Annotated in this window: 99 protein-coding genes, 2 tRNA genes and 2 pseudogenes (2 of these 103 running past the window's edge); 59 read left to right on the forward strand and 44 right to left on the reverse strand. The window is 74.3% G+C overall.

Going from position 1 to position 114,513, the window contains the following annotated elements:
- The 3 genes in view from RLT57_RS25805 to RLT57_RS25815 are tightly spaced (each overlapping or abutting the next) and all read left to right on the forward strand, a layout consistent with a single transcriptional unit that may run on beyond the window.
- Positions 1 to 674 carry the 3' portion of a M20/M25/M40 family metallo-hydrolase gene (locus RLT57_RS25805; protein ID WP_399129402.1) on the forward strand. The gene continues 742 nt to the left of window position 1, outside the view, so the window shows 674 of its 1,416 coding nt (coding positions 743-1,416); its start codon lies off the left edge, out of view; its stop codon occupies positions 672 to 674.
- Positions 671 to 2,668 (forward strand): S9 family peptidase, encoded by a 1,998-nt coding sequence (locus RLT57_RS25810; protein WP_311299645.1) that lies wholly within the window; start codon positions 671 to 673, stop codon positions 2,666 to 2,668. The genes RLT57_RS25805 and RLT57_RS25810 overlap by 4 nt, the downstream gene beginning before the upstream one ends.
- Positions 2,665 to 3,612 (forward strand): S66 peptidase family protein, encoded by a 948-nt coding sequence (locus RLT57_RS25815; RefSeq protein ID WP_311299646.1) that lies wholly within the window; start codon positions 2,665 to 2,667, stop codon positions 3,610 to 3,612. Before RLT57_RS25810 ends, RLT57_RS25815 begins: the two co-directional genes overlap by 4 nt.
- A gap of 370 nt (positions 3,613 to 3,982) precedes the next feature.
- Here RLT57_RS25815 and RLT57_RS25820 read toward each other — a convergent pair whose 3' ends face one another.
- Both RLT57_RS25820 and RLT57_RS25825 read right to left on the reverse strand, forming a co-directional pair.
- On the reverse strand, positions 3,983 to 5,101 hold the full coding sequence (locus RLT57_RS25820; RefSeq protein ID WP_311299647.1) for a sensor histidine kinase: 1,119 nt from the start codon (positions 5,099 to 5,101) through the stop codon (positions 3,983 to 3,985).
- Positions 5,094 to 5,888, reverse strand: a complete 795-nt coding sequence (locus RLT57_RS25825; RefSeq protein ID WP_311299648.1) for a response regulator transcription factor — start codon at positions 5,886 to 5,888, stop codon at positions 5,094 to 5,096. Before RLT57_RS25825 ends, RLT57_RS25820 begins: the two co-directional genes overlap by 8 nt.
- Before the next feature lie 415 nt (positions 5,889 to 6,303).
- On the opposite strand from RLT57_RS25825, the gene RLT57_RS25830 reads away from it, so the two are divergent.
- Together RLT57_RS25830 and RLT57_RS25835 are read left to right on the forward strand one after the other, a co-directional pair.
- Positions 6,304 to 7,485, forward strand: a complete 1,182-nt coding sequence (locus tag RLT57_RS25830; protein ID WP_399129406.1) for a M14 family zinc carboxypeptidase — start codon at positions 6,304 to 6,306, stop codon at positions 7,483 to 7,485.
- A gap of 370 nt (positions 7,486 to 7,855) precedes the next feature.
- Complete coding sequence (locus tag RLT57_RS25835; protein WP_311299650.1) at positions 7,856 to 8,101, forward strand: DUF1049 domain-containing protein; 246 nt, start codon at positions 7,856 to 7,858, stop codon at positions 8,099 to 8,101.
- Between the two features lie 27 nt (positions 8,102 to 8,128).
- Here the strand turns inward: RLT57_RS25835 and RLT57_RS25840 are convergent, their stop codons facing one another.
- Positions 8,129 to 8,620, reverse strand: a complete 492-nt coding sequence (locus RLT57_RS25840; protein WP_311299651.1) for a GNAT family N-acetyltransferase — start codon at positions 8,618 to 8,620, stop codon at positions 8,129 to 8,131.
- Between the two features lie 84 nt (positions 8,621 to 8,704).
- Here RLT57_RS25840 and RLT57_RS25845 point away from each other — a divergent pair, with 84 nt between their 5' ends.
- The 5 genes from RLT57_RS25845 to RLT57_RS25865 all read left to right on the forward strand — a co-directional run bounded on the left by RLT57_RS25845 (position 8,705) and on the right by RLT57_RS25865 (position 13,070).
- Entirely contained in the window at positions 8,705 to 9,514 is an 810-nt protein-coding gene (locus RLT57_RS25845; RefSeq protein ID WP_311300869.1) for an exodeoxyribonuclease III, read from the forward strand.
- Between the two features lie 278 nt (positions 9,515 to 9,792).
- Complete coding sequence (locus tag RLT57_RS25850) at positions 9,793 to 10,857, forward strand: thaumatin family protein (protein WP_311299652.1); 1,065 nt, start codon at positions 9,793 to 9,795, stop codon at positions 10,855 to 10,857.
- Between the two features lie 139 nt (positions 10,858 to 10,996).
- Positions 10,997 to 11,362, forward strand: coding sequence for a DUF1304 domain-containing protein (locus RLT57_RS25855; RefSeq protein ID WP_311299653.1), 366 nt, complete (start codon positions 10,997 to 10,999; stop codon positions 11,360 to 11,362).
- 56 nt (positions 11,363 to 11,418) lie between these two features.
- Entirely contained in the window at positions 11,419 to 11,979 is a 561-nt protein-coding gene (locus tag RLT57_RS25860) for a TetR/AcrR family transcriptional regulator (protein ID WP_311300870.1), read from the forward strand.
- A gap of 200 nt (positions 11,980 to 12,179) precedes the next feature.
- Positions 12,180 to 13,070, forward strand: coding sequence for a hypothetical protein (locus tag RLT57_RS25865; RefSeq protein WP_311299654.1), 891 nt, complete (start codon positions 12,180 to 12,182; stop codon positions 13,068 to 13,070).
- Positions 13,071 to 13,148: 78 nt separating this feature from the next.
- On the opposite strand, the gene RLT57_RS25870 is transcribed toward RLT57_RS25865, so the two are convergent.
- The 5 genes from RLT57_RS25870 to RLT57_RS25890 all read right to left on the reverse strand — a co-directional run bounded on the left by RLT57_RS25870 (position 13,149) and on the right by RLT57_RS25890 (position 18,348).
- The gene (locus tag RLT57_RS25870) at positions 13,149 to 14,252 is read right to left on the reverse strand and encodes a phosphatidylinositol-specific phospholipase C domain-containing protein (protein WP_311299655.1); all 1,104 of its coding nucleotides are present in this window, start codon (positions 14,250 to 14,252) and stop codon (positions 13,149 to 13,151) included.
- Between the two features lie 515 nt (positions 14,253 to 14,767).
- A complete protein-coding gene (locus RLT57_RS25875) occupies positions 14,768 to 15,673 on the reverse strand; it encodes an SDR family oxidoreductase (RefSeq protein WP_311299656.1) in 906 nt (301 codons plus the stop codon).
- A gap of 124 nt (positions 15,674 to 15,797) precedes the next feature.
- Complete coding sequence (locus RLT57_RS25880) at positions 15,798 to 16,388, reverse strand: TetR/AcrR family transcriptional regulator (protein WP_311299657.1); 591 nt, start codon at positions 16,386 to 16,388, stop codon at positions 15,798 to 15,800.
- Positions 16,389 to 16,477: 89 nt separating this feature from the next.
- Positions 16,478 to 17,704, reverse strand: coding sequence for a phosphoribosylaminoimidazolecarboxamide formyltransferase (locus tag RLT57_RS25885; RefSeq protein WP_311299658.1), 1,227 nt, complete (start codon positions 17,702 to 17,704; stop codon positions 16,478 to 16,480).
- Positions 17,705 to 17,979: 275 nt separating this feature from the next.
- Positions 17,980 to 18,348: a DUF1772 domain-containing protein gene (locus RLT57_RS25890; RefSeq protein WP_311299659.1), complete on the reverse strand. Its 369-nt coding sequence runs from the start codon at positions 18,346 to 18,348 to the stop codon at positions 17,980 to 17,982.
- Positions 18,349 to 18,854: 506 nt separating this feature from the next.
- Here RLT57_RS25890 and RLT57_RS25895 point away from each other — a divergent pair.
- The 4 genes and pseudogenes from RLT57_RS25895 to RLT57_RS25910 all read left to right on the forward strand — a co-directional run bounded on the left by RLT57_RS25895 (position 18,855) and on the right by RLT57_RS25910 (position 23,022).
- Positions 18,855 to 19,802, forward strand: a pseudogene (locus RLT57_RS25895) (AraC family transcriptional regulator).
- Positions 19,803 to 20,008: 206 nt separating this feature from the next.
- Positions 20,009 to 20,932, forward strand: coding sequence for a LysR family transcriptional regulator (locus RLT57_RS25900; RefSeq protein WP_311299660.1), 924 nt, complete (start codon positions 20,009 to 20,011; stop codon positions 20,930 to 20,932).
- A 95-nt stretch (positions 20,933 to 21,027) separates the two neighbouring features.
- Positions 21,028 to 22,311, forward strand: a complete 1,284-nt coding sequence (alc, locus tag RLT57_RS25905; RefSeq protein WP_311299661.1) for an allantoicase — start codon at positions 21,028 to 21,030, stop codon at positions 22,309 to 22,311.
- Between the two features lie 102 nt (positions 22,312 to 22,413).
- Positions 22,414 to 23,022, forward strand: a complete 609-nt coding sequence (locus RLT57_RS25910) for an RBBP9/YdeN family alpha/beta hydrolase (RefSeq protein WP_311299662.1) — start codon at positions 22,414 to 22,416, stop codon at positions 23,020 to 23,022.
- A 275-nt stretch (positions 23,023 to 23,297) separates the two neighbouring features.
- On the opposite strand, the gene RLT57_RS25915 is transcribed toward RLT57_RS25910, so the two are convergent.
- From RLT57_RS25915 to RLT57_RS25930, 4 genes are all read right to left on the reverse strand, one after another.
- Positions 23,298 to 23,597, reverse strand: coding sequence for a hypothetical protein (locus RLT57_RS25915; protein ID WP_311299663.1), 300 nt, complete (start codon positions 23,595 to 23,597; stop codon positions 23,298 to 23,300).
- Positions 23,597 to 24,424 carry a hypothetical protein gene (locus RLT57_RS25920; protein ID WP_311299664.1) on the reverse strand — a complete coding sequence of 276 codons (828 nt, stop codon included), beginning with the start codon at positions 24,422 to 24,424 and terminating at the stop codon, positions 23,597 to 23,599. The genes RLT57_RS25915 and RLT57_RS25920 overlap by 1 nt, the downstream gene beginning before the upstream one ends.
- 77 nt (positions 24,425 to 24,501) lie before the next feature.
- A complete protein-coding gene (locus RLT57_RS25925) occupies positions 24,502 to 24,927 on the reverse strand; it encodes an ankyrin repeat domain-containing protein (RefSeq protein WP_311299665.1) in 426 nt (141 codons plus the stop codon).
- Between the two features lie 10 nt (positions 24,928 to 24,937).
- Positions 24,938 to 25,639, reverse strand: a complete 702-nt coding sequence (locus RLT57_RS25930) for a hypothetical protein (protein WP_311299666.1) — start codon at positions 25,637 to 25,639, stop codon at positions 24,938 to 24,940.
- 257 nt (positions 25,640 to 25,896) lie between these two features.
- Between RLT57_RS25930 and RLT57_RS25935 the strand changes: the two genes are divergently transcribed.
- Positions 25,897 to 26,802 carry an arginase family protein gene (locus RLT57_RS25935; protein WP_311299667.1) on the forward strand — a complete coding sequence of 302 codons (906 nt, stop codon included), beginning with the start codon at positions 25,897 to 25,899 and terminating at the stop codon, positions 26,800 to 26,802.
- A 96-nt stretch (positions 26,803 to 26,898) separates the two neighbouring features.
- Here the strand turns inward: RLT57_RS25935 and RLT57_RS25940 are convergent, their stop codons facing one another.
- Complete coding sequence (locus RLT57_RS25940) at positions 26,899 to 27,834, reverse strand: ketopantoate reductase family protein (protein WP_311299668.1); 936 nt, start codon at positions 27,832 to 27,834, stop codon at positions 26,899 to 26,901.
- A 418-nt stretch (positions 27,835 to 28,252) separates the two neighbouring features.
- Here RLT57_RS25940 and RLT57_RS25945 point away from each other — a divergent pair, with 418 nt between their 5' ends.
- Positions 28,253 to 28,699, forward strand: a complete 447-nt coding sequence (locus tag RLT57_RS25945) for an SseB family protein (protein ID WP_311299669.1) — start codon at positions 28,253 to 28,255, stop codon at positions 28,697 to 28,699.
- Between the two features lie 127 nt (positions 28,700 to 28,826).
- Here the strand turns inward: RLT57_RS25945 and RLT57_RS25950 are convergent, their stop codons facing one another.
- Together RLT57_RS25950 and RLT57_RS25955 are read right to left on the reverse strand one after the other, a co-directional pair.
- Entirely contained in the window at positions 28,827 to 29,690 is an 864-nt protein-coding gene (locus tag RLT57_RS25950; protein WP_311299670.1) for a diacylglycerol/lipid kinase family protein, read from the reverse strand.
- On the reverse strand, positions 29,654 to 30,286 hold the full coding sequence (locus RLT57_RS25955; RefSeq protein ID WP_311299671.1) for a phosphatase PAP2 family protein: 633 nt from the start codon (positions 30,284 to 30,286) through the stop codon (positions 29,654 to 29,656). The genes RLT57_RS25950 and RLT57_RS25955 overlap by 37 nt, the downstream gene beginning before the upstream one ends.
- 55 nt (positions 30,287 to 30,341) lie before the next feature.
- Here RLT57_RS25955 and RLT57_RS25960 point away from each other — a divergent pair, with 55 nt between their 5' ends.
- The 3 genes from RLT57_RS25960 to RLT57_RS25970 all read left to right on the forward strand — a co-directional run bounded on the left by RLT57_RS25960 (position 30,342) and on the right by RLT57_RS25970 (position 33,676).
- Positions 30,342 to 31,037, forward strand: a complete 696-nt coding sequence (locus RLT57_RS25960; RefSeq protein ID WP_311299672.1) for an HAD family hydrolase — start codon at positions 30,342 to 30,344, stop codon at positions 31,035 to 31,037.
- Between the two features lie 288 nt (positions 31,038 to 31,325).
- Positions 31,326 to 32,537: an aminotransferase class I/II-fold pyridoxal phosphate-dependent enzyme gene (locus tag RLT57_RS25965; RefSeq protein ID WP_311299673.1), complete on the forward strand. Its 1,212-nt coding sequence runs from the start codon at positions 31,326 to 31,328 to the stop codon at positions 32,535 to 32,537.
- Between the two features lie 137 nt (positions 32,538 to 32,674).
- Entirely contained in the window at positions 32,675 to 33,676 is a 1,002-nt protein-coding gene (locus tag RLT57_RS25970; protein ID WP_311299674.1) for an MBL fold metallo-hydrolase, read from the forward strand.
- Positions 33,677 to 33,800: 124 nt separating this feature from the next.
- On the opposite strand, the gene RLT57_RS25975 is transcribed toward RLT57_RS25970, so the two are convergent.
- A complete protein-coding gene (locus RLT57_RS25975; RefSeq protein WP_311300871.1) occupies positions 33,801 to 34,460 on the reverse strand; it encodes a DedA family protein in 660 nt (219 codons plus the stop codon).
- The gene (locus RLT57_RS25980) at positions 34,460 to 35,251 is read right to left on the reverse strand and encodes an MBL fold metallo-hydrolase (RefSeq protein WP_311299675.1); all 792 of its coding nucleotides are present in this window, start codon (positions 35,249 to 35,251) and stop codon (positions 34,460 to 34,462) included. Before RLT57_RS25980 ends, RLT57_RS25975 begins: the two co-directional genes overlap by 1 nt.
- A 142-nt stretch (positions 35,252 to 35,393) precedes the next feature.
- On the opposite strand from RLT57_RS25980, the gene RLT57_RS25985 reads away from it, so the two are divergent.
- The gene (locus RLT57_RS25985; protein WP_311299676.1) at positions 35,394 to 37,478 is read left to right on the forward strand and encodes a phage holin family protein; all 2,085 of its coding nucleotides are present in this window, start codon (positions 35,394 to 35,396) and stop codon (positions 37,476 to 37,478) included.
- Between the two features lie 189 nt (positions 37,479 to 37,667).
- Here RLT57_RS25985 and RLT57_RS25990 read toward each other — a convergent pair whose 3' ends face one another.
- Entirely contained in the window at positions 37,668 to 38,399 is a 732-nt protein-coding gene (locus tag RLT57_RS25990; RefSeq protein ID WP_311299677.1) for a class I SAM-dependent methyltransferase, read from the reverse strand.
- A gap of 310 nt (positions 38,400 to 38,709) precedes the next feature.
- Here RLT57_RS25990 and RLT57_RS25995 point away from each other — a divergent pair, with 310 nt between their 5' ends.
- The 3 genes and pseudogenes from RLT57_RS25995 (at position 38,710) to RLT57_RS26005 (ending at position 45,877) form a co-directional block, all read left to right on the forward strand.
- Positions 38,710 to 39,372, forward strand: a complete 663-nt coding sequence (locus tag RLT57_RS25995) for an SLATT domain-containing protein (RefSeq protein ID WP_311299678.1) — start codon at positions 38,710 to 38,712, stop codon at positions 39,370 to 39,372.
- Between the two features lie 1,637 nt (positions 39,373 to 41,009).
- Positions 41,010 to 42,719 (forward strand): annotated as a pseudogene (locus RLT57_RS33740) (FtsK/SpoIIIE domain-containing protein); the annotation flags it as partial.
- 1,247 nt (positions 42,720 to 43,966) lie between these two features.
- Complete coding sequence (locus tag RLT57_RS26005) at positions 43,967 to 45,877, forward strand: metallophosphoesterase (protein WP_311299679.1); 1,911 nt, start codon at positions 43,967 to 43,969, stop codon at positions 45,875 to 45,877.
- A gap of 62 nt (positions 45,878 to 45,939) precedes the next feature.
- Here RLT57_RS26005 and RLT57_RS26010 read toward each other — a convergent pair whose 3' ends face one another.
- Together RLT57_RS26010 and RLT57_RS26015 are read right to left on the reverse strand one after the other, a co-directional pair.
- Positions 45,940 to 47,766: an AMP-dependent synthetase/ligase gene (locus tag RLT57_RS26010; protein WP_311299680.1), complete on the reverse strand. Its 1,827-nt coding sequence runs from the start codon at positions 47,764 to 47,766 to the stop codon at positions 45,940 to 45,942.
- 330 nt (positions 47,767 to 48,096) lie between these two features.
- Positions 48,097 to 48,966, reverse strand: coding sequence for a LysR substrate-binding domain-containing protein (locus RLT57_RS26015; protein ID WP_399129417.1), 870 nt, complete (start codon positions 48,964 to 48,966; stop codon positions 48,097 to 48,099).
- Positions 48,967 to 49,229: 263 nt separating this feature from the next.
- Here RLT57_RS26015 and RLT57_RS26020 point away from each other — a divergent pair, with 263 nt between their 5' ends.
- Both RLT57_RS26020 and RLT57_RS26025 read left to right on the forward strand, forming a co-directional pair.
- The gene (locus RLT57_RS26020; RefSeq protein WP_311300874.1) at positions 49,230 to 50,282 is read left to right on the forward strand and encodes a bile acid:sodium symporter family protein; all 1,053 of its coding nucleotides are present in this window, start codon (positions 49,230 to 49,232) and stop codon (positions 50,280 to 50,282) included.
- Positions 50,188 to 50,745, forward strand: a complete 558-nt coding sequence (locus tag RLT57_RS26025) for a DinB family protein (RefSeq protein WP_311299681.1) — start codon at positions 50,188 to 50,190, stop codon at positions 50,743 to 50,745. Before RLT57_RS26020 ends, RLT57_RS26025 begins: the two co-directional genes overlap by 95 nt.
- Positions 50,746 to 50,841: 96 nt before the next feature.
- Here the strand turns inward: RLT57_RS26025 and fdhD are convergent, their stop codons facing one another.
- On the reverse strand, positions 50,842 to 51,696 hold the full coding sequence (gene fdhD, locus RLT57_RS26030) for a formate dehydrogenase accessory sulfurtransferase FdhD (RefSeq protein WP_311299682.1): 855 nt from the start codon (positions 51,694 to 51,696) through the stop codon (positions 50,842 to 50,844).
- Between the two features lie 114 nt (positions 51,697 to 51,810).
- Here fdhD and RLT57_RS26035 point away from each other — a divergent pair, with 114 nt between their 5' ends.
- The gene (locus RLT57_RS26035) at positions 51,811 to 52,158 is read left to right on the forward strand and encodes a chorismate mutase (protein ID WP_311299683.1); all 348 of its coding nucleotides are present in this window, start codon (positions 51,811 to 51,813) and stop codon (positions 52,156 to 52,158) included.
- 158 nt (positions 52,159 to 52,316) lie between these two features.
- A tRNA-Leu gene (locus RLT57_RS26040) sits at positions 52,317 to 52,404 on the forward strand.
- Between the two features lie 128 nt (positions 52,405 to 52,532).
- Here the strand turns inward: RLT57_RS26040 and RLT57_RS26045 are convergent.
- Genes RLT57_RS26045 through RLT57_RS26065 form a run of 5 tightly spaced genes read right to left on the reverse strand, consistent with a single transcriptional unit; the run spans position 52,533 to position 58,869 of the window.
- Positions 52,533 to 53,849 (reverse strand): MFS transporter, encoded by a 1,317-nt coding sequence (locus RLT57_RS26045; RefSeq protein ID WP_311299684.1) that lies wholly within the window; start codon positions 53,847 to 53,849, stop codon positions 52,533 to 52,535.
- The gene (locus RLT57_RS26050) at positions 53,846 to 55,393 is read right to left on the reverse strand and encodes an ABC transporter substrate-binding protein (protein WP_311299685.1); all 1,548 of its coding nucleotides are present in this window, start codon (positions 55,391 to 55,393) and stop codon (positions 53,846 to 53,848) included. Before RLT57_RS26050 ends, RLT57_RS26045 begins: the two co-directional genes overlap by 4 nt.
- Positions 55,390 to 56,769, reverse strand: a complete 1,380-nt coding sequence (locus RLT57_RS26055; protein WP_311299686.1) for an ATP-grasp domain-containing protein — start codon at positions 56,767 to 56,769, stop codon at positions 55,390 to 55,392. The genes RLT57_RS26050 and RLT57_RS26055 overlap by 4 nt, the downstream gene beginning before the upstream one ends.
- Positions 56,766 to 58,145, reverse strand: a complete 1,380-nt coding sequence (locus RLT57_RS26060; RefSeq protein ID WP_311299687.1) for an ATP-grasp domain-containing protein — start codon at positions 58,143 to 58,145, stop codon at positions 56,766 to 56,768. Before RLT57_RS26060 ends, RLT57_RS26055 begins: the two co-directional genes overlap by 4 nt.
- 49 nt (positions 58,146 to 58,194) lie before the next feature.
- Entirely contained in the window at positions 58,195 to 58,869 is a 675-nt protein-coding gene (locus RLT57_RS26065) for an iron-containing redox enzyme family protein (protein WP_311299688.1), read from the reverse strand.
- Positions 58,870 to 59,607: 738 nt separating this feature from the next.
- On the opposite strand from RLT57_RS26065, the gene RLT57_RS26070 reads away from it, so the two are divergent.
- Positions 59,608 to 60,405, forward strand: a complete 798-nt coding sequence (locus RLT57_RS26070; protein WP_311299689.1) for an aminotransferase class IV — start codon at positions 59,608 to 59,610, stop codon at positions 60,403 to 60,405.
- A 7-nt stretch (positions 60,406 to 60,412) separates the two neighbouring features.
- Here the strand turns inward: RLT57_RS26070 and RLT57_RS26075 are convergent, their stop codons facing one another.
- A complete protein-coding gene (locus RLT57_RS26075; protein WP_399129422.1) occupies positions 60,413 to 61,318 on the reverse strand; it encodes a carbohydrate kinase family protein in 906 nt (301 codons plus the stop codon).
- Positions 61,315 to 62,262 carry a pseudouridine-5'-phosphate glycosidase gene (locus tag RLT57_RS26080; RefSeq protein WP_311299691.1) on the reverse strand — a complete coding sequence of 316 codons (948 nt, stop codon included), beginning with the start codon at positions 62,260 to 62,262 and terminating at the stop codon, positions 61,315 to 61,317. The genes RLT57_RS26075 and RLT57_RS26080 overlap by 4 nt, the downstream gene beginning before the upstream one ends.
- 236 nt (positions 62,263 to 62,498) lie before the next feature.
- On the opposite strand from RLT57_RS26080, the gene RLT57_RS26085 reads away from it, so the two are divergent.
- Positions 62,499 to 62,572, forward strand: a tRNA-Met gene (locus tag RLT57_RS26085).
- Positions 62,573 to 62,668: 96 nt separating this feature from the next.
- Here RLT57_RS26085 and RLT57_RS26090 read toward each other — a convergent pair.
- From RLT57_RS26090 to RLT57_RS33495, 9 genes are all read right to left on the reverse strand, one after another.
- Positions 62,669 to 62,941, reverse strand: coding sequence for a DUF6343 family protein (locus tag RLT57_RS26090; RefSeq protein ID WP_311299692.1), 273 nt, complete (start codon positions 62,939 to 62,941; stop codon positions 62,669 to 62,671).
- Positions 62,942 to 63,233: 292 nt separating this feature from the next.
- Positions 63,234 to 64,589, reverse strand: a complete 1,356-nt coding sequence (locus RLT57_RS26095) for an FAD-binding oxidoreductase (protein ID WP_311299693.1) — start codon at positions 64,587 to 64,589, stop codon at positions 63,234 to 63,236.
- Entirely contained in the window at positions 64,589 to 65,524 is a 936-nt protein-coding gene (locus RLT57_RS26100; protein WP_311299694.1) for a D-isomer specific 2-hydroxyacid dehydrogenase family protein, read from the reverse strand. The genes RLT57_RS26095 and RLT57_RS26100 overlap by 1 nt, the downstream gene beginning before the upstream one ends.
- Positions 65,521 to 66,645 (reverse strand): aminotransferase class I/II-fold pyridoxal phosphate-dependent enzyme, encoded by a 1,125-nt coding sequence (locus RLT57_RS26105; RefSeq protein WP_311299695.1) that lies wholly within the window; start codon positions 66,643 to 66,645, stop codon positions 65,521 to 65,523. Before RLT57_RS26105 ends, RLT57_RS26100 begins: the two co-directional genes overlap by 4 nt.
- Positions 66,642 to 67,937, reverse strand: a complete 1,296-nt coding sequence (locus RLT57_RS26110; protein WP_311299696.1) for a serine hydroxymethyltransferase — start codon at positions 67,935 to 67,937, stop codon at positions 66,642 to 66,644. The genes RLT57_RS26105 and RLT57_RS26110 overlap by 4 nt, the downstream gene beginning before the upstream one ends.
- Positions 67,934 to 69,415: a phenylacetate--CoA ligase family protein gene (locus tag RLT57_RS26115; RefSeq protein WP_311299697.1), complete on the reverse strand. Its 1,482-nt coding sequence runs from the start codon at positions 69,413 to 69,415 to the stop codon at positions 67,934 to 67,936. The genes RLT57_RS26110 and RLT57_RS26115 overlap by 4 nt, the downstream gene beginning before the upstream one ends.
- A complete protein-coding gene (locus RLT57_RS26120) occupies positions 69,412 to 70,755 on the reverse strand; it encodes an MATE family efflux transporter (RefSeq protein WP_311299698.1) in 1,344 nt (447 codons plus the stop codon). The genes RLT57_RS26115 and RLT57_RS26120 overlap by 4 nt, the downstream gene beginning before the upstream one ends.
- Before the next feature lie 707 nt (positions 70,756 to 71,462).
- Entirely contained in the window at positions 71,463 to 72,074 is a 612-nt protein-coding gene (locus tag RLT57_RS26125; RefSeq protein WP_311299699.1) for a TetR/AcrR family transcriptional regulator, read from the reverse strand.
- Complete coding sequence (locus RLT57_RS33495) at positions 72,062 to 72,574, reverse strand: hypothetical protein (protein WP_399129426.1); 513 nt, start codon at positions 72,572 to 72,574, stop codon at positions 72,062 to 72,064. Before RLT57_RS33495 ends, RLT57_RS26125 begins: the two co-directional genes overlap by 13 nt.
- A 242-nt stretch (positions 72,575 to 72,816) precedes the next feature.
- On the opposite strand from RLT57_RS33495, the gene RLT57_RS26135 reads away from it, so the two are divergent.
- Positions 72,817 to 74,457 carry an ABC-F family ATP-binding cassette domain-containing protein gene (locus RLT57_RS26135; protein ID WP_311299700.1) on the forward strand — a complete coding sequence of 547 codons (1,641 nt, stop codon included), beginning with the start codon at positions 72,817 to 72,819 and terminating at the stop codon, positions 74,455 to 74,457.
- Between the two features lie 128 nt (positions 74,458 to 74,585).
- Positions 74,586 to 75,002: a hypothetical protein gene (locus RLT57_RS26140; RefSeq protein WP_311299701.1), complete on the forward strand. Its 417-nt coding sequence runs from the start codon at positions 74,586 to 74,588 to the stop codon at positions 75,000 to 75,002.
- Between the two features lie 112 nt (positions 75,003 to 75,114).
- Here RLT57_RS26140 and RLT57_RS26145 read toward each other — a convergent pair whose 3' ends face one another.
- Complete coding sequence (locus tag RLT57_RS26145; RefSeq protein WP_399129429.1) at positions 75,115 to 77,190, reverse strand: putative Ig domain-containing protein; 2,076 nt, start codon at positions 77,188 to 77,190, stop codon at positions 75,115 to 75,117.
- 374 nt (positions 77,191 to 77,564) lie between these two features.
- Between RLT57_RS26145 and RLT57_RS26150 the strand changes: the two genes are divergently transcribed.
- The 3 genes from RLT57_RS26150 to RLT57_RS26160 all read left to right on the forward strand — a co-directional run bounded on the left by RLT57_RS26150 (position 77,565) and on the right by RLT57_RS26160 (position 80,305).
- Complete coding sequence (locus tag RLT57_RS26150) at positions 77,565 to 78,380, forward strand: TrmB family transcriptional regulator (protein ID WP_311299702.1); 816 nt, start codon at positions 77,565 to 77,567, stop codon at positions 78,378 to 78,380.
- A 190-nt stretch (positions 78,381 to 78,570) separates the two neighbouring features.
- Positions 78,571 to 79,458 carry a DMT family transporter gene (locus tag RLT57_RS26155; protein WP_311299703.1) on the forward strand — a complete coding sequence of 296 codons (888 nt, stop codon included), beginning with the start codon at positions 78,571 to 78,573 and terminating at the stop codon, positions 79,456 to 79,458.
- 376 nt (positions 79,459 to 79,834) lie between these two features.
- On the forward strand, positions 79,835 to 80,305 hold the full coding sequence (locus RLT57_RS26160; RefSeq protein ID WP_311300876.1) for an ATP-binding protein: 471 nt from the start codon (positions 79,835 to 79,837) through the stop codon (positions 80,303 to 80,305).
- Between the two features lie 19 nt (positions 80,306 to 80,324).
- Here RLT57_RS26160 and idi read toward each other — a convergent pair whose 3' ends face one another.
- On the reverse strand, positions 80,325 to 80,936 hold the full coding sequence (gene idi, locus RLT57_RS26165; RefSeq protein ID WP_311299704.1) for an isopentenyl-diphosphate Delta-isomerase: 612 nt from the start codon (positions 80,934 to 80,936) through the stop codon (positions 80,325 to 80,327).
- 151 nt (positions 80,937 to 81,087) lie between these two features.
- The gene (locus RLT57_RS26170) at positions 81,088 to 82,038 is read right to left on the reverse strand and encodes a cation diffusion facilitator family transporter (protein ID WP_311299705.1); all 951 of its coding nucleotides are present in this window, start codon (positions 82,036 to 82,038) and stop codon (positions 81,088 to 81,090) included.
- Between the two features lie 591 nt (positions 82,039 to 82,629).
- On the opposite strand from RLT57_RS26170, the gene RLT57_RS26175 reads away from it, so the two are divergent.
- From RLT57_RS26175 to RLT57_RS26255, 17 genes are all read left to right on the forward strand, one after another.
- Complete coding sequence (locus RLT57_RS26175; protein WP_432759762.1) at positions 82,630 to 84,552, forward strand: DUF5941 domain-containing protein; 1,923 nt, start codon at positions 82,630 to 82,632, stop codon at positions 84,550 to 84,552.
- Positions 84,549 to 85,301 carry a phosphocholine cytidylyltransferase family protein gene (locus RLT57_RS26180; RefSeq protein ID WP_311299706.1) on the forward strand — a complete coding sequence of 251 codons (753 nt, stop codon included), beginning with the start codon at positions 84,549 to 84,551 and terminating at the stop codon, positions 85,299 to 85,301. Before RLT57_RS26175 ends, RLT57_RS26180 begins: the two co-directional genes overlap by 4 nt.
- The gene (locus tag RLT57_RS26185) at positions 85,289 to 86,350 is read left to right on the forward strand and encodes an iron-containing alcohol dehydrogenase family protein (protein WP_311299707.1); all 1,062 of its coding nucleotides are present in this window, start codon (positions 85,289 to 85,291) and stop codon (positions 86,348 to 86,350) included. Before RLT57_RS26180 ends, RLT57_RS26185 begins: the two co-directional genes overlap by 13 nt.
- A complete protein-coding gene (locus tag RLT57_RS26190; RefSeq protein ID WP_311299708.1) occupies positions 86,328 to 87,113 on the forward strand; it encodes a CDP-alcohol phosphatidyltransferase family protein in 786 nt (261 codons plus the stop codon). Before RLT57_RS26185 ends, RLT57_RS26190 begins: the two co-directional genes overlap by 23 nt.
- 8 nt (positions 87,114 to 87,121) lie before the next feature.
- Positions 87,122 to 88,015, forward strand: coding sequence for a glycosyltransferase family 2 protein (locus RLT57_RS26195; RefSeq protein WP_311299709.1), 894 nt, complete (start codon positions 87,122 to 87,124; stop codon positions 88,013 to 88,015).
- A gap of 80 nt (positions 88,016 to 88,095) precedes the next feature.
- Complete coding sequence (locus RLT57_RS26200; RefSeq protein WP_311299710.1) at positions 88,096 to 89,025, forward strand: ABC transporter permease; 930 nt, start codon at positions 88,096 to 88,098, stop codon at positions 89,023 to 89,025.
- Complete coding sequence (locus tag RLT57_RS26205; protein ID WP_311299711.1) at positions 89,012 to 89,818, forward strand: ABC transporter ATP-binding protein; 807 nt, start codon at positions 89,012 to 89,014, stop codon at positions 89,816 to 89,818. The genes RLT57_RS26200 and RLT57_RS26205 overlap by 14 nt, the downstream gene beginning before the upstream one ends.
- 324 nt (positions 89,819 to 90,142) lie before the next feature.
- Positions 90,143 to 91,030: a squalene synthase HpnC gene (hpnC, locus tag RLT57_RS26210; RefSeq protein WP_311299712.1), complete on the forward strand. Its 888-nt coding sequence runs from the start codon at positions 90,143 to 90,145 to the stop codon at positions 91,028 to 91,030.
- A complete protein-coding gene (hpnD, locus tag RLT57_RS26215) occupies positions 91,027 to 91,971 on the forward strand; it encodes a presqualene diphosphate synthase HpnD (protein WP_311299713.1) in 945 nt (314 codons plus the stop codon). The genes hpnC and hpnD overlap by 4 nt, the downstream gene beginning before the upstream one ends.
- A gap of 130 nt (positions 91,972 to 92,101) precedes the next feature.
- Positions 92,102 to 93,535, forward strand: coding sequence for a hydroxysqualene dehydroxylase HpnE (gene hpnE, locus RLT57_RS26220; protein ID WP_311299714.1), 1,434 nt, complete (start codon positions 92,102 to 92,104; stop codon positions 93,533 to 93,535).
- Entirely contained in the window at positions 93,532 to 94,602 is a 1,071-nt protein-coding gene (locus RLT57_RS26225) for a polyprenyl synthetase family protein (protein WP_311299715.1), read from the forward strand. Before hpnE ends, RLT57_RS26225 begins: the two co-directional genes overlap by 4 nt.
- 99 nt (positions 94,603 to 94,701) lie before the next feature.
- The gene (shc, locus tag RLT57_RS26230) at positions 94,702 to 96,735 is read left to right on the forward strand and encodes a squalene--hopene cyclase (protein WP_311299716.1); all 2,034 of its coding nucleotides are present in this window, start codon (positions 94,702 to 94,704) and stop codon (positions 96,733 to 96,735) included.
- A 3-nt stretch (positions 96,736 to 96,738) separates the two neighbouring features.
- On the forward strand, positions 96,739 to 97,338 hold the full coding sequence (locus tag RLT57_RS26235; protein WP_311299717.1) for a 1-hydroxy-2-methyl-2-butenyl 4-diphosphate reductase: 600 nt from the start codon (positions 96,739 to 96,741) through the stop codon (positions 97,336 to 97,338).
- A gap of 5 nt (positions 97,339 to 97,343) precedes the next feature.
- Entirely contained in the window at positions 97,344 to 98,372 is a 1,029-nt protein-coding gene (gene hpnH, locus RLT57_RS26240) for an adenosyl-hopene transferase HpnH (protein ID WP_311299718.1), read from the forward strand.
- 135 nt (positions 98,373 to 98,507) lie between these two features.
- Complete coding sequence (gene dxs, locus RLT57_RS26245) at positions 98,508 to 100,520, forward strand: 1-deoxy-D-xylulose-5-phosphate synthase (protein ID WP_311299719.1); 2,013 nt, start codon at positions 98,508 to 98,510, stop codon at positions 100,518 to 100,520.
- Positions 100,507 to 101,949, forward strand: coding sequence for an aspartate aminotransferase family protein (locus RLT57_RS26250; RefSeq protein WP_311299720.1), 1,443 nt, complete (start codon positions 100,507 to 100,509; stop codon positions 101,947 to 101,949). Before dxs ends, RLT57_RS26250 begins: the two co-directional genes overlap by 14 nt.
- 13 nt (positions 101,950 to 101,962) lie before the next feature.
- Positions 101,963 to 103,276 (forward strand): serpin family protein, encoded by a 1,314-nt coding sequence (locus RLT57_RS26255; RefSeq protein WP_311299721.1) that lies wholly within the window; start codon positions 101,963 to 101,965, stop codon positions 103,274 to 103,276.
- Positions 103,277 to 103,374: 98 nt separating this feature from the next.
- Here RLT57_RS26255 and RLT57_RS26260 read toward each other — a convergent pair whose 3' ends face one another.
- The gene (locus tag RLT57_RS26260) at positions 103,375 to 104,208 is read right to left on the reverse strand and encodes a tyrosine-protein phosphatase (RefSeq protein ID WP_311299722.1); all 834 of its coding nucleotides are present in this window, start codon (positions 104,206 to 104,208) and stop codon (positions 103,375 to 103,377) included.
- A 238-nt stretch (positions 104,209 to 104,446) separates the two neighbouring features.
- Here RLT57_RS26260 and RLT57_RS26265 point away from each other — a divergent pair, with 238 nt between their 5' ends.
- Positions 104,447 to 105,262: an SGNH/GDSL hydrolase family protein gene (locus RLT57_RS26265; protein ID WP_311299723.1), complete on the forward strand. Its 816-nt coding sequence runs from the start codon at positions 104,447 to 104,449 to the stop codon at positions 105,260 to 105,262.
- 22 nt (positions 105,263 to 105,284) lie between these two features.
- Here RLT57_RS26265 and RLT57_RS26270 read toward each other — a convergent pair whose 3' ends face one another.
- Positions 105,285 to 105,740: an ATP-binding protein gene (locus tag RLT57_RS26270; protein WP_311299724.1), complete on the reverse strand. Its 456-nt coding sequence runs from the start codon at positions 105,738 to 105,740 to the stop codon at positions 105,285 to 105,287.
- 180 nt (positions 105,741 to 105,920) lie between these two features.
- Here RLT57_RS26270 and RLT57_RS26275 point away from each other — a divergent pair, with 180 nt between their 5' ends.
- The 4 genes from RLT57_RS26275 to RLT57_RS26290 all read left to right on the forward strand — a co-directional run bounded on the left by RLT57_RS26275 (position 105,921) and on the right by RLT57_RS26290 (position 108,875).
- Complete coding sequence (locus RLT57_RS26275; RefSeq protein WP_311300878.1) at positions 105,921 to 106,748, forward strand: helix-turn-helix domain-containing protein; 828 nt, start codon at positions 105,921 to 105,923, stop codon at positions 106,746 to 106,748.
- 105 nt (positions 106,749 to 106,853) lie between these two features.
- On the forward strand, positions 106,854 to 107,069 hold the full coding sequence (locus RLT57_RS26280; RefSeq protein WP_311300879.1) for a DUF397 domain-containing protein: 216 nt from the start codon (positions 106,854 to 106,856) through the stop codon (positions 107,067 to 107,069).
- 82 nt (positions 107,070 to 107,151) lie between these two features.
- Positions 107,152 to 107,958: an SAM-dependent methyltransferase gene (locus RLT57_RS26285; RefSeq protein WP_311299725.1), complete on the forward strand. Its 807-nt coding sequence runs from the start codon at positions 107,152 to 107,154 to the stop codon at positions 107,956 to 107,958.
- A 113-nt stretch (positions 107,959 to 108,071) separates the two neighbouring features.
- The gene (locus RLT57_RS26290) at positions 108,072 to 108,875 is read left to right on the forward strand and encodes an SAM-dependent methyltransferase (protein WP_311299726.1); all 804 of its coding nucleotides are present in this window, start codon (positions 108,072 to 108,074) and stop codon (positions 108,873 to 108,875) included.
- Positions 108,876 to 108,920: 45 nt separating this feature from the next.
- Here the strand turns inward: RLT57_RS26290 and RLT57_RS26295 are convergent, their stop codons facing one another.
- Entirely contained in the window at positions 108,921 to 109,949 is a 1,029-nt protein-coding gene (locus RLT57_RS26295) for a saccharopine dehydrogenase family protein (RefSeq protein WP_311299727.1), read from the reverse strand.
- Positions 109,950 to 110,051: 102 nt separating this feature from the next.
- On the opposite strand from RLT57_RS26295, the gene RLT57_RS26300 reads away from it, so the two are divergent.
- From RLT57_RS26300 to RLT57_RS26310, 3 genes are all read left to right on the forward strand, one after another.
- A complete protein-coding gene (locus tag RLT57_RS26300; RefSeq protein ID WP_311299728.1) occupies positions 110,052 to 110,318 on the forward strand; it encodes a DUF5302 domain-containing protein in 267 nt (88 codons plus the stop codon).
- A 132-nt stretch (positions 110,319 to 110,450) separates the two neighbouring features.
- Complete coding sequence (locus tag RLT57_RS26305; protein WP_311299729.1) at positions 110,451 to 112,466, forward strand: M3 family metallopeptidase; 2,016 nt, start codon at positions 110,451 to 110,453, stop codon at positions 112,464 to 112,466.
- Positions 112,467 to 112,631: 165 nt separating this feature from the next.
- Complete coding sequence (locus tag RLT57_RS26310) at positions 112,632 to 113,834, forward strand: MBL fold metallo-hydrolase (protein WP_311299730.1); 1,203 nt, start codon at positions 112,632 to 112,634, stop codon at positions 113,832 to 113,834.
- A 200-nt stretch (positions 113,835 to 114,034) separates the two neighbouring features.
- On the opposite strand, the gene RLT57_RS26315 is transcribed toward RLT57_RS26310, so the two are convergent.
- A protein-coding gene (locus tag RLT57_RS26315; protein ID WP_311299731.1) for a glycoside hydrolase family 2 TIM barrel-domain containing protein crosses the window boundary here: on the reverse strand, positions 114,035 to 114,513 show its 3' end. It continues 2,536 nt past the right edge of the window; 479 of the gene's 3,015 nt are visible here — the last part of the coding sequence; its start codon lies off the right edge, out of view; the stop codon is at positions 114,035 to 114,037.

Below are 114,513 nucleotides of genomic sequence, written 5' to 3' on the forward strand. Positions count from 1 at the left end.
GGCCGATCCGGATCACCGACACCGTACGGGCCGCCCTCTCCGAGCTCGCCGCCCTGCACGGGCTGTCCGCCGACCTCGACACCCCCGGCGGCGTGGACGCGCTGCTCGACCGGCTCGGCCCGGCCGCGGCGCTGGTCCGGCCCACCGTCCGCAACAGCGCCAACCCGACGATGCTCCAGGCCGGCTACAAGGTCAACGTCATCCCGGGCAGCGCCACCGCGTACGTCGACGGGCGGATCGTGCCCGGCGGCGAGCAGGAGTTCACCACCACCATGGACCGGCTCACCGGCCCCGACGTCACGTGGGAGTACTACCACCACGAGGTGCCGCTGACCGCCTCCGTGCAAGCGCCCGTCTTCGCCGCCATGCGCGAGGCGCTGGCGCACTTCGACCCGCAGGCGCACATGGTGCCGTACTGCATGTCCGGCGGCACTGACGCCAAGCAGTTCGCCCGGCTCGGCATCACCGGCTACGGATTCTCGCCGCTGAAGCTGCCGCCCGGCTTCGACTACCAGGCGCTCTTCCACGGCGTGGACGAACACGTCCCGGTGGACGCGCTGCACTTCGGGGTGCGGGTGCTGGACCGCTTCATGCGGGGTGCCGGCGCGCCCGCCGGCACCGTCGCGACGAACGGCGGCCCGGCCGCCGACAACCAGGAGGAGGCCTCCGCATGACCGCGCCCACCGGCGAGCAGACCGGCTACGGCAGCTGGCCGTCGCCCATCGACGCCGCGACCGCCGCCGCACACGACGGAAACCCCGAGTTCGTCGGCGTGGTCGGCGACGAGGTGTGGTGGACCGAGCCCCGGCCCGCCGAGGCCGGCCGGCGCGCGCTGATCCGCCGCCGGCCGGACGGCACCGAGGAGTGCCCGCTGCCCGCCCCCTGGAACGTCCGCAGCCGCGTCATCGAGTACGGCGGCACCCCGTGGGCCGGCGCGATCGTCGACGGCGCCCCCCTGATCGTCTTCGTCCACCACGGCGACCAGCGGCTCTACGCCTTCCGCCCGGACGAGCCGCAGACCGCGCCGCGCCCGCTCACCCCCCTCTCCGCCGTCGGCGGCGGACTGCGCTGGGCCGACCTCGCCCTGCACCCCGGGCGGGGCGAGGTGTGGGCCGTGCTGGAGGAGTTCACCGGCGAGCGGCCCACCGATGTCCGCCGGCTCCCGGCCGCCGTCCCGCTCGACGGCGCCGCCGCGGCCGACCGCGCCGCGGTGCGCGAACTGGCCGCCGTCACCCACCGGTTCGTCACCGGACCGCGACTGTCCGCGGACGGCCGGCAAGCGGTCTGGCTCGCCTGGGACCACCCGCGGATGCCGTGGGACGGCACCGAACTGCGGATCGCCGACCTCGACCCCGCCACCGGCACGCTCCGCGACGCCCGCACCCTCATCGGCGGCCCCGAGGAGTCCGTCGCGCAGGCCGAGTGGGCCGCCGACGGCACCCTGCTCGCCGCCACCGACCGCACCGGCTGGTGGAACGTGCACCGGGTGGACCCGGCCACCGGCGAGGCTGTCGGCCTCTGCCCGCGCGAGGAGGAGTTCGCCGGCCCGCTGTGGAAGCTCGGCTACCGCTGGTTCGCGCCGCTGGACCACGGCCCGGTCGCCGTGCTGCACGGCGTCGGCGCCCCCCGGCTCGGCCTGCTCGATCCGGCCACCGGGCAGCTCACCGACGCGGCCGGCCACTGGACCGAGTGGGCGCCCGCCCTCGCGGTCGCCGGACCTCGCGTCATCGGTATCGCGGCGAGCGCCCGCACCTCGTTCGAGGTCGTGGAGCTCGACGCGTCGACCGGCGCCATCCGGGCGATCGGCGCCGCCCACCATGACACCGTGGACCCCGCCTACGTCCCCGAGGCGGTCCACCGCGTCTTCAACGGGCCCGGCGGCCGGGAGGTGCACGCGCACATCTACCCGCCCCGCAACCCGCACGCCTCGGCCACCGGCCCCGCTCCGTACGCGGTGTGGGTGCACGGCGGTCCGACCAGCCGGACCGCGATGGTGCTCGACCTGGAGATCGCCTACTTCACCTCGCGCGGCATCGGCGTCGCCGAGGTCGACTACGGGGGCTCCACCGGCTACGGCCGTGCCTACCGCAACCGACTGCGCGCGCAGTGGGGCGTGGTGGACGTCGAGGACTGCGCGGCCGTCGCCGGCGGACTCGTCGCCGAGGGCGCCGCCGACCCGGCCCGGCTCGCGATCCGCGGCGGCAGCGCCGGTGGCTGGACCAGCGCCGCGGCCCTCACCTCGACCGGCACCTACGCCTGCGGCACGGTGCTCTACCCGGTCCTCGACCTGACCGGCTGGTCGAAGAACGGCGACGAGACCCACGACTTCGAGTCCCAGTACCTGGAGTCCCTGATCGGCCCGGTGGACGAGGTGCCCGACCGCTACCGGGAGCGCTCCCCGGTCAGTCACGGCGATCGGATCACCGTGCCGTTCCTGCTGCTCCAGGGACTCGACGACGTGATCTGCCCGCCCGTGCAGTGCGAACGCTTCCTGGCCGCCGTCGCCGGGCGCGGCATCCCGCACGCGTACCTCACCTTTCCGGGCGAGAGCCACGGCTTCCGCCGCCTGGACACCATGGTGACCGCACTGGAAGCCGAACTCTCCCTCTACGGTCAGGTGTTCGGCTTCACCCCGACCGGCGTGCCCGTGCTGGAGCTGACCACGTGAGCGGTGCCCGGCCGGCGCCCGCTCCCGGCCTGACCCGCCCCCGGCGGCTGGTTCGCGGTGACCGGATCGGCGTGGTGGCCCCGAGCGGACCCGTCTCACGCGAACAACTCAAGGCGGGTCTCGACATCCTGCGCGGCTGGGGCCTCGAACCGGTCGTGGCCCCGCACGTCCTGGCCGAGCACCCGGCCCGCTATCTCGCGGGCGGCGACCGGGAGCGGGCCGCTGACCTGCTGGCGGCCTGGTGCGACCCGACGCTCGCCGCGGTGCTGTGCGCCCGCGGCGGCTACGGCGCGCAGCGCATGGTGGACCTGGTGGACTGGGCGGCGATGCGGGCCGCGCCGCCGAAGGCGTTCATCGGCTACAGCGACATCACCGCGCTGCACGAGGCATTCGCCACCAGGCTGGGCGTGGCCACCCTGCACGGACCGATGGCCGCCACCGAGACCTTCTGCGTGGACGGCCCCACCCAGGACCACCTGCGGCGGACCCTCTTCACCCCGGAGCGGGAGCTGACGCTGGCCCCGCCGTCGGCCCGCACCCTGCTGCCGGGCCGGGCGGAAGGCGTCACCCTCGGCGGCTGCGCCAGCCTGCTCGCCGCCGGCCTCGGCACACCCGACGCCCGCCGGTCCGCGGCCGGCGGCATCCTCCTCCTGGAGGACGTCGGCGAGGAGGCGTACCGGCTGGACCGCGTCCTGACCCAGCTGCTGCGCTCCGGCTGGCTCGACGGCGTGGCCGGCGTCGTCCTCGGCTCGTGGGAGGACTGCGGCCCCTACGAGGAGATCCGGGCCCTCGCGCTGGACCGGTTCGGCGGCCTCGGCGTCCCGGTGGTGGAGGAGTTCGGCTTCGGCCACTGCTCCTCGGCGCTGACCATGCCGCTGGGCGTACCCGCCGTCCTGAACGCGGACGCCGCCACCCTCACCCTGAAGGTGCCCGCGCTGACCTGACCCGTGAGGAGGCCGCGGACCGGGGGCCGCGGACCGGAGGAGCGGTGGTCCGCCGGCAGCGGACCGGTCCCGCCCGCCCCTCGGCTCCGGGCCTCGGCGGCGTGCGGGCCAGGTGGACCGCCGCGGCCCGGTCCGCCAGGCCCGGCCCGGTCCGCCCGACGCGGCTCGGTTTGCCTGAACCCACCCCGCCTCGGTCTGCTCGGCTCGGCCCCGCGCCGTCTGCCCGGCCCGGTCTGCCCGGGGCAGCCCGCCCGGCCCGGTCTCCGGCTCCGCCCGGCCGGCCCGGTCTCCGGCTCCGCCCGGCCGGCCCGGTCTCCTGCCGGTTCACCCACCCCTGCCCAGCCCCCCTGCCCTGCCCGGTCCGCCCGGCTCAGCCCGGTGCGGCCGGGAGGACCACCTCGAACCGGCAGCCCCCGGGCACGTTGCGGACCGCGGCCCGGCCGTGGTGGGCCTCCACGATGCCGCGGACGATGGCCAGCCCGAGGCCCGCGCCGGCCGGCGGGGTGCGGGCGCCCGTACCCCGCCAGCCGGTGTCGAAGACCCGCGGCAGGTCGTCCGCCGGAATGCCGCCGCAGCCGTCGGTGACCGAGAGCACCACCGAGCCGGACGGGGTGTCCCGGCGCGCCGACACCGCCACCGTGCCGTCGGCGGGGGTGCGGTGGATCGCGTTGGTCAGCAGGTTCGCCAGGACCCGGGTCATCTCCCGGCCGTCGACCTCGACCGGTATCGGCTCGACGCCGTCCCCGACCAGCCGCACCCCGTGTTCGGCCGCCAGCAGGCCGGCGCCGGCGATGGCGTCGTCCACCAGGTCGTACACGGACATCCGCATGGGGGACAGGGCGAGCACCCCGGCCTGGATGCGGGACAGCTCGAAGAGGTCGCCCACCATGCCGCTGAGCCGGTCGACCTCGGTGCGGATCTGCCGGTGGTAGCGCGCCGGGTCTGCCGCTATGCCGTCCTCCAGCGCCTCCGCCATGGCCCGCAGCCCGGCCAGCGGGGTCCGCAGGTCGTGCGAGATCCAGGCCACCAGTTCGCGCCGGGACGCCTCCAGCGCCCGTTCCCGTTCCCGTGAGGCGGCCAGCCTGGCGCTGGTGGCGGCCAGTTCGCGGCCCAGCCCGGCCAGCTCCGCGGTCGGGGCGCCCACGGGCGCGGCGAAGGCTTCGCCGTCCCCGAACGCGCGGGCCGCCTCGGCCAGCGCCCGGCTGCCCGCCACCACCCGCCGGCCCAGCAGCAGCGAGACCGCCAGCGAGACCACCGCGGCGATCGCGTACACCGTCGTCACGACGCCCAGGTCGTGCTCGGACAGGAACATCGCCCACGCCACGGACAAGGTGCCCGCCAGCATCGCCGCGACCGTGACCGCCGCGACCACCGCGAGGGACAGCGCGACCGAGCGGTGCCGGAGCAGTCGCAGCGCGAAGGCGCCCAGCAGGCCGGCCGCCGCCGCGCCGAGCGCCGCGTAGGCCGCGATGACGAGCAGGCTACGCACCGGGACCGCCCCCGCCGCCCGTACCCCGGCCTGCGGGCCCGGCCGCCTCCGGGCCGCCGGCGTCCACCGGGTCGAAGCGGTAGCCCACCCCCCACACCGTGCTGATCAGCCGCGGTCTGGCCGGATCGTCCTCGACCTTCTCCCGCAGCCGCCGCACATGCACGGTCACCGTCGACAGATCGCCGAACTCCCAGCCCCACACCCGCCGCATCAGCTCCTCCCGGCCCAGCACCCGGCCCGGGTGCCGCAGGAAGAAAGCCAGCAGGTCGAACTCCCTGATGGTCAGCGGCAGCTCCTCCACGCCGCGCAGCGCCCGCCGCGCAGCCGGGTCCAGGGCCAGCGGCCCGGAGCGCAGCCAGGGGCCGGGAGCCGGCGTGCCGCCCGCCCGCCGCAGCACCGACTCCACCCGCAGCACCAGCTCGCGCGGGCTGAACGGCTTGGTCACGTAGTCGTCCGCGCCGACCTCGAGGCCCAGGATCCGGTCGTCCTCGTCACCGCGCGCGGTGAGCATCACCACCGGCAGCGGCCCGCCTTCCCGGAGTCGCCGGCACACATCGAGGCCGTCCATGCCGGGCAGCATCAGGTCGAGCACCACCAGGTCCGGCCGTGCCGCCGCCGCCCGCGCCACCGCCGAGGGCCCGTCCGCGACCCGCTCCACGTCGAAGCCCGCCCGGACGAGATACCCCGCGACGACCTCGGCGACGGTCGGATCGTCGTCCACCACGAGGATCCGCCGACGGGTCCTCGCGGCCTGTCCCGGGTCCGTGGAAACGGCTGCGCTGCTCATGCCGTCGAGTCTGCCACCCGCCACTGACAGTGACCATGCCCGGACCGCCGCCCGTCCGCACCGTCCGCGTTCCGTGAGGTACGGTTCGTCCCCGGCCCGCCGCGCGGCGGTCGGCCGGATCCCGCGGAACCGGCGGCCGGCGTAGTCCGGCTGCGCCGGCCGGCCACCACGTCGTCCGGCGACCGCCGTGCCCGGCGCGGTCGTGTGCGCGCACCCCGATACCGGATCGTCCACCGCGCCGCGAAGGTGCCCTTGACACCGTTGACACCTTCGCGGGGCCGTGCGCTACTGACGGGATCGACTCCGGGGTCGCCACGCGGCCGCAGCCACTGCGCGCTCCGGGTCCAGGGGGGCTGCGGTGACCAGAGAGCGATATCCGACGACGGCCGAAGTAACCGAGGGTGCGCGGGCGTTGGTGCAGAGTCATCCGGGGATCTGCCAAATGGGGGCGGTCGGCAGATCGCGCATGGGCCGTCCGCTGCTGATGCTGACGGTCGGCCGGGGCGCGCGGAACGTCCTGGTGGTGGCCGGCCCGCACGCCAACGAGGCAGCGGTCGGCGGCGCCACCGTACTGCGGCTGGCCGGGCAGATCGCCGAGCGGCACGAACGCGGCGAGGACGACGGCAGCGCGTGGCACTTCCTGCTCTGCATCGACCCGGACGGTGCGGCGCTCAACGAACGGTGGCTGCCCGGGCCCTACACGTTGCGCGGCCACTACGAGCACTTCTTCCGGCCGTGCGCCGCCGAACAGCCGGAGTGGCTGCCGCCCGACGGCGAGGTGGCGTCGGCGGCACTCCCGGAGACCCGGGCGCTGGTCGGTGTGCTGGACCGGTTGCGCCCGGTACTCCAGTGCTCGCTGCACGGCATCGACGTCGGCGGCAGCTTCGTCCAACTCACCAGCGACATCCCCGGAGTTCCGGAGCGGATCGGCAAGTCGGCGGCGGAACTGGACATTCCGCTGGAGAGCGGCGCGTCCGACGCCTTCCAGTGGCCCAGCCCCGGCCCCGGGGTCTACGTGATGCCGCCCGTCTCCGACCCGGCCGCCGGCGACGGCGCGCACTCCACGTGGGCGCGCGCCCAGCGCTACGACGGGGTGACCGCCGTCGTCGAGGTCCCCATGTGGGCCTGCGACCGCAGCGCGGACACCACCCCGCACCCGGCGCCCGACCAGGCGCTGCGCGCGGCCGGCGCGGCCCTGCGCCGGAACCTGCCCACCGTGGCCCGGGCGCTGCACCGGATGGACCCCGAACTCGGCGGCGCGGACGGCCCGATGCTGCGCACGGTCCGCGAACTGGTCGCCATCGGGCCGCGGTTGAGCGCCGAATGGGACCCGGCGGTCCGCCCGCCGGACGCGGCCCCGCTCCCCGCGATGACCACCGCCCGCGTCACCAGCATCGAGGTCTACGCCCAGCGCGTTCCGCTGCGCGCCGCCGCCATGCTGCGCCGTATCGCCGCCGTGCCGTGCGTCACGCGCCTGGTGGACGAGTGGTGCGAGGCGTATGAACGCGCCTACCGTCCCCGCTGGGTGCCCGTCGCCGACCAGGTCGAACAGCAGGCGCGCAGCGTGATCGCGGTCTACGAGGAGCTCCCCGGGTAGCGTGCAGCGCGGCTGAGCGCAGGCCGGGGTCGGCCTGCGTCGGCCGGTCGGCGGGTGCGGCGCGGGACGCCGCCTGGGGCCGGTGGCGGTGTGCTGCCTGTCCGTCGGCCGGTCGCGCGGTCCCCCCGCGCCCCGGCCCGGCCGCGGCGCCCGCGTACGAGGGCGCGGGGCCACCACCCGGTGCGGCGGCCCGCGGGCACCGTGCCCGCTCCCGCCGTGCCCGCCCCGCCGTGCCCGCCCCGGCGGGTCCGTCCGCGGCCGGTCCAGGCCCCGCCGTCACCCGCGCGGAGCAGCCCGTATCCCGCCGCGCCGCCGATGCGCCGATCATGGGGACGAGGGGTGACCGCCCAGCCGAGAGCAGGTGAACGCGATGAGTTCCGACAAGCCGCCCGGCCGCGGCTCCTTCCGTGAGCTGGTGACAGCGGGCAGGATCGCCGTCCTGGTGCTCACCGCGCTCGCGCTGATCTTCATCTTCGAGAACACCCGGCGGATCAGGATCCGGCTGGTCATCCCCGAGGTGACGATGCGGCTGTGGGCGGCCCTGCTGATCACCTTCGTCGTCGGCCTGCTGTGCGGGGCGTACCTGCGGTTCCTCGCCCGGCGCACCCGCCGCTGAGCCCCGGGCCAGCCCCGCCGTGCCGGGCTACGCCCGCAGGCCCGCCGTCAGCTCCTTCCCCATGCACACGCTCAGTTCGTCGTGCCGGTAGAACCCGAACTTGGGCACCGACAGATACCCGCAGGACGTGTACAGCGCGATCGCCTCGGGCTGCCTGAGCCCGGTCTCCAGCACCATCCGGGTCCGGCCGGCCGCCGCCGCGGTCGTCTCCAGCTCGGCCAGCAGCGCCCGCGCCAGCCCGAGGCCGCGCGCCTCCGGCACCACGAACATCCGCTTGATCTCGGCGTCCCCGTCCGCGAAGCCCTCCGGCGAGGAGTCCCACGCCCGCCAGCCGCCGCTGGCCACCGCGGTGCCCGCCGGGTCGTACACCAGCAGGTACAGGCCGCGCGGCGGCTCGAATTGCGCCGCGTCCATGGGGGTGACGTCGCCGTCCCCGTAGCGCCGTACGTACTCCTGCTGCACCAGGTCGTTGAGCTTCACCGCGTCGGGCGCGTCATAGCGCGTTGTTCTGATCTCCACGACACCATATCGTACGATGTTCGCATGTATGTGCGGTGACGGGTGTCCGACGCATGGCTGCCCCCGACTCCCCGATAGGGTCCCATCGTGTCGTTCATCGTTACCACCGTGAATGTCAACGGACTCCGCGCCGCCGCCAAGAAGGGCTTCCTGGAGTGGCTGGAGACCACCGCCGCCGACGTCGTGTGCCTCCAGGAGGTCCGCGCCGAGCCGGACCAGCTCCCGGTGGAGCTGCGCGACCCCGACGGCTGGCACGCCTACCACGCCCCGGCCGCCGCCAAAGGCCGCGCCGGGGTCTCCGTCCTCAGCCGCCTGCCACCCGCCGACGTACGGGTCGGCTTCGGCGCGCCGGAGTTCGACGCGTCCGGCCGCTACCTGGAGATCGACCTGCCCGCGGCGGGTCCCGGCCTCACCGTCGGCAGCCTCTACCTGCCCTCCGGAGAGGTCGGCACCGAGCGGCAGGACGAGAAGTTCCGCTTCATGGACGCCTTCCACGGCCACCTCGCCGACCTGCACGCCAAAGCGGCGGCCGACGGCGGCCACGCCCTGGTCTGCGGCGACTGGAACATCGCCCACCAGGAGGCCGACCTCAGGAACTGGCGCGCCAACCAGAAGTCCGCCGGCTTCCTGCCCGAGGAGCGCGCCTGGCTCGGCCGGGTCCTCACCCCCTGGACCGACGTGGTCCGCCACCTCCACCCGGACACCGCCGGCCCGTACTCCTGGTGGTCCTACCGCGGCCGGGCCTTCGACAACGACACCGGCTGGCGCATCGACTACCAGGTCGCCACCCCCGACCTGGCCCGTACCGCCACCCGTGCCGTGGTCGAACGCGCCGCCACCCACAACCTGCGCTGGTCCGACCACGCCCCGGTGACGGTCGACTACCGACTCTAGATCCGCCGTTCGGACCTCCGCGGTGTTCTGACCTCTCGGGCCTCCGCGGTGTCGCGGGGCCCGGCAGGCGCATCCGCCGCGTTCCCGCCGGCCGGCGGCACACCGAGCCGCCTCCCTCCTCGGCCGCGCAGCCGTGGCGCACCGGACCCCGCCCGCCCCTCCGGTCACGGAGATCCACACGCCAGAGCCCAGGGTGCCCACGGCCCCTGCGGCCAGCCGGATTTGTGTTATCCGGGCCGCGCGGCGTCAGTCTCCTGTGCGGTCGGGGGCGGTACGCCGTGGTGGAGGTCGAGGCGATGATGCACAAGGGACGCCGGCACAGGCGGACGAGGCGGGGCGGCGCGCTGGCCGCCGCGGCACTGGCGGTGGCCGCCCTGTGCGTGGCGGTGTACGTGGTGGCCGGGCAGGGCGGCGGCCACTGGACCGCCGCGCGGGACGAACCGGCCGGCGCCGCCGCGACGACCGCCGCGCTCCCCGGGCCGCCGGCGGCCCGGCCGTCCGCCACGACCCCGTCCGCCTCACCCACCGCGAAGAGGAGGCCGCCGACGGCGCCTGCTTCCGCGTCCCCGTCGCCCAGGCCGAAGGCCGAGCGGACCAAGGCCGCGCCGCCGCCCGCCGGCACCGGGGCCGGACCGGCGCCGCGCCCCGGCAGCCGGGTGTTCACCTTCGTCAACCACGTCAGCCGGACCATCTGGCTGGCCTCCGGTGAACAGACCGCGCAGCCCGCGCTCACCACCACCGGCTGGGTGCTGAAGGCCGGGCAGACGCTGAGCGTCCAGGTGCCCGACAAGTGGAACGGGCGCTTCTGGGGCCGTACCGGCTGCAGTTTCGACGCGTCCGGCAGCGGACACTGCGAAACCGGCGACTGCGCGGGCAGGTTCCAGTGCCACCAGTACGGCGTGATCCCCGCGACGCTCGCCGAGTTCAACCTCAACTCCTGGAACGGGCTGGACTTCTACGACGTCAGCCTGGTCGACGGTTCCAACCTGCCCATGTACATCAACCTCGTCGGCGGTACGACCGAGGACCCGATCAGCGCCGGCGGCTGCTCGGCCGCGGGCTGCACCCACGATGTCGCCTGCCCGGCCGAACTCCGGATCGAGGCGGGCGGCCGGACGGTCGGCTGCGAGTCGCCGTGCGGCGTCTTCGACACCGACCAGTACTGCTGCCGGGCCCAGTGGGCGCCGCGCGACAAGTGCCTGCCCGCGCAGTGGCCGGTGGACTACGCGGCGCTGTTCAAGAAGGCCGAGCCGTTCGCGTACTCGTATGTGGACGACGACGCGACCAGTACGTTCACCAGTCAGGGCGAGGCGGGCTACCGGATCACCTTCGGGTTGAGCTGACGGGCCGCCGACCGGCCCGGCCGCAGCCGCGCGTGGCCGGCGCGCCACCTCGGCGCCGCTGTGGCCGGCCGGTGAACCGGCCCCGACTTCCTGTACAGTTGCCCAGGAAGTCGGGGCCGGTCGAGCCGTGGGGGATGCCGTGAACGTCGTCGCGAACGTACTGGTCGCGCTGGTCGCCGCGTTCCACGGCTACGTGCTGGTCCTGGAGATGTTCCTGTGGCAGGGCCCGCGAGGCCGCGCGCTGCACGGGCTCGACCCGGCGGGGGCCCGCACCACCGCGCCGCTCGCCGCCAACCAGGGCCTGTACAACGGCTTTCTGGCCGCGGGCCTGGTCTGGGGGCTGATCGCCGGGAACCCGGTGGGCTTCCAGGCGAAGGTCTTCTTCCTGTGCTGTGTGATCCTCGCGGGCGCGTACGGCGCCGCCACCACCGCGTCCCGCACCATCCTGTATGCGCAGTTCGCCCCCGCGGCCGTCGCGCTGGCCGCGGTGCTCCTCGCAGCGTGACCTCCGCACCCGGCCGGCCCGAGGTCCCGCCCGCCGGGCGGCCTACCCCGGCCGTCCTGGCCGACCCCGCCGACCCCCGGACGCTCCGCACCCGGGCCCGGCTGCGCGCCGCGCTCCTCGCCGAGTGCGAGCTGCGCCCGCTGGACCAGGTCAGTCTCTCGGCGGTGGCCCGCCGTGCCGGAGTCGGCCGGGCCACCCTCTATCTCCACTACGACGGGCTCCGGGCGCTGGCCGTCGACGCCTGCGCCGACGTCGTACGCGACGGCGTGGACGCCCTGCACGCCTGGACCGGTACGCCGTCGCCCGACACGCCGCCCGCGCCGCTCACCGGCTTCCTCACCGCCGTCGACCGCCGCGCGGACCTCTACCGCGCCCTGCTGCCCGACGGGGGCGGCGGCCCGCTCGGCACCCTCCTGCACCGCGAACTGCGCGCCCGCTCCCTGGCCGAGCGGCTCAGGGCCGGCGCTCCGCAGCCCGCACTGGCCGCCTCCGCGACGGCCGCCGCCTTCACCGGACTGCTCGCCGACTGGCTGCACGGCGAAGTCGCCCAGCCCCCGGAGGAGTTCGCGCTGAACGTGTGGCGGGTGCTGCTGGCCGTGCACCGGGCGGTGCGCTGACCGGGCCTCCCGGTCGTCCGGAAACGGCGCGCCTCCGGTAAGACCCGCCCGACGCCCGCGGCGCGTCCCACCGCGGGCGTACCACCGTCCGCCGCCCGGTCTAGACACCCCTGCCGTACGAAAGTGATCTGTGGGACGAAACGGTCGACTGTGGGGGCTGGGATGTGGCGGCGGCGAAATGGTTTGCGACGATTGGCGCGATGACCGCGACTCCGAGCGACGCACCCGACGGGGGCCGAGACGATCCTGGCCGTGTCCGCAACCGGCACCGGCGGCCTCGACGTACCCGCAGGCGCCCGGTGCTGATGGCGACCGCGGGCGCGGTCGGGCTGGTGGTGGCCGGCGCCGGGTACCTGGTGGTTTGCCGGCACGGCGGCACGGCGGTCGCCGACGACGGCCGGCATCCTCCGACGGCCGCCGCACCGGCCCCGACGGGCGTCGCCACCGCGGCGAAGGCGGCCCCGAACGCGTCAGGTCCGGCCGCCCGCCCGGCCGGGTTGCCCGCCGTGATCCCCGGGATCGGCCCCAGGACCCGGGCCGAGATCCCCGCCGCCAGCCGCCAGGTGCTGGTCGCCGCCGGAAAGGCGCGGAGCTCCTCGGACACCCGGGTCACGCTGTGGTCCCGTACCGCGGACGGCCATTGGAAACCCGGTGCCACCTGGCCCGCGCACAACGCGCTGCACGGGTGGACCGCCTCGCACCACGCGGGCGATCTGCACAGCCCCATCGGGGTGTTCACGCTGCACGACGCGGGCGGCTTCGACGCCGACCCGGGCTCGAAGCTGCCGTACCACCACTCGGCCGCGTTCCAGGCCGGCGGCGTCGGGTTCGACGGCGAGACGCTGGACGACGCCTTCGACTACGTGATCGCCATCGACTACAACCGCGTTCCCGGTACGTCGCCGCTCGACGGTACGCAGCCGCTCGGTGCCGGCCGCGGCGGCGGGATCTGGGTGCACGTGGACCACGGCGGCCCCACGCACGGCTGCGTGAGCATTCCCGCGTCGCGGATGGTCGAGCTGCTGCGCACCCTGCTCCCGGCGGAACATCCGGTGATCGTGATGGGCGACCGTGCGTCGCTGGCCACCTGAACCGGCGCGCGGGTGCCGGGCGCCGGGCGCACCGCCGTAGCGGCGGCCCGAACCCCCGGCGCCCGGTGGCGCTGTCGGTCAGCCGCGCGGGACGACCAGGGACTGCACGTCCGGCAGGCTCTTCCAGTCGTTCGAAGCGACTGTGGCGTGCGCCTTGGCCAGCAGCGCGATCCGCGCCGCCGCGTCGGCGGGCGACGGGTTCACGTCGTCGAGAGCGGGAGCCACGTTCTGCGAGTCCGTCATGAACAGCAGGTAGTGGTTGGCGTCGTACCAGCCGGTGTCGATCGACCCGTTGAGGAAGGCCGACGCGTCACCGTCGAACGCCACGAACCAGGGCCGCAGTGTGGTGTCGGAGTAACGCGTACGCGGGTCGTTCGCCTGCGCGTTGTGCACCGACGGGAAGATGTTCGCCTGCGCGGTCCTGCCCTGGGTGTGCAGGTCGCGCAGGTACTGCGCGTACTCCTTGTCGGTCCACAGGGAGTCGGTCGGGTTGGCCTCCTCGACCGTGCCGGGGATGATCTCCAGCAGCACCTTGCCGGCCAGCTGGGCCCGCGTCGGCCAGTTGCCGGCCTTAGCGGCGTCGTCCAGCGTGGCGTACTGGCCGCCACCTGGCTTGTCCAGCAGGTCGTTCGGCTTGAAGACCAGGCTGCCCAGGTGCTGGCTGATGGACTGGTCCAGCTTCGCCGGGCTCATCCCGAGGCTGGCCTGGAAGCCTGCCTTCAGCTCCAGCTTGATGACCAGCGGGTCATGGCCCGGGTGCGCGCCGAGCCACACCCGCACGTCGTCCAGGCAGGACTCCAGGTCCTTGTTGGCCCCGCCGGTGTACAGGTCCGCGGGGGACGAGGCGTTGACGCAGTTGTTCCCGTTGCCGGTCAGGCTGGAGTGGCTGACCTTCCACTCCTGGGTGAAGAAGTCGTCCCAGACGTCCAGTTCGATCATCGAGGTGCCCGTGTCGAGCGCCTGTGCGAGGTAGCTGAAAGTCGCCGGGTCGTAGCTGTTGTGCAGTCCCGACGTGGTGGCACCGGACAGGGGCAGTGAGTCGGTGCCGGCGGCGGAAGCGGCGCCGCCTCCGGGGCCGGCCACCGCGAAGGCCAGGCATGCGGTCAGGGTGCCGAGCAGCGCGGTGCGCAGGGCCGCGCGGGGCCGAAGGGTAACTCGACGACGGGTCATGAAACCGGTCACGTCTCCTCCATTGGGGGGTGGCTCTCCGTTCAGGACAGTGACTGCCATGCATGAATCGACGGAGACATGACACATAACACGGTCTGGAATCCTCCTGTCGGCTCTGATTCGGACAGATCCCGCGCCGCGCGGAAGCGGTGGCCCGCCTTTGTGGGACCGGAGTTGACGCTGTGTCGGCTGCGGTGGCCGACATGTCGTAAATGGGGAGCCTGTGAACCGGTTCACACCGGGGCTCGCCTTCCGGACCGAACGGCCAAGCCGGAGATCGGGGGCCGGCGTGGGGGAGCGGCGACCGGGGAGGCGCGCCGGACGCCGATGGCGTCACCCGCGCGGGACGGGATTCCCGGAGTCTCCTAGGGTCTGTGGGGTGGATCTCCGCGGCGTCGCGGGCCCCGGTCCGCACGCCTGCCGCGTTCCCGCCGCTCGACGACGCACCACGTCGCCTCCCTCCCCGGCCTCGCACGCGCACGCACCGGACCCCGCTCCCTGACCCGCGCGGATCCACCCGACAGACCCTAGAGCGGTTCGCCCAGCGGGCCGTGCTCCGCCACCAGCGAGCGCGCCCAATGCGCGGCGAAGTCCGGCTGCGAGCCGTCCGCGTCGGTGAAGCCGTACTCCGCCGACAGGCTCCAGGTCGCCAGCGCCCGGCCGGACTTGGCCAGCACCTCCGGGTCCGCGGCGAGCGCCGCGACCGCGCGGCCCAGGTACGCGGGCGACTCCGAGTAGGCGAAGTCGGGGTCCTGCGCCGCGCCGTCCCGCCAGTTCGCCTCCGTCACCCCCAGAAGGTCGAGCATCGCCTCGGACCGCAGGAACCCCGGGGTGACGGCGACCGCCGCCACCCCGTGCGGACGCAGCTCGGCCGCCTGCGCCACCGCCAGCCGGATCACCGACGACTTGGCGAGGTCGTAGAAGACCGAGCCCCGGTACCGTGCCGAGTTGCCGTCGGTCACCTCGACCACCAGCCCGCCGCGGCGCGCGACCATCAGCGGCAGCGCGTACCGGCTGGTGATGACGTGGGTGTCCACGGCCCGGCGCAGCAACCGGAAACCGGTCGTCAGGTCCTGCTCCCACAAGGGGTGTTCCCAGTCGGTGAGGCCGTCGCCACCCCAGACGCAGTTCACCAGGACGTCCAGCCGGCCGGCCTGTTCGGCCGCGACACGGTCCACCAGCGCGCGTACCTCCGCCGGTTCGCTGTGGTCGGTGCGGACCGCGATGCCCAGGCCCCCGGCGGCCGTGACGCGCGCCGCGGTCTCCTCGATCGTCTCCGGCCGGTCCAGGTCGGAACGGCCCGCCGCGCTGCTGCGACCGGTCACGTACACGGTCGCTCCCGCCGCGCCCAGCTCGACGGCGATTCCGCGACCGCCGCCACGGGTGCCGCCCGCGACCAGGGCGACCTTGCCCCGCAGGGGTTGCCGGGTCATGGATGTACTCCCTTTCGTAACGACACGTCGCTCGACACGCCGCTCAACACGCCGTGCCACGCCGTGTCGCGTGGCCGGTCAGACTCAGGTGCTCAGGTGCTCAGGTGCTCAGGTGCTCAGGTGCTCAGGTGCTCAGGTGCGGGCGCAGGGCCGTGTCGACCGCGTCCCGGAGCCGCTGCGGGAGACCGCCCGCACGGTCCAGCGCCCACATCAGGCCGGCGCCCGAGGTGAGCGCCAGCACGGTGCCGGCCAGCTCCTCGGGGTCGGTCGCCGGACGCAGCCGGCCCGCCGCGGCCGCCTCCCCGAGCAGCGAACCCACCGCCGCGCGCTGCCGCCGGTGCATCGCCAGCGCCCGCTCGTGGAACTCGGGGTCGGTCAAGTCCACGCACAGAAAGGCCAGATGGTTCGCGTACGACTCAGGTGTCGCCAACGGCTCCGCCCAGGCCACGACCAACTCCCGCAGTGTGTCGAGCGGTTCGCGGTGCCGTTCGCGTACCCGTGCGTGCAGTTCGTCCAGGCCGGCCGCCGACCGGTCGGCCACCGCCAGCAGCAGCCCGCGCTTGGAACCGAACCGTTGCACCAGCGTCCCGGCCACCACCCCGGCCTGCCGGGCCACCGCGCCGAGCGTCAGCCCCTCCGGCCCCACCTGCCCGATCACCGTCACCGCGGCCCGTACGAGATCGGCGTCCGCGACGACTCTGGGCCTGCCCGCCATCTCGCCTCCATGAATAAATGCCTGTTCATTTATTAAAGCATGCCGGGTCGACCGCCGCCGACCGCGCCGGGCGCGCCTCAGCCGGGCGGTCAGTGCTGGAAGAGCCGCAACCCGGTCCGTACCAGCGTGATCCCGTGCTCCTCGCAGGCTCGGACGACCTCGCCGGACCGCAGGGACCCGCCCGGCTCGGCGATCCAGCGCACGCCGTAGCGCGCGGCGTGGTCGACGTTGTCGCGGAAGGGCAGGACCCCGTCCGAGGCGAAGGCGACGCCGGAGAGCCGCGCGGCCCACTGCCAGCGCTCCTCGCCGGTCGGTTCCTCGGCCGGAACGGCCAGCGCCGCCGCCAGCCGGGTCCGCTCGTCGGGGGTCAAATCGCCCTCGGCGACCCGGACCTGCCAGTTGGCCCGCTCCTGCCGCCGTACCGCCGCGCCGAACTCCAGGGCTCGGACGGCGGGATGGCGGCGCAGCCACCAGGTGGCCGCCTTCGCGCCCGCCAGCCGGGTGCCGTCCACCCGGGACTGCTGGCCCGCCCCGATGCCCAGGGTCACGCCGTCCCGCACGTAGCAGACCGCGTTGGACCGGGTGTGCCGTACCACGGCGAGTCCGAGCAGCAGGTCCTCGGCGGCGCTGTCGGGCAGCGCCCCGCCGTACACCACGTCGTCGAGCAGCGCCCGGCTCAGCGGCACCTCGTCGCGGGCCTGCGTCAGCCGCAGCCCGTAGACCTCCCGCCGCTCCAACCGCGGCGGCCGGTGCGCCGGATCGGCCTCCAGGACGAGGAAGCGGCCCCGCTTCTTGGCGCTCAGCGCGGCGACCGTGCCCGGCTCGTAGCCGGGGGCGACGACCCCGTCGCACACCACCCGGGCCAGCAGCGCGGCGAGTTCCGCGTCCACCGGGTGCGAGACGGCCGCGAAGTCGCCGTAGGACGACTTGGGATCGGCGTCGCGGGCCCGGACGTAGGCCCCGGCCACCGGGCTTGCGATGCCCTCGGCCGGGTCGAAACCGTAGAACGCCGCGGTGGGGCCGTCGACCGGACCGGCCAGCGCGGCGCCCGCGGGCGAGACGTGCTTGACGGACGCCGCCACCGGCCGCCCCAGCGCCTGCGCGGCCTCCCGCACCAGCTGCCAACCGCTCAGCGCGTCCAGCAGGTTGAGGTACGACGGTTCGCCGTTCAGCGCCCGCAGCGGCCACGCGCCCGGCACCACCGGTTCCGCGCTGGCCTGCCCCTGCTGAGGGTTGAGTCCGGAGCGCAGTTCCACGGGGGCCTCCACAGCCGCAACTCGTCGCTGGGGTGAGGCGCCCAGGCGGTCGGCGCCCATCGGGACCGTGCGGCCGCTCCCCGGTGGTTCCCCACCCGCGCCCGCCGCGCCCCCGCCGCCGACTCTACCCGCGGGTCCCGCACGGCTCCGCGCGCCCGCCGGCGGTCGCGTGTCGCCGCGGGCGGGACCTGCGACGGGCCCGGTACGGCCGGGATCCGCCCCCCGTGGCGGACCCCGGCCGTACGGACGGACGCCCCAGGAGCGCCGCGGCGAAGCCGGATGCCGCGGGTGCGCGAGACCCGGCCGGATCCGGCCGGACCGGACCTGACGCCACCTCAGCCGCAACCGGCCGCACGGGTGGCGCGCAGCGCCCGGCCCAGGCAGCCCAGGGCGGCGACGTAGGTCAGCGTTCTGGCGGTGTTCCAGCGCACCCAGGCGGTCTCGAACTTCTCCCGTACGGCGGCCGGACCGGAGATCCCGGCCGGCTCGCCGGCCGCCGCCAGCCGGTCGTTCAGCGGCACGTTCAGCCCCATCGTGACCACCAGCGAGGTCCCGCAGAGCACGACCGCCGCGACGATCCACGGCAGGGCGGACCGCCCCCCGCCGTGCCGGTGCAGCACCGCGGCCACCACACCCAGCACCAGCGCGCCGCCGAAGGCCAGCGCGAAACACCCGTTGAGGATCGACACGTCGATACGCTGCATCGCCTCGGCGAAGGTGCGGTCGCCGCGTCGTGCAGTCCCGGCATCACCGCGACGGAGAAGGCGAAGTACAGGCCCGCCATCAGTCCGGTGGCGATGGTGGCGGCGAGCAGGACGGTGCTGCGGATGTCGCCGTTCACGGCAACTCCTCCGGAACGAGGGCGGGTCGGGGAGGGCAGGGCGCGCCGGTGCGGGGGGCCCGGCGGGGCGCGGACCCGGCCGCGGCCGGTCGGACGGGGTGCGCGGAGACGCAGTCGCCCCCGGTCCGGGCCACGGCGGGCTTCGGCCGGGCGGGTGGCGCGGCGGGCGCCGTCGTCCGGTGCGGATCCCTGGCGTGCGGTGGGTGCGGTGGGTGCGGGGCCCGCGGGTCGTGCGCGGGTCGCTCGTCGCGGCCGTGCCGCGGGTGCGTCGTCTTGCCGTCGAGTCAGCCGCCCGCGCCCGCCTCGGGCCATCGTCGAAAAGCTCGTCCCCATGCGCGGACGTCCAGCCCTACGCTGGCGCCGTGGACGCTGGGGAACCTGCTGGACGGTCCGCGGGCCCGCGGAGCCTTCCTGCTGCGGTCGATCCTCACCCCGCCCTGGGCGCTCAGGATCGAGGACCGCGCGCCGCTGGCCCTGGTCCACATGGTCCGCGGCGAGGCGTGGGTGGTGCCGGACGGCCGGCTCGCCGTACGGCTGCGGCCCGGTGACATCGCGGTGGCCCGCGGTCCCGGGGCGTACACCGTGGCCGACGACCCGGCGCGCCGCCCGAGGATCGGCGTCGGGCCCGGGCAGGTCTCCACCGACCTGCGCGGCGACCCGCTCTGCGACGCGACGGACCTCGGCGTCCGGACCTGGGGGCGACGGCCCGGACGGCGCCGCTGGGCTGGTCAGTGGTACGTATCAGATGGGCGGCGAGATCAGCGGCCGGCTGCTGACGGCGCTGCCGCGGATCCTCGTGCTGCCCGCCGGCGCCTGACACAGCCCGCCGCCCGGCCCGCTGCCCGGCCTGCTGCGCGAGGAGATCGCGCGGGACGAGTTCGGACAGGAGGTCGTCCTCGACCGCCTGCTGGACCTGCCGCTGATCGGGGTGCTGCGGGCATGGTTCTCCCGCCCGGAGGCCCACACCCCCGCCTGGTACGCGGCCCGGAGGGATCCGGTCGTCGGCCCGGCACCGCGGCTGTTGCACGACGACCCCCCTCCCACCCCTGGACGGTGGCCGCGCTGGCCTCGCGTACCGGCGTCTCCCGGGCGGCGTTCGGCCGCCGTTTCACCGGACTCGTCGGCGAGCCGCCCATGTCGTACCTCACCAACCGGCGGCTCGCACTCGCCGCGGACCTGCTGCGCGAGCCGGAGGCGACGATCGCGGCGGTGGCCCGCAAGGTCGGCTACGGCAGCCCGTTCGCGCTGAGCGCGACGTGCAAAAGGGTGCGCGGGGTGAGCCCGCAGCGGTACCGGAAGGGCGCGGCGGCGTCCTGAGACGGGGGGCCTCCGGGCCGGACCGGGTCCCCGGCGGGTGGCGGACAACTCCCGTGCCACGGAGGCCGAGACGGGTCCCGGCCGCGTGGACCGCCCTGGACGGCGGCCGGCCGGAGGGGTCCCGAACGGCCCCGGCGGCCAGGTCCTCCTTCACCTGACGTGATGCACGGTGGAACGGTTGCGCGCCGAATGTTTAGGGTGGCTGCATGAAGGATTGGGACCTCCGGAAGCTGCGCGTCCTGCGCGCCCTCCACGACACGGGAACGGTGACGGCCGCCGCGACCGCGCTGCGGATGACGCCGTCGGCGGTTTCGCAGCAGCTCGCCGCGCTGTCCAGGCAGATAGGCGCTCCCGTGGTCGAGGCGCGGGGCCGCGGCGTGCGGCTGACGGGCGCCGCCCACGTACTGCTGCGGCACGCCGAGATCGTCTTCGCCCAACTGGAGCGGGCCGGCGCCGAACTCGACGGCTACGCCAGGGGCGACGCCGGCACGGTGCGGATCGGCACCATCGCCACCGCCATCACCCGTCTGGTGGTACCCGCCGCCGGGCTGCTGCGCCGCTCGGCGCCTGAAATCACCCTGTCGGTGCGCGAGGCCGAGGCCGCCGAGGTCTACGAGGAGCTGGCCGGAGGCGAGGTCGATCTCGCGCTGACCCTCGCCGTCGACGCGCCCACCGTCCGCGACCCGCGCTTCGTCCTGTTCCCGATGCTCACCGACCCGCTGGACATCGCGCTGCCGCCGGGCCACCCGCTGGCGGCCGGACCGGGGCTGCGACTGGCGCAGCTCGCTGCCGAGCCGTGGATCTTCGGCAGCCGCGGGCCCTGGCGCGACATCACCCTGACGGCCTGCGCCGACGCGGGGTTCGTCCCGGAGCAGGCGCACGCCGCCGCCGACTGGCCTGCCGTCTTCGCCCTGGTCGCGGCCGGGATGGGCATCGCGCTGGTGCCGCGGATGGCCACCACGGGCGGACTGCGGCGGGAGGTCGCGGTACGGCCGCTGGACGCGGACCGGCCGCGGCGCCGGATCGTGGGCGCGGTACGTGGCGGGGCGGAGGACGCGCCGCTGCTCCGGCGGACGTTGGGGGCGCTGCGGGAGGCGGCGGAGCTGGATCCACTCGTTCAGTTCAGCTGAAGGGTCTGTTCAGAAAGTCTCGATGGACGTGAAGGGTCAAGGTGGCCGAGAGTAGAGGCATGGATCCGGACGGACGAGAAGAGAGGACCGGGGAGATGACGACGGCGGAGCAGGGCGCGGGCGGACCGGGCCCGGACACGGCGGCCGGCCGTGGCCAGGACCACGGCCGCGGCGGGGGGGAGTGGAGCCGGGGCCGCGGCGCGGGCGGGGACGCAGCGGAAGCCGGCGGAGGCGGGGAAAGCGGCACGGCGTCGGCGGGCGGCGGTCCCTTCACGGCGCTCACCTCCTTCACCGGGGACGCGCGGCCCTACGCCGGGGGCAACCCGTACGCGGACTACCGGACGGCGGAACTGCCCTTCGCCGGACTGGTGGACCTGGCCGACCGGCGGCTGGGCGCGGGGGTCATAGCGGCCAACGACGAGTTCTTCGCCGAGCGGGAGAACCTGCTGCTGCCAGGGCCCGCGGTCTTCGACCCCGAGCGCTTCGGCCACAAGGGCAAGGTGATGGACGGCTGGGAGACCCGGCGCCGCCGCGGCCGGTCCGCGCGGGTCCCGCACCCGGAGCCGACCGACCACGACTGGGCGCTGGTACGGCTCGGGGTGCCCGGAGTCGTCCGCGGCATCGTCGTGGACACCGCCCACTTCCGCGGCAACTACCCCCAGTCCGTCTCGGTCGAGGCCACCGCCCACTCCCTTTCCGCCGCGCCCGAGGACCTGCTCGCCCCGGACGTCGAATGGACCGAGCTCGTCGCACGCACACCCGTCGGCGGCCACGCCGAGAACGCCTTCGCGATCCACGTCGAGCGCCGCTTCACCCATCTGAGGCTGCGCCAGCACCCCGACGGCGGCGTCGCCCGGCTCCGCGTCCACGGCGAAGTGGTCCCCGACCCGGGCTGGCTCGCCGAACTGGGCACCTTCGACCTGGTCGCCCTGGAAAACGGCGGCGCCGTCGAGGACGCCTCCGACCGGTTCTACTCGCCCCCGGAGCACACCATCCTGCCCGGCCGCTCCCGGCAGATGGATGACGGCTGGGAGACCCGCCGCCGCCGCGACACCGGCCACGACTGGATCCGGTACCGCCTGGTGGAACAGGGCGAGATCAGGGCCGTCGAGATCGACACGGCCTATCTGAAGGGCAACTCGGCGGGCTGGGCGGCGCTGTCGGTCCGCGACGGCGACGACGGCGAATGGCTCCCCCTCCTGGCCCGGGTCCGCCTCCAGCCCGACACCGTCCACCGCTTTGTGGTCAACCCGCTGCCCGCCACCCACGTCCGCATCGACGTCTACCCCGACGGCGGCATCTCCCGCCTCCGCCTCCACGGCTCTCTCACCCCCCGGGGCGCGGCCCGTCTGGCCGAGCGGACGGAGGCGATCAGCTGAGCCAGGGGTCCCGACGCCATCCCGACCCGCGGCACCACCCACCCGACCCGCCCGCCGACACGGACTGGACCTCACGAACCGAGGGAGGTGACGATCACCGCCATGACATCGACCCCGCGCTCCTTTCTGATCCTGCACGGCTGGCAGAACCACCGGCCGAAAGACCACTGGCAGCACTGGCTGGCGGACGAACTGACCGCCGGCGGCGACCGGGTGACCTACCCGCAGCTCCCCGAACCGGACCGTCCGGACCTCGGGGCCTGGCTCGCCCGGTTGCGCGAACTCATGGCGGCCGACGAGCGCCTGCCCCGGGGCGAACACGTCGTCGTCTGCCACAGCCTCGGTGCCCTCCTGTGGCTGCAGGCCGCGGCCCGCGGCGGCATCCGGGCCGACCGGGTCCTGCTGGTCGCCCCGCCCGCCGCCGAAGTCCTCGACCGGCACGAGGAGATCGCCGCCTTCGCCCGTCCTGCGGCCACCGCCGCCCATGTCCGCGCCGCCGCGGGCCGGACCGGACTCGTCGCCGGAGACAACGATGCCTACTGCCCCGGTGGCGCGGCCCACCACTACGGACACCCTCTCGCCCTCGACACCGACGTCATCCCCGGCGCAGCCCACCTGGACCTCGACGCGGGCTATGGCCCCTGGCCTTCCCTCCTCGCCTGGGCCCACGACCCCGCCGTGCGGATATCCGCACGGCCGCCGACTCCCTAGAGTCTGTCGTCGGGAGCTGCGCGGCGTCGCGGGGCCCGGTACGCACATCCGCCGCGGTCCCGTCGGTCGACGACGGCCCCCTCGGTCCGGCGGCCGGGGAGGCACCCAACACCACGTCCGCCTCCGCCCCCGCTCTGCACCTGCACGCGCCGGACCCCGCTCCTCCACCCACGCGGATCCCCACGACCGACCACGACCCCTCCGCTCGACGGGCCGTTCCGGGTACTCGGGCGCTCCGAGCACGGCCGACCCCCCGCCGCGAGCCGAACGGGCCGTCAGGCGGGGAGGACCTGCGCGGACCAGGCGGTGGGGTGTTCGAACAGGCCGGTGCGGCGGTGGAGGACGGCCGCGTCGTCGCCGTCGACGTCGACGTCGTAGACAGGGGAGCCCAGCGGGGTGCTGACGGCGAGGCGGGTCAGCATCAGGGGCGCCAGCCAGCAGTACTTGGCGGCGCCGTCGGCGGCGACCTGACGGCGTAGACCACCCTCGTCCATGGGGCGGCCGGCGTCGCGCAGGCCCTGGAGGTAGCCGCCGATGACCGCCTCCGAGATCTCTGGGAGGAGCCCGGTGGGCATCAGACCGTCGGCGACGCAGTCCGGGATGAGGTTGGCGACGTCCTCGCCGATGCCGTCGACGAACGACCAGTCGAGAAGGACGGTCCGGTCGCCGGAAAAGCCGGCGGGCGGCGTACCGGGCGGGCCGCCTGGTGGACCGCTGGGCGGGCCGCCCGAAGAGGCGTCGACGGCCAGCAGATTGAGCGGCCAGACATCAGGTGGCACAGGGTGCGGGGCCCGGACTCAGCGGCGGACAGGAGGGCATCGCGCTGCTCCCACATACGGCGTAGCGCGGTCCGCAGCGGAGCGGACCAGAAGGCGACGACCGCCGGGTGGTCCCACGGGATGGCGGCGGGGAGGGACTTGCTCGCCACGTACTGGCGGAGCCGGCCACGGGAGAGCCACGGCCGCTCGGGGAGGCGGTCGGTCCAACGGGCCTGTGCGGCGCCGAGTGCGTGGGCGAAGGCGGCCAGGCGGGGCACCGGCCAGTGGGCGCCGGGCAGGCCGGCGACATCCTCCAGCCAGAGGACGAAGGAGTGGTCCGGCCGCTCCACCTGGGCGAGTTGGCGCGGGCTGTCGATGCCGGCCGCGGCGAAGGCGCTCGTCGTCAAGCCGTCGGCATAGGCGAGGGGCTCGCGGCGCCAGTGGTTCCAGTGCCGGGGGTCGGGGCTGGACGCCCACGGTCCCGGGCCGCCGGGAACGCACAGCTTGACCACCGCGCTGCCGCCCGGCCCGGCGACCCGCCAGACTCCGCCGGTCGCCTGGTTGAGGCCGCCGTGCGCCAGTTCGGTCCAGGACGGACCGGCCGTGCCGTCGTCGCCGAGGACGGCGGCGACGGCAGGGGGCACGGCCGACACGGCGGAAGGCGGGGACCCGGGAGGGGTCCCCGCCGCCCCGGGCGGCCGCGACCCGGTCACCGGCTCGGTCACCGTCCCCCGAACAGGGCCAGCAACTCGTTCTTGCCGAAGACCTGGGCGGTCTCGATCGCGGAGGGGGCACCCGCCGAGGGGTCGGCGCCCGCCTCGACGAGGGCGGCGATCACATCCTCCCCGCCCTTGAAGACGGCGCCGGCCAGCGGGGTCTGGCCCCGGTCGTTGGCCCGGTCGGGGTCGGCGCCGCGGTCCAGCAGCGCCCGTACCGCCGCGGCGTGGCCGTGGTAGGCGGCGAGCATCAGCAGGGTGTCGCCGCGGTCGTTGGTGAGGTTGGCGGGGACGCCGGCGTCGATGTAGGCGGCGAGTTGGGCCGCGTCGCCCTGCCGGGCGAGGTCGAAGAGGCGGGTGGCGAAGTCGACGACCTCGGGGTCGTCGGCGGGGCCGTCACCAGGGGTCAGGTCGGGGGTGGGCTCGGTCATGACCACCACCCTACGCAGAGCAGCGACCGTCGAAAAAGGAGATCACCACACGTTGTGCCGGCCGGTTGCCGACCCGGACGCCCAGGGGTACGCAGGCACGCCCGTCACCTGCGACGAAGAACGCGCCGATGAAGACGGTGGGCGCGCCGGGGCAGCCGTGGAAGGCCGCCGCCGGGGCCGGGGACATACCCGAGGCGAGGCCGTACTGCAGTCCCGCGCGGGCCCGCAGTTCGGGGCCGACGGTGACGGTGACGGCCTGGGTGTCGTGGAGTTGGGAGTCGATGCGGTAGTGCCAGCCATCGGCGTTGTGGACGCCGTGCGCCTGCTGGTCGCCGTCGGCGAGGGTGCCGACGCCCCGCCAGATCAGCGGGCCGACGGTGACGTCGTTCCTGGCCGGCGCGGGCGCACCGGACGTGGAGCCGGCGGTCGTGCCCGCCGGGGCGCAGGTACCGGACCGGGTCCCGGACGTGGGGGCCGGGCCGGGTCCCGGACGTGGGGGCCGGGCCGGGTCCCGGACGTGGGGGCCGGGCCGGGAGAGGCGGGCGGTGTGTACGCGGTGCCTTCGACGCAGTTCACCGGGCGCGGGTGGGAGACGCTGCCGACCGGCGGGCGGGGAATCCGTCGGACGGGCGGTCGCGGCGGCGCCCGTTCGGCCGCCCAGCGTGCATCCGGCCAGCAACGCCAGTGCCCCGGCCGCGGCGCCGGCCGTCACGCCTGCTCGCCGCCTTCGACCTGGCAACGGCACCACCCCCTCGTCAGGACGGTACGTCCTCAACCGGGCCGCTACCAGACCACCGACTGCCGTACCGGTTTCCGGCCATAGGTCACCCGCGGCGCGGGGCCGTCCCCGGGACGCGGCGGTGGAGGGTGGGCCCCCGGCCCGTCCGGCCTCCCGCGTACCGCAGACGTCCGCGCGGTCCGGGGTGCCGCGTGGCCGGGGGTGTCGGAGGGGCCGTACACAATGACCGTATGAACCGTGCGACCGTCCTGCTCGACGCGCCCAGCAATCTCGGCCTGCGGCCGCCGGCGCCCGGCACTGTTCCCGGATGCCACAAGCTGGCCGGCGCGCTGCGCGATCAGGGGCTGGCGGTCGGGCTGGGCGCGCGGGAGGGCGGCGTCGTCACCCCGCCCCGCTACGACCGGGGGACCTGGCGGGAGGGGGACGGCGTCTTCCACGCGGCGGCCATCGCCGGGTACAGCCGCCGACTGGCCGACCGGCTGCAACCGCTGCTGGCGGCGGGGGAGTTCCCGGTCGTCCTCGGCGGCGACTGCAGCATCCTCCTCGGCGCCGCCGTCGCCCTGCGCCGCCTCGGCCGCTACGGCCTGGCCTACCTCGACGCCAGCGCCGACCTGCGCCATCCCGGCAACTCCACCGCCGTCGGCGCCGCCGCGGGCGAGGGGCTCGCCCATGTCACCGGCCGCGGCCAGGACGACGTCACCGACATCGAGCACCTGCGCCCCTACGTCCGCGACGAGGACGTCCGGGTGCTCGGCATCCGCGACGGCGACCCCGACCTGCCGGAGCTGGCCGGGCACGGCATCCGGTACGCCACCGCCGGCAGCATCCGCGCGCGGGGTGCAGAACACAGCGCCCGCGAGGCCCTGGAGCGCCTGGAGTCCGCCGAACTCGACGGCTTCTGGCTGCACCTGGACGCCGATGTGCTCGATCCCGCGGTCATGCCCGCGGTGGACAGCCCCGATCCCGGCGGCCTCGGCGTCGCCGAACTCACCGGCCTCGTCACGGTGCTCGCCCGCTCCCCGCGCTGCGTCGGACTGCACCTGACGATCTACGACCCGGACCTGGACCCCGAGGGGACCGGCGCCGCCCTGCTGGCCGAACTCCTGACCGTCTCCCTGGGCGGCGCGCGGACCTGACGGGGCCGGACCCGGCGGGGCAGGCCCGGCGCCGGCGCCGCGGAGATCCCCGCGGCGGACCCTAGACGGCCAGCAGCTCCTTCCGTTCGGCGTCCGTCAGCCCGCCCGGTCGCGGCGTTCCCGGGCGAAGCGGTTCGCCAGCCGCTGGAGGGTCTCGTTGACCGGGACGGGCAGGCCCAGTCGGCGGCCGAGCAGCACGACCTCGCCGTTCAGATAGTCGGACTCGATGGAGCCGGTGCCGCGGGTCAGGCTCTGCCAAGAGGAGCCGCCGCCGAGCGAGGCGCTCTCCACCGGCCGCATCAGCATCCGGTCGCGCCGCTCCTGGGCCGGGTCCTCGTCGCCGGTGTACGCGATGCCCGCCGCGTCCAGCACCGCTCGAGCCTCCGCCTTGGCCCGCCGGGTGAGTTCCAGCGCCGGGTCGTCGTCGAGCGCCCCCCACACCGCTCCCACTGCGTTGCCCAGGTTCGCGAGCAGCTTGGCGTACTTCCACGGCATCACGTCCTCCTTGACCGGCGCCGCGAACCCCGAGCCGGCCAGGTCGGTCGCGATCCGCCGGGTCGTGTCGTCGGCGCCCGACGGGTAGCGGCCCAGCCGCAGCATCCCGGTCAGCGGCGCGCACGGCGCCCTGACGACCCCCGGTTCCAAGTGCGAGCTGGGCAGCCACACGCACATCGCGTGCACATCTCGGAAGCGGCGCAGCGCCAGCCGCTCGTTCTCCACCCCGTTCTGCGCGCACACCACCGCCGGACGCTCGCCGAACGAGCCCCACACCGCGAGGGCGCCCGCGGTGTCCTGGGTCTTCACCGCGAGCACCGGCACATCGTCGCCGCGGGGCGTCAGGTCTTCCGGCCCGTCCGCCACCGGGATCCGCACCTCACTCGTCCCGTCCGGCAGTTCGAGCCGCAGGCCGTTGGCCCGCAGGACCTGCGCGTGCGCGCCTCTGGCCACCAGGACCACCTCGCGCCCGCTGTCGAACAGCCGGCCGCCGATCGTCCCGCCGCCCGCGCCCGCGCCGATGACGATGTATCGCATACCGGCAGATTCACACACAGGCTCCACTTCGCCCGCGCCAGCCCGCCGAACAGCCGGCCTCGGGGTTGCCGGACCCGCCCCCGATCCTGCCGCCGCCGGTCCCGCTTCCCGGTCCCACTCGCCGGACCCGCCTTCGCCCGGCCCGGCTCCCGTCCGGCCGCTCTCAGGCCGACCGTGCCCCCGCCCGGCGGACCCGCCGCCCTCGCGTGCCACCCGCTCGCGCTCGATCACCCCGTTCCCCCGTCTCCCGTCTCCCGGCGGGGACGCGACGCCGGTCCGCCACGCCCTGGAGCGATTTCCGCGCCGTGCCGCATGCTCCGCGGGGCGCTGGGTACGCGCCGGGTTCAGCCACCTCCGACCATCCCGTGGCATCCACGGAGTCCGACCTCGAAGCGACCCGGCGAGAGGAAACCCCGGCATGACCGACATCAACCCGAACGGCGCACTGCCCCCGGCCCAGCGTGCCCTGCACGAGATCGCCCAGGGCAGCGAGAACGTCATCGCGCTCAGCACCCTCGCGGTCAGTGAGGTACTGCTGCCGGTTCCGGCCGTCGACGACTACCCGGAAGGCGTGGGCGTGCCCGGCGGGGCGGACACCGCTGCCGCCGAACCGCCCCGCGAGATCCAGCTCCCGGTCTACGAGCAGGACGACGGCCGCCAGCTCGTCCCGGTCTTCACCTCCGAGACCCGGATGGCCGAGGCACTGCCGGCCACCCGCCGCTACCGGCTGGTGCAGCTGGCCGCGCTCAGCGGTGCCTGGCCGTCGGACGAGCTGATCCTGTCCATCGACACCGGCAGCCCGGACGCGCTGAGCATCTCCGGCGAGGGTGTACGGGCGCTGGCCGGCCTCGTGGCGGACGACTGAGCCCGCTCCGACCCGTACCGCCCGCCAGCCCGGCCGGTGCCGGGCCGGCTGATCGGCGGGTCGCCGACCCGCCGATCAGCCGCGAGAACGCCCGCGAGAACACCGGAGAACGCCGGCCCCGGAACCCTCAGGCCCGGTAGACCACCAGACCCCCGCGCACCTTGTCCAGCACCAGCTCACCGGGTGCGGGGGCCACCTCACCGTCGTAGGCGAGGTGGACGCCCGTGCCCGGCACCCGTACCCGCAGCCGCGGCACCGCCGCGACCGAGTACACCGGCGAGCCGGTCAGTACGCCGGTCAGCGCCGCGCCCAGCATCCGGGTCCGCGCGAACGGCCCGCCGTCCACGATCCGTACGTCCAGTAGCCCGTCCGACAGGTCGCCGCGCCGCACCGGCGCCGGCCCCCAGCTGGAGTAGCGGCAGTTCCCGGCGAACAGCAGCCACACCGACCGCGGCCGCCCGTTGATCTCCACGTCGACCGGTGTGCAGGTACGCAGCACGTGCACCGCCGCCAGCACCCCGGCCGGCCAGCTGCCCACCCGCCGCGACCAGCGCTCCCGGATCCGTACCAGATCGGGGTACGAGCCGATGCTGAAGGTGTTGAGGAAGGGGACGTGCTCGCCGGTCAGCGGGTCGGTGTGCCGGGCGACGTCCACCGTCGCGGCGCGGCCGGCCCGCACCGCGGTCGCGGTGTCCTCCACCGACTCGAAGCCGAGGTCGTGCGCGAAGTGGTTGCGGGTGCCGCCGGGGAAGACCGCCAGCGGCAGGTCGTGCCGCATCGCGACCTCGGCGGCCCGGCGGATCGTGCCGTCCCCGCCGCACACGCCCAGGGAGCCGCCCGCCTCCAGCGCCGAGCGGGCCGCCTTCTCCAGCAGCTCGCCCAGGTCGTCGTCCTCGGTCCGCTCGGTGACCGCGGCCCGCGGCAGCACCGCGCGGACGCGGTCGGCGTTCGACATCAGCAGCGGCGGTGGCCCCGAGGCGCTGTTGACCACGACGTGCAGGCCCTCGCCTTCCTCCAGCGCGGGCGCCCCCGTCGCCGGGCCGGGTTCCGGCTGCGGCGAGACCGGCGGCAGCAGCGCCCGGACGGCTGCGCCGCGCCGACGCCCAGGACGCAGCCCACCACCACGTCGCTGGGGTAGTGCACCCCGGTGTAGACCCGGGAGAAGGCCACGCTCGCCGCGACCGGCGCCAACGCCGTACCCCAGGCACCGGACTCCATCGCGGCGCCCGCGACGAAGGCCGCCGCCGACGCCGAGTGGCCGGAGGGGAACGAGGAGGTCACCGGCTGCCGGCGCAGCTGCCGTATCACCGGGACGGTGTCCAGTACCGGCCGGGTCCGCCGTACCGCGCCCTTGCCGACGGTGTTCACCGTCAGCGACGCCAGCGCCAGGGAGCCCAGTCCCCGTGCGGCGGCCCGCCGCCCGCTGCGGCCGCCGGTCACCGCCATGCCGGCCGCCACCGCGAGCCACAGCCGGCCGTGGTCGGCCGACCGGCTCAACCGGGGCAGCACCGGCTTTGCGCCCGGCCAGCGCTGCTTGGCCACATAGGCGAACAGTGCCTTGTCCCAGCTTTTCCAGGGATACGTCATGACCGTCCCATTACCCTCCCGCGGCCCGCGCACGCCGCCGCTGTACGCTCCCCGGGTGAGCCGCGCGAACCTTTGGAACCGGTGGCCGGCACCCGAACTGGTCGTCTTCGACTGCGACGGCGTGCTGGTCGACAGCGAGAAGATCGCGGTCAAGGTCGACGTCGAGGTGCTCGCCGGCCTCGGCTGGCCGCTGACCGAGGCCGAGGTGGTCGAGCGGTTCGTCGGCCGTTCCCTCACCGATGTCCGCGCCGCCGTCGAGCAGCACCTGGGCCGGCCGCTGCCGGCGGACTGGGCGGCCCGCAACCGGCATCTGTACCGGGAGGCGTTCGCCCGCGAGCTGACCCCGGTCGACGGCGTCGTCGAGGCGCTGGACGCGCTGACCCTGCCGGCGTGCGTGGCGTCCAACACCGGCCACGAGGGGCTGCGGTACTCGCTCGGCCTCACCGGGCTGTACGAGCGCTTCGCCGGCCGGGTCTTCAGCTCCGCCGACGTCTCCCGCGGCAAGCCCGCCCCCGACCTCTTCCTGCACGCGGCCCGCAGCCTCGGTGTGGCGCCGGAGCGCTGCCTCGTGGTGGAGGACAGCCGGTACGGCGTGCAGGCCGCCCGCGCGGCGGGCATGCGCTGCTTCGGCTACTGCGGTGGGCTGACCCCCGCGGCCTGGCTGGAAGGGCCCGGCACCACGGTCTTCGACGACATGCGCGCGCTGCCCGCGCTGCTCAGGGACGCCGGAGCTCCCGCCCCCCGCCCCTGACGAACCCGGCTCCCGGCCGGGCCCCTGAGTCGCGCCCCCGAGCCGCGCCCCCGAACCCTGAGCCGCCGCCGCCCGCTCGCCTGCCCGCCTGCCCGAACCCCCGCACCCCGCTGCCGGACCGGCCCTCGCCCCCCACCCCCGGCCGCCGGGCAACCCGACCCCGGTGGCCCGGCGGCGACCGGACACCCGCCGGACCCCGTCCTCCTCGCCGTGCGGGAATCCCCGCGCCGGGGGAAGGTGGCCTGATAGGGCTCACGCGGGTGAGGCCCCTGCGTAGCGGAGGTGCGTATGCGGCTCACCGTCCCGTACGATCTGCGGCCCGACCCCGGTCTGCCGGTGCCCGCTTACTGGGACGCGCACCTCGACTTCCCGGCCGGCGCCCAGCCGCCCGGCGGCGGCCCCCGGCTGCTGGCCGCCGCCGAGGGCTATTGGGCCCGCCGCGGCCTGGCCGCCGACACCGGCCGTGTGCTGGCCGCGCCCGGCGCCGAGCCGCTGCTGCTGGCGCTGCTGGCCGCGAGTGACGGCGACCCGGTACTGGCCCGCCCGGCCGCCGCCTGGCAGGCCCCGGTGACCCGGCTGCTCGGCCGCCCGGTGCACACCGTGCCCACCCCGGCCGAGGGCGGCGGCGTACCCGACCCGTTCGCGCTGCTGGAGACGGTACGGCGGGCCCGCGCGGGCGGCGGCGACCCCCGGCTGCTGGTGCTGTCCGCGGTGGACGACCCCAGCGGGACGGTCGCCCCGCCCGAGCTGCTGCACGAGACCTGCGAGGCGGCGGCCGAGGCGGGGCTGCTGATCATCTCCGACGAGACCTACAGCGACACCCTGCACCACCACGACACAGTGCTGCTCAGTCCGGCCGAGATGCTGCCCGACCACACCGTGGTCCTCGCCGACCTGGCCGCGACCCTGGTCCCGGCCTCGGTGCCCGCCGCGCTCGCCCGCTTCCCCGGCACCGACCACGGCACCGCCTGGCGGCAGCGCACCGCGAACGTACTCGCCGCGCTGCGGGCCGTGCTGCCGGCACCGGCCGCCGCCGCCACCGCCTACGTCCTCACCGAACCGGCCGAGGTCACCGGCCGGGCCGCTGCCGCCACCCGGCTGCACGCCAGGGTCGCCGCGGCGGCCTACCGGGCGGTGACCGAGGCCGGCGGCGTCTGCCGGCCGCCCAAGGCCGCCTACCAGCTCTACCCCGTGCTCGGCGCGCCCGGCACGCGGGCGGCGGATCTGGAGGAGCGGCTGACCGCCGCGCTCGGCCGCCGGGTCCTGGGCGGGCACCGCTTCGGCGACGACCCGAGGGAGCCGCGGGCCAGGATCGACACCGGCGCGCTGTACGGCGGGAACGAGGCCGAGCGGCGTGACACGCTGGCCGCCGCCGACCCGCTGGCCGTCCCGCACGTCGCGGCGGCCCTGTGCGCGCTCGCCGCCGCCCTCGGCGAGGACCCGGACCGGTCCGGTGTCGGCGGCCCCATCGGCACGGGATCGCGGGGCGGCGCGGCCTGACGCCCGTCCTGCCGTCGTCCGGGGTCGTCCGCCGTCGTCCGGTACGTGCCCGCCCGGCGGGCGGCGGCGCCGACGACCGAGGAAGCGTGGTACGCGAGGAAGCGCGGTACGCGAGGAAGCGCGGTGAGGGAGCCGAGATGACCGACCAGAGGGAACGGACTCCTGCCGCGACCCGCCCGCTGGGCGAGCGCCGCACCTGGCCCCGCTCCTTCGCGGACCGGCTGACCGAGCCGCTCACCGATCCGCTGCCCGGCCTGCGGGAGCTGGTGCGGGTGGTCCGCGAGTGCGTGGTGCGGCCGCCCGCGCACACCCTGAAGGAGGTACCGCTGCTGCCGGTGGCGTCCGGGACGGTGCTCCCCGCCGGTCCCGGCACGGTCGGCGTGACATGGGCCGGACACGCCAGCTGGGTGCTGCGGATCGGCGGTCTGACGGTGCTCACCGACCCGGTGTGGTCCCTCCGCATCCCCGGCACGCCGGCCCGGATCACCCCGGTCGGGGTGCCCTGGTCGGTGCTGCCGCCGGTCGACGCGGTCGTCATCAGCCACAACCACTACGACCACTTGGACGCGCCGACCATCAGGCGGCTGCCGCGGTCCACCGCGGTGTTCGTGCCGGCCGGCCTGGGCGGTTGGTTCCGGCGCCGCGGATTCACCCGGGTGACCGAACTCGACTGGTGGGAGGCCGCCGAACTGGGCGGCGTCCGCTTCGACTTCGTGCCCGCGCGGCACTGGAGCCGGCGCACCCTCACCGACAGATGCCGGTCGCTGTGGGGCGGCTGGGTGCTGTCCGACGCCGCCGGGCCGCGGATCTACTTCGCCGGGGACACCGGATACGGGCGGTTCTTCCGCGAGATCGGCCGCGTGTACCCCGGGATCGACCTGGCGCTGCTGCCGATCGGCGGCTACGCCCCGCGCTGGATGCTCCGGCCGGTGCACACCGACCCGGAGGAGGCGGTGCGGGCGTTCCTGGACGTGGGCGCCGCCGCGATGGCCCCCATGCACTGGGCGACGTTCCTGCTCTCCGGCGAACCCCCGCTGGAGCCGCTGCGCCGCCTGCACCGGGCCTGGACGGCGGCGGGACTGGCCCGCGGCGCCCTGTGGGACCTGCCGGTCGGCGGATCGCGGCTCCTCGCCCCCTGACCGGCCCGGCCTCCGGGCTCCCGGCCGGCTCTGCCGCCTCCTCCCGGCCGTACCGGGACCGGGCCGCCCCCACCCGGCCGCCGGCCCGGTGCCCCGCCGCCTGCCCCGCTGCGGCCGCGGGCCGCTACCTACCGGCCTCCTCGGCCGGCTCCCCGTGCTCGTCCGGCGCCTTGCGGACGTGCCGTACCACCGCGGGACCCGCCGCGATCGCGGCGGTCAGGCCCACCGCCAGGGCCACGCCCTGCCAGGGCTCGGGGAAGAGCGAGCCGCCCAGGACGCCGATCACCTGGTAGGCCGCCGCCCAGGCCAGGCACGCGGCCATATCGACGCGGGCGAACCGCCGCAGCGGCATCTCCGCCAGCAGGCAGGCCACCATCACCGGCAGCCGGCCCGCCGGAATCAAACGGGACACCGCCAGCACCGCCGCCCCGTGCTCCGCCAGCCGCCGCTCGGCTTGCGCCAGCGTCCCCGCGTCCACCCGCTGCTGGAGCCGGTGCAGCCAGCGGGAGCCGTTGCGGGACCGGACCCCGCGGAACCCCAGCCAGTACAGCGCCACGTCTCCGAGGAACGCCGCCAGCGACGCGACCGCGAACACCACGGCCAGACCCACCGGTTCCGTCCGGTGGAACGCGACCACCGCCGCGCCGGAGACCAGTGCCCCGGTGGGCACCACCGGGACCAGCGACCCCAGCGCCACCAGCAGGAACAGCGTCGGGTAGCCGATCGCCTGCCGGGCGCTCTCCGAGGGCGGCTGGTGGGCCGCGGCCGACGCCAGCACCCCGATCACCCGGCGTCCTCCCGGCCGGCCGCCGCCACCAGGACGCTCTCGCCGTGGTCCAGCCGGTGCACCGACACCTCCGGCGCCAGCCGCGCCGCGAGCCGTACGAACTCCCGGCCCGGCGTGTGGAACTCCTCGGGACGGACCGCCGCCATGCCGATCGGCCAGTAGGTGCCGTAGTGCACCGGCACCGCCGCCCGCGGCGCCAACTCGGCCAGCGCCCGCCCGGCCCGCTCGGGGTTCAGGTGCCCGTGGCCGAGGAACGGACCCCAGCCGCCCACCGGCAGCAGCGCGACGTCGCACGGCCCGACCGCCGCCGCCATCCCGTCGAACAGCCCGGTGTCCCCGGCGAAGTACGTCCGCGCCGCGCCCTGCAGGACGTAGCCCAGCGCGGACACCCGCTGCGGACCGTACGGCAGCCGCCGTCCGTCGTGCGCCGCGGGCACCGCCCGAACCGTCAGCTCCCCGAAGTCCAGCGCGTCCCCGGCGGTCATCTCGACCAGCCGCAGCCGGTCCCGGAGCCTGCGCAGCCCCGGCACCGCGCCGAGCGCGCCGCGCGGCAGCAGCACCGCCGTGCCGGGGGCGAGGCGCCGCAGCGAGCCCAGGTGCAGGTGGTCGGCGTGCAGATGAGACACCAGCACCACGTCCGCCTCGGCCGCGGCCGGCGGCGGCAGCGCGCCGCGCCGCCTGCGCAGGTGCGCCAGCCGTGGGGTGAACAGCGGGTCGGTCAGCACCCGCACCCCGGAGTCCAGCACGGTCGCCGTGGCATGACCCCACCACGTGATCTCCACCGTCACCGCGCCCGCCCCTTCTCCGGCCCGTCCGCTACGCCGCCGCTCCCGAGCGTATGCCCTGCGCCCCTCGGCGCCGGACCGACCGGACCTGCGGGTATGACAGGGTGGAGGAGTGCCGCAGCCGGGAGGGGATCGACGACGGGCCGTGGGCCGCAGCACGCTGCGGACCGTCGGCCGGGTGCTCGCGGTGTGGGCGGTGTCCTCGGCGACGCTCGCCGTACTCGCCGCCGTGCTCCCGGACTTCACCATCGAGGCGCCGGGCGGCGACAGCCCGACCCGGATCGCGCTGACCGCCGGCTTCGGGGCGGGCGCCTTCGGCGTGCTGAGCGCGCTGGTGTGGCCGCTGCTGGTCCGCGCCCTGCTGCTGGTGCCCGCGCTGGTGCTCGGCGCCCTGGTGTTCTTCCTCAACGGCACCCTGCTGCTGATCGCGCTGCGGCTGGCCCCCGAGGGCCGCGGCGAGGCGACCTGGGCGACCGCCGTGCTGATCGCCGCCGTGATGTCCGCGACGTCCTCCGCGACCAGTACCGCGCTCGCGGTCCGGGACGACGACGCCTACGGGCGCCGGCTGGCCCGGCTGGCCGGCCGCCGTCGGCGCCGCGCGGGCGACCCGCCGCGACCCACCACCCCCGGCACCGTCTTCCTCCAACTCGACGGCGTCGGCCACGGCGTGCTGCGCGACGCCCTCACCTGCGGCCCGCCCGCGATGCCGACGGTCGCCGGCTGGCTGGAGTCCGGCACCCACCGGCTCGTCCCGTGGCGCACCGACTGGAGCAGCCAGACCGGCGCCAGCCAACTGGCGATCCTGCACGGCAGCAACCACGACGTGCCCGCGTTCCGCTGGTACGAGAAGGAGACCGGGCAGGTCATGGTCTGCAACCGCCCGTCCAGCGCGGCCGAGCTGGAGCGGCGGGCGGTGGCGCGCACCGGGTCGCCCGGCCTGCTCGCCGGCGGCGGCGCCAGCCGCGGCAACCTCTTCAGCGGCGGCGCCGACCAGTCGGCGCTGGTGATGTCGGTCGCGGCCCGCGCGGACACCTTCAACCGGCCCCGCTCGGGGTATTTCGCGTACTTCTCCGACCCGGCCAACGCGGTGCGCACCGCCTGGTCGTTCTGCGCGGAGGTCGGCCGGGAGATCCTGGAGTCGTCGTCGGCCCGGATCCGGGCCGACGGGCCGCGGGTCGGGCGCGGCGGGCTGTATCCGCTGCTGCGGGCCTTCGCGACCGTCGTGGAGCGGGACGTGGCGGTCGCCGCCGTCATCGGCGACATGCTGGCCGGGCGGTCGGCGGTCTACGCGGACCTGGTGGCCTACGACGAGGTCGCCCACCACTCGGGCCCGTACAGCGGGGACGCCCGCAAGGTGCTGACCCGGCTGGACCGTTCGGCGCGGCTGATCGCGGACGCCGCCCGGTACGCGCCCCGGCCGTACCGGATCGTGCTGCTCTCGGACCACGGGCAGAGCACGGGGGAGACCTTCGAGGGCGCGTACGGCGTGCGGCTGCGGGAGCTGGTGCGGGCCGGGTGCGGGCTGGCCGACCACGGCCGCCGGGCGCGGCGCACGGGCGGGGCGGAGGCCAGGGGCGCGGCCCGCACCGCGCTGCGCCGGCCGGAACGCGGACGGCGCGCGGAGGAGGCGGAGTGCGGGCCGCCGTCCGAACCGGTCGTGCTGGCGTCCGGCAACCTCGGCCTGGTCACCTTCCCCGACCTGCCCGGCCGGGCCACGCTGGAGGAGATCTCCTTGCGCAGCCCGGACCTGCTCGCCACCCTCACCGGCCACCCCGGGATCGGTTTCGTGCTGGTCCGCAGCGCCGAACGCGGGCCGCTGGTGCTCGGACCGGGCGGCGGCGAGCGGGAACTGGCCACCGGCCGTGTCGTCGGTTGCGACCCGCTGGCCCCCTTCGGACCGGGCGCGGCGGCCGCGGTGCTGCGTACCGACTCCTTCCCGCACACCGCGGACCTCATGGTCAACTCCGCGTCGGACCCACGTACCGGTACGGTCCACGCCTTCGAGGACCAGGCCGGCTCGCACGGCGGCCTCGGCGGCCCGCAGTCCTGCCCCTTCCTCCTGCACCCGGCCGAACTCCCCCTCCCGGCGGGCCCGCTGACCGGCGCGGAAGCGCTCCACGCGGTCTTCCGGGAGTGGCTCGCCGCGCCCTGCGCGGCGCCCGGCCGCGGTCTGCCCGCGCAGCCGCGGGAGGCCGCGGCGGACACGGCGGCGGAGCCGGGCCGGTACTGAGCCGGCGCGCCTGACCGGCCGACCGGCAGCCCACGGCTGCGGGCGGCGAGCACGTCCCGCCCGGCGACGGCAGGGTCTTTCCGCGCGGGCCCCGGCGGGGCCCGGTGTCCCCCGGGCGCCGTCGCGGAACCGGACCCCGCCGGACCGCTCCGGGCCGTGGAACCACCGGCGGCGGGCCCGCTGTTCCGCTCAGCCCTCCTTGCGGAGCGCCAGAAGTCTGTATACGGGATCGGCGCGCGGTACTTCGGGATCCGGCAGCCGCGACAGCCGCGACACCAGGACGTCCGACTGCTCGTCGTCCAGCGCCAGCGCCGAGGAGTAGTAGCCGCGGGCCACGTCCCCGGCGGTCCCGGCCGGGGACCGGCCCTGACCGTGCCCGGTGAAACGGGCCTCGCCCACCCGCCGCAGCCCGTGCTCGGAGGCCACCGCCAGCACCCGCGGCGCCGCGTCGTACGCCTTCCGCGCCCGGAACGGCGCCAACAGCTCCTCCACGTCGCTGTCCATGCCGTGGCCCGCGTCCTTGTCGACCGTGGTCACGAACAGCCCGCCCGGTCGCAGCACCCGGGCGCACTCCGCGACCACGGAGGGAGCGTCCGGCAGCAGGTGCAGCAGCCACACCGCGCTCACCGCGTCGAGCGAGTCGTCGGCGAACGGCAGCCGGTGGCAGTTGCCCAGCACCAGGCCCGCACCCAGCCGACCGGCGGCCATCTGGGCCATGTTCGGTGAGGAGTCCACTCCGAACACCCGTAGCCCCGGGCGTATCAGCAGCTCGGTCAGCAGGCCGGTACCGCAGCCCACGTCCAGCAGTGTCCTGGCCCGCTCGGGCACCAGGGCGAGAATGGCCCGTGCCGCGGACCGCGCCCTCGGCACGCCCCCGCGCGTCGCGTCGTAACGCGCCGCCTCGACGTCGTAGTCCAGCATGGTGGCGATGCTAGGGGCCACAGGTGAACAGGGGTTTACCGGGCGTCTTGCGACCTGGTTACGTAGAGCGCCGTACGTAAACTTCAGGATCCGCCGGCCCGCCGAGTCGATCATCCGATTCCGGCGCGTGGCGCCCGGCGCGCGTCCGAGCCGATAATCTCAACTTTTGGGAGCGGCGGATCCGGTGGAGGGCCGGGGCCGGTCCGGTGCGGTCGTACCGGCCGGGTCGGTGGTGCCGGTCGGGTGCCGGACCGGTGGTGGTCCGGTTCGCGGTCCCCGACGGCGGGGAGCCATGAGGGGAGCGGCGGCGATGGCGGCAACGGACGGCCGGGCGGCGGGGGCACGGCCCGGCGAGCGCCCCGGGAACCGCCGTGACCTCCGGCCCCGGCCGTTCCCCGTGATCAGCGCCGAGGACCCGGCCGCCCAGCGCGAGGCACTCGCCCGGCTGCGCGAATGGGCCGAGCGCAGCGCCGAGGACGCCATCGACTGGTACCTGCGAGACAAGAAGCGCAAACGCACCGGTTCCCGCATCCTGCAGGGCCTGGCCATCGCCTTCGCGGTGGCCGGCACCGCTGTCCCGCTCGGCACCGCCGCGGCGGGCGGCTCCGGACAGGGCTGGGGTTACGTCCTGCTTGCCGCCGCCGCCGGCTGCAAGGGGTTCGACCACTTCTTCGGCCTGTCCTCCACCTGGATGCGGGACATCGCCGTCGCCCACGCCCTGCGCGCCCAACTCGACGCGGTCCGCCTCGAATGGGCCACCGACGTCCTGCGGGCCGGCCCGGCCGGCGTCCGTTCCCACGGTCCGCTCGACCCCGCCGAGGTCGAGCGGCAACTGGCCCTCATCGGGCGGCTGGCCGCCGCGGTCCGCACCGAGATCGACTCCGAAACGGCCAGCTGGCAGGCCGAGTTCAGCGCCCGCACCCGCCAACTCCAGGAGCACACCGCGCTGCCGGAACGGACCGCGGGGGCGTGATGCGGCGACTGCTGACGGTGGTGCTGCCGGACGGCACCGAGGACGACATCGCGCTGACGGCGCCGGAGTCGGTGACGGTGGGGGAGATCGCGTGGCGCTTCTGCGAGGAGTGGGGGGATCCGCGCCCGCCCCTGCCCAAGGCCGCGAACGGCCGGCCGCGCGGCGGGGACCTTCCCCCGCCGCCGCTCACGGTGGACGGCGAACGGCTGTCGGCGGACACGACCCTCGCCGACTCGCCGCTGCGCGACGGCGCACGGGTCGGCTTCGGCGGGCTGCTCCCGCTGCCCGACCCGTGGGAGGTCGACCTCGAACTGCGGATCATCGCGGGGGAGGACGCGGGCACGGTCCTGCCGCACCACCGCCTTGAGTCGGTGTTCGACACCTTCGGCGATCGGCTGCCCTGGGCGGCCGAAGGGCTCCGCCTGCCCGCCCTTCCCGAGGGCCCGCTCCTGGTCAGACAGGTCGGGCGGATCCCGGTCACGCTGCAGGAGCGGCCCGTCACCGAGTGGACCTCGTGGCCCGAGGACGAACCGCTGACGGTGGGCCGGCAGGTACTGGTCCACGGCCGGCCGGCCGCGCCGGCCGCCCCCGGCGCCGACCTCACGGTGCCAGGCCCCGCGGGCACGCTGCTGTTCGACCGCCGGCCGCGGCCTCCGGTCCGGCCTTACCCCTTCGAAGCCGGCAGGTCGCCGGCCCTCCGGGTGACGCCTCGCCCCGCCGCTGCCGGAGAGCGCGGTCGACCGGGCGACCGGGCGACGTTGCGCTGGTCCAGGCCCGTTGTGCTCCTGAAGGCCCTGCGACTGCTGTTCGGCGTCTTCGACGAGGCAGAGGTCAACGCCGTCAAGGTCGTCCGGCGCTACGCCCTCGAACTCCGCCGTCGCCGGGGTTGGGATCCGGTGGCGCTGCTGTCGATCGCCGAAGGCCGTACCCAACGGCTCTGGGAACGGCGCCCCGGTGACGACGACTTCCTCGCCCTGGAGTGCGGCCCGCTGCTCGGTTCGCCGCAGGGCGCGTATGACGTCGCCATAGGGTCGACGGGCCTGTCCACCCAGGTCCCCGCTGCGGTTCTGGACGTTCTGCCGCCCCTGCGCGCCCGGCTCCCCGACCTCGGCTGCCTCGGCATCGCCGGCCCCGGCGCCCGCCCCCGCCGGCTCGCCGCCCGGCTGGTCGCGCAGGCCGCCGTGCTCCACAGTCCCGAGGACGTCTCCGTCCAGGTCTTCACCGACCCGGAGGACTCCGAAGCGCTCGCCGCCTGGCACTGGCTGCGCTGGCTGCCGCGTTCCTCCGCCCGCCCGGAGGAGCGGGACGCCCCCCGGGTCTTCGCCGCCGACGCCGCGCAGGCCTGGCAGGTCAACCGGCTGCTCGCGCTGGTCGCCGAGCGGCGCCAGGGCATCCGGTACAGCGGAGCCGCCAGGGGCCCCGACATCGTGCTCGTCCTGGAGGGCGCGCGCCGCCGCCGTACCCTGCCGGGGGTCGCGGCACTGCTCAGGGACGGTCCGCAGGTCGGTATCCACGTCATCTGCCTGGAGTCGGAGACGCGGCTGCTGCCGGCCGAGTGCGTCGCCGTGCTCGACCTGGAGCGGAACGAGTTCCGCGCACTGACCGGGGAGCCGCGACCGGTCGCCTTCCTGCCCGACATGGTGCCGCAGCCCTGGTTCGAGCGGCTCGGCCGGGCGCTGGCGCCGCTCCGGGACGCCGCGACCGAGCAGCGGACCCGCGACCTCGCGGCACCCACACTGCTCGAACTCATCGGCCTGGAACCGCCCGACGCCGCCGGGATCGCGGTGCGCTGGCAGGCCGTGCCGCGCTCCACCACCGTGGCCCTCGGCCAGGCGGCGGGCCAGCCGTTCGAGATCGACCTGGTCCGGGACGGCCCGCACGCCCTGGTGGCCGGGACGAGCGGCTCGGGCAGGAGCGAGGTACTGCGGGTGCTGATCGCCTCGCTGGCGGTGGCCAACCGCCCGGACGAGATGCAGTTCGTGCTGGTGGACTACAAGGGCGGCGGCGCCTTCGGCCCGCTGGCCGGTCTGCCGCACGTCACCAGTCTGCTCACCGACCTCGACAGCCGGCAGACCAACCGGATCCTGGGCCGGCTGGCGGCGGCGCTGCGGGACCGGGAGGCGCTGCTGAGCGCCCACCGGGTCAAGGACTTCGCGGAGTACCAAGACCTGCGCGACCGGCGCCGGGAGCTGCCACCGCTGCCCCGACTGGTCCTCGTGGTGGACGACTTCGCCGCACTGGGCCGCGAACTGCCGGACCTGGTCACGGGCTTGACGGCCACCGCCCAGCGGGGCCGCTCGCTGGGCGTCCACCTGGTGCTCGCCACCCAGCGCGCCTCGGGCGCGGTCACGGCCGACATCCGTGCGGCCACCAACCTGCGGATCGCGCTGCGCGCCTCCGGCCCCGCGGAGAGCGACGACGTCATCGACGCCCCGGACGCCGCGCACCTCTCTCCGTCGACCCCCGGCCGGGCGCTGGTCAGGACCGGCGCCCGGGACCTGGTGGAGATGCAGACCGCCCGGCTCGGCGGCCCCGTCGCCGCGGCCGGCGTCGACGTCGTCCCCCTCGGCACGGACGGCTCGGTCCCGCCGCGCCCGGCCTCCGGTGCCGACGGCGCGGAGACGGACCTGTTCGCGCTGGTCCGTGCCTTACGGCAGACCGCGATCGACCTCGACGTGCCCGCTCTGCCCGGACCGCTGCCGCCGCTGCTGGCCACCGTCGTCCCGCTGGACACGATCCCGAAGCCGGCCGGCGGGCGCGATCTGGCGCCCGTGGCCTACGGCTGGGAGCAGGCGGCGGACGAACTCACCCCGCAACCGGCCCTGTTCGACCTGGTGAACACCGCCTCGCTGTCCGCCGAGGGCCCCCGCGGCAGCGGCCGGTCGCAGTTCCTGCGCACCATCGCGGCGGCGCTCGCGGAGCGGCACAGCACCGCCGACGTCCACCTGTTCGGCATCGACTGCGGCGACGGGGCGCTGCAGGCCCTCACCGGACTGCCGCACTGCGGAGCCGTGGCCGCCCGCAACGAGCCCGACCGGATCGTCCGGCTGCTCGGACGCCTCAACGCCACCGTCTACGCCCGCCGGCAGGTCCTGGCCACCGGCGGTTTCGCCGACCTCGCCGCCCAGCGGCAGGCGGTGCCGGCCGCCCAGCGGCTGCCGTACCTCGTGCTGCTGGTCGACCGCTGGGAGGAGTTGCCGGAGACCCGGACGGCGTCCCCGGCGACGGATGTACTCGAACTGCTGAGCCACGGAGCCGGGGCGGGCGTCCGGCTGGTGCTCACCAGCGGGTCCGGCGGCCGGGCGGCACGCCTGCCGACCGACCTGGTCCGGGAGCGGCTGGTGCTCGGACTGACGGGCACGGACGCCGAGGAGGTCGAGGAGTACGGGTTCGACCCGGCCCTGCTGCCCGACACCCCCACCCCCGGCCGGGCCTTCCGACCCGGCGGCGACGCCGAGATACAGATCGCGCTGCTGGACGCCGGCACCACCCGGCGCGGCCAGACCGACGCGCTGGACCGGCTGGCCGGCCGGCTGCGCGACCGCGACGCACACGTCCCGGAGACGCGGCGGCCGTTCCGGGTCGAGGACACCCCGAGGGCCGCCGACCAGTTCATCGTCGGCGCCGGCGCGGGCACCGGCCGGCCGGTGGGCCGCGAGGACGTACTGGCATGGCTGCGCGACCGGTACGCCTCCGGCACGTCGGTGGCCCTGCTCGGCCCGCGCCGCGCGGGCAAGACCTGGGTACTGGAGGAGCTGAACCGGCGGCTGGTCGCCGACGGCTTCCAGGCGGTGCGCCAACTGGTCCTGCCGCAGCCCCGCCGCATCGTGGAGCACCCCGACGAACTGGCCGGGATCCTCGACCCCTCGGTGCGCGGCGAGAAGTACCCGGCCGAGGCACTGCTGGAGAAGGCGGGCACCGGCACCGGCACCGAGCGGCTGATGTTCCTGCTGGACGAGGTGGGCCGGCTGGCGGGCTACGCCCCGGCCGCCGTCTCCTGGCTGCGCGACCTCGGCCAGGCGGGCGCCTGGCTCGTCTACACCGGCACCGAGAAGGACTGGCGGAACGTGGTGCGCTGGGCGCTGAGCGTCCCCGGGTCCAGCTTCGGCAACGACATCAACGCCCGCCCGCTGGGCCCGCTCAAGCCCGACGACGCCCTGGACTTCCTCACCGGCACCGCCGCCAACCTCCGGGTCAACCTGCCCCGGGACACCACGGCCGCCCGGATCGTGGAGTACGTCGGCACCTGGCCGTTCTACCTGCAGGCGGTCGGCGACGCGGTGGTGCGCGCGGTGCAGGGCGACGACCTGGAACCGCTGACCCGGCCGCGTGCCCTGCGGGACCTGGTCACGCACCGGCTGCTGGACGAGTGGAGCCACCATTTCAGGGCCCGGTGGGCCGAGATCGGGCCGGCCGGCCGCGCCGCGCTGCTCGCCGCGCCCGGCAGCCTGCCGCTGGACGCCTCCCCGGCACAGCGCCAGGAACTGCGCGAGGTCGGCCTGCTGGGGCACGGCGACGAGTGGCTGCACGATCCGCCGCTGCTGGACTGGATCGCCAGGAACGAGAATTCCCTCAGCGACGGGGAGCTACCCGGATGAGCGTCTACCAGGCCGGCCAGTCCTACGATCCCGCGCTGGACGTCAGACTCGGCGACGGGTGGCCCGTCCCCAACTGGGTCAAGCCGCTGATCGAGGCCCGGCCCTCCAACGGCCCGGCCTGGCTGGTCGTCATGCCGCGCCGCGCGGGCAAGACCTGGCTGGCCAGAGGCATCGAGCACGCCCGCCCGGCGGGTACCACCGCCCGGGTCGACCTGCGCGCGTCCACCGCCGACAGCCGGGCCCGCAGCCATCCCTGGCTGTCCGACGCCGGCGCCTCCTTACCCGTGGAGCCGGGCGGGTTGCTGCTGGTGGACGAGCCGGCACTCGCCGCCGCCGGCCTGGACCCCGCGGTCCTCGCCGAATGCCTGTACCGGGTGCACCGGGCCGGTGTCACCGTGGTGGTCTTCGCCACGCCCGCGGAACACGACCTGCTCATCGCGCACCTGGGCCCCGACGCGCCCAAGGACGTACGGTCCGCGCCGCCGCTGGACGCCGCGGAGCAGGCCAGGCTCGCGGCCCGCGCCCCGGACTGGGCCCCCGGCACGGTGGAATGGCTGGCGGCCCACGACACCGCCTGGCTGCGCACCCCGTTCCTGCTCGAACTCGCCCTGCACAGTGCCGAAGAGCACCCCGGCCGGCGCGGCGAACCGGCCGAGCTGCTGCGGGCCGCCGCCGAGGAGGCGATCGGCAGCCCGTACGTCTACGTCGAACAGTGGTTCCACGACGGCCTGTCCGCCGCGCACCGGGCCCAACTGCGCGCCGAGCGCTGGCGGGACGCGGACCTGCCCGTCCCCGGCGCCCGGATCGCGCCGCACGACCTCGCCGGACGGCTGCAGCTCGCCGCCGACCCGGTGCTCGCCCACCACCTGCCGCAGGTGCTGCGCGTCCACCACATTTCCGACCTCCACCACGGCGGCCCGATGCGGGCGAACGTCGACGCCAAGGACAACTCGCCGGCCGGGCTGAAGCTCGCCGCCATGGCGGGCGCCGGCACCCCGATGGACAGCTACCTCCACCACGTACGGCAACTCGCCGCCCAGGGCCGCGCCCCGCACCTGGTGGTCGTCACCGGCGACGTGGTGAACCTGCCGCTGGACGAACACGGTGAAGTGGCCAGGACCTGGCTGCGCGCACTGGCCGGTGCCCTCGCCGACCACCGCGACCTGCGCCCGCAGGACCCGCGCGTCCTGCTGGTCGGCGGCAACCACGACGTCTCCTGGGATCTGGTACGGGATCCCTCGCCGCAGGCCCGGCACCGGTGGTTCGCCGCGAACTTCAGCGAGTACCCGCACCCCGACCTGCACCTGGCCGACCCGCGCGAGCGGCGGCTGTACGTCACCTACCCGCGGCTGGGACTGCGGTTCGCGCTGCTCGGCACCGCCGAATCCGGCGGCGAGGAGCAGGGCGTCCCGGACCCGGACACCGGCCCCGACCACCTGGACCCCGGCGTCGTCGCCCGCGGCGTCCTGGACCGGCTGTCCGCCGCGACCGGGTTCGCCACGGTGGCCGCCCTGCACCACCCGCTGTCCCCCGTGCCGACCGTCGAGGTGGCGCCGTACTCCGGCGTGGTCAACGCGGGCCAGGCCAAACGCGCGCTGTCCGTCGCCCGCACCTCGCTGGTGCTGCACGGCCACACCCACCTCGCCTTCTTCGCCGCCGAACGGCTGCTCGGCCTCAGCCCGCCGTGGACCATGCGGATCGCCGGCGCACCGGCGCTCGCCACCCCGCAGACGGAGGAGCGCAACGGCTACAACGAGCTGTTCGTCGCCCGTGAGGGCGAGCGGAGCGCCTTCGCCATCCGCACGGTCCGCCTCGACGGCGGGCAGTGGACGCCGGAACAGCTCTTCGCGTTCCGGCCGGGTGCCCCCGAGGAACGCGCTCTCGCCGAACTGTGCGGGGACGAGTGACCGGGCCCCGGGAGACCACCGAACGTCTTTACGATACCCGGCAGTTGGACAGGGACCTCCGGTCAGCTCCCGTACAGCGCCTCCACCTCCGCCGCGTACGCGCTCTCGATCGCCCGCCGCCTCAGCTTCATCGACGGGGTGAGCGTGCCCAGCTCCTCGGTGAACTGCCCGCCCAGTATCCGGAACGTGCGGATCGACTCCGCCTGCGAGACAAGGGTGTTGGCGGCCACCACGGCCCGCCGGACCTCGCTCTCCAGGTCGTGGTCGCGGACCAGCTCCGCCGCGCTCATGGCCGGCCTGCCGCGCATCGACAGCCAGTGGTCGACCGCCTCCTGATCCAGCGTCACCAGGGCGGCCACGTAAGGGCGGTCGTTGCCGACGGCGATGCACTGGGCGACCAGCGGATGGGCCCGGACCCGGTCCTCCAGCGGCGCCGGGGAGACGCTCTTGCCGCCGCTGGTGACCAGGATCTCCTTCTTGCGGCCGGTGATGGTCAGATAGCCGTCCTCGTCCAGCGCGCCCAGGTCGCCGGTGGCCAGCCAGCCGTCGCGCAGCACCTCGCCGGTCGCCTTCCCGTCGTTGAGGTAACCGCCGAAGACCTGGCCGCCGTTCAGCCAGATCTCGCCGTCCTCCGCGATCAGCACGGTGGTGCCCGGCACCGGCATGCCCACGGTGCCGAAACGGGTCCGCTCGGGCGGGTTCGCGGTGGCCGCGGCGGTGGACTCGGTGAGGCCGTAGCCCTCGTAGATGGTGACGCCCGCGCCGCAGAAGAACAGCCCGAGCCGCCGTTCCATCGCCGAGCCGCCCGATATGCCGTGCCGCACCCGGCCGCCGAGCGCGTCCCGCACCTTGCTGTAGACGAGCTTGTCGTAGAACTGGTGCTGCATCCGCAGCGAGGCCCCGGGACCCGGCCCGCTGCCGAAGGCCCGCGCCTCCACCGCCTCGGCGTACCGGACCGCGACATCGACCGCCTTGTCGAACACCGCGAGCCGGCCGCCCGCCTCGGCGGCCCGGCGGGCGCCCCGGAAGACCTTCTCGAAGACGTACGGCACCGCCAGCACGAAGGTCGGCCGGAAGGTGGCGAAGTCCTCGACCAGATCGCCGGCCGACATGCTCGGCTGGTGCGCCAGCCGGATCAGGTGCCGCACGCAGGCCACCTCCACCATCCGGCCGAAGACGTGGGCCAGCGGCAGGAAGAGCAGCGTGGACGGCACCTGGCCCGGCCGGTCGGCGAAGACCGGCTCCCAGCGGGCGACCACGTTGTCGGTCTCGGCCATGAAGTTGGCGTGGGTGATCACACAGCCCTTGGGCCGCCCGGTGGTGCCCGAGGTGTAGATGACGGTCGCGACCGCGTCCGGGGTGACCGCGAGCCGGTGCCGTTCCACCACGTCGTCGCCGAGATGCCGGCCGGCCTCGGAGAGTTCGGCGACACAGCCCGCGTCGAGCTGCCACAGCCGGGTCAGCCGGGGCAGCTCGTCCACGGCCGCGCCGATCGTCATCGCGTTGTCCCCGTGCTCCACGACGGCGGCCACCGCGCCCGAGTCGTGGAGCATCCACCGCACCTGGTCGGAGGAGGCGGTGGGGTAGACCGGCACCGACTGGGCGCCGATGGACCACAGCGCGAAGTCGAACAGCGTCCACTCGTACCGGGTACGGGACATCAGCGCCACCCGGTCACCGAACCGCACGCCCTCGGCCAGCAGCCCCTTGGCCACCGCGAGCACCTGGCCGCGGAACTCGGCGGCGGTCACGTCGAGCCAGCCGCCTTCCCCGTCCGGGCGGCACAGCGCCACCGCCTCCGGTCTGGACGACGCGTTGGCGAAGACCGCGTCCGCCAGCCCTCCTGCCTGTGGCGTCGTGGCCAGAGGGGGCACAGTGAACTGAAGCAACTGGTGTTCTCCTAGGGGGCTCCCGCGGGGCCGTAAGCTACCCGATCCCCGCAGCCGGCGGGAGGGGCGCGGCGCCGGCCGGGTTTTCGGACGCCTGTACTGGCCGGTCGCGCATCCCGGCCGTGACGTGGGGGGCGCGCCGGCTCCCCGCCCCACGGCGGCCGCACGCCGACGGACGGCGGGCGCGGATCTGCACGAAATCCGCCCGGTCCGGTCACGGGCACTCCATCCGGCGGGGGGATTCCGCCGCCTTCCGCCGGCCCGGCCGGCCGCCCTCCGCGCGTCCGGCCGCCCGGTCGCCGCGGTGTGCCGTCGCGGCGGCCGCAGGTGTCAGGGCAGCGGCAGGTGCAGCCGGTCGCCGCCGGCCAGAATCGCTTCGGCGAGCGCGCCCGCCGCCTCCTTCGCGCGGGCCTGCCGGCGCCCGTGCAGCAGGACGAAGTCCACCCCGCCCAGCTCCGGCAGTCCGGCCCGCGCCGGCAGCCGGGCCAGCCCGGCCGGGATCAGTCCCTGGGCGTGCGCCATCACCCCGAGCCCGGCGCGGGCGGCCGCGACCAGCCCGCTGAGCGACCCGCTGGTGCACGCCACCCGCCAGGCACGGCCGTGCCGTTCGAGGACCTCCAGCGCACGCGCCCGGGTGATGCCCGGCGGCGGGAAGGCGATCAACGGCACCGGACGGTGCGGGTCCAGGCGCAGGTGCTCGCTGCCGATCCACACCAGCTTGTCCCGCCACACCAGCCGCCCCGGGCCGTCGCCGCCGTCCCGCTTGGCCAAACACAGGTCCAACAGCCCGGCGTCCAGCCGCTGATGCAGGGTGCCGGACAGCTCCACCGTCAACTCCAGGTCCACTTCCGGGTGTTCACGGCGGAAGCCGGCCAGGATCTCGGGCAGCCGGGTCAGCACGAAGTCCTCGGAGACCCCGAAACGCAGCCGGCCGCGCAGCCGGGTGCCCGCGAAGAAGCCGGCCGCCCGCTCGTTGACCTCCAGTATCGTGCGGGCGAAGCCGAGCATCGCCTCCCCGTCCTCGGTCAGCTCCACGCCGTGCGTGTCCCGTGCGAACAGCCGGCAGCCCGCCGCCTCCTCCAGCCGCCGCACATGCTGGCTGACCGTCGACTGACGCAGCCCCAGGCGCTGCCCCGCCTGGGTGAAGCTCAGCGTCTGGGCGACCGCGAGGAACGTACGCAACTGCACCGGTTCGAACACGGCCGTGATCCTACCGCCGCTTATCGCGACACGTGATGACAGTGAGCGCGGCCGGCGGACTTCCCGATCACCGCGGGCCCCGCCATGCTGGAACGGTGCCACCACCCCATGCCGCCCGCCCGCCGCGGACCGGCCCCGGCCCGGAGGACGACGCTGTCCCGGGCGGCCTCGTCCGCACCGGCCCTGCTTCCCCCCGTCCTGCTTCCCCCCGCCCCGTCCCGGACGGCGGACGCCCCCGCGCGCGGCGGTGGCGCCGCCCGCGGCTGCCCGTCGACCCCTATATCGCGGCCCTGCTCGGTACGGTCGTGCTCGCCGCCCTGCTGCCGGCCACCGGCGGCGCCGCCCATGTCGCCGGCGGCGCCGCGGACACCGCCGTCGGCCTGCTGTTCTTCCTCTACGGCAGCCGGCTGTCCACCGGGGAGGCACTGCGCGGGCTGCGCCACTGGCGACTGCACCTGACCGTGATGGTCTGCACCTTCGCGGTCTTCCCGGCGCTGGGCCTGGCCGCCCGCGGCCTCGTCCCGCACGTCCTGTCGCCGCGGCTCTACCCCGGCTTCCTCTTCCTGTGCGTGCTGCCGTCCACCATCCAGTCGTCCATCGCCTTCACCTCCATCGCCCGCGGCAACGTGGCCGCCGCGATCTGCGCCGGCTCCTTCTCCTCCCTCGCCGGCATCGTGCTGACACCGCTGCTCGCCGCACTGCTGATCGGCGGCGAGGCGGGCGTCGACGGCCACGCGGTGCTCGGCATCGCGCTCCAGCTCCTCGCGCCCTTCCTCGCCGGGCAGCTGCTGCGCCGCTGGACCGCCGCCCCGCTCGCCCGTCGCCGCAAGGCGCTCGGCTACGTCGACCGCGGCTCGATCCTGCTGGTCGTCTACACCGCGTTCAGCGCGGGCGTGGCCGAGGGCATCTGGCACCAGGTCCGGCTGTTCCGGCTGCTGGAACTCCTCGGCACCGAGGCCGCCCTGCTCGCGGTGATGCTCGCGCTGACCGGGTACGGGGCCGCCCGGCTCGGCTTCGACCGCGCCGACCGGATCACCGTCGTCTTCGCCGGGTCCAAGAAGAGCCTCGCCTCCGGACTGCCCATGGCCAGCGTGCTGTTCGGCGCCCACACCGGGCTGGCCGTGCTGCCGCTGATGCTCTTCCACCAGATGCAGCTCATGGTGTGCGCGGTGATCGCCAAGCGCTGGGCGCGGCAGCCCGCGGCGGAGGTAGCGTGGCGCGATGACCGAGACGAGCCGGCGGACACCGTCGACCGGGACCACGGCGCCGGACCGCCCACGGAAGCCGGCCACGACCGGCGACCTGCGCCCGCCTGAGGCCCACGCCGACGAGAGGGCCACCCTGCTGACCTTCCTCCAGTACCTGCGCGACGCCGTCATCCGCAAGGTCGAGGACCTGCCCGACGAAGCCTCCCGCGCCTCGCCCGTACGCTCCGGAACCAGCCTGCTGGGCCTGGTACGGCACCTGGCCGCCGTCGAACTCAACTGGTTCGTCTGGGCGTACGAGGGCCCGGACCGCGAACGCTGGGACGACGACCTCACTCCGGCCGAGGACGAGACCGTGGCGAGCGCGGTCGCCGCCTATCGGGCCGCGATCCGCCGCGCCGACGCCGTGGTCGCGGGCTGCGCCGACCTCGCCCGCCCCGGCGCCCGCTCGCTGCGCGAGACCGACCCGCCCTCGATGCGGTGGATCCTGGTCCACATGATCGAGGAGACCGGCCGGCACGCCGGCCACGCCGACATCCTGCGCGAGCTGTACGACGGCGCCGCGGGCCGCTGACCGCTCACACCACAGGCTCCGCTCGGGGCGGCCGGCCCCGCCCGGCCGCCCCGGTCCGGGCGGCCGCTGCCCCGCCGGCCGCCCGAGCCGCCCGGCTCAGTCGGCCCGGACCGCCGGGGCGGTCCCCAGCGCGATCCGGGCCTCGCCCGCGTACACGTTCATCGAACTGCCCCGCAGGAAGCCGACGAGGGTGAGCCCCGACTCGGTCGCCAGGTCCACCGCGAGCGAGGACGGCGCCGACACCGCGGCCAGCACCGGAATCCCCGCCATCACCGCCTTCTGCGCCAGTTCGAAGGAGGCCCGTCCTGACACCATCAGGATCCGGTCGGCCAGCGGCAGCCGGCCGTCCCGCAGCGCCCGCCCCACCAGCTTGTCCACCGCGTTGTGCCGCCCCACGTCCTCCCGGACATCCAGCAGTTCGCCGTCGCGGGTGAACAGCGCGGCGGCGTGCAGCCCGCCGGTCCGGTCGAAGACGGCCTGCTCCGCCCGCAGCCGGTCCGGCAGCGCCGCCAGCAGCGCCGGAGTGAGCCAGGCCCCGTCCGGTTCGGCGATCGGCAGCCGGGTGGCGGTGCGTACCGCGTCCAGACTCGCCTTGCCGCACAGCCCGCACGAGGACGTGGTGTAGACGTTGCGCTCCAGCGTGATGTCCGGCAGCGGCACCCCGGGCGCGAGCGCCACGTCGACGACGTTGTACGTGTTCACCCCGTCGGCGGTCGCGCCCGCGCAGTACACCACCGACGCCACCTCCTCGGCCGACGCCAGCACACCTTCGCTCACCAGGAACCCGGTGGCCAGCGCGAAGTCGTCGCCCGGGGTGCGCATGGTGATCGCCAGCGGGCGCCCGTTCAGCCGGATCTCCAGCGGCTCCTCGGCCACCAGCGTGTCCGCCCGGTACCCGGCCGCCCCGTCCCTGATCCGCAGTACGCGGCGCCGCTCGGTCACCCGTCCCATGCCTCACCAGTCCCGGTCGCGTTCGCCGTGCGGGGGATACCGCCCTCGCAGGGTGTCATAAAGTGTGGTCAGGCAGCGCAGCGGCGTTCCGACCCACCAGAATGGCAGAGCGAGATGAACGACCAGCCGACCGCCGAGGGCACCCTCGCGGACGACGACCGGGCGCGCGAACAGCTGCGGGCCCTGCGCGGCAGCATCGACAACCTCGACGCGGCCCTTGTCCACCTTCTCGCCGAACGCTTCAAGTGCACCCAGCAGGTCGGCGAGCTGAAGGCCGCCCACAATCTCCCCCCGGCCGACCCGGCCCGCGAGGCCGACCAGATCGCCCGCCTGCGTCGGCTCGCCGCGGACGCCCGCCTCGATCCCGCCTTCGCCGAGAAGTTCCTCAACTTCATCATCGACGAGGTCGTCCGCCACCACCGCGCCATCGCCGCCCGCCCCCGCCCGGTCACCCCCTCCTGACCCCCGCCCCACCCCCCGGACCTCTCCCGGGTCCCTCCGGCCCACCCCGGCGGCACTCCGCCAACCCCCTCCGCCCCCCGGATTCCCAGGTGAGGACCACTCCCAATCCTTGGTATCGTGTCCTCGTCACCACGGCCCCGGCCGCGGCGGCCTACCCGGTCCGGGTGGCGGAATGGCAGACGCGCTAGCTTGAGGTGCTAGTGCCCTTTATCGGGCGTGGGGGTTCAAGTCCCCCCTCGGACACCAGCGGAAACCCCGGTTGATCCGGGGTTTTTCTGTTTTTCCGGCGGCGGGGACGACCGAGCGGCAGCAGACCGGCGCGGACGTCTTCGAGGCCGTCGGGCACACCTGGCAGCTCGCCGGCCGACGTGCCGTCAGGCGGGGGAGCGGGCCGGGGCGGGCTCGGGTGCGGGGGCGTCCGTGGGGGGCGGGCGAGTGGCGGCGCGGTGGGTGAGGGCCGCGGCGAGGGCCAGCAGGGCGGCGACGGCGATGAAGCCGGGGGCACCGTAGAAGGTGGTCAGCCAGGCCAGCGCGGCCGGTCCGAACACCGCCACCGCTTCCGTTCCGACTCCGAAGAAGCCCAGGTAGACGGACTGGCGGTGGTCCTCGGGGGCGAAGGCGAAGGACAGTGTCCAGCCGGCCGTCACCTGGACGATCTCGCCGAGGGTGAAGGCGAGGACCGCTCCGGCCAGGCCCGCCAGCGCCCAGCCCACCGGGACGAAAGCCGCCAGCGCGAGCAGGCCGCAGCCGGCCGCCTGCAGCGCGCCCGCCGCGTACGACGCCCGCACTCCACCGTGTACCCCCTTCACCCGGCGGCCCAACGGCACCTGCAGCGCGACCACGGTGACGGTGTTGAGCAGCAGCAGCCCCCCCATGGCCGCGGGCGGGACCGACGTGCGGTGGCCCAGCCACAGCGGCGTCATCACAGCGATCAGCGGGATGTGCAGCGAGAGCAGGCCGTTCCCCGCCGTCAGCAGCGTGAACCTGAGGTCCCGCAGCGGCAGCGCCATCGACCGCAGCGTCCGCCTGCCGGGCGCGCCGCCGCCGTCGGCGGGCTCCGAGCCGTCGGCGGGCTCTGCCGGGCCGAACTGCGGCTTGCGCCAGGTCGTATGCGCGAGCAGCCACGCGGACAGGAAGAACGCCGCGGCCACCACGGCCACCACGGCGTCGAACGCCGTCCGGTCGACGCGCAGCAGGCCCGCCGTGCCCAGCAGCGCCCCCAGCGTCACCCCGACGTTGGTCGCCACCTGGACACCGGCCATCGTCCCGGTACGGTCCGGCTCGGGCACGAAGCGGCCGACCACGATCTGTCCGAACATCTTGCCGGGCCCGTCGGTCACCGACACCAGCGCCAGCGCCACGTAGAAGGAGGCCACCGAGTCGACCATGAGGAAGGACAGGAAGGTAAGGCCCCGCACGGCCTGGAGTACCGCCGCGGCCCGGCCGGCGTGGCGGCGGCGGGCGAGCGAGGAGATCGGCACCATGGCCAGCAGGCCCAGCACGCCGCCCATCGCCAGCCCGTTGCCCACCTGGACCGCCGTCAGCCCCAGCAGCTTGGTGAAGAACAGGGCCGACGCGGAGATCCACACCCCGGTGCCGGCCCAGCCGACCAGCGCCGACGCCGCCACCGCCCGGCCCACCGGATGCTCCGGCACCTGGTCGCGGGCCCAGCGCCGCAGCGCGCCCCTCACCGGCCGGCTCCCGTCGGCGGCGCGGACACGGCGAACTGCCGCAGCACCGGTACCCCGAACACATCGGTCACCGGCCCGGCCGGCCGTACCCGTACGGGGTCGACGAGGTGGTACAGCGCGCCCTCCCAGAGCGGCAGGTAGGGCAGATCGGCCAGCACCCGTTGTTCGGCCCGCCGGTACAACTCCCGCCGGGCGTCGGCGTCGAGGGTGGCCCGCGCCCGGTCGATCAGCGCGTCCGCGGCGCCGCGGTAGCGCGCGTGGTTCGACTCGCCCACCGCGTCGCCGTGTGCCAACGGGTGCAGCGCGTTGTCCACCGACAGGTAGTCCACCGCCCAGTTCGTCCGGAACAGCCCCGAGGTGTGCGGCAGTTCGCGCAGGTAGCCGGGCCAGTCCAGGCGCTGCGGCTCGACCCGCCAGCCCAGCCCCTCGGCGATGTCCCGCGCCACGTCCCCGACCCATCCCTCGTGTCCCTGACCGCCGTTGAACAGTACCCGCACCGCCCGCTCCGGCTCGGGCACCGCCCGCTCGGCCAGCAACCGGCGTGCGGCGGCGGGATCGTGCGGCAGGTCGAGCCGGGGACCGCCGTCCGGATCGAGGACCGGGGGCACCATGCGCCCGGCGACCGGCCGCATCCCGGCGAAGCGCCGTTTGCCGATGCCCTCCCGGTCGATGCACATCGCCACCGCCCGCCGCACCACCGGATCGTCGAAGGGCGCGATGGGAACGGGGAAGCCCAGAAAGGTCACCATCGGGTTCGGGGTGCTGTGGAACGCCGCGCCGCCCGCCGCGCTCGCCTGCGCGGCGGCGTCGGCGGGCACCTCCGTGACGTCCAACTCGCCGCGGAAGAAGGCCAGGCAGGCGTCCGCCATGTCGTCGAAGACGGAGAACTCGATCCGCCCGGCCCGGCCGCGCCCGCCGTCCCGGTAGGCGGCGTTGGCGCCGTAGTAGCCGGGGAAGCGGTCGAGGACCGGACCGGCCCCGGGCCGCCGGCCGTTGTTCTCGGCCACGGCGTACGGGCCGTTGCTCACCGGCCGCAGGGCGAAGCCGGCCGGGTCACGCTCCACCAGTTCGGCGGGTACCGGTGCGGTCACCCGCTGGCTGAACACCGCGGCGATCTCGTGGAACGGCCGGGTCAGCCGTACCAGCAGCTCGTCGTCCGCCGGCGCCAGCACTCCGCTGAGCGACTCGGCCCGCCCGGCGGTCACCTCCTCGTATCCCTCGACGGCCGCGAGGTGCGCGGCCATCGGCGAGTCGGTCTCCGGCCTGACCACCCGGGACAGCGAGTACCGGTAGTCCCGCGCGGTGACCGGCCGGCCGTGGTGGAACAGCACCCCGGGCCGCAGCCGGAACCGCACGGACAGGCCGTCGGGGGCCACCTCCCAGGAGTCGGCCGCCGCCGGCGCCAGCCGGCCGGTGGCCGGGTCGCAGTCCACCAGCGGATCCGCGATCAGGCCCGCGACCAGGGCGCCGTCGTGCTCGAACGCCCGGCCGGGGTCGATCGCCGAGGGTTCGCCCAACTGCACCCGCAGCACAACCGGGGTCACCGCTCGGCCGCGGGCTCGGTCTCCAGGACGTAGCGGTCGATCGCCGCCAGCACCGCTTCCCGCACCTGCGCCTCGTTCGCGCCGCGCAGCAGGAAACGCCCTCCGGCGTGGTCGTATCCGCCCTGGCCGTCGAAGACGTGGCCCGGCCTCGGCAGCGCCTCGGCGTAGACCTCGGGGATGTCCCCGACCAGGGAGGTGCGCCCGGTCACCCGCGCCGGCCACGGCCGCGGCTCGGGGAACACCAGCCAGCCGCCGGCGCTCTCGGTGCGCAGGTCCTCCTCGGCGGTCAGCGGCGGCAGGCCGACCGTCGTCCGGAACGCCTCCTCGAACAGGTCGATGCCGAAGAGGTCGCGGTGCAGGAAGGGCACCCCGGCGCCGCCGGGGCGCAGGCCCACCTCCAGGAACACCGGTTCGCCGGAGGCGGTGACGATCACCTCCAGATGGAACGGGCCGTCCCGCAGCTCCAGGGCGTCCAGGCAGTCGGCGGTGAAACCGGTCAGTTCCTCGCGGCGCGGTCCCGGATCGAGCAGCACCGAGCCGAGCGGCACACCCTGGGTGAAATCCAGGCAGGTGTTGACGTATCGGGAGACCGACACGAAGTGGAAGCGGCCGCCCCGGCGGATGCCGTCGACGTGGTGGATGGCGCCTTCGACGTACTCCTCGGCCTCGTATCCCTGCGGGCTGTCCACGTCCGCGAGGGCCAGGACCAGTTCCTGCTCCGTCCGCACCAGGACCACCCCGCGCGAGGCGGCGCCGTCGCGGGGTTTGAGGATCAACGGCAGTCCGAACTCGGCCACCAGGGACGGCGCGTCGGCCCCCGGGCCGATCTCCCGGTAGGCGGGCGCGCGCAGTCCGGCGCGGAGGATCCACTGCTTCATCAAAGTCTTGTCCCGGAACCTGTCGGTGTACGCGCTGCTCCAGCCGGGCACGCCGAGCTCCGCGCGCAGGCGGGCCGCGGTGGACAGGTCGAACTCCGAGACCCCGACGATCCCGGCGAGCGGCCCGTGCCGGTCGGTGATCCGGCGGGCCGCCGCCAGCAGGGTGTCGTGGTCGAGGTCCGGTACGACCACGGTCTCCACCGCGCCGTCCAGGTCGAGCGGGGCCAGGGCATCCGCGGTGGCGAGGTACGCCAGCCGGTGGTCGGTGTCGCGCAGGAAGCGGTGGTACTCGCCGAACTCGTCGTCGAAGCGGTTGATGACGAGCAGTAGGGGCGGCGCCGCCGCGGCGGCCGTCCCGGCCGGGGCGCCCGAACCGCTGGTCCCGTCGGCGCTGGTGCCGCTGCTTGTGCCGTCCCTGCCGTCCTGGCCGTCCGCCCTGCCCGGTTTGGCCGCTTCGGCTGCCTCGGCGGCGAGGGAGGCGGGGAGTTGGCTGCTCATGAGGTGCTCCGTGGTCGGTCGTTGGCGGCAAGCCGCGATGGCCGGGGTTGCGAGGGGCGAGGTCTTTCCAGGGCCGCGCCCACCAGCCGGTCGGCCTCGTCGAGTACGGCGTCCAGGCTGCGGCGGTCCGGGGCGGTGGCGACCAGGTGCCCGAAACGCTGCCGGAAGTCGCGGGCGGGGAGCACGGTCGCGCCGGGCGGGGCGGTGACGTCGGCCTCCAGGCAGCCCGGCAGGGCGCGCAGTTGCCGGGCGAGTCGTCCGGGGTCGGCGAGACGGGCGGGTTCGGCCGCGGTGAGGAACCTGGCCGCGGCCACCGGACCCGCGTCCGCGGTCCTCGCGGCGTCCGCGGTCCGTCCGGTGTCCGGCGGGGCGACCTGAGACGTGTCCGGCGGGGCGACCGGCAGGCCGGCCAGCAGACGGATCATGGTCCGGGGCAGCTCATGGCCGTCCACCGCCGCCACCAGGCGGGGAATGCGGTCCCCGCCCAGACGCGCGGCGACTTCGAGCACCACCGGCCCCTGCGAGCCGAGCCGTGCTTCGAGATGGAACACACCACAGGTCAGACCGAGCGCGCGGACGGCGGACCGGGCGGTCGCCTCCAGCGACTCCCGGTCCGCCGCGGACAGGGCAGCCTGCACGACGTGTCCCACCTCCACGAACCAGGGCTCCGGCCCCAGTTGCTTCTCGGTGACGGCCACGACGGTGACCCCCGCCGGCCCGGCGTATCCCTCCACGCTGAACTCGGGACCGGCCACGTACGCCTCGACCAGCAGCCGTTCGCCGACCAGCTTGCCCATGTCGTCCGTCGGGCCGCCGGCCGCCAGGGCGATGTGGCGCCGCAGCGTGCCGTAGTCGTCCGCCCGGCGGACGCCCAGGCTGCCCGAGCCGTCGACGGGTTTGACCACGGCCGGGAATCCGATGCGCCCGGCGACGGCCTCCAGCTCCCGCTCGCCGGACCGCCGGGCGTCCACCAGGGCGCCCGGCGCCACCGGGACGCCCGCCGCGGTGAGCCGCTCCTTCATCCGCCCCTTGTCCCGCAGAGCCTCGGCCGCCTCCGGGTGCAGCCCCGGCAGGCCGAGCTTCCACGCGACGACCGCCGCGGTGGGCACCGCGTACTCGAACCCGGGTACCACCGCCGCCAGTTCACTCTGCGCGGCCAGTTCCAGCGCGGCCTCGGTGACGGCCGGTGCGGAGCGGATCTCCACCCGGCGGAACGTCGCCCTTCCCGTGGCGACGGCGTCTCGCACCACCCGCGGCATGTCCCGCAACCGCCGCCGGTCGAAGAGGTGGGCGGTGAAGCCCAGGGCCGCCGCCGCGCCGACGAGTTCGAGCCCCGACGATTCCGGTTCGAGTATGAGGACGGAAGGCTCCGTCACCGCTGCTCCCCTCAGGAGGCGGCCCGGGAAGGGCGCCGCCGCGCCGAATTCAGGACTTCTTGCCGACGGTCTCGTCGTGGAGTTCGGTGAAGTACAGGCCGATCAGATCGACGAAGTTGACCAGGTGCCGGGCGGCCGTGTCGAAACTGCCCCAGCCGCTCACCGCGCGTTCCACGGTCGACCACATCAGCTCGTCATGGTCGTGCGCCTCGTCGTAGGCGATATGCGCGTGCGAACCCCTGACCATGTCCTCTCCGAACACCTCGGCGGCGTACTTGGTGATGCCGGGGTTGTAGCGGTCGGAATACCACTCCACGAACCAGTTCCAGACCGTGGTGGGCAGCGGCCCGTCATTGTTGATGGAGAAGTACATGTAGCCCATGAGGTATTCCGTCGACGGTAGCGGGCGTATCGCGTCGATGTCGGCCTTGCTCAGCCCGAACTTGTCCAGGTCCTTGAGGAACATGCCCTCGTGGTTGTTCTCCTCGGCGAGGTAGCGGGCGAGCGTCGAGGCGAGCCGGTGGTCCTGCCAGCCGACCTTGTACAGGCCGTAGGCGTCGACCTCGTTGTTGAGACGGATCCGGAGCACGGTCTCGACCAGGTGCCGCCGGTAGTAGTCGCGGTCGGTCCAGGTCGTGTCGTGGAACTCACGCGCCCTGGGGACCTTCTCGAAAATCCGCTCCATCCGGGCCGCGGCCAGTTGTTCCATTTCGTCGCGCAGCATGACTGTCCCTTCGCTTTCCATAGCGGCTCGCAGGGAGGCGCGGACGGCTTTTACCGGACGCACGTGACGCGTGCCTCGGTTCATCTCCTGCCCACGCGTGTGCCGGACCTCTTGGCGGCGTCCGCCGGGCGCTGTGCCCGGCCTGAATCCGCCCGGCCCGCCGCGGACACCGAAAGTCCGACAGAGAATCCCATGATGGTGTGCGGGCCCCCGAGTTGTTCCTCCCCGGCGGCCCCGTCCATAACGTCGACGACTCTAACAGCGGGCCGGTGCGAGCCGGACGCGGATTTCAGCCAATTGATCGAACCGGATCACTGCGGTACCGGTACTCACTCTGGTACCGATGATCACTCCGGAGTGGCGGGGGCCGCTGTCCGGTGCGGTCCCGCGGTTCCGCATAAGACCACGTCCGGCCTGTGCCGTGCGGCCAACCGACCGGACATGCCCGACATCGTCCGCCTCCGTACCCGCCCCCGACCCGGGCGGGGCCGGCCCGCCCCGCCGCACCGCCCGCCGACCGCGCCGAGCGAGCCCTTATCCGTGCCCACCACGCCCGATCCGGCTCCCAGGGCCGGACAAGGCCCCTGCGGCGTCGCTCCGGCCGCCTGCTCGCCGCCCGCGGAACCCCCGGGTTTCTGGCGCGTTTCGCTCCTTGCGGGCGCGCGCCCGACCTGTATCGATCCCTGAGGCCGGGGCGGCGGCGTGTTTACGGGGGCGGACCGGTGGCAGGCTGGGACGGTGACCACGACTTCTGCCGCGCCGGTGATGGAGATCGACGGCGCGCCCGCCACCGCGGAGACGCTCGCGCCCGTACTGGCCGGCTACGGGCACTTCACCGCGATGCAGGTGCGCGGCGGGCGGGTGCGCGGGGCGGCGCTGCACGCGGCGCGGCTGGACGCGGCGAGCCGGGAGCTGTTCGGGACCGGGATGGACGGCGGGCGGTTCCGCGGGCTGGTACGGCACGCGCTGGCGAGCGCGGGCCGCGCGGACGCCTCGGTGCGGGTGAACGTCTTTCAGCCGAAGGAGGCACCGGGTGCCCCCGTCTGCGCGCTGGTCACCGTCGGGCCGCCGGCCGCGATGGAGCAGGGGCCGTACCGGCTGAAGTCGGTGTCCTACCAGCGGCCGGTCGCCCACCTCAAGCACGTGGGCGGCTTCGGCCAGGGCTACCACGTCCGCCGGGCGGCGGCGGAGGGCTGCCAGGAAGCCCTGCTGACCGGCCCGGACGGCCTGATCGCGGAAGGCGCCGTCACCAACATCGGCTTCGTCGAGGGCGGCACCGTGGTCTGGCCGGCCGCTCCCATGCTGCGGGGTATCACCCTTCAGGTGATGGAGCGCGAACTCACCGCGGCCGGCGTCCCGCAGACCGGCCGGCCGGTGCGGCTCGCCGACGTCGGCGGCTACGACGGCGCCTTCGTGCTCAACTCCCGCGGGATGGCGGTGGTCCGTGCCATCGACACCACGGCCGTACCGGTGGACGCCGAACTCCTGACCCGGATCAGGGCGTTGTACGACGCCGCGCCCTGGGACGCCTTCTGACGGCAGATCAGCGCGGCCGGCCGCCCACGACTGCCACCGCCGCGGCGCCCGTACGGCACCCCGCGGCCAGCGCCGACGGGAGGTCCGCGCCCGACAGGCGGGCGGCCAGCAGGCCGCCGGTGAACGCGTCGCCGGCGCCCGTGGTGTCCACCGCGCCCGCCGCGACGGCCGGCACGCGGGCGGCCAGCCGCCCGCGTGCCGCCGCCAGCGCGCCGCCCGCCCCCAGCGTCACCACCACCTCGCCACCGCAGCGCGCGCTCAACTCCGCTGCCGCCAGGGCCGGTTCCGACCGCCCGGACAGCAGCGCCGCCTCCGCCGCGTTGGGCAGCAGCAGATCCGTACCGGCCACGGCGTCCAGGAAGCGGGCCACCCCGAGCTGCCGGATGAAGCCCGCCGACGCCGGGTCGACGCTCACCGGGAGGCCGCGGGCGCGGGCCGACCCGGCCACCACGGCGGCCAACTCCCGGCCGGGGGCGGAGAAGAAGAGATAGCCCGACAGGTGCACATGCCCGGCGCCGTCCAGCAGCTCCTCGGCCCAGTCGGCCGGCCCGAGCCGTAGGGAAGCGCCGCTGTCCGTCACCAGGGTCCGCTCGGCCGCCGCGTCGACCAGCGCGATCACCATCGCGGTGGGCAGCTCGGGGTCGATCCGCAGCACCGGTTCGACGCCCGCCGACCGCAGTTCGGCCCGGTGCCAGTCCGCGCTGTCCGCGCCCACCCGCGCCAGCAGCCGCACCGCGGCGCCCCGACTCGCCGCCCAGCAGGCCACGTTGGCCCCGGCGCCGCCCGGCCGCAGCGCGATCCGGGCCGCCGTGTCGGTGTCGGGGGCCAGCGGCTCGGTGTGCCGGGCCACCACATCGGTGACCACGTCGCCGACCACCAGCAACCCGCCTCCGGGCGCCACGGGTGCGCTCATTCCCGCGGCCGCCGCGACCACCGCACCGCGATCTCCGCCGCCAGCGCGACATTGCCGCGTACCGCCGCGAGATTGGCCTCCAGTGAGGCGCCGCCGGTGTGCTCGGTGAGGTACGCCAGCAGGAACGGCGTGACCGCCTGCCCGGTGACGCCCTCCCGGCCGGCGGCGGCCAGCGCGTCGGCGAGCACCCGGTCGTGCAGGGCGGGGTCGAGCTGGAGTTCCGCGGCCACCGGATTGGCGACGATCAGCGCTGAGCTGTGGCCGCCCAGCGCGTCCTGCGCGGCCATCACCGCGGCGATCTGCTCCGGGTCCTCGACCGTCCAGTCCACCGGCTCGCCGGAGTCGGTGAGGTAGAAGCCGGGGAAGCGGCCGGTGCCGTAGCCGAGGACGCCGATGCCGAGGGTCTCCAGCCGCTGGAGGGTGGCGGGCACGTCCAGGATCGACTTCACGCCCGCGCACACCACGGTGATCCGGGTCCTGGCCAGCAGCGACAGGTCGGCGGACTCGTCCTGTACGCTCACCCAGCCGCGGTGCACCCCGCCGAGGCCGCCGGTGCCGAACACCCGGATGCCGGCGCGGGCGGCCAGGAAGGCGGTGCCCGACACCGTCGTCGCCCCGCTCGCGCCCGTGGCCAGTGCCGGCGCCAGATCCCGGAACCCCAGCTTGCGCAGGGAGGGGTCCTCGGCGATCCGCTCGACCTGGTCCTTGGCGAGCCCCACCCGCGGCACCCCGTCGAGCACCGCCACGGTGGCCGGCACCGCCCCGGCCGCCCGTACGATCCCCTCCAGCTCCCTGGCGACCTGGAGGTTGCGCGGCCGGGGCAGGCCGTGGGAGATGATCGTGGACTCCAGCGCCACCACCGGGGCCCGGCGGACCAGCGCGTCCGCGACCTCCTCGGACAGGGCGACGGCCCGGCTGCGCGGTGCCGAATGTTCAGTGCTCATGGCCCTTACCTGGCACATCACGGCCGCCGCCAAACCTCCGCCCCCCCCGCGGACCGCCCCCGGACCGTCCTCTGACCGGGGTCACGACGGCGGCTTCGCGGCTACGACGCGGCGTCGTCCCGATACGCCGGGTGTCCGCCGGGCCGGCGGCGGCCCGGCGGTGGTTCCCGGCAAGGGGGCCGCGCGGTACGCGATTTGGTCCTGGCGTGGACACCCCGTAGGGTGGTGTTCACCGACGCGGGGTGGAGCAGCTCGGTAGCTCGCTGGGCTCATAACCCAGAGGTCGCAGGTTCAAATCCTGTCCCCGCTACACATGCGAGGGTCCGGCGCCACGGCGCCGGGCCTTCTGCTTTCCCGGGTGTTCAGGTGTGCCGGTGTGCCGGCGCCGCGCGGACGGGAGGCCGTCTCATCGCCACCGCTTCCGCTCGGCCGGCCGGTACGGCGGCACCTCCCGCCCCGGCTGGTAGCGCGCCCCCTGCCGGATGCGCCGGAGCACCACCACCGCGTCGACCGCCGCCAGAGCGGCGACAGCCGCCAGCACCGCCGCCCTCCCCGGCCGTCCCGCCAGGGCGAAGCCGACGGCCGCCGCCGTCCCGCAGCCGACCCCGAGCAGTGCGAGCCCCAGCCGCAGCCGCAGCGGGCTGCGGGCCTGGACAGGTTCCGATCCGCCTCTGCGCATGGCGCCATCTCCTCCCTTCCAGGATCCACCCCGCCCCTGCCCGGCAAAACCTCCGCCAACCAACCACCTGGGCGGCGGAGCAGCGGCGCACCCGGCGGCGGGGCCGCTCCGCCGGCCGCCGCCCAGCCGCCGGCACGGGCGCCAAAGGCCCTCCGGCGGACCACCGGGCGGGCCCCCGGCTCCAGGGAACCCGCCGCGCCCGGGTGACCCGCCCGGGTGACCCGCCCGGGTGACCCCGCGCGACGCGCCGGGCGGGGCCCGCGGACCGCCGCAGGTACGCGGTCGGCGCGTCTCAGCCGGTCAGCGCGGTGCGGTGGCCGCGGGCGAACAGCCGGTCCGGGTCGTACGCGCGCTCCAGCCGGCGGAACGCGCCGCCGAGCACCGGGTCGTCCAGCGTCAGGCTCCGATGGGAGTCGGAGGCGTCGGAGTAGTTGGAATACGCCTTCGCGCCGCCGGCCGCCCGCAGGGTGTCAGCCCAGGTCCGGGCCCACCGCACGTGCGCGTCGTCGTCGCCGCGGTCCGGCCAGCGCGCCGACAGCAGTACGCCCATCCGGGACTCCCGCAGCGGGTACGCCGAGCCCTCGGCACGGGCCCGCAGCGTGTCGGGGTTGAAGTACTCCACGACGGCCGAGCACCGCGCGGTGGGCGCGGCCCGCATCGCCGCCACCAGCGTGTCCGGGTCGAGCGCGAGGTGCGGGAAGTGCACGGACTTCCAGTACCCGCGCATCGGCGGCAGGAAGGCGGAGTCGAAGTGCGCCTGCCACTCCCGGTAGTCGCGGGCCACGACATCCGACCAGTCGCCGCCGATCGCCTCCCTGATCCGGGCGGCCTGCGCGCCGTCGTCGTGGCAGCACAGGTCGACGGACAGTTCGGGGACGCCGTCGCGGTGGACCAGCGCCGGGGCGAGGGTCGTCGCGACCGGCGTGCGCTCCCGGAGCAGGCCGTGCAGCCGCCGCAGCACGCCGGCCGCCCGGTCCAGCGGGAAGCGTACGGAGCCGGCGGTGATCCGCGGCAGCGGGATCGTCCGGAAGCGCAGCTCCAGGACGATCCCGAACGCGCCGACCCCGCCGCCGCGCAGCGCGAAGAGCAGGTCGGGGTGCCGCTGCGGCGACACCTCCAGGACCCGGCCGTCGGCCGCCAGGACCCGGGCCCCGATCAGGTGGTCGCAGGTCAGCCCGTATTCGGCGACGAGCCAGCCGATACCGCCGCCGAGGGTGAGCCCGGTGACCCCGGTGTCGCTGACCGTGCCCGACGGCACGCAGCGGCCGGCCGAGGACAGCCGCGCGTCCAGGTCCGCCAGGCGCGCCCCGGGCTGCACCCGCACGGTGCCGGCGCCGGGGTCGGGGAAGACGCCCCGGAACACCGAGAAGTCGATCAGCAGCCCGTCCTCGACGGTGGAGAACCCGCCGATGTGGTGGCCGCCGCCGCGCACGGCGATGCGCACGCCGAGCTCCGCCGCGGTGCTGACGGCCTGGTGCAGCACCGTCTCGTCCAGGCTGCGCACGATCGCCGCGGGCCGGGCGTCGTGCATCCGGTTGTACACCGGCCGGGCCCGGTCGTAGCCGGGTGACGACGGCAGCAGCAGGCAGTCGTCGGGGACCAGGGAGCGCAGCCGCCCGGCCAGGGACCGGGCCGCGGTGCCGCTCATCACGCCTCCTGGTCCAGGACGGCGAGGAGGTTGCCGACGGCGGCGTCCTCCATACGCGACCAGGACGCCGCGGAGGAGGCGCCGATGTGGCCGGTGACGAAGAGCGGGCCGCCCTGCAGGCGCAGCAGGCCGGTGGGGTCGTCGGCCGCGCTCGGCAGCGGCTCCTGGTAGAACCCGTCCATGGCGGCACCGGTCAGCGCGCCCGTCTCCAGGGCCCGCAGCAGCGCCGCGGGGTCGATCACCCGGGGATCGGCGGTGCTCACCAGGTAGCGCGGGGCGGGCCCGGCGCCCAGCAGCCGGTCGTCGACCAGCCCGGCCGTCTGCTCGTTGAGCGCGCAGCAGACGAAGACGGTGGTACTGCGGGTGAACAGCTCGGCCGGGCCGACGTGCGCCAGGCCCAGTTCCCGCTCGGCCCGGGGCTTGCGGGTACGGGAGTGGTAGAGCACCTCGCAGCCGAAGCCGCGCGCCAGGATCCCGGCCAGCGCCGAGCCCGACGCGCCCAGGCCCAGCACCCCGACCCGCGCCCCGGTGAGTTCGGTGGACGCGCGTGACCGCTGCTGGCCGCCGCCGAGGTCGGGCAGGATCCGGCGCATGACGCCGAGGGCCAGCCCCACGGCGAACTCCGCGACCGCCGCGCCGTTCGTCCCCGGCGTGGTCAGCACCCTGATCCCGCGCTCGCGCGCCGCCTCCAGGTCGACGAACGAGCCGGCGCCGACGCCCATGAAGGAGACACACCGCAGCCGGCCGGCGGCCGCCAGTACGTCCTTCGACAGCCGCTCGTCGCCGCCGAGCAGGTAGTAGTCGGCCGCCGTGACGCGCCGGCGCAGCTCGTCGGGCGCCGGGGCGGGGCCGACGTGGTCGACCTCGACGTCGCGCCGGCGGCAGTAGTCGGCCAGCCGCGCGGGCACCGACCCGCCGGACACCAGGATCCTCACCGCCGCACCCGCCCCTCGAAGTAGTCGGCCATGATCGCCAGTCCGCGTTCGAACTCGCCGCGCGGCTTCATGAGGCTGATGCGTACGTTGCGGGAGCTGTCCGCCGCGTCCGGCCGGTCCCAGAAGAAGCCGCGCCCCGGCAGCACGCCCACACCGAGGGCGCGCAGCTCCTCCACCACGGCGCGGTCGCTGAGTCCGGTGCGGGCGGTGGACAGCCACTCCACGCTGATCCTGCTGGCCAGGGCCGCCGGCTCTATCAGGCCCTCACCGAGGGCCTGCCGCACCTGGGCCCGCCGGGTGGCGACCAGGGCGTGCACGGACTCGTGCAGCCCGCCGGTCCGCGCCTCCTCGAAGAAGTCGCCGAGGACCATCAGGGTGAACCGGGAGACGCACAGGTATATCTCGTTGTAGATCTCTTGCAGTGCGGCGCTGTGGTCGGCGGAGTACGTCAGCAGGCTCGCCTTCATGTCCTGCGTCGGGAAGACCTTGCCGGTGTCCTCGAAGACGATGTACGAGGCGCCGAGATCCTGCAGCACGCGGTAGGCGTCCCAGGTCTGCGGGTAGAACAGCCGGAAGCTCGCGTCGATGACGAGCGTGACGCCGTGGGCGACGCACGCCCGCACCACCGCGGTGAAGGCGTCCTCGGACAGGCTGGTGCCGGTGGGGTTGTTCGGGTTCACCAGGAACAGCACGTCGGTGTCGGCGAGCCGGCGCGCGAGCAGCCCGCCGTCGGCGATCTCCCGCTCCGCGACCGGATTCGGCCGCACACCGCGCCGCCACAAGATGAGCGCGAGGTTGTCGAACGTCGGGTGCGTCAGCAGGACCCGCCTGCCGGCCAGCTTCAGGTACGCGGCGACCAGGTCGATCGAGTTCGACGCGGTCGGCAGGATCAGGTGCCCCGCGGCCCGGTGCAGGCTCGCCGAGCCGATCAGACCGGCGTACCGCTCGACGTAGCGGTGCTCCGACTGCGGGATCGACTCGGCCTCCGCCTTGCGCCAGGTGGCGCCCAGCCGGTCGACGATGGTCTCCTGGCCGCGGGTGAGCCCCTGGTACGCGTGGCCGTCGGCGAGGTTCGCCGCGGTGCGGAACCCCATCTGCTCGTAGTCCGTCAGCGTCTTCACGCCTCGCTCCCCCCGTCCGCGGCCGTCCAGTCGAAGTCCGTGCTGCCGCGTACGTCGCCCGGCCGGTCACGGGTGACCAGCTCCGCGAACGCGGCGGCGCAGTCGTCGCGGTCATCGCCGGACAGGGCCCGCACCAGCAGGTCGGCGAGCGCGTCGGCGTCCGCGGTGTCGTAGCCGCACGAGGACAGCCAGGCCGTGCCCAGCCGCAGCCCGCCGGCGTCGTCGAACCCGCTGGAGCGGTCGTGCGGCAGCCACTGGCGGTTGGTGAGCAGGCCGAGGTCCTCCAGCAGCTCCTCCGCGGCGCGTCCGTCCCGCCCGAAGACCCGCTCGGTGTCCAGCAGCAGGTAGTGCTTGTCGCTGCCGCCGCCGACCACGGCACGGGCGTCGAACGCCAGCAGCCGCTCGCCGAGCGCCCGGGTCAGCGCGACGCTGCGCCGCGCGTACTCGGCGAAGCCCGCCGTCTGGCTCTCCAGCAGCGCCGCCGCCGCGTCGGTGAGCCTGCGCACGGGGAAGCTCGACTGCGTGCCCGGGTGCACCGCGGCGTCCATCCGGCCGGCCAGGTCCGCCCGGCACAGCACGGCCGCCCCGTGCGGCCCGCGCAGCGTCTTGTCCAGGGACATGGTCACCACGTCGGCCGGCCCCAGGTCGCACGGGAAGGCGCCGCCGGCGATCAGCCCGGCCTCGTGCGAGAGGTCCAGGTGCAGGTACGCGCCGACCTCGTCGCACAGCGCGCGCAGCGCCGCCACGTCATAGATCCACGGATACGACGACGAGCCGCAGACGACCAGCCGGGGGCGGAACTCCTTGGCCGCGCGCAGCGCCTCGTCGTAGTCGATCCGGCCGTCCGCCCCGACCCCGTAGAAGTCGAACGCGTACGTACGGCCGGAGAAGTTGTGCCGCATCCCGTGGGTGAGGTGCCCGCCGGCCCGGAACCGCAGCGCCAGCACCCGGTCGCCGGGGCGCAGCAGTCCGTGGTAGACTGCCTGGTTGGCCTGGCTGCACGAGTGGGGCTGCAGGATCGCGTGGTCGACGCCGAAGACCTCGCAGGCGACCTCCGCGGCGATCCGCTCCAGCTCGTTGTGCAGGGCCGCGCCGGCGAACGGCCGCCTGCCGACGATGCCCTCCTGGATCATGTCGCCGGAGTACGGGAGGGTGTGCCGCCGCCAGCCCGGCACGGCGTTGTCGCTGGCGATCAGGTTGATCACGGAGCGCTCGTACGCGTCCTGCCGGGCGCCGCTGTCGTACAGCTCGGCGCGCAGCCCGGACAGCCGGCCCGGGTCCGCCGGCCTCATCGGACGGCTTCCGGCGCGGTGCGCGGGGCGGTGCCGGCGGCCCGGGTCCACGCGCCCTCGGCGAAGATCAGCCGCCGCTTGCCGGAGGCGAACGTCTCGAAGGCGTCCACGTGCACGACGTCCACGTGCACCCTTTCGTGCAGGAAGAGGGACGGCAGCTCCCGGACGAAGGCGTCGAGGAGCGCGTTGTCCTCCCCGCGCCGGGCGGGGTCGGACAGCCGCAGGCGCAGCTGCACCCGGTCCGGCGCCGTCTGGACGAGCTGGTACTGCAGGACGTTGGACTCCTGGACCACCAGGGTGCGGTCGCACAGGCCGAGCACGGCGTCGGACGGCACCGCACGGCCGGGCCCGTCCCGCAGTGTCTCGTCCTCGCGGCCCCGGAACGCGTCGATCGTCCGGAAGCGCGAGCCGCACCCGCACGAGGCGCCGGGTGGCGCGAGGCGGACCACGTCCCCCTGGTCGTAGCGGATGAACGGCATGAACGCGTTGCCCAGCGAGGTGCCGACCATGTGCCCGAAACCGGAGTCGTCGGGCTGCGCGACCTCCAGGTAGGCGCTGTCCTCGACGAGGTGGTACCGGCGCTGCCGGCACTCGTAGGCGATCAGCGAGAACTCCTCCGAGGAGTACTCGTCGACCACCGGGACCCGCAGCACGCGGGTGTACTTCTCCCGCTCCTGCGGGCTGCTGCGCTCGGAGTTGGTGATGACCGCCTCCACGCCGAACGCGTCGAGTGCGACGTCCCGCTCGACGAGCCGCTGCAGGTAGCTGGGGAAGGCGAACACGATCCGGGGCCGGAGTTGCTCGAGGTGCTCGGTGAGCAACTCCGTGGGACACTCCTGCGCCAGGGTCACGTACGGGTAGTCGCCCAGCAGCGAGGTGATCCGCTCCGCGGCGAAGTACACCTGGTAGCGCCAGTCCTGCGGGCGCAGCTCGCTGCCCAGCGCCAGTTCGCAGTGCCGCATGTTCAGCACGGCCCGGTGGTCGACGCTGGCGTTGTCCTGGTAGATCGTCAGGTTCAGCCCGCTCGACCCGGAGGTGCGCGCCGAGTGCACGGTCCGGCGCGCGTCGCCCGCGGCCGTCGGGGGGCTCATACCGGCGTCCACGATCATGCGCTTGTTCACGACCGGCAGCTGTTCGAAGTCGGACCAGGTCACGATGTCCCCCGGCTCGAAGCCCACCGCCGCGTACAGCTCCCGGTAGAACGGGATCGCCGTGAAGGCCCCGTCCACCAGGGCGCGTACCCGTTCCAGCTGCCAGGCCCTGACCTCCTGCGGGTCCAGACGCACGCGGGCGCGAATACGCCGCTTCTCGCTTTCCCATTTGCGGCGCGTGCGCAGCTGGGATTTCGGGGTCTCCCGCACCTGCCGGTCGTTCCGGCGGATGTAGGGTCCGATTCTGTCGTTCGTCGTGGCGTCGCTCTCGATGTCGCGCACTTTGGAGTCGAGCAGAGCCGAATCCGGTGAGTACACCTCGGTCATTCCGGAGCCTCTTCCGTCGTGGAGTTGGCGAGACTGGCGATGTGCTGTCCGGTCCGGGCGAAGACGAACACCGCGATCACGCATCCGCCGGTGATCACCCCGAGCCACAGTCCGTAGAAGTCGAGCGGTGTGAGTTCACTCAGCAGGACGCCGGTGCCGAGACCGACGACCCAGTAACCCGCGGCCACCACGAGAGTGGGGAGCCGCGTGTCGGAAAGGCCCACCAGATATCCCATCGACATCGTGATGAGCGTGTCGACGACGAAGTAGGCCACCACAAGGAAGACGAGTTTGTGCAGCATTCCCTCCGCTTTCGGCTCGTGCAGCCCGAAGACCACCCGTCCGGTGAAGCCGGAGGAGGCGAGGATGACCGCGGACAGGCCGAGGGAGTAGACCAGCCCGATCAGCAGCAGGCTGGAGCGCAGATCGCGCAGCGCACGCCAGTCGCCGTCCGCCCGGGCCCACGCGGCCACGGTGGTCGCCGCGCCGGAGAAGCCCAGCGCGAAGACGACGACCAGGCTCTCCAGCCGCAGCCCGATCGCGTGGGCGGTCGTCGCGTCCGCGCCGAAGCGGGCGACGAAGAAGGCGAGTACGGGCAGGAAGCCCTCGCCGAGCAGGATGCGCGCGCCGATCCAGACGCCCACCCGGGCGAGGTCGAGCAGCATCGCCGGCCGCGGCACGAGCCGGGCGCCGCGCAGTGCCAGCTCCCGGAAGCCGCCGCCCAGCAGCACCGCCGTGACCGCCACGACGACGAGCGCCCGCACCAGCGTGCTGGCCAGGCCCGCCCCGAAGACGCCCAGGCCGGGCACCGGCCCGGCGCCGAAGGTCAGCAGGCACCCCAGGCCCAGGTTGACGGGGACGGCCGCCAGCATGACCCAGGTCACCGGCTTGGGGCGGCCCACTCCGGTCAGCAGGCCGCGCGCGTTGACGTAGAGCAGGAAGAAGGGCAGGCCGACGGCGGCGCCGGTGTTGTAACGCTGCGCGATCCGCGCCGAGGACGGGCTCTGGCCGAGGAGCGTCAGGATGTCACGGGTCTGCCACAGCACGGCCGTCCCGAGCAGCCCGACCAGCACGGCCAGCCACGCGCCCTGCACGTACCAGGTGCGCACGGCCCCCGTGTCGCGCGAGCGGTGCGCCGCGGCGAGCTTGGGGGTCGCGGCCGTGACGATGCCGAGGCCGAAGAGCATGGTCATGCTGAAGACGCTCAAGGCGAGCGTGACCCCGGCCAGTTCGCGCGCCCCGAGCCTGGTCACGAGCGCGGCGTCGGTGAAGGAGATGGCGAGCTGGGCGACGAATCCGATAGCCAGCGGCAGGCCCAGCGGCAGCACCTTCCCGGTCATTGCGGCGACCGAGCCGGGAATGTCGCCGCCGGGGCCGGGCGCCTCCGGTTCCGGCGGCCCGGTGTCCGTGGAAACGGCACGGGACCGTGCCCGTAAGAGGGGCGACAACGCCACCCGGAATTGCGGTGGCCGACCGGTGGCCGCCATGAACGCCCCTTTCCAAGGCAGTAGGACCGGGGCAGCTTGAATGTGCCGGAGCCAGGTCGGGGAGATCGCCGGAAGCCCGCGGGAGGGTTTACCGGAAACAATCATGGCCGTGGCTCGTCAAGGGTGCGGAGATGACACGGCGTCCCAACGCGGGCCGCTGCTGCGGGTTATGCCCGGCCGATCACCCGGAAGAGATCATGGCATCAGACCGACCGCATTCCCGGTCCGGCACGCGGAACCCGGGAAAACGTTAGGTCATCATGGGCGCTGATCCTGCCGGGAGCCGCAGGAGGTGTCAACGAGGCGTGGGAACCCTGTCCGAAAGCAGCGGCCGGTCAGGACGGGTGACGAGGCCGGAAAGGCACGGCGGGCGGTCCGCGGACGCGACCGGCGCACGCGGGCAGACGCCGGTCAGCCCACGTTCCCCGCGCGCGCCCCGGCCGGACCCGGAGCGCGACCGGCGGCAGGAGGGGCCGCGGCCGTCGCCTCCCGGCAGGCCGCGGCCCGGTCCGCGGCCCGAAACTGGCCGAACCTGACCGGCCCGGCGCCGGAGGCGGCGCTCAGTCCGCGTACAGCACCGCGTCCAGGATCTGCGCCCAGCGGCGGACGACCCCGCTACGGCGGGGCGAGTCGTCGGTGAGCAGGGCGGCCAGGCCCAGGCCGCGGGCCATGTCCAAGGTGGCCTGGACGGTCTCCCTGACGCCCGGTACGGACTCGTCGGCGCCCAGGAACTCCACGGCCAGCCGGTGCGACTCGCGGCCGATCCGCGACTCCAGGGCCCGCACCCGGGGGCGGAGCGACTCCTCCTCGGCGGCGGTCACCCACAGGTGCAGGGCGGCCCGGAACAGCGGCCCGGTATGGACCGCCACCAGCATGTCCACCACCGCGCGGGTGCGGTCGGGGCCCTCGCGGGGCAGTCTGCGGGCGCGGTCGCGCACCGCTGTCAGCCACTTCTCCGCGACGTGCTCGATGGCCGCGGCGAACAGCTCCTCGCGGGTCGGGAAGTGGTGCTGGGCGGCCCCCCGGGAGACACCGGCCCGTGCGCACACCACCGCGAGGGTGCTGCCGGACCAGCCGCGTTCGGCCAGGCAGGCGACCGCGGCCTCCAGCACCCGCAGCCGGGTGGCGCGGCTGCGGTCCTGCTTCGGCGCGCGCTCGGTCACGACCTCCATGACGGCTCCCGCCTCTCCAGGAACGCGCGCACGCCCTCGGCGGCCTCGGCCGAGGCGAACAGCCGGGCGCTGACCGCCGCCACGTCGGCGCCCCGCTCGTCGAGTGCGGCACGCAGCCGGCCGGCGGTGAGCGCCTTCGACTCGGCCAGACCCTGCGGGGAACCCGCCCGCAGCCCGTCCAGGATCGGCTCCAGCGCCTCCTCCGCGGCAGTCACCAGGCCCATGCCGACCGCCTCGGCGGGGCCGAAGGTCTCGCCGGTGGTGAAGTCGCTGCCCCAGACGGCCAGCGGCGACAGTTCGAGGAAGGGGGTGTCCGGGTCCAGCAGGAGCTCGATCCGCTCCCGGGCGAGCAGCCTGCCGCGCGCCCGGTGCCGCTCCCGGTACACCGGGCCGCCGCCGGCCAGCGCCTCGGCGTGCACGGACTCCACCTCGGCCAGCCGCTCCAGCATCACCGCCCGGCGCTCGGCGAACTCCGCGCCCCGGACGTCCAGCGCGCTCATGGCGCCCCCTTCCCCTGCGGCGACAGCGGCATCGACAGCGCCGCCGACCGCGGCTGGGACCAGGTCGGCGGCGGCTTCCACGCGGCTTCCACGGCGACCGGCGCAGCGCCCCGCACGGCGGCCGGCCGCCCGGTGTGCGACGAGCCTGGCAGCAGCCCGGAAAACAATCAAGCGTGCTTGCATGGTTTTACCGGATGTCCGATTCCGCGGCCCGCGGCCCGCCCGATAGGATCCGAGCCCTGATGAGTGCCACCCTCGTTGCCAAGAACCTCGCCGCCGGCCACGGCGACCGCCTGCTCTTCTCCGGGCTCGACCTGGTCGTCGCGCCCGGCGACGTGATCGGCCTGGTCGGCGCCAACGGGGCCGGCAAGTCCACGCTGCTGCGGCTGCTGGCCGGGCTCGCCGCCCCGGAGGACGGCACGCTGCGGCTCAGCCCGCCGACCGCCACCGTCGGCCACCTGCCCCAGGAGCCGGAACGGCGGCCGGACGGCGAGACCGTCCGGGAGTTCCTGGCCCGCCGTACCGGGGTCGCCGCCGCGCAGGCGGCACTCGACGCCGCCACCCGGGCACTGGTCGACCAGGCGCCGGGCGCCGACGACGCCTACGCGACCGGCCTGGAGCGGTGGCTCGCGCTGGGCGGCGCCGACCTGGACGAACGCGCCGAGGAGGCCGCCGCCGCCCTCGGCCTCGGCGTCGGTCTGGACCTGGAGATGTACGCGCTGTCCGGCGGCCAGGCCGCCCGCGCCGGGCTCGCCTCGCTGCTGCTCAGCCGCTACGACGTCTTCCTGCTGGACGAGCCCACCAACGACCTCGACCTCGACGGTCTGGAGCGGCTGGAGAAGTTCGTCACCGGCCTGCGCGCCGGCACCGTCCTGGTCAGCCACGACCGCGAGTTCCTGACCCGTACGGTCACCCGCGTCGTCGAACTCGACCTCGCCCAGCAGCAGGTCAACGTCTACGGCGGCGGCTACGCCTCCTACCTGGAGGAGCGCGACACCTCCCGGCGGCACGCCCGGGAGGAGTACGAGGAGTACGCCGGCACCAGGGCGGGCCTGGAGGCCAGGGCCCGGATGCAGCGCGGCTGGATGGACAAGGGGCTGCGCAACGCCGTCCGCAAGGCCCCCGACAACGACAAGATCGCCCGCAAGGCCCGTACCGAGAGCAGCGAGAAGCAGGCCGCCAAGGCCCGCCAGACGGACCGGATGATCGAGCGCCTCGACGTGGTGGAGGAGCCCCGCAAGGAGTGGGAGCTGCGGATGGAGATCGCCGCCGCGCCCCGCTCCGGCGCGGTGGTCGCCACCCTGCGTGGGGCCCGGGTCCGGCGCGGCGACTTCACCTTCGGCCCGGTGGACCTGCAGATCGACTGGGCCGACCGGGTGGCGATCACCGGCGCCAACGGCTCCGGCAAGTCCACCCTGCTGGCCGCGCTGCTCGGCCGGCTGCCGCTGGACGCCGGCGGCGCGACGCTCGGCCCCGGTGTGCTGGTCGGCGAGGTGGACCAGGCCAGGGCGCTGTTCCGGGGCGCTGAACCGCTGCTGGACGCCTTCCGGGCGCCGGCCCCCGACCTGGATCCGGCCGAGATCCGCACCCTGCTCGCCAAGTTCGGCCTCAAGGCCGCGCACGTACTGCGGCCCGCCGCCACCCTGTCGCCCGGCGAGCGCACCCGGGCCGCGCTGGCGCTGCTCCAGGCCCGCGGGGTGAACCTGCTGGTGCTGGACGAGCCCACCAACCACCTCGACCTGCCCGCCATCGAGCAGTTGGAGGCGGCCCTGGCCACCTATCAGGGCACGTTGCTGCTGGTCACCCACGACCGCCGGATGCTGGACGCGGTGCAGGTCACCCGCCGCGTCGAGGTCGCGGCCGGCCGGATCACCGAACGCTGACCCGGGCGAACGGGCAGCGCCGGCGGTCCGGCGGTCCGCCTCCGGCGGGGAACCGGTCGGGGCGCCGCCGCGTCACATCTGCGACCAGGACCAGGACCAGGACCAGGACAGGGGCAAGGAGGACGCGGATGCGCGCTCGGACGTCTGCCGCCGTGCTCACGGCGGTTGCCGCCGCCGTGCTGACGGCGGGCTGCGGCTCCTCGACGGGCGGGACCGGGTCCGGGTCCGGGTCCGCGACCACGCCGTCCCGACCGGCCGCCGGTATCTCGCCGGCCTGCGGCGACGCCGTGGTCACCCCGGGCGGCACCGCGCACGAGGTGTGCGTCGGCGTCGGCGGCACCCTGCGGGTGCGGCTCGGCGTCGGCGACCGGCCGGCGACCGAGAAGGGCGCCGCGCTCACCCCGGTCTCACCCGGCGTCTACCGCGGCGCCCGGGCGGGCAGCGCGGAGCTGAGCGGGTTCCGGCGGGTCTGCCCGGGGGCGAGGCCCGGCGGGCTCTCCTGCCATGCCGTCGCCGGGTGGCAGGTCACCGTGCGCGTGCGCTGAGCGGTGGCCGGGCGCGGGAAAGGAGGGACGCGGACCGGCACTGGGGGCCGGTCCGGGTCCCTCCGCTCTTCGCTTCCCTACCCGGTGTGCCTCTCCCGCCGTGCGAGCGGGGTCAGCTCGCGGTGACCGAGGTGTCGTCCAGCAGGAACGAGGTCTGGAGGCTGGAGTCCTCGGTGCCGGTGAACTTCAGCGTGACGGTCTGCCCGACGTAGGGCGTGAGGCTGACCGTGCGCTGGACGTAGCCGGTGCCCTTGTTGAGGTTGGAGTAGCTGGCCAGGGTGGTGGAGCCGGCCGTGACGGTGAGCTTGTCGTAGGCCGTGCTGGTCGTGGTCTCCGAGGAGCTGATGTAGAGGTAGTAGCTGAACGTCGCCGTGGTGCAGGTCGCCGGGATGGTCACCGACTGCGAGAGCGTGTCGGTGTGGGTGGTCCCGTAACCGTCCAGCCAGGCCTTGTACGAGCCGGAGTGGGCGGGCGCGCCGGTGCTGTTGTCGATCACGCCGGAGCTCTGGGTCCAGGCGGTGGCGCCGCTCTCGAAGCCGGGGTTGCCGAGCAGCTGGCCCGGGGTGCAGCCGCCGCCGGTGCCGGTGGTGATGGTCCAGGTGAAGGACGCCGAGCCGGTGGCGTTGGTGGCGTCGTGCACGGTCACCGTGACGTTGTAGGTTCCGGCGGAGGTCGGGGTGCCGGAGATCACGCCGGTGGAGGGGTCGATGGACAGGCCGGCCGGCAGGCCGGTCGCGCTGTAGGTCAGGGTCTGGCCGGAGGCCGAGTCGCCGGCCTGGATCGGCAGGCTGACCGCGGTGCCGACCTTGGTGGACTGGTTGCCCGGGTTGGTGACCGTCACCGTGTTGCCGCCGGTGGAACCGCCGTTGGTGAAGGCGGCGACACCGTTCGGCGTGCCGAGGCCGGTCGGGCCGTCGTAGCCGGTTTTGGCGGTGCACAGGTAGCTGCTGCTGCACGAGCCGTTGGCGCCGCTGGTCACGTCGTTGAGCGAACCGGTGTGGGCGTAGGGGTAGGAGGCGGGAACGGTGCCGGCGGCGGGGGTGCCGGCCAGCGCGTAGACGGAGGCGATGATCGGCGACGACGCGCTGGTGCCGCCGTAGACCTGCCAGCCGCTGGCCTGGTAGCTGTCGTACACCGCGAGGCCGGTGTTCGGGTCGGCGACCGCGGAGACGTCGGCGACGGTGCGCTTGGCGCAGCCGGTGTCGGTCTGCCAGCTCTGCTTGGTGTCGTACTGCGAGCAGCCGGAGCCCGCGCCCTCGCCGCCGGAGCTGCTGCCCCAGACGGACTCGGTCCAGCCGCGCGAGCTGCCGCTGGAACGGCTCAGCGAGGTGCCGCCGATCGCGGTGACGTACTTGGAGGAGGCGGGGTACTCGGCGCCGTAGCCCTCGTCGCCGGAGCTGACCGTGATGGCCACGCCCGGGTGGTCGAAGTACGAGGTGTCGTAGGAGGTGTCCGAGGAGGACTCGCTGCCGCCGTAGCTGTTGGAGACGTACTTGGCGCCGAGCGAGACCGCGGTGTTGACCGCGGTACCCAGGTTGGCCATGCTCGCGGAGGTCGCCTCGACCAGCAGGATGTGGCACTGCGGGCAGACCGCGCTGACCATGTCCAGGTCGAGCGAGATCTCACCGGACCAGTCGGGGTCGGCGGTCGGGTAGCTGGTGCCGCCGGTCTGGTTGACCTTCTTGAAGCAGCCGTTGGACGTGGTGCAGGACGGCAGGCCGTACTGCGAGCGGTAGGTGCCCAGGTCGGACTCGGCGTTCGGGTCGTCCTGCGCGTCGACGATGGCCACCGTGGCGCCGGAACCGGCGCTGGACGGCAGCGCGTAGGCGCTCTGCAGGTCGGTGGGACCGTAGCCGGACGGGGTGGCGTTCGGGGTGACGCCGAGGTGGTGCAGCACGTCGGTGCGCACCAGGGCGAGACACGACATGTAGCCCTTGGCGGGGGTCGCGCACACGCGCTCGCTCGATCCCGACGGGCTGCCGCTGGTGGTGGCGGTCTTCGTGACGGCCTTGGCCGCGGTGTGGGCGGCTGTGTGGACGGACGCCGGGGCGGCGGCGACGGAAGGTGCCGCGGTGGCCAGCATGCCACCGGCCACCAGGGCGCCGGTCGCGACCAGCGCGAGGGTGGCGCGGCGGACGGCCCTTCTGACCGGGCCGGGACTCATCGACTGCAATGAACTGCCCTCCATGGGGGGATCGGCTCCCGAGGGCGTCCGCACCGGAGTGGATATGTCAGGAGCATGACAATCGATCATGGTCGCCACGGTCCGTGAACAACCGATCACAGTGGCACGGCATCGCCTGGGACTTCGGGTGGCGCACGTTCACTGGTGATCTGGCGGTCGACGACTGCGAACTGGTGCTAACTGCCACCCCGTTGAGTGGTGACCGCTCTGAAGGTAGTGAGCGCAGTACCAAGGGACCACCGGGTAATGGCAAAGGATTCCCCTCGGCTTCCCCAGGTGCCCGCCGGGGGTGCCAACAGGCCAACCTGTGCCGTTCCGCGGTACGGACCGCGCCGCTCGCTTTGCCGGACGATCCGCGGCGTATACCTTGAGGCGCCATGGAGACGGAGGAAGGATCGGTCGGCGACCTTGTCGCACTGGGCCTGGCGCGTTACGAGGCACGGGTCTATCTCGCCCTCGTCCGGCGGGAGTCGTATACGGCGGCCGAGGTCGCCCGCGAGGCCGACGTCCCCCGGCAGCGGGTCTACGACGTACTCGACGCGCTGGTCCGGCGCCGGCTCGCCACCGCGCACCCCGGCCGGGTCGCGACCTTCTCCGCGGTCGCCCCGGAGTTGGCGGTCGCCCGGCTGATGGCCCTTCAGCGGGAGGCGCTGGAACGGCTGGACCGGGTGTCCTCCACCCTGACCGCCGCCCTCGTGCCGGTCTGGGCCGACGGCCGCACCCACACCGTGCCGCTGGACTACGTGGAGATTCTCCGCGACCCCAAGTCCATCGCCGAGGCGTTCACCGACATCCAGGCCCAGGCCAGGAACGAGCTGCTCAGCTTCTGCAAGCCGCCGTTCGTCGCACCGGCGCTGAACACCCCCGGCATCAAGGCGGTACGGCGGCTGCGCCGGGCCGGCGGCTCGGTCCGGGCGATCTACACCCACGAGGCGCTGGACGACCTCGACGTGCTGGAGAGCGTGCGCAGGTTCGGCGCGGCGGGGGAGGAGAGCCGGTTCGCCGCGGGGCTGCCGCTGAAGCTGGTGGTCGCCGACGCGTCGCTGGTGCTGTGCGACATGCCGGACCCGGTGGCCGGCACCGGCGCTACCACCGCCCTCTACATCGAGCACCCGGCGCTGGCCGCGTGCCTGCGGCTGGCGTTCCTGACGGTGTGGGAACACGCGGAGGCCGTCCCCGGGGCGCGGCCCTGAGCCGGGCGGGCGCCCTGCGGCGGCGGCCGTGGCCGCAGGGGGTCCCCCGTACGGTTGCGGTGTGCTGCCGGAAACACCGCTGACACGTACGGGTGATGTGTTTCCCGTCACCCGTACGCCGGGTCGGAAGGCGCCGCCGTACCCGCGCCGAACAGCCCGTTCGCGGTGACCCGGGCGTTACAGTGACCGCGTGGCCGTGTTTCTGCTCGGCATCGGAGCCGCCTGCTGCCTCGGCCTCGGCTTCGTGCTGCAGCAGCGTGCGGCGGCCCGCGCCCCGATCTCGGACTTCCTGTCCTTCCGGCTGCTGCTCGACCTGATCCACATGCCGGACTGGCTGCTCGGCGTGTTCCTGATGGTCTGCGGCCAGGTGCTGGGCGCGGTCGCCCTCGCCTACGGCGAGGTCTCCCTGGTCGAGCCGCTGACCGCCACCAACCTGCTGTTCGCGATGGCCCTGTCCCGCTGGCTCACCCGGCAGCCGCTGGGCTGGAGCGGCTGGGTCGGCGTGACCCTGCTCGCGCTCGGCGTGACCGCCTTCATCGTGGCCGGCCGGCCGCACGGCGGCGGACACGCGGCGGGCGCGCTGAGACATTGGCTGGTCTTCGGCGTCGTCGCCGGCCTCGCCCTGCTGCTCACGCTCAAGGCGCGCAGACTCCGGCCGGCCGGCGAGGCGGCCCTGCTGGGGCTGGCCGCCGGGCTGCTCTACGGTCTGCAGGACGCGCTGACCAGGGTCTGCGGTCAGATCGTCCAGGACGAGGGGACCGCCGACCTCTTCACGCACTGGCAGCCTTACGCGGTCGGCGGCATCGGACTGACCGGCATGCTGCTGGTGCAGAGCGCCTTCGAGATGGCGCCGCTGCGGATGTCGCTGCCCTCGCTCACCGCCGCGCAGCCGCTGGCCGGCATCGTCTGCGGCGTGGGCTTCCTCGGCGACCGGCTGCGCGTCACGGCCGGCGCGATGGCCTGGGAGGCGGTCGGCCTGGCGGCGGTCGTGGTCGGCGTGGTCCTGCTGGGCCGCCATCCGGCGATGCCCGCGGGCACCACCCCCTCCCCGCCGGTGGGCGCGACCAGGGCCGAGTGACGGGGAGGGTGCCCGCGGCCGTACCGGCGCCCCGCGCCCGTACCGGCCGGCCGTACCCGTAGCGTGCCCGTACCGCCCCCGCGCTGCGCGTGGACGAGGGCCGGGCGCCGGGCCTGACGCGGGCAACCGGACTCCGCGGGTCCTCCGGACCGGGGCCGGGCCGCGATCACATAAGGATCATCCGGCGGCGGAACCGTTCACCGCCCGGACGATGGCGTTCATTCATGTTCGGAGATGGGGCAAAGGTGCGGACTTACGGTCTCCTGCATGTGCATCCGCAACAGACGCCGACACTGTGAACCGTGAGGCGGAAGCTGCCGGACGTACGGCAGGGGACGCGGGGATATGACACCGGAAAGTGATGGTGGATGCGGTCATGGAGGTCCGCGGGAGCGTTCCGGCAGGTCAGGCCCCGACACCCAGAGCCTACGAGGGGGTGTGGCGGTCCACCGTCCCGGCCGTCGACTCCGCCGTGCCGCAGGTCCGGCACGGCGTCCGCACCCTCCTCGCCGACCTGGACGTGCCGCTGGACGACGACGTGCGGTGCGCGGTGCTGCTGATCGTCTCCGAACTGGTCACCAACGCGGTCAGGCACGCGGCAGTGCTCTCGCCGGAGATCTCGATCGAGGTCGTGGTCGGCGCCGCCTGGATCAGGGTCGCCGTCGAGGACAACCACCCCTACCGGCCCAAGGCGCTGGAGACCGACCACGCCCGTACCGGCGGGCGCGGGCTGCTGCTGGTGGCGAGCGTCACCGACGAGGCCGGCGGCTCCTGGGACGTCACCCCGACCGCGACCGGCGGCAAGGTGGCCTGGGCGGCGCTCCCGCTGCGCACCGCCCCCGGCTGACCCGGCCGGCCGCCGGGCCTCACCAGTCGCCCTTGCCCCCGGTCACCTCGCGCACGGTGGGCAGCACCGCGTCCAGCACCGTCTGGAACCAGGCCGAGAACGGGCCGCCCGCCCGCAGCCGGGCCAGTTCGAGCGGGCCGACGAAGGCCGTCTCCCCGATCTCCTCCGGATCCGGCAGCAGCCGGTCGCGGACCAGCCCGACGAAGAGGTGGTTGAACTCCTGCTCGACCAGCCCCGACGCCGGGTCCGGGTGGTTGTAGCGGACGGTGCCCGCCTCCCGCATCAGCGTCGGCGCGACCCCCAGTTCCTCGGCGGTCCGCCGGGACGCCGCCACGAACGGCCGCTCACCGGGGTAGGGGTGCCCGCAGCAGGTGTTGGACCAGACCCCGGGGGAGTGGTACTTGCCGAGCGCCCGGCGCTGGAGCAGCAGCCGGCCCTCGTCGTCGAAGAGGAAGACGGAGAACGCGCGGTGCAGCCGACCGGGCGCCAGGTGCGCCGACAGCTTCTCCGCCGTGCCGACGGTGACGCCGCTCTCGTCGACGAGTTCCAGCATGATCGGTTCCGCCACGCCGTTCGGGGACGGCGGTACGGAGACGGCGCCGGGTCGGCCGGGGGCAGGACTGGTGGGCATATCCATCCTTCGCGTTCGACGACAAGTGCTTAGTCTGCCTCACTCCGGCCGCGGTCCCGCGACCGCATCGCACGGCCCCCGCGGCGCCGCGCTCTCCGCCGGGAGCACGCGGTCCGCCCGGTACTCCGGGCCGCCGGGCCGGCGGGACGGCTCAGTGGCACAGGCGCGCTTCGTGCTCCGCGTGACCGGCCGGTTCCAGCTGGAAGGTGCAGTGCTCGACGTCGAAATGGGTGCCCAGACAGCCCTGCAGCTCGTGCAGCATCTTCTCGTAGCCGACCGTCTCCAGGACATCCTGGCTGACCACCACGTGCGCCGACAGCACCGGCAGGCCTGAGGTGATGGTCCACACATGCAGGTCGTGCAGACCCTCCACCCCCGGCAGCTCCTCGATGTGACGGCGGACCCGGCCCATGTCCACTCCCTTGGGCGCCGCCTCCAGCAGGACGTCCAGCGCCTCCCGCAGCAGCCGCCAGGTGCGCGGCACGATCAGTACCCCGATCAGCAGCGACGCCACCGCGTCCGCCTGCCGCCAGCCGGTCGTCAGGATGACCACCGCCGCCACCACGACCGCGAACGAGCCGAACGCGTCCGCCATCACCTCAAGGAACGCGCCGCGGACGTTCAGGCTCTCCCGCTGGCCGCGCATCAGCACCAGCAGCGACACCGAGTTGGCCACCAGGCCGATCAGGCCGAAGACGATGGTGGCCCCGCCCTCGATGGCGTGCGGGGTGATCAGCCGCCGCACGCCCTCGTAGAAGACGAACGCGCCGACGCCGAAGAGCAGGCCCGCGTTCAGTACGGCGGCCAGGATCTCGGCGCGCCCGTAGCCGAAGGTGCGGCGCTCGCTCGCCGGGCGGCCGGCGATCGCGATGGCCAGCAGTGCCATGGCGAGCCCCGCCGCGTCGGTGGCCATGTGCCCGGCGTCCGCGAGCAGCGCCAGCGAGCCGGTCAGTAGGCTTCCGGCCACTTCGGTGGCGAGTACCAGCAGGGCGATGCCGAGCGCGATCCGCAGGTTGCCGCGGTACGCCGCGCCCGCCGTGCGGTTCCCCTCCGCCGCGGCGGCCGGCCCGTGCCGGTGGCCGTGACTGTGCCCTGCCCCCATGGTCGCGGCCCCTTCCGCTCAATATGCACCGGTCTGCCGCTTCCGTCGGCGGTGCCCCGGCCTGTCCCGGTCCGTCCCGCCGCCGTGGGCGACGAAGCCCGTTCGCTGTGTGCGCCGGTCAAGTCAACACCGGTCACGCACCGTGGGCAAGCCGGTACTGGAGACCGTTGTCATGTGCGGTGACCTGCGGTGATGGGAGGTGGTGGCGGAGTAGCCGCCAGGCGGCGCGCGCATCCCGCGGCGGGGCGACGGCCGGGCTCCCGTGGGGCGCTCTGAGGGGGCGCCGGTGGGGCGCCGGTGGGGCGGGGCTGGGCGGGGGTCGGGTGGCGGCCGGACCGCGCGCGGGATGGCCCCGGATGGCCTCATAACGCCCCCCGTCGAGGCCGATCATCACATCTGATGAACAAAGTTCCGGCGAACACACAGTGAACGGCCGCCGTCCGGCATCCGATAGCCTCGCCGTCGTGCCCGGCCCGGCGCCGCTGCCGGCGGCCCGTGGGCATGCCTCCGCACGCCTTGAGGGAGTGGGTTCCGCTGCCGACCGCCATTGTGACCGGCCCCACCGGGGCGCCGTCGCCGCTCGCCGACGACCTGCGGGCGCTGGGATTCGAGCTGGTCGGGGCGGCGACCCCGGCCGCCGCCGCCGAGCGGCTCGCCGCCGTGCCCGCCGCCGAACGGGTGGCCCTGGTCGACCCCCGCTTCCTCGGCCACCGCCACGCGCTGCGCCTGGCGCTGACCGATCCCCGTTTCCCCGCCGCCGCCGTCCCGGGCGCCCTGTCCGTACAGCCGGCCGCCCGCCCGGCGCTGGTCCGGGCGCTGGCGTCGGCCGCCGCCCGGCCGACCCGCCCGGCGCCGGTTTCCGGCCAGCACCCCGCGACCGCGACGGCCGCCGCGCCCGCCGCACCCGGCACGGACGCCGGCACGCTGCTGTCGCCCCCGGGCGTCGCGTCCCCCGGCCCGGTGCCCGCCGGCCCGCCGTCCCCCGGCCCCGCGCCCGCCGGCCCGCCGCCTCCCGGGCCCGCCGCCGACACCCTTCCCGACCTGCTCGCCGCCGCGCTCGCCGCCGCCGGCACCGCGCCGCACCGCCCCGAACTGGGCGTCCTCGTCGCCGCCGTCCCCGCCGACGAGCGGGCACGGGCCCGCGCCGCCGCCGCCGTCGGCGCCGTGGACGAGGAGGAGGTACGGCTGCGCGGCGCGGTGAAGTCCCGTGACGGCTTCTTCACCACCCACTGCGTCAGCCCCTACTCCCGCTACCTCGCCCGCTGGTGTGCCCGCCGCGGCCTGACCCCCAACCAGGTGACGACCGCGTCCCTGCTGGTGGCGCTGATCGCGGCCGGCTGCGCGGCCACCGGGACCCGCGGCGGCTACGTCGCGGCCGGCGTGCTGCTGCTGGCCTCCTTCGTGCTGGACTGCACCGACGGCCAGCTGGCCCGCTACTCCCTCCAGTACTCCACTCTCGGCGCCTGGCTGGACGCGACCTTCGACCGGATCAAGGAGTACGCCTTCTACGCCGGCCTGGCCCTCGGCGCGGCCCGCGGCGGCGGCGACGTGTGGGCCCTGGCGCTGGGCGCGATGGTGCTCCAGACCTGCCGCCACGTGGTGGACTTCGCGTTCAACGAGGCCGACCGGGACGCGGCGGCCGGCGCCGGCCGCGCCGCCGCCCTGTCCGGCCGGCTGGACGGCGTGGGCTGGACGGTCTGGGCGCGGCGGATGATCGTGCTGCCGATCGGCGAGCGCTGGGCGCTGATCGCGGTGCTCACCGCGGCCACCACCCCCCGGACCACCTTCGTGGTGCTGCTCGCCGGCTGCGGCCTCGCCGCCTGCTACACCACCGCCGGCCGGGTGCTGCGCTCCCTGACCGGGCGGGTCCCGCGCACCGACCGGGCCGCGCGGGCCCTGGCCGACCTGGCCGACAGCGGCCCGCTCGCCGGCGCGGTGGCCCGGCTCGCCCGCCCGTTCGCCGGCGCGCTGCCCGCCGTGGCGCCGCCGGCGCTCGCGCTGGCCGGCGCCGCCGCCGTGGCCGGGACCGCCTCGCTCGCCCCCGGCGGCAGCGCCTGGCCGGTGCTCGCGGCGGCCGTATACGCGGTCACCGCCGGCCTGGCGGTGGCCCGCCCGCTCACCGGGGCCCTGGACTGGCTGGTCCCCCCGGCATTCCGGGCGGGCGAATACGGAACCTACCTGGCCCTGGCGGCCTCTACACAGGTGAACGGAACGTTGCCGGCGGCTTTCGGGCTGGTGGCGGCGGTCGCCTACCATCACTACGACACGGTGTACCGCATCCGCGGCGGCGCCGGGGCCCCGCCGCGGGCCCTGGTGCGGGCGGCGGGCGGACACGAGGGCCGGGTGCTGCTGGTGGCGGTCCTCGCGGCCGTGCCGGGGCACCACTCGGGATTCCGGCTCGCGCTGACGGCGCTCGCCGCCGTACTGGCGCTGCTGGTCCTCATCGAGAGCATCCGCTTCTGGGTGTCCTCCGGGGCCCCCGCCGTACACGACGAAACAGGAGAACCCGCATGATCGGCCTCGTGCTGGCGGCCGGCGCCGGCCGGCGTCTGCGCCCCTACACCGACACCCTGCCCAAGGCACTGGTGCCGGTCGGCCCGGAGGGCGCCGAGGACAGCCTCACGGTTCTCGACCTCACCCTGCGGAACTTCGCCGAGGTCGGGCTGACCGAGGCCGCGGTCGTGGTCGGGTACCGCAAGGAGGCCGTGTACGAGCGCAGAGCGGCGCTGGAGGCCAGGTACGGGGTCGCCCTCACCCTGATCGACAACGACCGGGCCGAGGAGTGGAACAACGCCTACTCCCTGTGGTGCGCCCGGGACGTGATCCGGCAGGGGGTGATCCTGGCCAACGGCGACACCGTGCACCCGGTCTCGGTCGAGCGGACCCTGCTGGCCGCCCGCGGGCCGGGCCGCCGGATCATCCTGGCGCTGGACACGGTCAAGAAGCTCGCCGACGAGGAGATGAAGGTCGTCGCCGAGCCCGGCGGCGGCGTGCGCCGGATCACCAAGCTGATGGACCCCGCCGAGGCGACCGGCGAGTACATCGGCGTCACCCTCATCGAGGGCGGGGCCGCCACCGAACTGGCCGACGCGCTGCGCACCACCTACGAGCGCGACCCGCAGCTGTACTACGAGGACGGCTACCAGGAACTGGTCGACCGCGGCTTCACCGTCGACGTGGCCCCCATCGGCGAGATCCCCTGGGTCGAGATCGACAACCACGCCGACCTCGCCAAAGGCAGGGAGATCGCGTGCCTGTACTGACCCGGCTGATCCCCTCCCCGGTGGTCGTCGACATCAAGGGCGGGGCGCTCGCCGACCTGTCGAAGGTCCTCGCCGACCAGCGCATCTCCAGCGCGGGCCGGCTGGCCATAGCGGTCAGCGAGGGCTCGGGCGCCAGGCTGCGCGAACGGCTCACCCCCGAACTGCCCGGCGCCGACTGGTTCGCCGTGCGCGGCGGCACCATCGACGCGGCCGTCAAGCTCGCCGACGCCATCCGCGGCAAGCGGTACGACGCGGTGGTGGGCCTGGGCGGCGGCAAGATCATCGACGTCACCAAGTACGCCGCCGCGCGGGTCGGACTGCCGATGGTCGCGGTCGCCACCAACCTCTCGCACGACGGCATCTGCTCGCCGGTGTCCACCCTGGACAACGACAACGGCCGCGGCTCCTACGGTGTTCCGACGCCGATCGCGCTGGTCATCGACCTGGAGGTGATCCGCGAGGCGCCGGCCCGCTACGTCCGGGCCGGCATCGGCGAGGCAATCTCCAACCTGTCGGCCATCGCCGACTGGGAGCTGTCGCACCGGGAGAACGGCGAACCCGTCGACGGCCTGGCCGCCGCCATGGCCCGCAGCGCCGGCGAGTCGGTGCTGCGCCACCCCGGCGGCATCGGCGACGACGACTTCCTGGTGACCCTCTCCGAGGGCCTGGTGCTCTCCGGCATCGCGATGTCGATCAGCGGCGACACCCGCCCCTCCTCCGGCGCCTGCCACGAGATCAGCCACGCCCTGGACCTGCTCTACCCGCAGCGCGCCGCCGCGCACGGCGAGCAGGTCGGCCTCGGCGCCGCCTTCGCGATGCACCTGCGCGGGGCCCCCGAGCAGTCCGGGCTGATCGCCGAGACGCTGCGCCGCCACGGGCTGCCCGTGCTGCCGGAGGCGATCGGATTCACCGGCCCGGAGTTCGTCAAGGCGGTGCGCTACGCCCCGCAGACCCGCCCCGGGCGGTACACGATTCTGGAACACCTGGACCTGTCCGACACCGATATCAGGGACGCATACGCCGACTATGCCAAAGCCATCAGTAGCTGAACTGCGCCCTGTCGTTCACCCCGGTGGCATCAAGGACCGGAAGAACGGCGAGCACTGGGCGGGGCGCCTGTACATGCGGGAGGTCTCGCTGCGCTGCACGCGCGTGCTGGTCGACTCCCGGCCGAGCCCCAACCAGTACACCGGTCTGATGATCGCCGCCGGCCTGGCGGCCGGTGCCGTGCTGCCGGCGCCCGGACTCACCGGCGCCGTCCTCGGCGCGCTGCTGATCCAGCTGTACCTGCTGCTGGACTGTGTGGACGGCGAGCTGGCCCGCTGGCGGCAGCAGACCTCGACGGTCGGCGTCTACCTGGACCGGGTCGGGCACTACCTCTGCGAGGCGGCGCTGCTGGTCGGCTTCGGCGTCCGGGCCGCGGACGTCTTCCACCAGGACGGCTCCGCCACCCGGTGGCAGTGGGCGTTCCTGGGCACGCTGGCGGCGCTCGGCGCGATCCTGATCAAGGCCGAGACGGACCTGGTGGACGTGGCCAGGATCCGCCGGGGGCTGCCCGCGGCGCAGGAGGCGGCGAACGTGCCGCGCTCGTCCGGGATGGCGCTGGCCCGGCGGGTGGCCGCCGCGCTGCGGTTCCACCGGCTGGTCGGCGGGGTGGAGGCGTCGCTGCTGATCCTGGCGGCGGCGGTCGCCGACCACTTCCACGGCGACCTGCTGTTCACCCGGACCGCGGTGGTGGTGCTGGCCGCCGTCGCCGTTCTGCAGACGCTGCTGCACCTGGTCAGCATCCTGGCATCGAGCAGGCTGAAATGAGGTTCGGTATGGCCGGTACGAAGGACCCGGTGAAGCTCGGGGCGGTCATCATCACCATGGGGACCCGGCCGGCCGAGCTCCAGGACCTGCTGGACTCGGTGGCCAAGCAGCAGGGCCCCGAGGTCGAGGTCGCGGTGGTCGGCAACGGCTCGCCGCTGCCGCCGCTGCCCGAGGGCGTGCGGACCGTGGAGCTGGCGGAGAACCTCGGCATCCCCGGCGGGCGCAACGTCGGCGTCGGGCTGTTCGGCCCCGGGGGGGCCGAGGTCGAGGCGGTGCTGTTCCTGGACGACGACGGCCTGCTGGCCTCCGACGACATCGCCGAGCAGGTCAGGTCCGCCTTCGAGGACGACCCGCGGCTCGGCATCATCAGCTTCCGGATCGTCGACCCGGCCACCGGCGTCACCCAGCGCCGCCACGTGCCCCGGCTGGGCGACTCCGACCCGCTGCGCAGCTCCCGCGTCACCAGCTTCCTCGGCGGCGCCTGCGCGGTGCGTACCCGGGTCTTCCGGCAGGTGGGTCCGCTGCCCGACGCGTTCTTCTACGCGCACGAGGAGACGGATCTGGCTTGGCGCGCCCTTGACGTCGGCTGGCACGTCGAGTACCGCGCCGACCTCGTACTGCACCATCCGACCACGTCACCGGCCCGGCACGCGGTCTATCATCGGCTGGTGGCCCGTAACCGGGTGTGGCTGGCCCGTCGCAATCTGCCCTGGCCGCTCGTCCCGGTCTATCTCGGCGTATGGTTCGCACTTACGCTGGTGCGCCGGCCGTCCGCCAAGGCGCTGCGTGCCTGGCTGGGCGGATTCCGGGAGGGTCTGACGACCCCCTGCGGGAGACGCCGGGCGATGCGCTGGCGCACGGTCTGGCGGTTGACCCTGCTGGGCCGACCCCCGATCATCTGAAAAGCTCGGACCTGAGAGCATCAGGCGCAGCCCGGGATCCCCTGCTCCCGGCGCGCACCTTGAGGACGAAAGTGTCAACTGTGAGCGAGACAACGCACAATGGTGCGGTCGCCGTCGGTGTCCCACCGGCACCCTCGGCCGATGACGGCCTCAGCCCCGCCGAACTTGCGGCCAAGTACGGCCTCTCCGTCAGCGGCGCCCGTCCCGGGCTGGTGGAGTACACGCGGCTCCTGTGGGGCCGCCGACATTTCATCAACGAGTTCGCCAAGGCCAGGACCGCCGCCCAGTACACGCAGGCGCGGCTGGGCCAGCTCTGGCAGGTGATGACACCGCTCCTCAACGCGGCCGTCTACTACCTGATCTTCGGTCTGCTGATCGGCACCAGCAAGGGCATCGACAACTTCATCGCCTTCCTGGTCACCGGCGTCTTCATCTTCACCTTCACCCAGTCCTCGGTGATGAGCGGGGTGCGGGCGATCGCGGGCAACCTCGGCCTGATCCGGGCGCTGCACTTCCCGCGCGCCTCGATGCCGATCGCCCTGACCCTGATGCAGCTTCAGCAGCTGCTGATGTCGATGTTCGTGCTCTTCACCATTGTGCTGATGACCGGTGAGACCCCGGACATGTCCTGGCTGCTGGTGATCCCGGCGCTGCTGACCCAGTGGGTGTTCAACACCGGCCTGGCGATGATCGTGGCCCGGCTCGGCAGCAAGATGACCGACCTTGCGCAGCTGATGCCGTTCATGCTCCGTACCTGGATGTACGTCTCCGGCGTCATGTACAGCATCGACAAGCTCACCGCGACCGCGCCGCACTACGTACGGGTGCTGCTCGACATCAACCCGGCCGCGGTCTACATCGACCTCATGCGCTTCGCGCTGATCGACAGTGTCACCGGCTCGCAGATGCCGCCGCACGTGTGGGCCAGCGCGGTGGGCTGGGCGCTGCTGGTGGGTGTCGGCGGCTACATCTACTTCTGGAAGGCTGAAGAGCAGTATGGCCGTGGCTGAGCAGCAGACCCTGGTAAGCACCCCGGCCTCCGGAAGCCGGGTGCCCACCGTCATCGTGGACGACGTGCACATCGTCTACACGGTGCACGGCGCGGGCACCGGCCGGGGTACCGCGACCGCAGCGCTGTACCGGCTGCTGGCCCGCAAGGGCTCGCCCAACGTGCGCCGGGTGCACGCGGTGCGCGGTGTCAGCTTCACCGCCTACCGCGGCGAGGCGATCGGCATCATCGGCTCCAACGGCTCGGGGAAGTCCACCATCCTGCGGGCCATCGCCGGCCTGCTGCCGCCGGAGAGCGGCCGGATCTACACCGACGGCCAGCCCTCGCTGCTGGGTGTCAACGCGGCCCTGATGAACGACCTGACCGGCGCCACCAACGTGCTGCTCGGCGGTCTGGCCATGGGCATGTCGCAGGAGGAGGTACGGCTGCGGTTCAAGGGCATCGTGGACTTCTCGGGCATCAACGAGAAGGGCGACTTCATCTCGCTGCCGATGCGTACGTACTCCTCCGGTATGGCCGCCCGGCTGCGCTTCTCCATCGCCGCGGCGAAGAACCACGACGTGCTGATGATCGACGAGGCGCTGGCCACCGGCGACCGCGCGTTCCAGCGGCGCTCGGAGGACCGGATCCGCGAGCTGCGCAAGGAGGCCGGCACGGTCTTCCTGGTCAGCCACAACAACAAGTCGATCCGCGACACCTGCGACCGGGTCGTGTGGTTGGAGAAGGGCGAGCTGCTGATGGACGGCCCGACCGACGAAGTCATCAAGGCGTACGAGGCGCACACCGGCAAGTGACCGAACTGCAACAATTCCAGGGCATGATGGGCGACCCCCGCCGGATGATCCGGCGGGGGTCGTGTGTTGTGCCTAGTCGTAGCCTGTCCACCCTGTCATGCCCCCGGCGTACGCAAGGGGATGGCCCGACGTAAGCTGTACCGGTGCTGGGAGCCAGCTGATGATCAATACCGGGGGTGCCGGGGGGTGTGGGACACCTGGTGCGGCGTGTCCGAAATGGGAACTTTCGAGCGGGCGGTGTAGAACGGGGGATGTGGCGGCCATGATGATCGGGACCATCCTGCTCCGGGGCACGTTCGCCGCCTGTGTGCCGGGAACCCCGCGGTGACCGGGGACGACACGTCCCGGGCCGTCCTGGACAAGGCGGCGCGCGAGAACTTCCCCGTGGCACCGGTGTTCCTGCCGCGCGCCTGGCGGCAGGACCTGATGGCCGTCTACGGATACGCCCGGCTGGTCGACGACATCGGTGACGGCGACCTGGTGAACGGCGGCCGGGACGACGCGGCGCACCTGGGCCTGGACCCGGCCGCGGCCGACGACCGGACCGCCCTGCTCGACGCCTTCGAGGCCGACCTGCGCCGGGTCTTCGACGGCACCCCCCGGCACCCACTGCTGGCCGCCCTCCAGCCCACGGTCCGCCGCCACCGCCTCACCCCCGAGCCCTTCCTCGGCCTGATCGGCGCCAACCGGCAGGACCAGCAGGTGCGTCGCTACGCCGGCTACGCCGACCTGCTCGCGTACTGCGAGCTGTCCGCGAACCCGGTCGGCCGGCTCGTCCTGTCCGTCACGGGCACCTCCACCCCGGAACGCGTCCGCCGCTCGGACGCGGTGTGCACCGGGCTGCAGATCGTCGAGCACCTCCAGGACGTGGCCGAGGACCTCGGCCGGGACCGGATCTACCTGCCGGCCGAGGACATGAAGCGCTTCGCGGTGGACGAGGCCGACCTGGCCGCCCCGAGCGCCGGATCCCGGCTGCGCGAGCTGATCGCCTTCGAATCCGGACGTGTTCGCGACCTGTTGGCCGAAGGCACTCCCCTGGTGGGCAGCGTCCGTGGCAGGCTGCGGCTGCTGCTCGCCGGATTCGTGGGCGGCGGACGCGCCGCACTGCGGGCGGTGCAGGACGCCGGGTACGACGTACTGGCGGTATCGCCCAAAGCCACCAAGCCCGGCCTGCTGCGCGAGGTGGGTTCGACATTGCTGAGAAAGGGGTGAGCCGGACCGTGAACGGTTCCGCCCAGACGTCCGGACTGGTACTTGCCGCATACAGGTACTGTGAGACCGTGACCGGCCACGAGGCTCGCAACTTCGCCTACGGGATCCGACTTCTGCCCACGCCCAAGCGACAGGCGATGTCGGCTCTGTACGCGTTCTCCCGGCGGGTCGACGACATCGGCGACGGCGACCTCGGTCCCGAGGAGAAGGTCAGCCGGCTCGACACCACCCGGCACGTCCTCGCCCGGGTCCGCGCCGGCGACGTCGCCGAGGACGACACCGACCCGGTCGCGGTGGCGCTGGCCGACGCCGCGGCGAAGTTCCCGCTGCCGCTGGCCGGACTCGACGAGCTCATCGACGGCGTCCAGATGGACGTCCGGGGCGAGACCTACGAGACCTGGGACGACCTGGCGGTGTACTGCCGCTGCGTGGCCGGCGCCATCGGAAGACTCTCCCTGGGCGTTTTCGGCACCGTCGGTGGGCACGATCCCGCACGTGCCGCGGAACACGCCGACACGCTCGGCCTCGCCCTGCAACTCACCAACATCCTCCGGGACATCCGCGAGGACGCCGGCAACGGACGGACCTACCTGCCCGCCCAGGACCTGGCCAAGTTCGGCTGCGCGGCGGGATTCCCCACCGACGCCCCGCCCGCCGGCTCCGACTTCACCGGCCTGGTGGAGTTCGAAGTACGCCGGGCCCGCGCCCTGTTCGCCACCGGATACCAGCTGCTGCCGATGCTCGACCGGCGCAGCGGCGCCTGCGTCGCCGCCATGGCCGGCATCTACCGCCGGCTGCTGGAGCGGATCGCCGCCGACCCCGAGGCCGTACTGCGCGGCCGGGTCTCGCTGCCCGGCCGGGAGAAGGCGTACGTCGCCCTGCGCGGACTCACCGGGCTCGACGCCCGGCGTACCGCGCGGCTGCCCCGGAGGGACGCGTGAGATCCACCCGCGACGGCGCGGGCCCATCCGCACGAAACGTGACCGAACACGCAACCCCGGCCCCGCCCACGGCGTCACATTCCGCGACGGCTTCCCGCTCTGCGCGGCGCGCCGCGCGAGGGGAGGGCGGATGAGCACCACACACACCGGCGGCGGCACCCGGGCCGGCGCCGACACCGGCCCCGGTCCACGGACCGCGGTGGTGGTCGGCGGCGGACTGGCCGGCACCACCGCCGCGCTCGCGCTGGCCGACGCCGGCCTGCGGGTCACCCTCACCGAGGCCCGGCCCCGGCTCGGCGGGCTCGCCTTCTCCTTCCGGCGCGGCGGACTGACCGTCGACAACGGGCAGCACGTCTTCCTGCGCTGCTGCACCGCCTACCAGTGGTTCCTGGACCGGATCGCCGCCCGCGACCTGGTCACCCTGCAGGACCGGCTCGACGTACCGGTGCGCGACGCCGTCACCGGGCGGCTCGGCCGGATCAGCCGGGCCGCCCTGCCGGTGCCGCTGCACCTGGCCGCGAGCCTGGCCCGCTACCGGCACCTGTCGCTCGGCGAGCGGCTCTCGGTCGGCCGTGCCGCGCTCGCGCTGCGCGGCCTGGACCTGGCCGATCCGGCGCTGGACGACACCGACTTCGGCAGCTGGCTGACCGCCCGCGGCCAGTCCCCGCGGACCATCGAGGCACTGTGGGACCTGGTCGGCGTCGCCACGCTCAACGCGAGGGCCGGCGAGTCCTCGCTGGCGCTGGCCGCGATGGTGTTCACGACCGGGCTGCTGTCCGACCCGGCCGCCGCCGACATCGGCTGGGCCGCCGCCCCGCTCGGCGAACTCCACGACGGCCGGGCCCGTACCGCCCTGGACGCCGCCGGGGTACGCACCCTGCTGCGCACCCGCACCACCGCGATCAAGCAGGCGGCGGACGGCGGTTGGCAGGTGTCGGTCGAGACCGGACCCGGCCGGGCCGAACACCTCGAAGCCGGCACCGTGGTGTTGGCGGTGCCGCAGCGCGAGACCCACGGGCTGCTGCCCGCCGGCGCGCTCGCGGAGCCGGAAAAGCTGTTGCGCATCGGGACCGCGCCGATCCTCAATGTCCATGTGATCTATGACCGACAGGTGCTCCGGCAGCCGTTCCTCGCGGCGCTCGGCAGCCCTGTCCAGTGGGTCTTCGACCGTACCGGCAGCTCCGGACTCACCGGCGGCGGCCAGTACCTGGCGCTGTCGCAGTCCGCCGTCCAGGACGAGATCGACCTGCCGGTCGCCGAACTGCGGGCCCGCTACCTGCCGGAACTGGAGCGGCTGCTGCCGGCCGCCCGCGGCGCCGGTGTCCGCGACTTCTTCGTCACCCGGGAGCGCACCGCGACCTTCGCGCCGACGCCGGGTGTCGGCGCGCTGCGCCCGGGCCCCGGGACGGACGCGCCCGGTCTGTTCCTGGCCGGGGCGTGGACCGCCACCGGCTGGCCCGCGACCATGGAGAGCGCGGTACGCAGCGGCCTGTCCGCTTCCCGGGAAGCCCTGTCCGCCCTCGGACTGCCCTTCGACAACCGTGTTCCGGAGGCGGCGGCATGAGTGCTATTGGTGCAACAAGAGGAGAGAACGTGACCGCTGACAGCGTCATCGGGCTGCTGGAAAACGGCCGCATCCTGACCACCCCGGTGCTCCGCGCGGCCGTGGCACGCCTCGCCCCCCCGATGGACACCGTCGCCGCGTACCACTTCGGCTGGATCGACAGCACCGGCCGGCCCGCGGACGGCGACGGAGGCAAGGCCGTACGCCCGGCGCTGGCGCTGCTGTCCGCGCAGGCGGCCGGCGCGTCCGCCGACACCGGGGTGCCCGGGGCCGTCGCGGTGGAACTGGTGCACAACTTCTCGCTGCTGCACGACGACCTGATGGACGGTGACGAGCAGCGCCGGCACCGCGACACGGTGTGGAAGGTGCACGGCCCGGCGCAGGCCATCCTGGTCGGCGACGCGCTGTTCGCGCTGGCCAACGAGGTACTGCTGGAGCAGGGCACCGCCGACGCCGGACGGGCCACCCGGCGGCTGACCACCGCCACCCGCAAACTGATCGACGGTCAGGCGCAGGACATCTCCTTCGAGCACCGCGAACGGGTCACCGTCGAGGAGTGCCTGGAGATGGAGGGCAACAAGACCGGGGCGCTGCTGGCCTGCGCCTCCTCCATCGGCGCGGTGCTGGGCGGCGCCTCCGAGGCGGACGCCGACGCGCTGGAGGAGTACGGCTACCACCTGGGTCTGGCCTTCCAGGCGATCGACGACCTGCTGGGCATCTGGGGCGACCCGGCCACCACCGGCAAGCAGACCTGGAGCGACCTGCGGCAGCGCAAGAAATCCCTCCCGGTGGTCGCCGCGCTCGCCGCCGGCGGCTCCGCGTCGGAGCGGCTGGGTGAACTCCTGGCCGCGGACGCCAAAAATCCGGAAAACGATGCGTTCAGCGAGGAAGAGTTCGCTATGCGCGCAGCGTTGATCGAAGAAGCCGGAGGCCGGGACTGGACCTCTCAGGAGGCCAGGAGGCAGTACGCGACCGCGATCGGCGCTCTCGACAAGATGGACATGCCGGAACACATCAAGAACAGGCTCGTAGGACTGGCGGATTTTGTGGTGGTTCGCGAGAAGTAGGCACCAACCAGTGGAGCGTTTGACGTCGCCAGTCCCTTTCATGTGACGGCCGACGGCCGCCCCCAACACCGCAGACGTCTCAACTGCAAAGGGGAAGCCATGACAGCGACGACCGACGGCAGTCCGGGTACGCCAACCCACCGGACACCCTCGGCCAGCAGGACCTCGGAACCGGACCCTGTTCCACCCGGTGCCACCGAGGCGGCGGCGCAGCGTGCCGTGCGGCGCGCCACCGACCACCTCCTCAGCCGGCAGCACGCCGACGGATGGTGGAAGGGCGACCTCGAGACCAACGTCACCATGGACGCCGAGGACCTGCTGCTGCGGGAGTTCCTCGGCATCCGCGACGAGAAGGCGCTCGCCGCGTCCGCCCGCTGGATCCGCTCGCAGCAGCGCGCCGACGGCGCCTGGGCCACCTTCCACGGCGGGCCGGGCGACCTGTCGGCCACCGTCGAGGCGTACGTGGCGCTGCGCCTCGCCGGCGACCACCCCGACGAGGCGCACATGTCGCTCGCCGCCAAGTGGTCGCGTGCCGAGGGCGGAGTCGCCGGCACCCGCGTCTTCACCCGGATCTGGCTGGCCCTGTTCGGCTGGTGGAGCTGGGACGACCTCCCGGAACTGCCGCCGGAGATGATCTACCTGCCCAAGTGGATGCCGCTGAACATCTACTCGTTCGGCTGCTGGGCCCGGCAGACCATCGTGCCGCTCACCGTCGTCGGCGCCCACCGCCCGGTGCGCCCGGCCCCCTTCGGCATCGACGAACTGCACATCGACCCCGCGCAGCCCAACCCCAAGCAGCGCAAGGCCCCGATCACCAGCTGGGACGGTGTCTTCCAGCGCCTGGACCAGGTGCTGCACGTCTACCGGCGCGTCACCCCGCGGCAGGTGCGGCGCGCGGCGATGAACGCCTGTGCCCGCTGGATCATCGAGCGCCAGGAGGCCGACGGCTGCTGGGGCGGCATCCAGCCGCCCGCGGTCTACTCGGTGATCGCCCTGCACCTGCTCGGCTACGACCTGGACCACCCGGTGGTCAAGGCGGGACTGGACTCGCTGGATCGTTTCGCCGTCTGGCCCGAGGACGGGGTGCGGATGATCGAGGCGTGCCAGTCCCCGGTGTGGGACACCTGTCTGGCCGCCATCGCGCTCGCCGACGGCGGACTGCCCCCCGACCACCCGGCGCTGGTGAAGTCCGCCGAGTGGATGCTCGGCGAGCAGATCACCCGGCCCGGCGACTGGTCCGTGCAGCGCCCGCAACTCGCCCCGGGCGGCTGGGCCTTCGAGTTCCACAACGACAACTACCCGGACATCGACGACACCGCCGAGGTGGTGCTGGCGCTGCGCCGCGTCGCTTACCCCGACCAGGCCCGCCTGGACTCCGCGGTGGAGAAGGCGGTGCGCTGGAACGTCGGCATGCAGTCGAAGAACGGTGCCTGGGGCGCCTTCGACGCCGACAACACCAGCCCGTTCCCCAACCGGCTGCCGTTCTGCGACTTCGGCGAGGTCATCGACCCGCCGTCCGCCGACGTCACCGCCCACGTCGTGGAGATGCTGGCCGCGCTCGGCCTGGAGCGCGACCCGCACACCCGGCGCGGCATCGAGTGGCTGCTGGCCGAACAGGAGGACAACGGAGCCTGGTTCGGCCGCTGGGGGGTCAACTACATCTACGGCACCGGGTCCGCGGTACCGGCGCTGGCCGCCGCCGGACTGCCGGTCTCCCACCCGGCGATCCGCCGGGCGGTCTCCTGGCTGGAGTCGGTGCAGAACACCGACGGCGGCTGGGGCGAGGACCTGCGCTCGTACTCCGAACAGGAGTGGATCGGACGCGGCAACTCCACCCCCTCGCAGACCGCCTGGGCGCTGCTGGCGCTGCTCGCGGCCGGCGAACGCGACAGCGAGGCCGTCGCCCGCGGGGTGCGCTGGCTCATCGACACCCAGCTGGAGGACGGCTCCTGGGACGAGCCGTACTTCACCGGCACCGGCTTCCCGCGGGACTTCTCCATCAACTACCACCTCTACCGGATGGTGTTCCCGCTGACCGCCCTCGGCCGCTACGTCCGCAACGAACCCTTCGGCGCCGGACACCCCGGCTCCGCCGCGGTCACCGCGGGCGGCAGCACCGGAAAGGGGGCCTAGCCCGTGGGCCGTACCCAGCCGCCGCTGCTGGTGGTGTGCGCTCTGCGCATCGAGAGGCTCGCGCTGCGCAGGGGCACGGCCGAACTCGCCGAACAGGTCACCGTGCTCCGTACCGGCATGGGACCCAGGGCCGCCGACCGCGCCGTGCGGGCGGCCTTGCACGACCCGCGACTGCGGGACGCGGCGATACTGACCACCGGCTTCTGCGCGGGGCTCGCCCCGGGCATGCTGCCGGGTGATGTGGTCGTCTCCGACGACGGGCACGAGAGCGCGGCGCTCGCCGCCGCGCTCAAGGCCGCCGGTCACACCGTGCACACCGGCACCCTCGCGGAGTCCGACCATGTCGTGCGGGGCGCCGAGCGCACCGCACTCGCGGCGAGTGGTGCCATCGCCGTGGACATGGAGTCCGCCGCCATACGGCGCGCCGCCCTCGCCGAGGGGGCGCGCCGTGTCGCGGCGGCCCGCGTAGTCGTCGACACTCCCGAGTACGAACTCGTCCGTGTCGGAACGCTGCGCACCGGATTCATCGCTTTCCGGGTGCTGAGAGATCTTGTTCCCGCCTTTCATGATTGGCACCGCACTACCGCGCTCCCCTGGAGGTGAGCTAGATGGCTATGCCGCTCCGTCAGACCGTCCGCGTCGCGTCGTATCTCTTCGAACAGAAAATGGTCAGGCGACGCGAAAAGTTCCCGCTGATCGTCGAACTCGAACCGCTCTTCGCCTGCAACCTCAAGTGCGAGGGCTGTGGCAAGATCCAGCACCCGGCCGGAGTGCTGAAGCAGCGCATGCCGGTGGCCCAGGCCGTCGGCGCGGTGCTGGAGTCGGGTGCGCCGATGGTCTCCATCGCGGGCGGCGAGCCGCTGATGCACCCCCAGATCGACGAGATCGTGCGTCAGCTGGTCAAGCGCAAGAAGTACGTGTTCCTGTGCACCAACGCGCTGCTGCTCCGCAAGAAGATGGACAAATTCACCCCGTCGCCCTATTTCGCGTTCACCGTGCACATCGACGGCATGCGCGAGCGGCACGACGAGTCGGTGGCGAAGGAAGGCACCTTCGACGAGGCGGTGGAGGCCATCAAGGAGGCCAAGCGCCGCGGCTTCCGGGTGACCACCAACTCCACGTTCTTCAACACCGACACCCCGCAGACGATCATCGAGGTGCTCAACTTCCTCAATGACGAGCTCGAGGTCGACGAGATGATGCTGTCGCCCGCGTACGCCTACGAGAAGGCCCCCGACCAGGAGCACTTCCTGGGCGTGGAGCAGACCCGTGAGCTGTTCAAGAAGGCGTTCGGCGACGGCAACCGCCGCAAGTGGCGGCTCAACCACTCCCCGCTCTTCCTGGACTTCCTGGAGGGCAAGGCCGACTTCCCGTGCACCGCGTGGGCCATCCCCAACTACTCCCTCTTCGGCTGGCAGCGCCCCTGCTACCTGATGGCGGACGGGTACGTGCCCACGTACGACGAGCTGATCGAGAAGACCGACTGGGACAAGTACGGTCGCGGCAAGGACGACCGCTGCGACAACTGCATGGCGCACTGCGGCTACGAGCCCACCGCCGTACTGGCCACCATGGGCTCCCTGAAGGAGTCCATCCGCGCCGCCCGGGAGACCGTCGCGTCCAACCGCGCGAAGTGACCTCCCGATGAATCGCGGACGGGCCACCGGCGCGGCGTACGCGCCGTCGCCGGTGGCCCGTCCGCGTACCGTCGCAGGCCGGCGACAGGCGGCCGGCGATACGAAGCAATCCCGGCAGGGGAACGAGGTCCATACATGTCGATGCTGGAGAACATCCGAAGCCCCCGCGACCTGAAGGCGCTGCCCGACGGCCGGCTCGACGAACTGGCCGCCGACGTCCGCGACTTCCTGATCCGGGCGGTCGCCAGGACCGGCGGCCACCTGGGACCGAATCTGGGCGTGGTGGAGCTGACGATCGCACTCCACCGGGTCTTCGACTCGCCCGCCGACCGGATTCTGTGGGACACCGGCCACCAGTCGTACGTGCACAAACTGCTCACCGGCCGCCAGGACTTCTCCAAGCTCCGCAGCAGGGGCGGCCTGTCGGGCTACCCGTCGCGGGCGGAGTCCGAGCACGACGTGATCGAGAACAGCCACGCCTCCACCGTGCTGGGCTGGGCCGACGGCCTGGCCAAGGCCAACGAGATACGCGGCCGGGACGACCACGTGGTGGCCGTCATCGGCGACGGCGCGCTCACCGGCGGCATGGCCTGGGAGGCGCTGAACAACATCGCCGCCGCCAGGGACCGGCCGCTGATCATCGTCGTCAACGACAACGAGCGCTCCTACGCCCCCACCATCGGCGGCCTCGCCAACCACCTGGCGACCCTGCGCACCACCGACGGCTACGAGCGCTTCCTGTCCTGGGGCAAACAGCTGCTCCAGCAGACCCCCGTCATCGGCCAGCCGCTTTACGAGTCCCTGCACGGCGCCAAGAAGGGCTTCAAGGACGCCTTCGCGCCGCAGGGCATGTTCGAGGACCTGGGGCTGAAGTACCTCGGACCGATCGACGGCCACGACATCGAGGCGGTCGAGTCCGCGCTGCGCCGCGCCCGCCGCTTCAGCGGCCCGGTACTGGTGCACTGCCTCACCGAGAAGGGCCGCGGCTACGCCGCCGCCGAGCAGGACGAGGCCGACCGCTTCCACACCGTCGGCGCGATGGACCCGCTGACCTGCCGCCCGCTGGCCCCCGCCCAGGGCCCCTCCTGGACCTCGGTGTTCGGCCAGGAGATGGTACGGATCGGCGACGAGCGGCCCGACGTGGTGGCCGTCACCGCCGCCATGCTCCAGCCGGTCGGCCTGGCAGGCTTCGCCCGCGCCTATCCGCACCGGGTCTTCGACGTCGGCATCGCCGAGCAGCACGCGGCGACGTCCGCGGCGGGTATGGCCACCGGCGGTCTGCACCCGGTGGTGGCGGTCTACGCGACGTTCCTGAACCGGGCCTTCGACCAGGTGCTGATGGACGTGGCGCTGCACCGGTGCGGGGTCACCTTCGTCCTGGACCGGGCCGGCGTCACCGGCAGCGACGGCGCCTCGCACAACGGCATGTGGGACATGTCGATCCTCCAGGTCGTCCCCGGCCTGCGGATCGCCGCCCCGCGCGACGCCGACCAGCTGCGCGCCCAACTGCGCGAGGCGCTGGACGTGTCCGACGCGCCGACCGTCGTCCGCTTCCCCAAGGAGACCGCAGGCGAGCCGCTGCCCGCCGTGGGCCGGATCGGCGGCATGGACGTCCTGCGCCGCCCGGAAGAGGCCGGGGCGAGCGGCGTACGGGCGTCCGGGGACGAACCGGCGGCCGGCGACGTGCTGCTGGTCTCGGTCGGCGCGCTCGGCGCCACCTGCCTGGCGGCTGCCGAGCTGCTGGCCGCCCGCGGCATCACCAGCACGGTGGTCGACCCGCGCTGGGTCAAGCCGGTCGATCCCGCGCTGCCCGAACTGGCCGCCCGGCACCGGCTGGTGGTCACCGTGGAGGACAACGGGCGGGTCGGCGGCGTCGGCGCCGCGATCGCCCAGGCGCTGCGCGACGCCGAAGTGGACGTGCCGCTGCGCGACTTCGGCATCCCGCCGCAGTTCCTCGCGCACGCCGGACGCGGCGAGATCCTCGCCGACATCGGGCTGACCCCGGCCGGGATCGCCGGCCGGATCGGTGCCACCCTGACACGTGTCGCGGAACGCACCGGGACCGCCGACGTCCCCGGACGGATTCCCGCGCATACTTCGGTACGGATCCACCCACGCAAGGAGCAGGTGAACGATGACATCGTCTGACGCGACACCCGGGGCCGGGGCCGCCCCGGCGGCCGGCGGGCAGCCCAAGGGCTTCGATCTGGCGACGCTGCTCGCCGAACGCGGCGGCGAGCGCTACGACCTGCACTCCAGGCACCTCAACCACCAGCTGCCGCGGATGCTGCACACCATCGGCTTCGACAAGTACTACGAGCGGGCCGAGGGCGCCCACTTCTGGGACGCCGAGGGCAACGACTACCTCGACATGCTGGCCGGCTTCGGCGTGATGGGCCTGGGCCGGCACCACCCGGTGGTCCGCAAGGCGCTGCACGACGTGCTCGACGCCGGGCTGCCCGACCTCACCCGCTTCGACTGCCAGCCGCTGCCCGGCCTGCTCGCCGAGAAGCTGCTGACGTACTCCCCGCACCTGGACCGGGTGTTCTTCGGCAACAGCGGCACCGAAGCGGTCGAGACCGCGCTGAAGTTCGCCCGCTACGCCACCGGCAAGCCCAGGGTGCTCTACTGCACCCACGCCTTCCACGGCCTGACCACCGGCTCGCTGTCGGTCAACGGCGAGGGCGGCTTCCGGGACGGCTTCGCCCCGCTGCTGCCCGACACCGCCGTCGAGCTGGGCGATCTGGACGCGCTGGCCAAGGAGCTGAAGCGCGGCGACGTGGCGGCCCTGATCGTCGAGCCGATCCAGGGCAAGGGCGTCCACGCGGCCCCGCCCGGCTATCTGCCCGCCGCCCAGGAACTGCTGCGCAGGCACAAGGCGCTGCTCATCGCCGACGAGGTGCAGACCGGCGTCGGCCGGACCGGCGACTTCTACGCCTACCAGCACGAGGAGGGGGTCGAGCCGGACCTGGTGTGCGTCGCCAAGTCGCTGTCCGGCGGCTATGTGCCGATCAGCGCCACCCTCGGCAGGGACTGGATCTTCAAGAAGGTCTACTCCTCGATGGACCGGGTGCTGGTGCACTCCGCCAGCTTCGGCTCCAACGCCCAGGCCATGGCGGCGGGTCTGGCCACTTTGTCGGTGATGGACGACGAGCAGGTGGTGGCCGGCGCCCGCCGCAACGGCGACCTGCTGCGCACCCGGCTGGCCGCCCTCACCGACAGGTACGAGCTGCTCAAGGAGGTGCGCGGCCGGGGCCTGATGATCGGCATCGAGTTCGGCCGCCCCACGTCCCTGGGCCTGCGCAGCCGTTGGACGATGCTCCAGACGGCGCGAAAGGGCCTGTTCGCCCAAATGGTGGTGGTGCCGCTGCTCCAGCGGCACCGTATCCTCACTCAGGTCTCCGGGGACCACCTGGAGGTCATCAAGCTGATCCCGCCGCTGATCGTCGACGAGGCGGACGTCGACCGCTTCGTCACCGCCTTCACCGAGGTGATGGACGACGCGCACGGTGGCGGCGGTCTGATGTGGGACTTCGGGCGGACCCTGGTCAAGCAGGCGGTCGCCAACAGGTCGTGATCCAGGAGGCACTGTGGCCGATGGCGGGTACGACGCGGTGGCGGCCGGCGCGGCGGCCGGGAACACGGTGTTCGCCGGCACCGTGCTCGCCGTCAACGAACTGACCGCGCGCTGGGCGCGGGAGTCGGCTGTTCCGGGCGAGAACACCGTGCTCAGCGCCGTCGGCGTCTGGCCGCTGCTGGCCTTCCTCGGCGGCGCCGCCGAGGGGACCGCCCGGGGCGAACTGGCGGCCGCCCTGGGCGTGAGCCCGCCCACCGCGATCGCCAGGGGCCGGGAGCTGCTCGAAATCCTCGGCGCCCAGGACGGGTTGGCGGCCGCCCTCGGGGTGTGGACCAGGGACGAGGTCAAGCCGCGCGAGGAGTGGCTCAGCCGGCTGCCGCCCGCCGTCACCGGCCGCCTCACCGGCGAACCGGCCACCGACCGGGCCGCGTTGGACGCGTGGGCGGACCGCGGCACCGGGGGCCTGGTACCGCGGCTGCCACTGGAGGTCTCCGCGGAGACGCTGCTGGTGCTGGCCAGCGCGCTGTCGGTGCGGACCGCGTGGCGGCAGCCGTTCCGACCCGGCTGGATGCGGCCGGAGTCCGGCCCCTGGCAGCGGCGCGAACTGGCCGGGCTGCGGCGCCTGGACACCGACCTGGACGAGGTGGCCGTCGCCGCGACCCCGCGCGGGCCGCTGACCGTGCTGGCGGTGCGCGGCGACGGCGGCATCGACGTGCACCTGCTGCTGGGCGGGCCCGAGCAGGCGCCCGGCGCCGTCATCGAGGCCGGCACCCTCGCGCTCGCGGGGGCGTACGAGAGCGTGCCCGGCAGTCTGCTGCCCGAGGGCGACGCCGGACCCGGCGTGAAGGTCGGATACGTCGCGAGCCCGGTGCCGGAGGCGACACTGGCGGTGAGCACCCCCGCGTTCACCGTCGGCGCCGACCACGACCTGCTGGCCCGCGCGGAGCTGTTCGGCCTGGTCGGCGCCGCGGACCCCGGGCAGGGCCACTTCCCGGGGATCAGCGACATCCCGCTGGCGGTCGGCCAGGCCCGGCAGGCGGTGACCGCCGCCTTCCGGGCGGAGGGCTTCGAGGCGGCCGCGGTGACCGCGTTCGCACTGGCCGCCGGGGGAGCGGCGCCGCGGGAACGGGCCAGGACCGTCTCGGTCGACTTCGAGCGGCCGTTCGGCTTCCTCGCCGTCCACCGGACCAGCGGCCTGGTACTGGCCGCCGGCTGGGTGGCCGAACCCGAGCAGGCCGTGCTGCGGGGCGGCGGACCGCCCTGGCCGGCGGCGAGGGAGACCCAAAACGCGCGGGACGCGGCGGCCGAGGAGGACGGCGGGTGGTGAGCCGGCCCCGCGTGCCGCGGCGGGCCCCCTCGCGTACCGCCCGCCCCCGCCGCGGGAAGCGCGCCTTCCCGCCGCCGGCGACCCCGTCCGGCGCCCGGTCAGTTGGTGAGCAGCCGCTCCCGGAGCCGCTCGCGCCGCTCCGGGGTCAGGCCCAGGCCCTCCTCCAGGTAGCGGTCCACCGAGCCCCACCGCTCGTCGACGGTGTCGAAGGCCGTCCGCAGGTACTCCACCCGGGCCTCGAACAGGGCCCCGATGAGCGCCGCGACCTCCGGGTCGATCGCCGCGCCGGTGGTGCCGTCGCCGCGCACCACCTTGTAGCGGCGCCCTCGGGCGTTGCTCTTGAGGTAGTCCGCCTCGATCGCGGACCGCTCGACACCGAGCGCCAGCAGGATGATCGCCATGGCCGTACCCGCCCGGTCCTTGCCCGCCGCGCAGTGCAGCAGCGCGGGAACCGCCGGATCCCGCGGCTCGGAGAGCAGCGCCAGCATCCGGGAGTGCTCGCCGGTGCGCTCCAGGACCAGCCTGCGGTAGGCCGCGGCCATCCGGGCTGCGCCCCTGCCGCCGCCCAGCAGCTCGCGCAGCGTCGCCACGTCGCCGTCACGGACGGTGCGCCAGAAGCCGTGCCCCTCGGCGGGGTCGCTCAGCGGCAGGTTGAGGTTGCGGGTGCCGGGCAGCACCGGGTCCGGTCCCTCCAGCGCGATGTCGTTGTCGTTGCGGAAGTCGAAGACGGTGTGCAGGCCGAGCCCGGTGAGGAAGGCGGTGTCGGCGGCGGTGGCGTGGGCGAGGTGGCCGCTGCGGAACAGCACGCCCGGCCGGACCCGGCGGCCGTCGCGGGTGGGCAGGCCCCCGACGTCGCGGAAGTTGCGGACACCTGTCAGTTCGGGCTCCGGCTCTGGACCGGTCGGGGCGGACTGCCGCGCTTCCTGCGTCACCGGCGCTCCTCGTTCCTCGGTTGCGGCTGGGGCCGGGGGCTGGGGCCGGCCCTGGGGCAACGCCGACGATACGGCAGCGAGGTGACGTGGTACCGGCCGGTATGCGGCCGCCCGACCCGGTCCGACCCGGTCCGACCGTACCGGGCCCGGCCCGCCCGGCCCGGTGGTATGAATCACGCCGCGGTACCGCCTTCCTACGGTCGCGTAGGCCGGGGCCGCAGGAGCAGGATGGCTTGACGTGGCTGACGATACGCAGGCGGGCGGCAGGCCCGACGGCAAGAACGTGATCGGGTCGTACACCGCGGTGGGGGACAGCTTCACCGAAGGTGTCGGCGACCCCGGTCCCGACGGCACCTACCTCGGCTGGGCCGACCGGCTCGCCGTCCTCCTCGCCGACCGGCGGGCGCGATCCGCGCCGCCCGGCGACTTCCGCTACGCCAACCTCGCGGTGCGCGGCCGGCTGCTCGACCGGATCGTGGCCGAGCAGGTGCCACGGGCCAAGGAACTCGCCCCGGACCTGGTGACGTTCTGCGCCGGCGGCAACGACATCCTGCGGCCGGGCAGCGACCCCGACGCCATCGCGGAACGCTTCGAGGCGGCCGTCGCCGACCTCGGCTCGGCGGTCGGCACGGTGCTGGTCTGCACCGGCTTCGACACCCGCGAGGTGCCGGTGCTGCGCCATCTGCGCGGCAGGATCGCCACCTACACCGCCCACGTACGGGCCATCGCCGACCGCTACGACTGCCCGGTGCTCGACCTGTGGTCGCTGCGCTCGGTGCAGGACCGGCGGGCCTGGAGCCCGGACCGGCTGCACCTGTCGCCTGAGGGGCACACCCGGGTCGCGCTGCGGGCCGCCCAGGTGCTGGGTCTGGAGGTGCCGGCCGACCCGGACCAGCCGTGGGCGCCGGAGCCGCGGCGCCCGGCGTCGCAGGTGCGCCGGGACAACATCGTCTGGGCCCGCGAGCACCTGGTGCCCTGGATCGGGCGGCGGCTGCGCGGGGAGTCCTCGGGCGACGCGGTCGCGCCCAAGCGGCCCGACCTGCTGCCGCTCTAGCCCGACCCGATGCCGGGGAAAGTCAAGGCGCGTGGTGCGGGGCCAGTTCGGCCCACACCACGCGCCCGGTACCGCCGTCTGCCGGGTCCGATCCCCAGGCCAGCGAGAGCACGCTCACCAGGAGCAGCCCGCGCCCGCCTTCCTCGTCGGCTTCGGCGGCACAGGGCTCGGGGACCCCGGTTCCCCTGCCCTGGTCGGTGATCTCCAGCCGGACGACCGCACCGCAGACCTGCAACGCGCAGGTGATCTTCTCGCTGTCGGTGTGCCGTACCGCGTTGGTGAACAGTTCCGTCACCACGAGGCTGGCGTCGTCGCACAACTCCGGGTCGACGCCCCACTCGGTCAGGCACGCCCGGACGCGCCCGCGGGCGTCCGCCACGGACGCACTGAGCGCGGGCAGCCGGAACACGTCGCGGCGGCCGGGGTAGCCGACGCCGTCCCGGCTGTCGTGCCGTACGGCGTCAAGTGAAGGAACCACGCCGCAACTATGGGGCCCGTGACGGACACATGGCAAGGTTCCGATCTGTAATTTGCAGAACCGCCTGGACGCGCTGTCGCCCGGCGCGGACGACATGACACACTGCTTGCCAGCCAAGGAAGTTGGAGGATGAGGCTCGTGATGGACCCGCGGCCGGGTGGTGCTCCGACCGTCCTGCGCATGGTGCTCGGGAAACGCCTCCAGGATCTCCGGGAACAGGCGGGCCTCAACTACGAGGAAGCCGGGCGCGCCCTCGACGTGACACACGCCACCATCCGCCGGATGGAAAAGGCGGAAGTGGGGCTGAAGCTCCCGTACGTCGAAAAGCTCCTCACCACATACGGCATAACCTCCGCCGAGGAGATCGGCGGCTTTCTCGCGCTGGCCCGCGAGGCCAACCGCCCCGGCTGGTGGCACAGTTTCCGCGATGTGCTGCCCGACTGGTTCAGCGCCTTCGTCAGCCTCGAAGGCGAAGCCGCCGTCATCCGCGCCTACGAACCGCACTACGTCCCCGGTCTGCTGCAGACTCCCGACTACGCCCGCGCCGTGCTGCGCGCCGGGATGCCGCACGCGGCCCCGGAGGAGATCGACCGGCTGGTCACCCTGCGCATCGAGCGCCAGGCGCTGCTCCGGCGCCGTGAGGCGCCGCCGCTGCTGTGGGTCGTGATGGACGAGACGGTACTGCGCCGGCGGATCGGCGGGCGGGCGGTCATGCGCGACCAGATCGACGCCCTGATGGACGCCACCGAACAGGTCAACGTACGGCTGCAGGTGATCCCGTTCGCCGCGGGGCCGCACCCGGCCATGTACGGGCCGTTCCACATCTTCCGGTTCCACCTCCAGGAAATCCCCGACATCGCGTACGCCGAGAGCCTGGTCGGCGGCGTCTATTTCGACGAACGGGACGACGTGTCGACCTTCCTGGAGGCACTTGACCGGATGTGCGCGCAGGCCGCGCCGGCACAGAGCACCAAAGCCATCCTCGATGGCATGCGCAAGGAGATCTGAACCATGGATCGCATCACCAACGACCGCGGGGACGCCGCTTTTTACGACGGCGTATACGCGTACGAGGACTTCTACGAAGCCGTGTACGACGGCGTTTACAATGGGATGCCCGCCACCGAACTGGGGGTCGACGGCTGGCGGAAGCCCTGGAGCGGTGGGAACGGCGGGTCCTGCGTCGAGGCGAAGAAGCTCAACGACGGACGGGTGGCGCTGCGGCAGTCCACCGACCCGCACGGTCCGGCCCTGATCTACACCAACCATGAGATCACCACGTTCATCCTCGGCGCCAAGGCCGGCGAGGCGGACTTCCTCCTCTCATGACGACACCCATCACCGCCCGCCGCACGCCGGGCGCGCACCACCAGCGGAACCAGCACCAGGCAGTGACGAAGCGGAGGACGGCGTGACCGACCAGGGATTCCCCGTCGAGGAGATCGACACCAGCCGGCCGCACCCGGCGCGGATGTACGACTACTTCCTCGGCGGCCGGGACAACTACGAGGTCGACCGCGAGGCGGCGCACGGCATCCTGGAGGTCGCCCCCGAGGTGCCGGCGAGCGCCCGCGCCAACCGCGACTTCCTCGGCCGGGCGGTCCGCTTCCTGGCCGAGAGCGGCATCCGGCAGATCATCGACATCGGTACCGGCATCCCGACCTCGCCGAACACCCACGAGCTGGCGCACGCCGTCTCGCCCGAGGTGCGCGTCGCCTACGTCGACAACGACCCGATCGTGGCCACCCACGCCGGCGCCCGGCTCACCGGCACCGGCAACACCGGCTTCTTCCTGGGCGACATGCGCGAGCCGCGTACCATCCTCGACCACCCCACCATCGGCAAGCTGATCGACTTCGACGAGCCGGTCGCGCTGATGCTGGTGTCGGTCCTGCACTTCGTCACCGACGCCGAGGACCCGGCCGGCATGATCGCCGCCTACCGGGACGCGCTGCCGCCCGGCAGCCTGCTGGTGCTCTCGCACGCCACCGGCGACTTCCACCAGGACCACGTCGGCGAGGTGCTGGAGATCTACAAGAGGGCCACCGCGAGCCTGACCGCCCGCAGCCACGCCGAGGTGAAGGCCCTCTTCGACGGCTTCGAACTGCTCGACCCCGGCCTGGTCCAGGTGCCGCTGTGGCGCCCGGACGGCCCCCCGCCGGAGCCCTCCGAGGTCCGCCGCATCTCGGTCTACGGCGGCGTCGGCCGCAAGCTCTGACCGAACCCCGGGGCCGCCGTCGGCCGACCGGCTTCCCGGCCTCCCCCGGCCCGTCCGGGGGAGGCCGACCGACTGAACGACCGGCCGGCGACCCGGCCAGAGCGGAGAACGGCGTGACCGACCAGGGATTCCCGGTTGACGAGATCGACACCAGCCGGCCGCACCCGGCGCGGATGTACGACTACTACCTCGGCGGCCGGGACAACTACGAGGTCGACCGGGAGGCCGCCCAACGCGTCATCGACCTGATCCCCGACATCGTCCCCGGGGCCCGCGGCAACCGGGAGTTCCTGCACCGGGCGGTCCGCTTCCTGGCCGACAGCGGCATCGAGCAGTTCATCGACATCGGTACCGGCATCCCGACCTCGCCGAACACCCACGAGATCGCCCGGTCGGTGGCCCCCGACAGCCGCGTCGCCTACGTCGACAACGACCCGATCGTGGCCACCCACGCCGGCGCCCGGCTCACCGGCACCGGCAACACCGGCTTCTTCCTCGGTGACATACGCCGGCCGCGTACCATCCTCGACCACCCCACCATCGGCAAGCTGATCGACTTCGACCGGCCGGTCGCGCTGATGCTGGTGGCCGTCCTGCACTTCATCACCGACGAGGAGGACCCGGCCGGACTGGTCGCCGAGCTGCGCGACGCGCTGCCCGCCGGCAGCTACCTGGTGCTCTCGCACGGCACCGCGGACTTCCACCAGGCCGGTATGCCCGAGGTCTTCAAGATCTACGAGAAGGCCACCGCCACCTTGAACCTTCGCCCGCGCACCGAAATCCTCGGCTTCTTCGACGGCTTCGAACTGCTCGACCCCGGCCTGGTCCAGGTCCCCCTGTGGCGCCCCGGGAAGGTGCCCACCCCGGAAGAGGTCAGCCGGGTCGGCTTCTACGGCGCCGTCGCCCGCAAGCTCTGACCGCGCCGCGCCGCCCGCCGCCCCGGAGCGGGCGGCCGGACCCGGTCAGCGCGGCGCCGCCACCGCCACCGTCACCCCGTCCAGCGTGCCCGCGAAGTCCGCGCCCAGCGCGCGCGACGGGGTCTGGAAGCCGGCCGGGAGCTCCGCGAGCCGGACCACGATCCGCAGGACCGCGTCCGCGGTCAGCCGGTACGGGCTCGGCCCGGTCAGCGTCGCGGTCACCGTGTTGCCCGCCGCGTCCCGGGCCCGCCCCCACACCTCGCAGCTGGAGGCACCCAGCGCCCGCTCGCCCGGCCCGCGCACCAGCCGCCCGACCGCGGCGGACACCGCGCCCCGCAGCGGCCCCAGCCTGAGCGCCCGGGTCGCGGCCAGCGCGGGCCCCGGCAGCGCGGTGTACGTGGTGATGTCGGGGATACCCGTCGAGTGGTACGCGGTGCTGACATCGCCCCACGGCACCGACACCACCGTGCGCGGCCCGGAGACGAAGCCCGCCCGCACCTGGCGGGAGCCGAAGGGCACGCTGCGGATCTCCCCGCCGGCCCGGATCCGGCCGCCCCCCACCGCGCCCTCCAGCGCCGTCCGCGCGGTACCCGGGCTCGGCCCGCCGCCGGTCAGGAAGGCCAGGTCCAACTGCGTCGCGTCCGGCAGCCGCGCGGCCAGCAGCGCCGCCACGCAGTCGGTCGGCACCACGTCGAAGCCCGCGCCCGGCAGCAGCGTCACACCGGCCGCCGCCGCTCGCGGACCCAGCGCGTACAGCGACTCGAAGACGTCGATCTCACCGGTGATGTCCAGATACCGGGTCCCCGTCTCGATACAGGCCGCCGCCATCGGCAGCGCGGTCCGCGCGAACGGACCCGCACAGTGCGCCACCGCGTCCACCCCGGCCAGCCCACGGCGTATCGCGGCCGGCTCGCTCAGCCCGAACACCCGGTGCTCCAGGCCGAGTTCGGCAGCAAGCGGCAGCAGCTTGGCGGCGTTCCGGCCGGCCAGCACCGGCCGCAGGCCCTGCGCGGCGGCGCGGCGCGCGATGAGGCGGCCGGTGTACCCGGTGGCGCCGTACAACAGCCAGGTCATGGGTGTGATCCTCCTCGGAGGTGGTGACCGGAACCGTACACGCGCCGCCTCGGCACGCGATATCGGGTGGGCGGTCGGCCCCGGACATGCGACGCTGGTGGTATGACCGACCCAGAGCACGAGGCCAGTGTGGCCCCTGACGCAACCCCCCAGGACGCCGCCGCGGCCGACGACCCCGAGACCGCGCCCCGCACACCGGAGCCGGCCGAGGACGAGGACGACGTGAAGCGGAAGTTCCGCGAGGCTCTGCTGCGCAAGCAGGGCGCCCGGCAAGGCGGCACCGCCGGCGCGGGCCCCGACCAGTCCAAGGTCCACGGCGCCCACGGCCGCGCCGGCGGCCCCCGCGAGTTCCGCCGCAAGAGCGGCTGACGGCGCCGGGCCCGCCCCGCCGGGGCCGGCCCGCCGAGACCCGCCGAGACCGACCGCCATCGTCCCGAGCCCGCCCGGCCCCCGCCGGGCGGGCCGTTCTCCGTCCGCGCCCCGCGGCGTAGGGTCGCGCAGGTGACGACGAACCCCCTGCTGTGCCCCAGCCCCCTGCCCTACCGGCTGCCGCAGTTCGCCGAGATCCGGGACGAGCACTACCTGCCCGCCTTCGAACACGCCCTGGCCGAGCACCTTGCGCAGGTGGAGGCCGTCGCCGGCGATCCCGAGCCCGCCACCTTCGACAACACGCTGCTGGCACTGGAGCGTTCGGGCGAACTGCTGGCCCGGGTCCGCGCGGTCTTCCACAACCAGGCGTCCGCGCACCTCACCCCCGCGCTGCGCGAGGCCGAACCGCGGATCAGCGCGATGCTCGCCGCGCACGACGACGCCGTGCACCTGAACGGACCGCTCTTCGCCCGTATCTCGGCGCTGTACGACGCGCGCGACACGCTCGGCCTCGACCCCGTCTCGCTGCGGCTGCTGGAGCGCTACTACACCGTCTACCGCCGGGCCGGTGCGGAACTGCCCGCCGAGGGGCAGCGGCGGCTGCGCGACCTGAACGCCCGGATCGCCGCCGCCTGCACCGCCTTCGGCCAGAACGTGCTGGCCGCCAACGCCGCTGACGCACTCGTCCTGGACAATCCCGCCCAGCTGTCCGGCCTGTCGCGCGCCGCCGTCGCCGCGGCCGCCGAGAACGCCCGCAGGCTGGGCCACGAGGGCCGCTGGGCGATCAGCCTGAAGAACTTCTCCAACCAGCCGGAGCTCGCCGACCTGGAGGACCGTGAGGTCCGCGCGCGCCTGCTCGACCTCTCCTTGAACCGCGCCAAGGACACCAACGGCCCGCTCGCCGTCACCATCGCCACCCTGCGCGCCGAACGCGCCGCCCTGCTCGGCTACGACAACCACGCCGCGTACGCCGTCGCCGACCGGACGGCCGGCCGCGCCGAGGCCGTCACCGACCTGCTGGCCCGGCTGGTCCCGCCCGCCGTCGCCGACGCCCGGCGCGAGGCCGACGCGCTGGCCCAACTCGCCGGCGGGCCGGTCGAGGCGTGCGACCGGGCCTACTGGTCCGGCCGGCTCCGCAAAGAGCGCCACGGCGTCGACGAGGCCGCGCTGCGCCCGTACTTCGAACTCGGCAAGGTCCTGCGCGACGGCGTCTTCCACGCCGCCCGCGAGCTGTACGGCATCACCCTCACCGAGCGCGCCGACCTGCCCGGCTACCACCCCGAGGTGCGGGTCTTCGAGGTCTTCGACGCCGACGGCAGCGGCCTCGGCCTGTTCCTGTGCGACTTCTTCGCCCGCGACTCCAAGCGCGGCGGCGCCTGGATGAACGCGCTGGTCGAACAGTCCGCCCTGCGCGGCACCCGGCCGGTGGTCGTCAACAACCACAACATCCCCAAGCCCGCCCCCGGCGAGCCCGTGCTGCTCACCCTCGCCCAGGTGCGGACCCTCTTCCACGAGTTCGGGCACGCCCTGCACGGGCTGTTCTCGGCCGTGCACCACCCCTTCTTCGCCGGTACCGCCGTGCCCAGCGACTTCGTCGAATACCCCTCCCAGGTCAACGAGATGTGGGCGCTGTGGCCCGAGGTCCTCACCCGCTACGCCACCCACCACGAGACGGGTGAGCCGATACCGGAGGCCACCGCCGCCCGGATGCGGGAGGCGGCCCGCTCCGGCCGGAGCTTCGGCACGGTCGAGTACCTCGCCGCGACCCTGCTCGACTGGGCCTGGCACACCCTGCCCGCCGGCGCCGACCCCGGCGACCCCCTCGCCTTCGAGGCCGCCGCCCTCCGGCGGGCCGGCCTCGACCTGCCGGCGATCCCGCCGCGCTACCGCACCCCCTACTTCACCCACGTCTTCAACGGCCAGTACAGCGCGGGCTACTACTCCTACATCTGGAGCGAGGTCCTGGACGCCGACACCGTCGGGTGGTTCGGTGCCAACGGCGGCCTGCGCCGCGCGAGCGGTGACACCTTCCGCCGCGAACTCCTCTCCAAGGGCGGCAGCGTGGACCCCATGCAGGCTTTCCAGGCCGTCCTCGGACGCCCGCCGAGAGTCGAACCGCTGCTGGAACGCAGGGGGTTGGCGGGCTGACCGGCGGCGCGGCGGTTCGGGCGTCCGGCTGTGCGGTCGTACGGCGGGCCGAAGCCGTACCAGGGGCATGACGCTGCGCGATGCCGGGGCCCACCCGATCTTCGGCGCCGCAGCATAATGGGACCGGCGAAAACCCGCCGCCCGACGAACTTGCCTGGAGGTCCCGTGACCGAAGCCGGCCGACCGCCGTCCCGCCTTGTGAAGTTGCGCCCCGCACCCTTCGGCGCGGACCCCGCCGGCGCCCGGCTGGAGCGCATCCTGCGCTCACCGAACTACGCGGACGGCGCCTTCGTGAACCCTGTCGGGGCCCGCAGCGTCCCCAGCGGCGGCCTGATCAAGTCGCTGCCGGCCAACCTCCGCAAGGAGGCCAGGCTGTCCCGCAAGCCCGCCCGCCCCATCCCCGTGCATCCCACCACCCTCGCCGACATCGCCGAGCCGCCCGGCTCCGGGCTGCGGCTGACCTGGATGGGCCACTCCTCGGTGCTCGCCGAGATCGGCGGCCGGCGGGTGCTGTTCGACCCGGTCTGGGGCGAGCGCTGCTCGCCCTTCGCCTTCGCCGGACCCCGGCGGATCCACCCCACCCCCGTACCGCTGGCGTCCCTCACCGGCCTGGACGTGGTGGTCATCTCGCACGACCACTACGACCACCTGGACATGCCGACGATCACCGCGCTGATCAGCGGCGACGTGCTGTTCGCGGTGCCGCTGGGCGTCGGCTCCCACCTGGAGCACTGGGGCGTACCGCCGGAGCGGCTGCGCGAACTGGACTGGAACGAGTCCACCGAGGTGGCCGGCCTCACCCTGACCGCCACTCCGGCCCGGCACTTCTGCGGCCGCGGGCTGCGCGGTCGCCAGCAGACCCTGTGGGCGTCCTGGGCCGTCACCGACGGCACCCACCGCATCTACCACAGCGGCGACACCGGCTACTTCCCCGGCTTCGCCGACATCGGCGCCGAGCACGGCCCGTTCGACGCCACGATGATCCAGATCGGCGCGTACAGCGAGTTCTGGCCGGACATCCACATGACCCCGGCCGAGGGCATGCGGGCGCACGTCGACCTGTCCGGCGGCACACCGGCCGGCGTGATGATGCCCATCCACTGGGGCACCTTCAACCTCGCCCAGCACCCCTGGGCCGAACCGGCCGAGGGCACCGTGGCCGCCGCCCGCGAGGTCGGCGCCGCGATCGCCACCCCTCGTGTCGGCGCGCCCTTCGAGCCCGCCGTCCCGCGGCCCGACGACTGGTGGTGGCGCGAGGTGGCCCTCCCGCCCGCCGGCGGCTGGCCGGCGTTCCCCCCGTCCGCGGCCTCCGACGCCACCGACCGGGACGACCGCGAGGGCGGCTACGAGGTCGCCCGGCCGAAGTAGCCTGCGGGGCCGGCCGATGTGGCCCGCGAGGCGGCCGGACCCGGCCGCGCTCCCGTCTGCGTCTGCCGCGTCTGCCGCGTCTGCTGCTTCTGCTGTGTCCGCGTTCGCGCCCGCGACCCGGTTCGCGTCCCCGCCCGGACCCCGGCCCGCGGGGGGCGGGCGGGGGAGCGCGGGGCCCGTCCGGCTGAGGGGCCGCGGGCCTACCGGGGTTCCGGGGCGTCGGGGGTGTCGGCGGCCGTAGCGGGTGCGGACGCGGGTGCGGACGCGGGTGCGGACGCGGTGGCTTCGGTGAAGGTGAAGGAGAAGGCGGCCGGGGCCGCCGCCAGGCGGAAGGCGGGGAGCACCTCAGGGCCGCAGGCGTGGCTGCCGACGCCGTGCAGCGCGTGGTCCAGGTGCAGCCACAGGGTCTCCTCGGCACGCAGCTCATGGGTGTGCCCGGCGGCGTCCAACGCCTGCGTGCTCCACGGCCGGACGGTCAGCCAGAAGGCCGGGGCGCCCGCCACCCGTATCCCCGCGCCGTCCGCGCCGCGCAGCTCCGCCCAGCGCACGTCGGCCCGCGCGCCGTTCTCCTGCGGGCGCACGTACGGCGTCTGCAGCGCGCCCACGGTGGCGCGGTAGCGGCCGATCCTGGAGGCCGCCCGGGTGTCCGGGTACGCCTCGCCGGGGCCGCCGCCGTACC

It is taken from the genome of Streptomyces sp. ITFR-21 (genome assembly GCF_031844685.1).
Lineage (GTDB): Bacteria > Actinomycetota > Actinomycetes > Streptomycetales > Streptomycetaceae > Actinacidiphila.

Excerpts from the sequence above, each read along its gene's own strand:
- RLT57_RS26120 (WP_311299698.1), bottom strand. The coding sequence starts at position 70,755 with ATGACCGGGAAGGTGCTGCCGCTGGGCCTGCCGCTGGCTATCGGATTC.
- RLT57_RS26275 (WP_311300878.1), top strand. The coding sequence starts at position 105,921 with ATGGTGCTCGGGAAACGCCTCCAGGATCTCCGGGAACAGGCGGGCCTC.
- RLT57_RS26110 (WP_311299696.1), bottom strand. The coding sequence starts at position 67,937 with ATGAGGCCGGCGGACCCGGGCCGGCTGTCCGGGCTGCGCGCCGAGCTG.
- RLT57_RS25935 (WP_311299667.1), top strand. The coding sequence starts at position 25,897 with ATGAACCGTGCGACCGTCCTGCTCGACGCGCCCAGCAATCTCGGCCTG.
- RLT57_RS26150 (WP_311299702.1), top strand. The coding sequence starts at position 77,565 with ATGGAGACGGAGGAAGGATCGGTCGGCGACCTTGTCGCACTGGGCCTG.
- RLT57_RS26080 (WP_311299691.1), bottom strand. The coding sequence starts at position 62,262 with ATGAGCACTGAACATTCGGCACCGCGCAGCCGGGCCGTCGCCCTGTCC.
- RLT57_RS25970 (WP_311299674.1), top strand. The coding sequence starts at position 32,675 with ATGACCGACCAGAGGGAACGGACTCCTGCCGCGACCCGCCCGCTGGGC.
- RLT57_RS25915 (WP_311299663.1), bottom strand. The coding sequence starts at position 23,597 with ATGCCCACCGGGCTCCTCCCAGAGATCTCGGAGGCGGTCATCGGCGGC.
- RLT57_RS26125 (WP_311299699.1), bottom strand. The coding sequence starts at position 72,074 with ATGGAGGTCGTGACCGAGCGCGCGCCGAAGCAGGACCGCAGCCGCGCC.
- RLT57_RS26145 (WP_399129429.1), bottom strand. The coding sequence starts at position 77,190 with ATGGAGGGCAGTTCATTGCAGTCGATGAGTCCCGGCCCGGTCAGAAGG.
- RLT57_RS26095 (WP_311299693.1), bottom strand. The coding sequence starts at position 64,589 with ATGAGCGGCACCGCGGCCCGGTCCCTGGCCGGGCGGCTGCGCTCCCTG.
- RLT57_RS25825 (WP_311299648.1), bottom strand. The coding sequence starts at position 5,888 with ATGAGCAGCGCAGCCGTTTCCACGGACCCGGGACAGGCCGCGAGGACC.
- RLT57_RS26170 (WP_311299705.1), bottom strand. The coding sequence starts at position 82,038 with ATGGGGGCAGGGCACAGTCACGGCCACCGGCACGGGCCGGCCGCCGCG.
- RLT57_RS25925 (WP_311299665.1), bottom strand. The coding sequence starts at position 24,927 with ATGACCGAGCCCACCCCCGACCTGACCCCTGGTGACGGCCCCGCCGAC.
- RLT57_RS25910 (WP_311299662.1), top strand. The coding sequence starts at position 22,414 with ATGACATCGACCCCGCGCTCCTTTCTGATCCTGCACGGCTGGCAGAAC.
- RLT57_RS26140 (WP_311299701.1), top strand. The coding sequence starts at position 74,586 with ATGCGCGCTCGGACGTCTGCCGCCGTGCTCACGGCGGTTGCCGCCGCC.
- RLT57_RS25965 (WP_311299673.1), top strand. The coding sequence starts at position 31,326 with ATGCGGCTCACCGTCCCGTACGATCTGCGGCCCGACCCCGGTCTGCCG.
- RLT57_RS26005 (WP_311299679.1), top strand. The coding sequence starts at position 43,967 with ATGAGCGTCTACCAGGCCGGCCAGTCCTACGATCCCGCGCTGGACGTC.
- fdhD (WP_311299682.1), bottom strand. The coding sequence starts at position 51,696 with ATGGGACGGGTGACCGAGCGGCGCCGCGTACTGCGGATCAGGGACGGG.
- hpnH (WP_311299718.1), top strand. The coding sequence starts at position 97,344 with ATGGCTATGCCGCTCCGTCAGACCGTCCGCGTCGCGTCGTATCTCTTC.
- shc (WP_311299716.1), top strand. The coding sequence starts at position 94,702 with ATGACAGCGACGACCGACGGCAGTCCGGGTACGCCAACCCACCGGACA.
- RLT57_RS26160 (WP_311300876.1), top strand. The coding sequence starts at position 79,835 with ATGGAGGTCCGCGGGAGCGTTCCGGCAGGTCAGGCCCCGACACCCAGA.
- RLT57_RS26065 (WP_311299688.1), bottom strand. The coding sequence starts at position 58,869 with ATGCTGCGCGACGAAATGGAACAACTGGCCGCGGCCCGGATGGAGCGG.
- RLT57_RS25885 (WP_311299658.1), bottom strand. The coding sequence starts at position 17,704 with ATGGGCGCCGACCGCCTGGGCGCCTCACCCCAGCGACGAGTTGCGGCT.
- RLT57_RS26115 (WP_311299697.1), bottom strand. The coding sequence starts at position 69,415 with ATGACCGAGGTGTACTCACCGGATTCGGCTCTGCTCGACTCCAAAGTG.
- RLT57_RS26250 (WP_311299720.1), top strand. The coding sequence starts at position 100,507 with ATGACATCGTCTGACGCGACACCCGGGGCCGGGGCCGCCCCGGCGGCC.
- RLT57_RS25835 (WP_311299650.1), top strand. The coding sequence starts at position 7,856 with ATGAGTTCCGACAAGCCGCCCGGCCGCGGCTCCTTCCGTGAGCTGGTG.
- RLT57_RS26055 (WP_311299686.1), bottom strand. The coding sequence starts at position 56,769 with ATGAGCAGCCAACTCCCCGCCTCCCTCGCCGCCGAGGCAGCCGAAGCG.
- RLT57_RS26205 (WP_311299711.1), top strand. The coding sequence starts at position 89,012 with ATGGCCGTGGCTGAGCAGCAGACCCTGGTAAGCACCCCGGCCTCCGGA.
- RLT57_RS26225 (WP_311299715.1), top strand. The coding sequence starts at position 93,532 with ATGAGTGCTATTGGTGCAACAAGAGGAGAGAACGTGACCGCTGACAGC.
- RLT57_RS25890 (WP_311299659.1), bottom strand. The coding sequence starts at position 18,348 with ATGCAGCGTATCGACGTGTCGATCCTCAACGGGTGTTTCGCGCTGGCC.
- RLT57_RS25995 (WP_311299678.1), top strand. The coding sequence starts at position 38,710 with ATGGCGGCAACGGACGGCCGGGCGGCGGGGGCACGGCCCGGCGAGCGC.
- RLT57_RS25940 (WP_311299668.1), bottom strand. The coding sequence starts at position 27,834 with ATGCGATACATCGTCATCGGCGCGGGCGCGGGCGGCGGGACGATCGGC.
- RLT57_RS26090 (WP_311299692.1), bottom strand. The coding sequence starts at position 62,941 with ATGCGCAGAGGCGGATCGGAACCTGTCCAGGCCCGCAGCCCGCTGCGG.
- RLT57_RS26295 (WP_311299727.1), bottom strand. The coding sequence starts at position 109,949 with ATGACCTGGCTGTTGTACGGCGCCACCGGGTACACCGGCCGCCTCATC.
- RLT57_RS25945 (WP_311299669.1), top strand. The coding sequence starts at position 28,253 with ATGACCGACATCAACCCGAACGGCGCACTGCCCCCGGCCCAGCGTGCC.
- RLT57_RS25990 (WP_311299677.1), bottom strand. The coding sequence starts at position 38,399 with ATGCTGGACTACGACGTCGAGGCGGCGCGTTACGACGCGACGCGCGGG.
- RLT57_RS25865 (WP_311299654.1), top strand. The coding sequence starts at position 12,180 with ATGACCGCGACTCCGAGCGACGCACCCGACGGGGGCCGAGACGATCCT.
- RLT57_RS26300 (WP_311299728.1), top strand. The coding sequence starts at position 110,052 with ATGACCGACCCAGAGCACGAGGCCAGTGTGGCCCCTGACGCAACCCCC.
- hpnE (WP_311299714.1), top strand. The coding sequence starts at position 92,102 with ATGAGCACCACACACACCGGCGGCGGCACCCGGGCCGGCGCCGACACC.
- RLT57_RS25900 (WP_311299660.1), top strand. The coding sequence starts at position 20,009 with ATGAAGGATTGGGACCTCCGGAAGCTGCGCGTCCTGCGCGCCCTCCAC.
- alc (WP_311299661.1), top strand. The coding sequence starts at position 21,028 with ATGACGACGGCGGAGCAGGGCGCGGGCGGACCGGGCCCGGACACGGCG.
- RLT57_RS26025 (WP_311299681.1), top strand. The coding sequence starts at position 50,188 with ATGACCGAGACGAGCCGGCGGACACCGTCGACCGGGACCACGGCGCCG.
- RLT57_RS25875 (WP_311299656.1), bottom strand. The coding sequence starts at position 15,673 with ATGACCCGGCAACCCCTGCGGGGCAAGGTCGCCCTGGTCGCGGGCGGC.
- RLT57_RS25955 (WP_311299671.1), bottom strand. The coding sequence starts at position 30,286 with ATGACGTATCCCTGGAAAAGCTGGGACAAGGCACTGTTCGCCTATGTG.
- idi (WP_311299704.1), bottom strand. The coding sequence starts at position 80,936 with ATGCCCACCAGTCCTGCCCCCGGCCGACCCGGCGCCGTCTCCGTACCG.
- RLT57_RS33495 (WP_399129426.1), bottom strand. The coding sequence starts at position 72,574 with ATGAGCGCGCTGGACGTCCGGGGCGCGGAGTTCGCCGAGCGCCGGGCG.
- RLT57_RS26135 (WP_311299700.1), top strand. The coding sequence starts at position 72,817 with ATGAGTGCCACCCTCGTTGCCAAGAACCTCGCCGCCGGCCACGGCGAC.
- RLT57_RS26035 (WP_311299683.1), top strand. The coding sequence starts at position 51,811 with ATGAACGACCAGCCGACCGCCGAGGGCACCCTCGCGGACGACGACCGG.
- dxs (WP_311299719.1), top strand. The coding sequence starts at position 98,508 with ATGTCGATGCTGGAGAACATCCGAAGCCCCCGCGACCTGAAGGCGCTG.
- RLT57_RS25810 (WP_311299645.1), top strand. The coding sequence starts at position 671 with ATGACCGCGCCCACCGGCGAGCAGACCGGCTACGGCAGCTGGCCGTCG.
- RLT57_RS25880 (WP_311299657.1), bottom strand. The coding sequence starts at position 16,388 with ATGGCGGGCAGGCCCAGAGTCGTCGCGGACGCCGATCTCGTACGGGCC.
- RLT57_RS26180 (WP_311299706.1), top strand. The coding sequence starts at position 84,549 with ATGATCGGCCTCGTGCTGGCGGCCGGCGCCGGCCGGCGTCTGCGCCCC.
- RLT57_RS26195 (WP_311299709.1), top strand. The coding sequence starts at position 87,122 with ATGGCCGGTACGAAGGACCCGGTGAAGCTCGGGGCGGTCATCATCACC.
- RLT57_RS26190 (WP_311299708.1), top strand. The coding sequence starts at position 86,328 with ATGCCAAAGCCATCAGTAGCTGAACTGCGCCCTGTCGTTCACCCCGGT.
- RLT57_RS26280 (WP_311300879.1), top strand. The coding sequence starts at position 106,854 with ATGCCCGCCACCGAACTGGGGGTCGACGGCTGGCGGAAGCCCTGGAGC.
- RLT57_RS26075 (WP_399129422.1), bottom strand. The coding sequence starts at position 61,318 with ATGAGCGCACCCGTGGCGCCCGGAGGCGGGTTGCTGGTGGTCGGCGAC.